The sequence below is a fragment of the Echinicola salinicaeni genome, assembly GCF_014280965.1.
Lineage (GTDB): Bacteria > Bacteroidota > Bacteroidia > Cytophagales > Cyclobacteriaceae > Echinicola > Echinicola salinicaeni.
The window spans coordinates 57672-173014 of sequence record NZ_JACODZ010000009.1; the positions used below are offsets into that span (position 1 = coordinate 57672).

Consider the following 115343-nt stretch of genomic DNA (forward strand, 5'->3'; position numbering starts at 1 on the left):
AGTTTTTTGACCAATTCAGTTGGTGGCATCATTTGCTGTGCAGTCCAAGGTTCTTTTTGCTGAGCAGCAATTATTAAAACCAGCAACACAGGCAAGAGGACCAAATACAATGCAGGGTGATTTATTTTTTTTAGTTGTGGGATTAATGACTTCATAGTAAAGCTATTTGATAATGTTTATTCATTTAAAGATAGAAAAACTAATTTACACCCACTCGATTGGAAGAGAACTTTGGATAATTAATAACATTGGAGTTTATGATTTGATAGGGGATTATGACGGGAAGTGTTTGACGTGAGGGAATGGTGGAAGAGCTTACCTCTGGGTATGGTGATTTGGCCATTATTTGGTTTGATGGAGGTGCTCATGGCCCTGAGCAAGGTGGTCCAGATGTGCAAGGCATAGTAGAGAAGAACCAGCCGAATACTATTTTTTACCACAACCTTGATCGAGCAGATATCCGATGGGGTGGAAGTGAGTCAGGAACTGTTCCTTATCCTTGTTGGGGGACTTACCATGCACCTTCTTGGTTTGCCAATAGGGGAGATTCTATAGGGTTTAGGCCAATCAAGTATGGTGATCCTGAGGGGAAATATTTTATGCCCGCTATGAGTGATGCGCCACTTAGAGGCTATAACGGACGGCATGAATGGTTTTGGGAACCTGATGATGAAAAACATATTTTCCCTTTGGAGAATTTGATGCATATGTATGAAAACAGCGTTGGTCACAACAGTACGTTGATTTTAGGAATTACACCTGATGATAGAGGTTTGGTTCCTGAAGCAGATGCCAATCGTATGAAGGAATTTGGAGATGAAGTCAAAAGAAGATATGCAGCACCAATAGCTGAAATAGCTGGTAATGGAAATAAACTCAAGCTAAAACTGGAAAAAGATGTGACGATCAATCAAGTCGTATTACAAGAAGATATACGATTTGGTGAGCGTGTCCGAACTTTTGTATTGGAGGGAAAGGTCAATGGGAAATGGGAAAAAAATTATGAAGGAAGCTCTATTGGACATAAGCATATCACAGTACTAGAAGAAATGGAAGTGGATGGATTAAGGTTGAAAATCAAAGAGTCAAAGGGAGAACCTATGATTAAAGCATTTAAAGCTTATTAATAGTAAATGTAAAGTCAGTTCTAATCAGACTTTAGGGGAGTTTATTGATGGTTTAAATATAAGGTATCAAAATGATCAAGTACTTTATTCCTATTGGTATTGGAAAAATAGTCTAGGCTAAGAATGGTAAGGTCGAACTGTAGCTAAATATATAATAGGTTTGCACAAAAGATAATATGATTTTTGCTTTAGGCAAATTTAGTATTGGTATTAGGTAAATATATTAGAGTATATGTCCTAATAAATCACCTAATTTGTTCTTATAGAATCGTTTAATAGGTTATAATTAGGGTTTGAAAAGGTTAAAATTCCCGGGAATATTTCCGGGAATTTTTTGTTTGATGTAAATTCAGATAATTCCACCAATTAAAAGAAGTTCTTAATTGTTCTCACTAAAGCCAAATACACTTTTCTTTGGGGTAAAGAATAAATATTTTATAACACGTAGCGTACTTTTTATTTTCACTAAACCTCATTTTCCATTTGATCCAATAATGATAAAGTAGGGCAATAGTTATAGCCTAATATGCCATCATTAATTCAAGTCTTTAAAATTTCTAGGCGACTATTCAGGATGATTAAAGTCATCAATTATACCAAAATTGGTCATTTTTTCTTTGATATAACTTGTTGATATTTAGGAATAGTCAAAACAGAAAAGTTGATATATGTTTAAATCCATGAACTTTTCAGGACTTGAATGTTCAATTTAATGGTCAAATTATCATGAAAAAAATACTGGTTCCCGTAGATTTCTCTAAATATTCAGAAAATGCCTTTTTAAGTGCACTGAAAATTGCTGAAAAACTCAAAGCTCAGCTAAGTCTGGTGAATGTAGTCAATACCATGTTGGATTGGGATAAACTTTCAACAGAAGAGAAGACGAAACATAAGGACATTATTGATCAAGAGGTCGAAGCTAAAGATAAGCTGGATGCTTTTGTTCAGAAGCATAGTATTGGCAAAGTTCCTGTGGATATAAGTATTAGGGTGGGGGTGCCTTATGAAGAAATCCTGTCCTTGGCCAAAAAAATAGGAGCTGAATTGATAGTTATTGGGGCTTATGGCAGGGGAACTGAAGGAGAGAAGTTCATAGGCTCGAATATTCAAAAGGTCATTAGAAAAGCTACCTGCCCGGTATTGGCTGTCAAGCATGCCATTGATGGTAATTCTTGGAGAAAAATGGCCATAACTACTTCTTTGAATAACCAGCTTGATGGAAATTTGGATAAGTTGCTTCCTCTTTTTAATGGTTTTCATCCTTCACTTCATCTATTATATGTCAATACGCCAGAGCACTTTATGGCAGATACAAAAACTGAGGTTTTGTTGGATAAATTGGCTCAAAAATTTAATGGGTTTACTGTGCATCAACATATTTATAACCATCACGAAATTGAAAATGGTATAGTAGAGTTTTGTAAGTCAAGAAATATAGGTTGGATTACTATTATTTCAGATCATAAAGGAGAAAACAGTAGTTATCAAATTGGGGTAACTGATACTGTACTTTTTAAGACTGAACTTCCGATTTTGGTTCTTCATACAGATTGATAGCTGCTTATGAAATGGAAAGGATAAATAAAGAATAGGTGTTAGATAATAAGAGTAAGCAGCATATACCAAATAGGGAATGCTATCATCAATTCCGCGAATGATGTATTGTAGGAACTAATGAGTTCAAAAGCTCTCCTGAGCTTTTTGAAAGATTATCATACTATCCAGAAGCTGCTGGTGTCCTTGCGGATATGCATAAATCTTATTAGTTTTTTAATTGTAACTATTGGCTTATTGGAAGCATTTTGAGGAAATATACTGATTTACAATAAAATATTAATAGTTAGTAATATTAAAGATAAGATCTAGGTCAGTATTTGATGAAATGTCTAAATATTTGGATGAATTGTATCAAAAAACATTTGAAATAGGTGTTAAATATTTTGTAAAAGTTTAATTGTATAGATAAGATTTGAGTAATCTATTATAATTTTTTGATTGCTGACTATTTAATAGAGATTACTAAAACCAGTGTTTTTCAACAGGAAGTGAGAAGGTTTCCTTATAAGCTTGATGTGAAAAATCCTGAACGTTTTAAAATAATTATTAGCGTAATTCGCTTCGGAAAAAGTTGATTGATTGACCTAAATAATAAGCTTAAAAATGAAATTTTAAGTGGTAATTTTTGGATAGTAGTGAAATTGATTGATAAATAGGAGAACTTTTAAAGAAAGTCTTAAAATTAATATTTGCCATTTTTCAAATTTCCACATCTATATTTTTCAGTCAAAGAAATCGTGAAGATAGCTATAACATTTTCCAAAAATTATGATCCTCAATTTACTATACCCAAAAATGGTTCTGGGAAATGGACGGCAATTACTTTTGTTACCCTGTAAATTCTACTAGACCTAATTAAATAATGAAGATATACAGGCGTTTTTACGTCCTTTTTTTCAATAATTTGATGTAGATTTGGTAATAGAAGGTTATGATCAGGCTTTTGAATGTGGGGCAATGCTTTATGATAAAGGCAATATGATTTTAGAAACAGGTCCAATGTGAATATTTTGCTTTAAGTGTGACCAAATGTGTGTGAAATAGTTGATGACTTGTGGATAGATAGGAAAGTCTAAAATACCCAACTTTTTTACTGGGTTAAGGTGATTGGAAATTAATTGGAGTGCTAAGTATTTAAAGACAAAGGAAACCTTTGTGATGCTTTTGGTTGGGAAAGAGAAGCTTCAGGAAATAACCAATTGAACAGTTTTATACCAAGAACAACGAAAAGAATTCAAGCAGTAAAATAATTTTGTTATGATCAACCCTAGAATTTTAAAAGGACAGGCGCTATCTTTTTTTGCCTTTTTTATTGTATTCACAAGTCATGCTCAAATAGAGCTAATTAAGGAACGTTTTCATAGATCAGACGAACTAATGGTGGCCGCGCATAGGGCGGCACATCGGTTTCATCCTGAAAATAGTTTGGAGGCCATTCAGGAAGCTATCCGTTTGGGAGTAGATATTGTAGAATTGGATATTCGAGTAAGCAAAGATGGTGTTCCCTTGATCATGCATGATCAAACAGTAAACAGAACAACAACAGGAAATGGAGAAGTTGAATCTTTGGAATGGGAATATTTAAAAAGCCTTAACCTGAAATACGAAGGAATACCAAGTTCTTCCAAAATCCCTACATTGAAAGAGGCTCTTTTGGTCTGCAGGGGTAAAATATTGGTCGATATGGATTTGAAAACCAATCAGGTCGGTGTGGTGTTAGAAGTGGTAAAAGAATTGAATATGGAAGAGGATTTGATATTCTTTGATTCAGATTGGAAGGTATTGGCCGTGATAAAGGATTCTATTCCAGAAGCTTTATTAATGCCAAGGGCCTATAAGCCAAAGGATATAAAGAAATTAGTGAAGCAGCTTAAACCCAAGATTGTACATATTGACCCAAGTTTTTATAACTCAAAAACCATTGCGCTGGCTGAGAAATATGAACTTAGAATTTGGATCAATTCTTTAGGTACATTGGATAGTGAGTTAGACGAATCAAAAGATAAGGAAAAGGCCGAAGCTTGGATCAGAAAAGGCGCAAATATAGTGCAGACTGACCTGCCAGCATTTTGGGTAGGTATCAATTCTAAAGCTTCAAGCTTAGCTGCCTACTAAAATTACTAAGCTCTTTTAAAATTTATTTTCCTGTTTTACAGTTCTTTTGCTATTTGAAATGCTTTTTCCATCAATATAATTTTGTTAAATTCCTCTTGGCTAATGCGATATATGAAAGCGCATTATATTGTTTTTAGTTTAAGTGATAGCAATGTTTAAAGATTGGAAAAGACTGTACCAGCATTTCTTTATTGGGCATTTACTCAATCTCTCAATATTGCTAGGAGTAATATTTTTTGGGAAAGCTAACGAGCCTTGGTATGTACTTTTTATTTTGATGGTGATTTATCCCTATTGGATGAAGTTAAAGAATGGTAATTTTATTCTTTATGGTCTCAGCTCAAGCCTAGTTATTTTATTGTCTTATGTTTGGATGTATGTTGAAGAGGGTATTGAACCCAATACTTTGTATCCTGCTTATACATGGATAATATTGCTATTTATCAGTCTGTTTTTTCATTTTAAATACAAACAGATAGTTAAAAATATACAGCTAGAGAGGAAAAGACTTTTTGATATGTTTGAAAATGTTTCAGAGGCAATTCTTATGGTCAATGAAGCAGGGGAAATAGAAATGGTCAACAAACACTGTTTGGAACTATTCAAATATCAAGAAGCAGAATTGTTAGGTCAGCCAGTTGAGACCCTAATACCAGGGAAATATTCTAAAGTTCACGTCCAAGCGAGGAAAAAATATATAGAATCGCCCAAAAACCGAGCTATGGGTAAAAATCTGGAGCTTTTTGGGCTTAATAAAGAGGGATTAACGTTCCCGGTGGAGGTTAGTTTAGGATATTTTAAGGAATCTAATAGAATTAAGGTAATTGCTTTTATTATAGATATTACAGCTAGAAAACAAGCGGAAAACCAAATACAAAAATTAAATTTAGTTCTTGAATCAAAGGTGAAGGAGAGAACAGCTGATTTGGAAGCTGCATTGAGGAATTTGGAGGGAAATAATGCAGAATTTAAGAAAATGGAAGGGGAGCTAATAAAGTCTTTGGAGAAGGAGCGTGAATTGGGGGAGCTAAAATCCAGGTTTTTGACGATGGCTTCTCATGAATTTCGCACGCCATTAAGTACTATTTTGTCTTCTGTGTTTTTATTGGAAAATTTTGTTAAGGACGGTCATACAAATGATAAAATCACCCATTTACAGCGGATAAGACGATCTGTTAATAATATGACAGCCATACTCAATGATTTTTTATCACTAAGCAAGTTGGATGAAGGGGGGATGGTTGCCAATTTTACCGAGACCAATATAAAGGAGTTTGTAGGTGGGATTTTGGATGATGTTGAAAATATAAAGAAAGAGGGGCAGAAAATCCTTGTGGATTATAAAGATGTAGATAGCCCTGAAATATTGGACCAACAAAGTTTAAGGCATATTATTATCAATTTGCTTTCCAATGCGATTAAGTTTTCAGATAAAAACAGTGAAATCAAACTTAAAGTATATTGTTTCGATCACCAATTAATACTGGAAGTAGAGGATATGGGAATTGGAATTCCCGAAGAGGACAAGAAACATTTGTTCGATAGATTTTTTAGGGCTAAAAATGCGACTAATATTGAAGGGACTGGATTAGGCTTAAGTATTGTCAAAAGATATCTAGAAATATTGAAAGGACGCATTACGGTAGATAGTCATATTAATAAAGGAACAGTTTTTAAAGTTCAAATTCCAATTCAAAATAGCAAGCAGGATAAAGTTTGATTCTAGCTTAATCGGATAGCTAATTTTTCAATTTTTATTATATCAGGCTTTTGATTAAAATCATCAGTTTACTGTGTTGTTAATCACTGAAATGCAGTTGAATAAGGTTTATATTAAAGAAAAAAATCATGAAAGCTAACATGGGAATATTGGATAGAGGAATCAGGATGACCCTAGCCATTGTACTTATAATTCTGGCATCAGGAGGTTTTATAGTCGGCTTTTGGAGTACAGTTCTGATTATCCTGGGCGGTATATTATTACTTACCGGAGCGTTTGGATATTGTCCCTTTTATTCAGTTTTGGGTATTTCTACCTGTGTGAGAAAGGGAACTGAGAGTAGGTGAAATAGTAAAGTGAGTATTTCACTTAAAAGAATAAATAATACAAAAAATAAAAACCAAGGAGGGAGTCATGTCACATGCACTTAAAAAAAATAATGGTAGCCATTCCGTTTTCTCCGATTTGTTGCAGCCAATGAGTTGGTTCAATAGGGATCTGTTTGACTTTGACACTAATTTAATGTCTTCTAGATTGGGCATCAATATGCCTACAGCTAATATAACAGAGGGACCTAAGGAATATAGGATTGACTTAGCTGCACCGGGATTGGAACAAAAGGATTTCAATATTGAAATTGAAAATGGCACATTATGTATCAGCGCTGAAAGAGAAGAAGAAAAAGATGTTAAAGAAGATGAGTTTTCCCGCAAGGAATATTCATTTAACAGTTTTTCTAGGTCATTTGGTTTGCCAGATAATATAGATGAAGGAAAAATCGAGGCAAAATACAGTAAAGGGGTTTTGAAAGTTACTATTCCAAAATCTAAAGAAACCCCAGCAAAACCTGTTCATAAGATTGAAGTGAAATAACTTGAACCAAGATGTAAATCAAAAAGGATCAGCCCTGTAAAGGATGTTTACTGATCCTTTTTTGTATTCTTAATATTGGAATAAAGGCTAACTAAATCAATTTTAATTTTAAAGAAAATGGAAAATTCAATCACAAAAAGGCAGGTGGCCGATAAACTGGCAACACTAGGTCTTGCAGAACCTAATTATGTCCATATAGAAATTAATGAGGGAAATTTATTCTTAAAAGGATATGTGCAATCTTGGATGGATAGGGATAATATAGAGGATTTGGCCAGAAGTATTCCGGGAATTCAATCAATAGTGAATGATCTGGAGATTAGAACTATTCCGCATGCTGATTGATGATAGTTTTGTTTCAGATGAGATCCTTTTATAATTAAGACAGGGGTGAAATTTAATTTATTGAAAGGGCATAATATTTTGTTTTAAATATTATGTGGGTAATAAGTCCAAATTGGGCAATTCAAGTGTTGGATAACTTCCTCTGTGATGTCTAATTGAAACCAATGTTTTATGCCTTTGTTTCCGTGGGTAGACATAGCTATCATATCCATATGATGTTTTGACTGAAATTCAACAATCCCTTTGTCTTCTGACAAGTAATTTACAAAATGCGTTGTACAGTTTTTTAAGTCATGGTTTTTGATATAATTTTCAAATTTTTTCTTTGCCTGGTCATCAGTTTGAAAATGTTGAGGTGTATTAACTAATAGTAGGTGGAGTTCTGCTTGAAAATATTCTTGGAGTTTCTTCAGTTCGAGAAAGAATTCATTTTTCTCTTCTTTTAAGTTGGATGGACATAGTATCTTTCGAATTTTAGAAGGTTCTATTGCTTTGTCAATAGCAAATACTGGTATTTTTGACTTACGTATTATTTTTTCGGTAATCGAGCCTAGAAAAAGATCTTCAATGATATTGGAATTAGCTCTTCCCATAACAATTAAATCTGCATTTGCTTTTTGCGCTTCCAACAATATTGCTGGAGCTATATCACCAGTACTGGTTTTTATTTCAGATTTGATAGGCAATGGAACGATTTCATTTTTGACCTTATCGAGTTCTTTTTGAGCATCCAACTGCAATTGCTGTGTGATGCTTGGACCAGAGGGGGTAACAGTCATTTCATCGAAATACACACTTTTGTAGAGTGGTGAAGCATAAATAATATGGACCAAAGTTATCTTAGCTTTATTTACAGAAGCAATTTTAATGGCAAAATTTAGGGCTTCTCTGCTTGTTTCTGAAAAATCATATGGAACGAGGATATTATTCATTTTTTATTATGAATCTAATTTCTTTTGTTTTGATTATCCATGTGCTGGATTTTTTGAAATGATGATTTTCCTCATTAATCGGTTAAATGTTTGGAATTTAGTGATTTGTGTGGTGTGTTAATCATGATTTATTAAATTATATATAGGTTTTATCACGAATTGACCAAAATCTGTTTATAGATGAAATTTATAGGCTAATAGCTGACTAAAGTCATAATTTATTTGATTAACAGTCTATAAATTGTTATAAATTAAAACATTATGAACTATGGGCCACAAGATTCTTTTGATAGAAGACCATACGGAAATGGCTGAGAACATCTCTAGCATACTGGAATTTGCCCAATATCAGGTACAGGTAGCAAAAGATGGAAAGGAAGGGGTGGAAATGGCAAAAAATTTTGTCCCTGATTTGATTTTGTGTGATATTATGATGCCAGAATTGGATGGTTATAGTGTATTGCACATTCTTTCTCATGATTCCAAGACAGCAGATATACCTTTTATTTTTTTGACGGCCAAGGCTGATAAAAAGGATTTCAGGGAAGGCATGAATTTAGGCGCAGATGATTATATCAGCAAACCTTTTGAAGGTTTGGATTTGTTGAAGGTGGTTGAGATGAGATTAAAGAAGAGAAAATCATTATTGGAATTTGAGAGTAACACCAAGCATGAGTCCAAACCTGAAAAAGAAGAAGCATCAAAAGGGCCGGCGCTTAATTTAGAGGATTTTTCATCTAAATTACAGACTAGAAAATTCCGAAGGAAGGACTTGATCTATATGGAAGGTCAAAACCCAAATGTGCTTTTCCAGATTCGGAAAGGTCATGTGAAAACATTCAAAATCAATTCTTTTGGAAAAGAGCTTATAACTGGTTTTCACAAACCAGGTGATTTTCTTGGTTATGTTGCTTTGCTGGAGAGTGGTAGCTATGTAGAAAATGCAGAAGCTTTGGAAGAACTTGAATTGAATATTATCTCAAAAGATGATTTTTTGACTATGGTTTATGGGAACAAGGAAACTGCTCAAAGGTTTTTCAAATTGTTATCAACTAGAATAGATGAGCTGGAGAAGCGATTATTGGAAATTGCCTATCATTCAGTAAGGCAGAGAGTGGCCAGTGTATTACTAAAGTTAAGTTTAAAAGAGACTGGAAGTATAGTGGAATCTGTGATCAAGATTGCCAGAAAGGATATCGCAAATCTTGTCGGAACTACTACCGAAACCCTCAACCGCACCTTAGCAGATTTTAAGGATGAAAAATTAATTGATATAAGTCTAGAAGGCTTGGAAGTATTGGAAAGAGAAAAACTAATCCGGATACAATACCATTAAGTTATTTCTGATTTGTCATTAATGGACATATTTTTCATATCTGCCAGTTTGTTCTAAAATCCTAATTCTAAAAACAATGGGGCGCGTACTTTTTTGCACAATTTCTGGTTGGCTATGTTCTTTTTCAGGGAGGGACCGAATTGCAGTGCTAGGTACAAAAGGAGTAAGTTTATCTTCAAGGAGTTTAATGCCATATCGATAATCCACTTCATCTGTTAGCTCTTCATATTCGCCCCATATAATTACACTTCGCCAGTTGGTCATATTATCAATAGAATCTACTTGGAAACACACATTGGGTACTTTTCTCATCATTTTAATCTTCATACCTAATTTAGAATGGCCATAGATAAAGCCTTTATCAAAGGCGTAGGAAATAGGAACAATATATATTTTGCCATTATTCTGACAGGCTATTCGGCCAATGTTCTGTCCATATAAGACGTGGCTTATTTGGTCGTTAGTTAAGGTTCCTATCATGGTTTATGGGATTCTAAAATACATCCTTGATATAATATTTTTTCCCCTCGTATTCGAAGCTATCTCCAGCTTTTAACCCTCTCATAGCAATAAATAAAGGACTATGGGTAGAGATGCCTAGATAGTTCGTGCCATTAGAAGAAAATTGTTCAATACTCACAGATACAAAAAAAGTAGCCACATCGGTTATCACTACTGAACCGAGTTCAACTTTATTGTCCAGCTTTTTGCTTTTTGATGATAAATAAGACAATATTCCCATTTCAGCTTCGGCAAAGTCCAAGGCTTGGAATAGGGAGTTATACTCTGATCGGTCAAAGGTCTTTCTATTTCCGCTATTAATATCCTCCTCATCCAAGTTTCGAAGTCCTTTGAGTTCATGCAATCGAAGCTGGAAATCATCGATCAATGATTGCTGTTTTTTGCGACATTCTTTCAACAATTCATTTTTAAGCTTGATTTTATTTTCCATCATTTCCATAATACTATACTACCTATAATTTCCTTAAATTAAGATGTCGAAAATCATTTGGATCTTATGATTGTAATCACTTGGGATGATGTGTTTGAATATAGGAATATTGATGATATCCAGTAAAATTAAAGTTATATGATACATTGAATTTAGGCCTGTGGATTGGGTTTTCAGGAATTTATAAGAAATCATAATGATATAATTTTGAAGAAATATGCGTCAAGATGAAATAGATAAATTGGTAGAGGAGGGAATCTTTCACGGAAAAGCCTTGGATGGGTATTTGATAGAGACCCATATTTCATGGGTTATCCTGTCAGATGGATATGCTTTTAAGGTTAAGAAACCCATTCAAACGTCTTTTTTGGATTATTCCAGTTTAAAAGAGCGTAAAAGGAATGTAGAAAAAGAAATCAAATTAAACAGTCGCTATTCTGATATTTACCTTTCTTTATGTCCGATATATTTTCATGATGGTAAATGGTATTTAGAAGAGCAAAAAGGCCAATTGATAGATTATGCAGTAAAGATGATCCGGATAGATGAAAGTAGGAAAATGGATTTTCTTTTAATGCAGGATAAATTAAAAACTAATGATATTACGCAGTTGGCAGCTCGTATTGCACAGTTTCATCAGACTACCAAAGTAGTAAAGCCATCATTTGATTTGGCAAAGGCCAAAGTGACCTTCAATGATATTGAGCAATTAATACCCAATACCCTTATTTCTGAGAAGGAAATTTATGATTTTTCGGATTGGAGTGATGAATTTCTGCAACAACATGCCATTGATATCCGAGAAAGGATCAATAAAGGATTTTTTAGGGATGTACATGGAGATTTACATTTAGGTAATATTTTTATTGATCACGAACCGATTATCTTCGACTGTATAGAATATAATGACGAGTTTAGAATGATAGATCTCTTGTATGAGATTGCATTTGTCTGCATGGATTTAGAATCGGCAGGTAGAGAAGATCTATCACGTTGTTTTTTGGAAGAATACAGGAGGCACATTCCTATCATCAATGAGGCGAGTGACCAATCACTTTTTGTTTATTACAAGTGTCTAAGAGCTAATATTAGGGCAAAAGTTCACGGTCTAAGGGCCAAACAAACATTGCCGAAATCATTGATTGTTAGAGAGGAAGATATGCTTCTAAAATATTGGAATTTGATGCGCCATTATAGGGCACAAATTAGCTTTTAATATCTTTTTTTGGAAAGGGTGTTTGGACAAGTTTAGTAGGTATACTTAAGTACTTTGGAAGTGAAAAGAGAAATCATATAAATCAATGTGGATTTTTTTTCCCTATTTTCTAAGTGGTAAATCGATAAAGGTATAGCGAACATATTAATGTCATTTGGATAAAATAAATAAAACCCTAAATTAGAATATGTTAAATGTATGATATTCATCATTTTAAATAATTTTTTCAGTGCTTACCTTTAATCATATTCATTATGTAAACCAGACTTACCATGAAAAGACATGCTTTAAATATTTCATGCTCAAAAATTTTAAAGAACAATAGAATTCCTATGATTTATACCTGTGATGGTAAAAACATCAACCCACCCATCGAGACAGGTAATTTGCCATCAAACACCAAATCCATAGCAGTGATCATGGAAGATAATGAAATGCCCCAGTCAGGTTCAGTACATTGGCTAGCATATAATATTCCTGCATCAGGTATAATTCATGAAAATGAAAAAAACTGTTTATGTGGCTTAAATGATTTTAACAATAAAAGTTATACAGGTCCTTGTCCAGATCATGGCAAGCACAAATACCTGTTTAGGATTTATGCTTTGGATGACTTTTTATACTTTAATCACGAAAATGTTTCCCGCCTGGATATAGAAGAAGGCATTCGGTACCATATTATTGGCTATGGCGAATTGGTGGGCTATTATGAGCGATCCGAGCAGTTCAATTTGGTCAAGATAGCTGGATGAATTCTAAATGCTATTCCTAGTAGTGCTATCAAATCTGGATTATTTGGCTTTGTATCCTTCTTTTTATTTTTGCATTCTTAGGATTGAATTCGTGAGGAAATTAGGAATGATGTAATTTTTTAATTCTAGGAAATATCGGTTCATTAAAGGGGGCTAGTATGAAACGCGCTTAATTGTTTAATCAAAAAGTGATTAAATAAGAAAGAATACTAATCATTGTTGTTGATAAGATTAAAATATGAGAGGAAAAAGAAGCTGTCTAAGATAATTAAATCTGTCACTGAATATCTTCTAGGCAAGTGATCAGCATAAAATGAAGTGATCTTGAAGTCCTTTAATTGTACCTAGTAGAAGATTATCTTACTGATGAAGACAGGGTTGTAATGACGGAGATTTATGAGACAGCCCCTTTTAATAAAAATTATTTTTCGCCATTCTTTATGGCACTTACCTCATTTCTAACATCTTGTGCTAGTGTTTTAAGGTCTTGCATGCCTTTTCTAATTCTAGTTCCTGCTGCTTTGTTACCTTGCTCATAAAACTTTGCGAAATCTGCTTCTAAAGCTTCTACTAGTTCTTTTGCTTCCGAAAATCTGCTCATTTTGTTGTTTATTTTTGGTTTTAAAATTCCAATATATTTAAAATGTGTTTTAATCTATAATTTATTTTAGTTAAAATTTTTCAAAAAAATTATATCCATTACTTAATATGATAAAGCTTAGGGAAAATATCATATTAGAACTTTGCAGTTACGTAAGCCTCATTTTTTTATTTAATTACTTGAAGTTTAGGAGAAAATCAAAATTTTATATCCTCGATTTTTTCAATTAAATCTTTATGAATAATTCTTCGGATATATTGATTCCCTAATGATTTCCAGACCATTCTTTCGAATTCACCTATTTGATGGCACGGTATGTGAAAAGATAAGTGCTTTCAAGCAACTAAGCGATTCATCATAGTTTTAAGGGCTTCGTAGGGCCTAAAAGCGATGCTTAGTAGGGTTTTTGTAGAATAAACTGTGGTTTAAATCTACAAATTGAAAATAGAATTACACAGAATGGCTTTATAATTAACTTTTGTAATGATGAAAAGAAGGACAGGATTTTCAGTTGGCTTATTTGTGTTATATTTATTTAGCACAGTTGCTTGCATACCGTCATTTGATATTGATATTATAAATAATAAAGAAGAAAAAATCACATGTAAACTAGATGGAGTAGATTTTGCGGCAGATAATAATGAGTCTATCCTTGATTTGGTGAAAGGAGAACTTTTAGAAAGAGACCAATATTTTCTATTAACAGTTTATGGGGCTGAATTACAGGATGAAGGTGGTGCCAAGGCTGTGGGATTTAAAATAGGCGGCTTTTCAATTGAAGAATTGCGAGCAGGAAATACCTATGAAACATGGGAAGAGTTGGAGAACAGGCCTGGTGATTTTGTAGGTGTAATGGGAGCTGTGGAAGAGCGCCCTTCCGTCCAGAGTGATGAAAGTATATATAAAGCCAGTTCCAATCATACCAAGAAAGTTTCTTTGGAAATAACAGAAGTGGATCATGAAACAAAAACATTTTCTGGTACTTTTTCTTTTGTGGCATTGGATGATGAGACAGGAATCGAAATCAATGTGACGGAAGGGAAGTTCGAAGATGTTAAATGGGGAAAATAGTAATTTAATAGTCTTTTAATCATTATTGATAAATTAGGTGTCAATATTGTAATACATCAACCAAGTTTTATAAAAATCAACTAAAATTTACAACTATGAGGCGTAAAAACACTTTTAAACATCTATTGATGGCATTTTCAATCTCCGCATTTGTGGCATCATGTTCACAAAATGATGAAATGCCAGCCACACAAGAAAGCCAGGTGACTGTATCAGCTACCGTGGCCAACAGTTCAAACCCTAATGCTAGAATGGCTAGTTTGGGTTATGGTAATTTGGTTATTTCAGATATTACCATGTCAGTAGATAGGGTACTTCTTAACCTTAGAGCAACTAGTGAAAATAGTAAAAAGCCAACTATTGTCAATGTGAACAGCAAGGGACAAAAAATTATTAAGTTAGTTGAAAATGGAGAGGTTATGGTAAGTCCCCTTGGAAGCGTGAGTGCTGCTAATGGTGTTTATGGAAAGCTGGATTTCGATTTAGTAAAAGCCATGAATGTTCCTGAAGACGACGAGATGTATGGAAAATCGGTACTTGTTAAAGGAGATTGGTTTGATACACCAGCTACCATGTACATTGATTTGGAAGAAACCTTTAAGATTCTATATCCACAAGGGATAGAAGTAGATGGAGCCCAAGAAGTAGTCTTTGGACTTTATTTGGACAGATTCTTCGAAGGAGTGGATCCAAGCCTAATTTCTGATGGAGATGGTGATGGTACTATCGAAGTTGGTCCTAATGGTGAAGATGGCAATGAAGAAACCTATAACAGCTTTTTGGCTAATATAGAGTCAGCTCTATTCTTGAAAGATGGTGAATTTAAATAATGATCATTAAGTAGCTTTTGGTTTATAACCAAGTATTTTTTGATGTAGATTTATCACGGAGGAGCCGGTTTGTGCCGGCTCTTTTTTTTTTGATGATAATTGATAATCTATTTGATTTGATGCAAGAGGTAAATTAAATGTTTCATTAGAGAATTGTACTGATTTTGCGTATAAGATTCTAGGTTTCATAATCCCTCTTTTCTTCATTAGAATAAAATTATTTTGGTATAATACGGAAAGGGAATTTATTCTTAACTTGGTTCTTATCATGAAAAAAAGACACAGTACCATAACCGATATTGCTAAAGCCCTGAATATTTCCGCTTCTACCGTTTCAAGGGCCTTACATGATAATCCTTCTATAAGTTTAGAAACAAAAAATAAGGTATTAAGCTTGGCCAAAGAGCTCAATTACCAACCCAATATGTTGGCTTTGAGTTTATTGAAAAAGAAAACCAAAACCATTGGAGTCATTGTGCCAGAAATCACTAGCTATTTTTTTGCCATGGTGATTAATGGCGTACAGGATATGGTAGATGAGGCGGGCTATAAATTGATCATCAGTCAATCCAATGAATCTTTTGAGGAAGAAGAAAAACTGATTGAAACGCTATCACTTGGTAGGGTTGATGGCTTTTTGATTTCTACTTCTTCAAACACCATGACTTACGGACATTTGGAAAAGTTACGCTCATCAGGTATTCCAATTGTTGTTTTTGATAGGGATTGTCCGGGTTTTGACGCTGATAAGGTATTGGTAGCTGATTTTGATGGCGCTTATCAGGCTGTAGATTATTTAGTGAAAACAGGCTGTAAAAGTTTGGCTCATATTGCAGGGCCTGCTAATTTGACTACCAGTCAACATAGAAAAGCTGGTTATTTAAAAGCCCTAAGTGATAATAATTTAGCTATTCGAGAAGAGCTAATTCAAACCGTAGATGGATTTACTTCCGAGTTTGGAGAAGAAGCAGCAAAAGCACTTTTAGATTTGCCTTATCCTCCTGATGCCATTTTTGCTATTAATGATGCTGTTGCCATCGGGGCTATGGCAGTGATATTTGAGCGAGGGCTTCGTATTCCTGAAGATATTTCTATTGTTGGTTTTGATGATGAACCTTACAGTAAATATTTCCATCCTTCACTTAGTTCAGTATGGCAGCCAGTATATGATATGGGCATGCTATCAGCCAAAATTTTGATGAATCAACTGGATAAAGATTTTGATGATGTTAATTACCGGTATGAAGTATTGAAACCAGAGCTGGTCATTCGAGAATCTTCTAAGCCTTTACCAGATTTTTATAAAGTTTAAATTCAAATCAGATAATATCTGATTGCGAATAATATCGATTTTTTGGAATATTTCTGTAAAATGAATTTTGCGCAAACCTTTGCATAGCAAAAAGCTTCTGTTTCTTTTTTTATGAAATAAATAAATGGAAAATTGGTTTTGCAATTAAGCCCAAGATATTCTATTGATATTATGATAGATGCCAGTTTTTCATTTTACAGTTTTTAATTACAAAAGAGGCGTTTTGACCGATTTAGATATTATTATTTGGTTATCGCCTCGCAATGATTTGTAATAGAAGCCTAATGGGAAAACAGCTTTCTCAGGTTTAGTTCAGTATTACATTTGAACCCAATTAATTAATAAACATAATACTGAATCTATGGAAAACTTTACTCATGATTTGGGCCTTAAAACGAATTCAGTTTTAAAGGTCTTTTGTTTATGCTTGTTCTTGACCTTAATGGTAATTAAGGAAGGAAAGGCAGAAGCGTACACAAAGTATTTTCCACCGGAAATCGCTATTAGCGGCTTAGTAAGAGATGCTAGTGGAGAACCACTTCCAGGTGTGAGTATTCTCGAACGAGGAACTAGTAATGGTACTGTTACGGATATTGACGGGACATTTAGCCTTAGTGTTAATTCTAGCGAATCCGTACTGTTCTTTAGTTTTATAGGGTATGAAAGTCAGGAAATAACTGTCGGGGATCAAACGAATTTTGAAATAACCATGACCAGCAATACGCAGGACTTGAACGAAGTGATTGTGGTAGGTTATGGTATTCAAGAGAAAAAGGATGTAACAGGAGCTATGGCTACTGTCAAATCTAAGGAGTTTAACAAAGGGATAGTTAATTCACCTCAAGATTTGATCCAAGGTAAAATAGCTGGTGTAAATGTGGTGGCCTCCAGTGGCGAGCCAGGTGCTAGCCAAAATATTACCATTCGTGGACCAGGAGGTGTAAGAACGGGTAATTCTCCCTTATTTGTAATCGATGGGGTAGTTTTGGATAACTCCAGTACTGGTGGTGATAATAATCCACTTAATTTCATCAATCCTCAGGATATAGAGTCCATTGATGTCTTAAAGGATGCTTCAGCAACTGCAATTTACGGTTCTAGAGGTGCTAATGGTGTAATCATCGTTACTACTAAGAAGGGCAGTGAGGGTATATCCACAATGAATTATACCATGGGATATGGTTTCTCTAATATGGCCAATCCAATCGATGTTTTCAGTGCAGATGATTACAGGAGAGAAGTGGAAGCAATAGGTGGTATACTGCAGGATTCCTTGGCCAATACAGATTGGCAAAAAGAGATTTCAAGAACGGCTGTTACTGCGAACCATAACTTATCCTTTAATGGAGGTAGTAAGCGTTTGGTTTATTTTGCTTCCTTAGGATATCAGAACCAAGAAGGGATAATCAAGGAAAGTGAGCTTAAGCGGTATTCTGGAAGATTGAATGTTTCGCAAAAATTCCTTGAAAATGATATCCTTACGGTGGATATGAATTTGAGCGCTTCCCAAACCCTTAGCCAGCGTCCGCAGATTTCAGGCGTTTTGGGTAGTGCCTTGGCTGCCAATCCAACTTTCCCAGCCTATGGAAATGACGGTCTCCCTTTTAGGGACCCTGCCGGGACCAATCCATTGAGGCAATTGGAAATATATGATGATTATACTCGTATTAATCGTGTCATCGGGAACATCAGTGGTACTTTGGATATAAGTAAGTCCTTTAGTTATAAAATCAATGTGGGTATTGATAATTCTAGTTCTGTTAGGGATGTACAAAGTTTACCAAGTGTTGAGCCTCAGCAGATTGGAAGGCTTGAAATCACCAATGGTTATAATCGTAACTTTCTAATAGAAAATTACCTTACTTATAATTATCAGGATGAAAAAAATGTCTTGACAGCTTTGGTAGGTCATTCTTACCAGGAAATTTTCGTACAAAGCAGGTCTAGCAGTATCAATGACTTTCCATTCTCGGATATTGAACCTAGGTACAATCCTGGTTTGGGTCAGGACTTAAGTTTGGCCAATAACAGACCAACTGGATTTGCGACTATCAATGAATTACAATCTTTCTTTGGAAGAGTAAATTATCAGTTCAATAACCGCTATTTGCTTACTGCTACTGTAAGGGCTGATGGATCTTCTAAATTTGGTGAGAATAATAAATATGGAGTTTTCCCTTCATTCTCATTGGGTTGGAGACTGTCAGAAGAAGATTTCCTTTCTGAGTCGAATTTTGTGAATGATCTTAAACTTCGTTTCGGATGGGGACAAACAGGTAATCAGGAAATTCCTTCCAAAATTACCCAGCCTCTTTATACCGCTCAGGTGAGTGGAAGTACAAGTTATCCTTTAGATAATTCTTCCAATTATCCAGGTGGAATCACCTTTAGTAGGTTGGCCAATCCTGATTTGCAATGGGAGGTTTCTACTCAAACGAATATTGGACTTGATTTCGCTTTCTTTGATGCTAGTCTATCTGGTTCCGTAGATTATTTTAGAAAGGTTTCCAATAATATCCTTTTGGAGGTTATTCCTGCAGACCCTGTACAGCCAGCCAATACCACTTGGGTAAATGTTGAGGATATGAATATTATCAATCAAGGGGTAGAAGTAGCCTTGAATTACAGAAGACGTATTTCAAATGATGTGTCTTTCAATATTGGTGGTAATACGACTTTCATCAATAACGAAGTGAAAAACTCTCCATTTACAGTTATTCCTTCAGGTAGTGCAACTGGCGCTGGTCTATCATCGGCAACTATCAATGGTTATATCAATGGACAACCAATTGGTTCCTTTTACTTGCTTGAGCATATCGGCTTCGATGAGGATGGTTTGAATATGTTTAGGGATACCAATAATGACGGGGTGGTCAATGATGCAGACAGAATTGTAGCAGGAACAGCCTTACCAGATCTACAGTATAATATCAATGGTGGATTAAGTGTTAAACGATTTGATTTGTCCTTTAATTTCACTGGTGTTTCAGGAAACAAGCTTTATGACAATACAGCCAATGCATTATTCTTTAAACTGAGACTTGCTAGGGGCTTGAATGCAACACCGAGTGCAATTGAATTCTCTGAGGAGTCAGTAAATAATCCTGCTCCGGTTTCTACCAGATATTTGAAAGATGCGAATTACTTCAGATTGAATAACCTATCACTAGGATATAACTTCAATACTGAACAAATCGGTATTTCAAAATATGTCAGGGATTTAAGGTTCTCCGTGACTGGACAAAATCTATTTGTGATCACACCTTATGATGGTTATGACCCAGAGGTTAATACTGATAGAACTATAAATGGTGTATCTTCATATGGAGTTGACTATATGAGCTACCCTAAGGCAAGGACCATTACACTTGGTTTAAACATTATTCTTTAATCATTGGAAATGAAATTATTTCAAGATATGAAAAAGTTGATATTGTCTGGGCTGGCAGGCGGCTTATTGCTGGCGGGCGGATGTACAGACCTCAATGAACAAATATTGGATGAGACCTCTGCTTCAGGCTTGTCCCAAAATGAAATTGTAGAAGGTAATGTGGTTGCTGCTTATGCTACATTCAGTGGTTTATTTAATCACGTTAATTACTTTAACCTTCAGGAAATTTCAACTGATGAAGCCATACTGCCATTTAGGGGAGGTACGGACTGGGGTGATAATGGGATATTTATTGCTATGCATACCCATAATTTCATAACAACCGACCCAAGAATCAGAAATACTTGGAACCAAATTATGCAGGGGATTTCCCGAAGTGTAACGGCCATCAATGTAATCCCAACGACTACTGATCCCAATGCTTCGGTTTATGTAGCTGAAATGAGGGCATTAAGGGCTTTCTACTCATTATTGAGTTTAGATTTATATGGTTTGGTCTTTGTTAAAGAAGATGTGAATGAAACCTCTGTAATTCTAAGAGGTGAAGAAGCATTCAACTATATTGAATCGGAATTGTTATTTGCAGAAGATCTTGTTCCCGAGGATATAGGGCCAGGTCGTATGTCCAAAGGAGCGGTGCAGGCCATTTTGGCCAGATTATACCTCAATGCAGCAGTTTATAAGGACAGGTACGCGGAGAGTTTTAATTTTGATCCAGCGGATATGTCCAAGGTAATTGAATATTGTGATAAGGTGATAGCCTCAGGGCGTTATTCCCTTTCGGAAGATTATTTTGCGATGTTCGATGATGAAAACCATAGGAACCCTGAATTGATTTTTGTTTATGACCAAAGAGCTGAACTAAATGGTCATAACCGTATGGCATATTTCTCTCTATCAGGTGATATGTATCCATTACCTGAATTTCCGAATGCCAATGGTACGGATGGTCCTGGAATCACTTCAGATTTCTATGAAACTTGGGAAAATGCTTATGCTCCAATGGATCCGGCAGATGTCGACCCGCGTTTCCACAAGAAAAATCTAGTTATCCCAGCTGATTCTTGTATAAATGGAGAGGATTTTGAAATTGATAGAGGGATCTTAAGAGGACAGCAATATGGTCTGATCAGAAATGAAAATGGTTTCCAAAGGTGTGAAGATGGAGTAGGCTATCGAATAGGAAAGCTATATAGCCGATCTAGGAACAGACCTGATTTGGCGGTTAATTTTACTAAGTTGATCGACTATACTACTACAGGGAGTTTATATAGTAGTGGTTATAGGGTGGAGAAATACGAGTTCAGTAAGAAGTCCAGTAGTGGTAGGAATTTTGGTGAGGCCGATATTGTCTTGATGAGGCTAGCAGATATTTACCTGATGAGAGCTGAAGCTAAGTTGCGTGGAAATGGTGACTTTGCTGGTGCTTTGGCAGATGTAAATATGGTTAGGACTGCAAGGACTGCTAGATTCACTGCTCCTCCCTTGGACGAAATCAATCTGGACTTGCTTTACAGGGAAAGAGGCTTTGAATTCTATTGGGAAATGCAAAGAAGAACTGATATGATCAGATTTGGTAAATTTGAGGATACTTGGACCGAAAAGACAGATAGTGATCCAAGAAAGAGAATTTTTCCTATCCCACAGACCGCATTGGATGGTGCATCAAGTATTCCAGGTTACCTTGAGCAAAACCCTGGATATTAATTTAGTTAAAGTATAAATTAAAAAAGGCTACCAATTTGGTAGCCTTTTTTAATTAAATATCTAATGAGAAAATATTATTGTTCTCCTCTTTATTGATATTTATAATGTGATTTACACTCTTTAAAAATTATCAATTTAATTCAAGTTGTAGATTTTGTTGGTATTTAAGTCAATGGAGAAATGATCTGAAGCTTCACCCTTTAACATTTGATCAAATATCTTGGTAAATGACTGAAAGGAGTTGGCAAAAGTCTCGTTTTGCCTTGGTTCAATATGATTTGCCAGATGTAAAAGTTCAGAGTAGATTTTAATCCGTTCAATCCCCAAGTCTTGGTAAGCAATTTCATCACCGTTTTTTATAAAGTAAAAAGCGGTGATTAGATCCAGGCCAGTCCATTTTTCCAAATTATCATAGTCAATTCCTTTTTTTGTTAGTGCTTTTCTAAGCTCCTGTTTTGAACGATCTGACATGTCCTTAGTTTGTAAGAACTTAAACCTTTCAGTTGGTCGGTATAATGAGGAAAAATAGAAAAGTTCTTTTCCATTCATTCCAAGTAATTGTTGGCTAAAGTCTTCTGGCCAATCATTGGGAATAAACCTTAACCTGACCAATTCTTTAAGATGGTAATTGGTGTATTCTTGATAGTCACGGGAATTAAGTACTTGATTGTCCCAAATATCATTTTCATTATTTGCTTTAAGATAATTGTGTTCTTCAAGGTAAAGGGGGAAGAAAGTGTTCATTTCTTGAACCTGATTCAAACGGTGTGTCTGTATTTCAATACTGTCTGTTTTCCAGACTTTGAACGTTTTGAAGGCTGGGGGATAGGCGGCTATGGATGGTACTTGAATATTGAATAAATGGTTTCCTTCTTCATCTTTAAAAATTCCTGTGTCATTGAGGTGCATATGGCCTGCAACATGGATTTTCAAACCTGCGCCTGCATACAATTGAGAAGTGGAATATTTTGGACTTCTAGCCAATTGGAATTTATTTTCTCCAAATAATCTGCTTAACTGCTCATCTGTACCATCGTTGAATTCCACCAAAGGATAATGGCTGAAGGAAATTAATGTTTTGCCCTTTTCTTTAGCTAATTGACTAATTTCTTTGACCCATTTTAAGTGATGAGCTTTTTGAATGGAAGTCAAATTAAAACCAATGCTTGATCCTTTAAACCGCTCTGTATCATCGATAGGCTGGTATACGTTGCCATCAATTGCTAATAACCAAATTCCAGGAATTGGTTCCACCAAATAGGTTAGGTCGGGTAATCTATGTGAATCATCAACCGGAAAGCTGCGAAATTTGAGTTGAGCATTGCCCATGCTTTTATTGTAATCATAATTGGCATAATCAAGTGCTTCATAGGGATGGGTCCAAAATAGGTCCTTAGGATTGGGAAAGAAGCCAAAGTCTCCTAATATTTTACCTATTTCAGGATAACCTCCGTACTGTATTTGTGTATCTATACCTATTGGGGAAGTGATATTTTCTTTTCCAACTAGTAAGCTGGAATCACTGATCAGTATTTGGTCTTGGCCATTTGGCCCCAAGAAATCCCACTTTCCTCCAGGACTGGCAAATGGAGTGACAGGGTCATGGTTACCAGTAGTGAGGTAAAATCTCATTCCATATTGTTGCTCATAGCTTTTTAGGATTTTCCTAAGTGCTTTAATATTCATGGGCTGCCCATCATCACTGAAATCTCCAGGAAGCACCACTATTTTAATTCCAAGCTCATTGATGTTTTCTAATGCCTGATGAAAAGCAAAATAGTTTTCATTAAAAAGTCTAGTTGAGTTTAGTTGGGCCTTCATGGTCCGTATAGTGGCATATTTCCCGGTTTCATCTTGATATATTCCCTTAAAGTCACTATTCGTTAGATCTGCAAAAACATCTTGTAAATGCACATCAGAAACGAAAGCAATTTTGTCAAAGGAGTTAGGTGATTGTCCATAGGAAAGAGGAACAATGAAAAATGCAACGGATAGTAGTAATAGCCATTTGGAGCCATTAATAATATCCATATTGTGAATGAAATAGTTCATGTTTTTTATTAGAAAGGTACTTCAATAGGAAGGCTTATTGGCCCTATATAATGTATGTTAAGTGATGTATTGTAAGGTTTAATTTAAGCGCAATTTTTTAAGTTAGAGCAATATGTTTCAAATTTCAAAACATGAAGGATAATATGGTTATTTTGTTTGTGCAAACCTTTGCATAATGATATATTGAAAAAGACTTTTATTTCAAGTCAAATTCATGGATTATTGATATTAATTAGTGTTTAAGGTTTGTCAGTAAATTAAGAATCGACTTATTAATAAGTCGGTTCTTTGTTTATAAACGATAACAAATTGATTTTTGCTTAGTCAATAAACGGCAGGCAATACACCCAAAATAACCCTGTTTTTATAATGTTAACTTCTGTATTATCATTTATTGCCTTTACCCTTTTTGTGGCATTTTATGCATGGCGAAAGACCAGAAAAGAAAATTTGGACACCGAGGATGGGTATTTTCTAGGAGGAAGAAGCCTTACAGGAGTGGTCATAGCGGGCTCTATGATTATGACCAATATTTCTACTGAGCATTTGGTTGGAATGAACGGCTCTTCATATAAAAATGGCTTTGTCATAATTGCTTGGGAAGTGACTTCCGCCTTGGCCCTTATTGTTGCAGCAATTTATTTTGTGCCCAAATATTTAAAGATGGGCTTGACTACTATTCCACAGTATTTGGAGTCCAGGTATGATGCGGGTACCAGATCATTGGTGGCTTTATTCTTATTGGTTTCATTTGCAGTTACACTTTTACCAATAGTGCTTTATACGGGAGCAATTAATTTAGAGAGTCTATTTAATGTTTCCGAAGTATTGGGGGTAAGCAGGGAAACAGGACTTTGGTATACTGTCTTGGCTGTTGGGGGGATTGGTTCTGTTTATGCTATTTTTGGTGGTCTAAAGGCCGTGGCAGTGTCTGATACCATTAATGGATATGGATTATTGATTGCTGGTTTACTCGTGCCAGTGATTGCATTATTTATGATTGGTGAGGGAAATCCGTTTAATGGAATAGGGAAGGTGTTTGAAAATAGCCCAGAGAAGTTCAATGTCATTGGAGCAAAGGATTCTGTGTTGCCATTTAGCACTTTATTTACTGGATTGATCATTAATCAGCTTTATTTCTGGTGCATGAATCAAACTATAATCCAGAGGGCCCTTGGTGCGAAAAATCTTAAAGAAGCGCAGAAAGGACTATTGTATACCGGTGTTTTGAAGCTTTTGGTTCCTTTTATTATCGTATTGCCAGGAGTGATAGGTTATTACTATTTTGGAAACCGATACTTTGATAGTCAGGATATGGTATATCCTGAATTGGTAAAGAAGGTCTTGCCAGTGGGGTTGACCGGAGTTTTTGCGGCAGTAATCATGGGAGCTGTGTTAAGTACATTCAATAGTGTATTGAATAGTGCCTCAACGATATTCAGTATTGATATTTATAAAAGACTTATAAAACCTTCAGCGAGTCCACATAAGTTGGTGCTTGCAGGTAAATTATCTGCTACTTTTTTAGCCATAACCTCTATAGTGGCAGCACCGATGGTAGCCAATGCTCCTGAAGGTTTGTTTCAGCTACTGCAACAACTGAACGGAATATTCTTCATTCCTATTGCCTCTATTATGATTGCAGGATTTTTCACCAAGAATATTACAGCAGGAGCTGCTAAGGTGGCCTTGGTGACGGGTTTGATTTTTTATGTGCTGGCTACTTTTATATTGGATATTAATATCCATTTCGTACATGTTTGGGGAATTGAATTTCTATTGAATATGGGGATTATGTTCTTGATATCATATTTCTTGCCCAAAGAAAAAAAGGAAATGGTTGTAGATAGGGAAGGGTTGGATTATAATAAATGGAAGTATGCCGGTATCGTTTCTATTAGTTTGGTAGTTATTACTTTGACCATATATATATGGTTGGGAAATGTTTAGTTTTGTATAGCCTTTAGATCCAATAATGAGCAGGCATTTTATGCCTCTTTTTTTTGAATTATAACTTTTTAGTATATAAAATTTCGTTTTGTAAGTATACCTTTTGTTTTTCTCGTTATAGGTCAATAATAACGTTTTAACTTGTTTTAATGGTTATTTATTCCTCTTACGGATTGTATATGTATGGTTTTGGTTTTAATTATTAACCATATAAAATTGCTTAAATCCCTACAAAGTATTGTTTTTCTAACTCGTGCAAACGTTTGCGTAAATATTTTTGTAAATGTTGGTTTAACACTTTTAATTTACGGAATAACAATATAGTGAAGCTACTAAAATCAGAATCAAATGTTATTATAATTCATTATAGTAGATTAAAATTTGTTTTTGGTGGTTCCTATGAATAAGTGAAATTTATCAGTTTCAATCCAAAATAACATCTTATGAACCAATTTTCACCCAAAGTATCAAAATGGCTGAATATGCCCCAAAAGGGAGTAAACTTATGTCATTTAAAAAAAGTATCGATGGTGGTTATATTCATCATCATGGCAAAAATAAGTTTTGCCCAAAGCAATATTACTGGAAAAGTAATTTCTGGCGAGGATGAGCAGCCCATTCCAGGAGTAACTGTATTGGTAAAAGGCACGTCCAATGGAACAGTTACTGATTTGGATGGTCAATATTCCATTAGTGTATCTGATGCAGATAATTCAATACTTTCTTTTTCTTTTGTTGGCTATGTGACCCAGACTGTAGCTATCAGTAATCAATCCCAAATAAACATTAGCTTGGAACCCGATGTGTCCCAACTAGATGAAGTAGTTGTAGTCGGATATGGAGAAACCAAAAAGAAGGACTTAACAGGTTCGGTGGTTTCTATGGGCAGTGAGACGATTAAAGAAACGAATAAGGTCAATGCCTTCCAAGCCATGCAAGGTCAAGTGGCAGGTGTGAATATTCAAGCAGCAGATAATAAACCCGGTGGTGGTTTCAATGTAAGGATTAGAGGTTCCAATACCATTAATGCCAATGAAACAGTGGAACAAGGCGGTTTTAATCCGGGTCAGAATCCTCTTTTTGTAGTTGATGGGATTTTTGTGAACGATATTTCATTCTTGAACCCAGCGGATATAGAAAGGATGGATGTGTTAAAAGATGCTTCTGCTACGGCCATTTATGGATCCAGAGGAAGTAATGGTGTGGTGATTATCGAGACCAAAAAGGGTAGTGAGGGGAAAATGACAGTTCAGTATGATAACTATATTGGGGTAAAACAAGCCTATAATAAGCCTAACATGCTCCAAGGGGAAGAGTTTGTAAAGTACTTAAGAGATGCTGTTGTAGGAACCTATTATGCTTCAGGGGACTTTGGCGTAACTCCTGATGATGTGGATTTGGGTAACTATATGAGGCCAAATGAGTTGGAAAACGTGTCCAATGGAAATTTTGTGAACTGGATAGATTTGGTCAAGCATAATGGGATGCAGCAAAACCATACTTTAAGTTTAAATGGTGGAAATGATAAGACAGTTTATGGCCTTGGGGTAGCCTATACTCAAGATGAAGGCACCTTTGAAGGTGAAGATTATGAACGATATACTATCAGGGGGAATGTAAGTAGTAAGCTCTCCGATCTTTTTTCCATGGCATTCAGTAATTATGCTTCTTTTGCCATTAGGAATGAAGGTAGTAGAGAGGGAGTAAGAAGTGCTCACCGATTGCGTCCTACCGGCACTCCATATGATGAAAATGGGGATCCAGTGTTCTTCCCATTAGAGGGCGAAACCTTTATTACCAATCCGCTTTTCGAGCCGGATAATATTACCAGGGAAACAAGAAGCTTAAATTATTTGAGTAATCTTTCGCTTTCTTTTACGCCAAGTAAAAATTTAAAATTTAGTTCTAATTTTTCTCCTAATATAGAATTTAACCGCTATGGAGAATATCGGGGAAGGTATGCTAAGTCCACCAGTGGTAAAGTTGAAAATAGAAGGGCTGATGTGACCAATGGTAACCGCATTTCATATACTTGGGATAATATTGCAAACTACAATGTACAGTTTGGCTCGGATCATGTTTTGAATACCACCTTAGTATATTCACTTTTCATGGACAGGTATGAGAATTATAGAATTCAAAGAAGGAATTTTTCCACAGATGAATTCTTGTTCTACAATATCGATGCGGGATCTGATTTGAGAAATGCTGAAGGAGGGTTTTCAAAACAAACCTTGGAATCCTTCACGGGTAGGGTAAATTATGCCTTAAAGGACAAATACTTGTTTACCCTTACTGGGCGATATGATGGGTCATCTATTTTGGCTGCTGAAAATAAATGGGCTTTCTTCCCTTCTGCAGCTTTTGCTTGGAGAATCATAGACGAAGGTTTTATGAAGAACCAAAACTTTTTGGGTGAACTGAAACTTCGATTGAGTTATGGTGAGACTGGTAACAATGGAGCTGGTAGTGGTTTGGGACCTTTGCAATCTATGTCACTAGTAGGTAATAATTTCACCAACTTGGGGGATAATATTATTCAAACAGCCTATGTAACCAATTTGGCTAATCAGAACCTTACTTGGGAAAAAACCAAAGAAATTAATTTTGGCTTGGATTTTGGCTTCTTTAACAATCGTCTTTATGGGTCTTTGGACATTTATAGCAGGAAGAACACAGGGATCATTTTTTTCAGACCCACACCTAGGGTAACTGGCTTTTCTGGGGTATTTGAAAACGTAGGAGAGGCCTCCAATAAAGGGGTTGAGTTAGGGTTGAATTCTGTGAATATCCATAATGGTGACTTTAAGTGGACTACGTCATTAAATTTTGCAAGAAACAAAAATAAGATTACTAAACTTTATGGTGATTTGGATCAGATTCTTTTTGGTGTTCAGGCCGGGTCTTATGTACATAAAGTGGGTGAGCCTGTAGGTTCAATTTATACCTATGTATTTGATGGAATCTGGCAAACGGATGAAGTTGATATAGCTCAAAGTTATGGACAGCAACCTGGGCAGGTTAAAGTGAAGGATCTCAATAATGACGGTGTAATTGATGCTGATGATAGGACTGTTGTAGGAGCAAATATGCCAGATTGGACAGGTGGTGTTTCTAATACTTTTAATTACAAAAATTGGGATTTCACCTTCTTTGTTAGGACTAGCCAAGGTGCTACTTCACCAAGTTATTTCCACATGTCTCATGCTGGGTGGTATAATATTGAGGCTAGATTCAATAGTTTGAAAACAAACTATTGGACTCCGGACAATCCATCTAATGATTGGAGTCAGCCAAGTAATGATGGGCCATTTGCAGAGCCCCTTGTATACAGAGACGTGTCCTTTGTCAAAGTAGGTTATATTACTTTGGGCTATAATTTTGATAATGCTGTTTTGGATAAACTTAAAATCGGTAGTCTTAGGTTATACTTTACCGCTCAAAATCCATTCACATTTACCAATTACGAAGGCTGGGATCCTGAGAATGCTGCCCGTAATAGCTGGGGATCAGCTTATATGTCCAGAATCCTTATGGGTGGAATCAATGTTAAATTTTAATCAGAAGGCAAAATGAAAAAGTATATCATATTAATAATATGTTTAACAGGAATAATGGGCCTTTCTGCCTGTGCTGATTTCCTGGAAGAGGAAAACCGAAACTTTCTTTCCGATGATATCCTGCTAAATGATCCCAGCGGATTGGATCAGTTAGTGGCCAATGGATATGATAAATTAAGGCTGGCTACCACATTTTATGACTTGGATCACCAAGGTACTGATGTATTTACACGTGGTGGGATCGTTGCAGGGATAAGCGACCTGAATGATTATGTGAACTTAAGACCAACTAATGGCTCTATTTCCACTTATTGGACCAATTACTATAATGTCGTTGCTGCAGCAAATACTGCGATTAGCAGAGCGGATGATGTACAGGGTATCAGTGAAACAGAAAAGGCAAAAAGCCTGGGGGAGGCCAAGTTTCTAAGAGCCTTTGCTTATTTCCATTTAGTAGAGAATTTTGGGGGAATTCCATTGGTTTTAGAAGAAATAAGATCGGCGCAATCTGATTTTAACCGTGCAACTGAGCAAGAAGTTTATTCGCAGATTGTAGAAGACTTGGATGATGCGCTTAATGGTGTGGATGCAAATCCTAGCCAATATGGAAGAGTTTCCAAAGATGCTGTTAGGCACTTGATGGCTAAGGTGTTAGTAACCAAAGGATACAAACCGTTTGGGAGCAGCCAGGATTTTACCGAGGCAGCCTCATTAGCCGAAACGGTAATAGAAAACCATCCGCTAGTGGGGGATTTTGCCTCTTTGGTGTCCAAGGAGAACCAACGTAATTCGGAAGTGATCTTTTCATTGCTTTATGGATCTAATCCTGTTTCAAGGGGATTGGGCAATAACCGACATTTGTTGTTCAAGTTTGTGTATGACGTTTATCCTGGACAAACCAGGTCCACTTTGTATCATAGAGGTTTAGGTCGTGCACCTACCCCATATTTCTTTGGGCTTTTTGAAGAAGGGGATGAACGTGAAGAAGCCACTATCAGGAGGCTAATGATTGCAGAAGTCAGCAGTATTGATGGGACAATTGCTGTTGGAGATACAAGTATTTATTTCCCTAAAACAGCATGGGACCAGACTGTGATTGATTCGAAAGATTATACTGTGATTAATCCTGACCAATATTTCACCCCTGATGGTTTGACCCAAGTACATTACCCTATGTTCAAGAAATTTGATGATCCTGGTGTTCCATATACTAACCCCGGTATCAATCCTGATGGGGAGCGAGATGCTATAATTATGCGCTCCGGGGAAACTAGAATAATTGCAGCAGAGGCTTATCTCCAAGCTGGAAATTTGGCCAAAGCTGCAGAACATATCAATGCTTTGAGGTCAAGGGCAGGTTTGGTAAGAATGGTTGAGGCAGATGAGGTGAATATTGATTTGATTATGGATGAGAGTGCTAAAGAACTGGGTGGAGAAATCAGTAGATGGATGGAGCTGAAAAGAAATGGAACTTTAATAGATAGGGTTTTGGCGCATAATCCTCATGCGGCCCTAAATGATGCTATTAGACCTTATCACCTTTTGAGACCTATACCACAAAGTGAAGTGGATGTCAGCGGAGGAAGTATTACACAAAATGAAGAATATAATTAAGATTGGGGTTTATAAACTAGGAGCTTTTCCCTTGTAGGGGAAAGTTCCTTTTGTATTTAAGTGTTTTCCAGATTAGTTTACAGGTAGAAATTGAAAAATATCAATATGAACAATATAACCCGAAAGACCTTTTTGAAGCAATCCTTGGGGATTGGTACTGCATTATATTTTATCCCAGGTATGAGCATCCCTGGCTTTTCCAATACGGGCAAAATGAATAGCTCTGCTTTAATGGAGAAGATGATCAAAGCAAATGATGAACATGTCCAAGCACTATTGACAAAAGGGGAATCTGCCAACAGACATGGAGGAAGGAGCAATGGGTATAATTTTGCCAAATTTTCAGCAGCTTATTGTTGCAAGGAATCTAAGTTTTATGAAGATAAGAACCTGATTAAAGCTTTAGAGGAAACGGCTGATAAGCTGATAGCCAGTCAAAGGCCTGATGGTACTATCAATGCGGGAAATTTGGAATCTCCACCGGATACAGGGTTTATCATGAAGCCACTATGCTCCGGTGTATATATTTTAAGCCAGAAGGAAGACAAGGAACTTAACACGGTAAAAGTTAAAATCAAGGAGTTTATTCAAGATGCCGGAGAGGCTTTGGTGGTAGGTGGGATCCATACGCCAAATCATAGATGGGTGGTCTGTCAGGTTTTGGCCATGATCCATAGGCTTTATCCAGATCAAAGGTATATTGATAGAATAGATGATTGGCTGGATGAGGGGATTTATATGGATGAAGATGGGCATTATCCAGAGCGAAGTATGAATTATTCTGATGTTGAAAATAGTGCTTTTCTAACGCTTGGAAGAATTTTGGATCGGCCATTTCTCTATGAGGCTCCGAGGAAAAGCCTTGAAATGACCTATTATTATATGGAACCAAATGGGGATCTTGTAACGACAGATTCTAGGAGACAGGATCAATATTCCCATAGAAGCATAGTAGTGCAATACCTTCATTATAGACATTTGGCGATTTTGGACCAGGATGGAAAATTCGCAAACATTGTTAAAATGATAGAAAGCTTTCCAGGCTTTGAGGAATTGATTATTGAGGAAGAATTGTATAGTTTTATGGATAATGTACTATTGCAAGAGGATCTTCCGACCATAGAACCTGTTCCAAGCAATTTTGAAAAATTATTTAAAACAAGCAGCCTTGCAAGGATACGAAGAGAAGATACCACTGCTACCATATTTGGAGGGGTGGACTGGCCATTAATTATTGCATCTGGAAGATCTGTCAGCCCTAATTTTTTCAGCTTCAGGAAGGGAAAAGCTATTTTATGGTATATGCGTATGTCAGCAAACTTCTTTAGTATGGGACACTTTAGAAGTGAAGGCTTAGTAAAAGAAGGGAATAAATATATCCTACATAAAAAACTGGAGGTTCCTTATTATCAGCCCTTACCCAAGGAAGAAAGAAACAAAGAAGGATATTATGCACATACTCCAAGCAAGAATGACAGGTTTTGGAGTAAAATGGCCTTTGACAAGAGACCTGTCAGTAATGTAAAAACACTGGACACAACTGTGATCATTGAGGAAAATGATGGGAAAGTGGGTGTTAATTTTGATGTGGGTGGTCTAGAGGGAGTAACGGTTACCATTGAATTGTGCTTTGATCAAAATGGACAGTTAAAGGGCGTGGAAAAAGTAGGAAATAGTGATAACTATTTTCTTTCTAATGGGAAAGGCAGTTTTGAAAATGAGGGAGACAAAATCACTTTTGGCCCAGGTGTGAAAATGCACGAAAGAATTAGGAACTTAGATGGTGAAAAATATAGTGTACATTTTGGTTCCTTAAGAACTGAAGGAAATCATGTATACTTGACTGGAATTACACCATTTACTCATACTTTAACCTTTGAATGAAATTTATGAACCAAGTTAAGCAAGTATTATTTTTCTGGATGGGAGTTTCGCTCTTTTCTTGTCAACAAGATCGAGAGAATCTCAGCAAATTATCAGTAGAAAATTTATCAAATATTGATTTAAAAGAGAAATCAGTAAGAGTTTCCTTGGAAGAGTTAGGGGAGCCGGTCTCTTCAAAACAATATCCCAAACTTAGTGATGAACAAGGGAATTTTATACCCAGTCAATTGGTAGATGAAGATGGGGATGGAAAATCTGACGAATTGTTTTTTTTGATTGACCTTGAGGCAGGCGTAAAGAAACTATTGCATCTGGACTGGATTGAGGAACCAATTGAAATGACACAGCGTACTTATGTTCGTTTTGGTGTTCGACCTTCGGTCAATGATACGGTGAGACCTGCTAAAACAGATACTTTTTATCCAGATATGTTACCAGGGGTAATGGGCTACCAGCCTTACCAAACTGATGGCCCTTCATGGGAAAATGATAAAGTTGGCTTTAGACATTATCTAGATGGAAGGAATTCAAAGGATGTTTTTGGAAAAAAGACTGAAGAAATGTCTCCAGAGGATGTAGGTATTAATGAAGAAGGTGTTACAGAGGATAATTACCATGTGATGGAAGATTGGGGAAGGGATATTCTTTCCGTTGGGAATTCTGTTGGTTTGGGAGGTTATGCTTTGAAAGTGGGAGATGAACTTCTAAGGCTAGGAGTAATACAGCAGGACAGTCTTAACAATGTCTCGGAAACCACATTTACCGTGAGAGAAAGTGGTCCAATTCTATCCTTAATGGAATATGATTATAAGAACTGGAAGCCAGAAGGGACAGGAAGAACTTATCAGGTAAATGAAAATACTGAAATCTGGCCTGGGATGTATGCTTATAAAAATACCATCAGTATGACAGGACTGGAGGGAGATGAAGAAGCTATTGTTGGATTGGTAAATAATCAAACTGATAAGAAGCTTGAAATTATTGAAGTAGGTGATTTTGTGCTGCTCTTTACCCATGATAAGCAAACCTATGATAAGGAATGGTATTTAGGCTTAGGGTTGATTTTATCAAAGGAAGACTATTTGGGCTGGATGGAAGCCCCTTCTTCCGGGCAAATTACGGATACGTATTTGGCAAGAGTTAAGATAGAAAATGATAAACCGATTAGCTATTACGCAGTGGCTTCATGGGAGCTGTCAGAGCCAGGTTTTACCCAAGAAGATTATTTCATGGATTATATAATAGGTCTAGCCGAGCAAATCAGTGCGAAAGTGGAAGTTGAAGTACAAAATTGAAAACAATTAGGAGAGAATTAAGGCTATTCCTGATAGAATAAGCCGATGAAAAAGATGATTAGAATGAAATGTTCAGATATAGTAAGGAGTAATTTAAGCAGTAAGTCAATTGGTTTATTGCCATTGCTAATTTTGGTTTTTGCCCTTGGGTCAAATTTATATGCTCAGGAAAAAATTACTGACACCAATACTCCTTTGCATCTTATTCAGCCCGATTACCCTGTTCCATATGGTGAAATTCGGCAGGAAGAAACCCAGGAAGTTTTGAACAGGGTTTATGGATATTTGAAAGAAGTTACTCCAGCAGGATTGGTTGAAGGTGAAACAAATACCTTGGTTAAGGATATTTCCATTGCCTCACAGGATGCTGTTTTAGCTCAAGGGGATTTTAGGTTATTGAGTTATGAATGGGGAGTGACCTATGCGGGGATGTTGGCTGCAGCAGAAGCAACCGGTGAGGATAAATTCAAAGAATATACTTTTGATCGTTTGTCCTTTTTAAATGAATTATACCACCATTATGGCTCAAAGACATTATCAAGAGAAAAATCAAGTCCTATCGAGAAGGTTTTGAATCCTCATGCTTTGGATGATGCCGGGGCAATGTGTGCTGCTATAATCAAAGCTAGAGAAGCAGGCATAGATGTGGATATGACTCCAATAGTGGATAATTTCATTGATTTCATTATTAACAAGCAGTATCGATTAAAAGATGGGACCCTTGCCAGGAACAGGCCTCTCATAAATACACTTTGGCTGGATGATCTGTTTATGAGTGTTCCGGCTTTGGCCCAAATGGGGAAGCTTAGTGGAGAAATGATGTATTTTGATGAGGCAACCAAGCAGGTAGAATTGTTTTCGGAACGAATGTTCAATGCTGAAAAAGGAATTTATATGCACGGTTGGGTAGAAGGTGCAGAAAGCTTTCCTGAGTTTCATTGGGGTAGGGCCAATGGCTGGGCGTTTATGACTTTGGTAGAACTATTGGATGTTTTACCTAAGGAACATCCAAAATATGACAAAATGATGAGCTATTTCCTAGCCCATGCTAAAGGACTGGCTCAATATCAATCAGGATCAGGGTTTTGGCACCAATTGATAGATAGAGAGGATAGTTATTTGGAAACATCAGCTACAGCAATTTATACTTATTGCTATGCTAAGGCGATAAATAATGGCTGGTTGGATTATAGGGTTTTTGGTCCATTGACAATTTTGGGATGGACAGCGGTGGCCACCAAGGTAAATGAGAAGGGACAGGTAGAAGGGACTTGCGTGGGAACAGGTATGGGGTTTGATCCTGGCTTTTACTACTACAGACCCGTGAATGTTTATGCAGCACATGGATATGGACCAGTTCTTCTCGCAGGTGCTGAAATAATTAAAATGCTTAATAATAGTCCATTCCAAATAGATGAAACAGCTGTTCAATTTTCTGAATAAGCAATTATAAAAAGGATTGATTTGAATCAAAGAAGGTCTGTGCTATTTAGGCTTAGACCTTCTTGGTTTTTGGGATAATATTCTAAATCCAATGATGAAATCAAATGAAATTTTATGTGTGCCGTATAAAATTTTGATTTTATACGGTTTCTGATTTTTAGTCCTAATGCGCAAACCTTTGCATAATTAGATTTGCTAGGACGGATATTTAGGTATTTATTTGATAATAATATTACTGGAAATTATAACAATGGAATTGCTTGAAGTTTGAGTTTATGCTAGAATTAAAGAGTTCTATAAGAGAAAATCTCGAGTGATATTAGAAATAGATAAATTAAATTGAAATTGGGGTTTATAGACGGGGATCTTTTTTCTTTTAGAGGAAAGATCCTTTTTGATTTTTGTGCCAAGTGGATCAGGTTGAAATTGAGTTATTTTTTAGGGATTACTGCTGTGTGTTAAAATGCGAATGTATTTTTGCTAAAATTCAATTTACAATTATGCCTCTAGTTAAATCATTTCTCCCTATTCTGAAGAATTGTGGCCTGCTCTTTATCCTTTCTGTTTCTGTCATTGATTTGCATGCGCAAAATTTTGATTTGATACCTAAGCCCGTTGCTCTAGAGAGAACAAATGGGAATTTTAAGGTTGATGATCAATTGTCTGTTTATATAAATAAAATGAATCTGGAAGATCATGCTGTATTATTAAAAGCAGGTCTGGGGCTTTCAAATGCTTCTATTAAACTATCTAATGATTCACAAACTCGGGATAATGGGATTTACCTTTCAATAGATAAACAAAAAGCCAATATCCATAAGGATTACTATCAAATTGATATTACCGAGGATCAGATAATTTTAATTGGTGCTTCAAAATCTTCTTTATTATTGGCAGTCAATAGATTGGTCCAACTTAATCTATTACAGGAAAACAGGGATCTTCTACCCGCTATTTCGCTTATTGATTATCCGAGGTTTGATTATAGGGGCTTACATATCGATGTTAGTAGACATTTCTTTCCAGTCCCATTTCTGGAAAAAATGATTGACATGATGGCCATCTATCAGCTGAATACTTTTCACTGGCATCTCACAGATGGTCCAGGATGGAGATTGGAAATTAAGGAATATCCCTTATTGACTCAGAAGGCAGCCTTTAGAACACATGGGGTATGGAAAGATTGGTGGGATTCATCAAGACAGTATATGCATGAAGGCGATCCTCAGGCATATGGAGGTTATTACACACAAGAGGAAGCCGCTGCTTTGGTAGAATATGCTGGAAAAAGAGGAATAACTATCATTCCAGAAATAGAAATTCCAGGACATTCTGAAGAAGTATTGGCATTTTATCCTGAACTGTCTTGCTCTGGAAAGCCATATACCCAAAGTGAGTTTTGCTTGGGAAATGAAAAGACATTTGAATTTTTGGAAAATGTACTAGCTGAGGTCATAGAGATTTTTCCTTCAGAGTATATTCATATAGGGGGAGATGAGGCTTCCAAGAAAGCTTGGTCCACTTGTAAGAAATGTCAAAGGAGAATAGATGAGGAGGGTTTGGATGATGAGGAGGAATTACAAAGCTATGGTATCAGAAGGATAGAAGAATTCCTGTCCAGTAAAGGTCGAAAGTTGTTGGGCTGGGATGAAATATTGGAAGGAGGATTGGCGCCAGGAGCTACCGTAATGTCATGGAGGGGCGAAAATGGAGGAATTGCCTCTGCAAAAGCCGGTCATGAGGTAATCATGACGCCGGGTGCTTATTGTTATTTTGATAAGTACCAAACCAATCCTGCCACTCAACCCCTGGCAATTGGTGGGTATTTACCTATTGATAAGGTCTATTCCTATGATCCAGTTCCTCAGGTATTAACCAAAGAAGAAGGGAAATTGATAAAAGGTGTTCAGGCTAATGTTTGGACAGAGTATATCTCAAGCCAAGAACATGCGGAGTATATGATCTTCCCGAGGTTGTTGGCTTTGGCGGAGGTAGCATGGATAGCTCCTGAAGAAAAGGAATGGAATGATTTTTTTAAACGGCTTCAGTCACATTATAGGCTTTTGCAACTTAAAGGAATCAATTATTATAGGCCTATAGCAGAGGTAACCATAAAGTCTGTGGCTGATACTATTAAGCAAGCTTCATTGGTTAGTATATCTGCTGAGAGGTATGGAGCAGATATAAGATATACTTTAGATGGAACAGATCCAGATAAGGATTCCAAAATTTATAATGGCCCATTTTATGAAAAGGGAATCAAAGAAATTAAGGCAGCAATAGTCTTGTCAGATGAAGAAATGGGGCCTGTAAACTCAAAAGAATTGGTTTATCATTTAGGGGTTGGGTCAGAAGTGAAGTATTTGCAGGGGTATAGCCAAAAATATGCTGCTCAGGGTGATAAAACATTGGTCAATGGGATGCTGGGCAATTTCACTTATAGTGATGGCCAGTGGCAGGGATTTGAAGGAAAGGATCTGGATGTGGAAATTCGTTTGAATGAACCGGAGATGATTTCTGATGTAAAGGTTCCATTTATGCAGATCATAGGGCCTGGGGTGTTTTTGCCTTCAGAATTAGCGGTCTCATGGTCACTGGATGGTAGAGAATTCTCAGAACCAAAAATAGTTACCCATAATATTTCAGAAAGCAATCCAGATTTGATCATTTATGTATTTGAAATACCAGTGGGCGAAAAAATCCAGTACTTGCGCGTTCATGGAAAAAATAAAAAACGGGCCTTTTTGTTTGCTGACGAGGTGGTGTTTTATGGCGAATAAATTAAAAAGATTTTGTACAAACTGGTATATTATACAAACTGGGTGTAGTTTAAACTACACCCAGTTTTTTTTGTTCATTTTTGGCTAGTACCCAAATCATAGATTTCCTGAATCTCTTTTAGCTTTTCAAAAAAATCGATATTTAAATCTATCAAATTCCCGGTATGTATGTCAAATACCCATCCATGAACGGTGGGGAAGCCATAGTTGAGATAATGTCGCTGAACACAGGCAGTCTTAATTACATTAAGGCATTGCTCTTCTACATTGATTTCTACTAGGCGGTTATATTTTTCATTTTCGTCTTTAATGGAATTGAGTTCATTCCTATGCATACGGTATACATCCCGGATATTTCTTAACCATGGGTTCAGTAAACCAAGGTCCTTTGATTCCATTGCTGCTTTAACTCCACCACAGGAATAATGCCCACAAACTACTATATGTTTGACCTCAAGGTGGGTCACAGCATATTCAATAACAGATGCAGAACTGCTATCGTTATTAGGGACTAAGTTGGCAATATTTCTATGAACAAACATTTGACCTGGTTGAATTCCGGTCATTTCTTCGGCTGTAACCCTACTATCGCTACAACCTATATATAGTAATTCGGGGGATTGTCCTTTAGAAAGGTGCTCGAAAAACTCAGCTTCAGTGGCTTTTTTACTGCTTACCCATTTTTGGTTATTTCTGAAAATCTGCTGGTAAAGATTCATGCTGTTACTCCTTTTAAGAACTAAATTTTTCTTAATATAAGCTTTATTATTTTTCTAAAGCGGCATTAATTTGTTTTTGATAAATGGGGTGGGTGTTTGGATATGATCAGATGAAAACATATCATAAATACTTTAGTATTATTCAGTGTCTTGAAAGGTTTATTATAAGTCAATAATAAAATGTTTTGTTTAAATAAAAATAAAAAATATTAAACAAGATGAATTATTTTATGTTCCTTTGTATTAAAATAAACAATTACATGAATAGATTAATTATACTCATTTTTTCAATCATATTATTTTTAAGCCTTGTTTCAAATGTACAAGCGCAAGAGCCAAGTGGAACGGTTGCTGGTATTGTGAAAGATGCCAAAACCCAAGAACCTTTGGTTGGGGTAGCTGTAAAACTGCTAAATACAGAACTGGGTGCGGTAACAGATTTGGATGGTTTTTTTAAAATTAACGATGTCCCGCCCAAAACATATACTTTAGAAGCTTCATATATCGGCTATACCAATAAACAGGTTTTTAACCTTACCGTTAGATCTGGTGGAAATCCAGATGTGAACATTTTTTTGGAAGAAGAAGTAAGTGAATTAGAAGGAGTGGTGGTAGTAGCCAATACCTTTGGCAAAGATGAAGAAACGCCATTATCAGTAAATAGACTTTCCTTAGAAGAAATAGCTACTTATCCTGGTGGGAATAATGATATTGCCAAAGTAGTACAGGCTTTACCAGGTGTTTCTGGTTCAGTTGGAGGATTCAGGAATGATGTGATCATCAGAGGGGGAGCACCCAATGAAAATGTCTACTATTTGGATGGGATTGAAATCCCAAATATTAATCACTTTTCTACACAAGGAAGTGCAGGAGGTCCTGTGGGATTGCTTAATGTATCTTTTTTTGAGGGAGTAAGCTTGTCCACTAGTGCTTTTTCTGCCAATTATGATAATGTACTTTCTGGCGTATTGCAATTTGATCAAAGGGATGGAAATAATAGGAAGTTTCATTCTAATGTTCGGGTAAGTAGCAGCGAAGCTGCTTTGACTTTGGAAGGTCCTTTATTTAAGGGTGACAAGGAGTATTCGAAGACATCATTCATTGCTTCGGCAAGAAGGTCATATTTGCAGGTGTTATTCAAAGCCTTGGATTTGCCCTTTTTGCCTGATTACTGGGATTTTCAATATAAAGTATCCCATGAAATCGATAAATATAATAGCTTAATATTTACTGGGCTTGGCTCAATAGACGATTTTGCTATTAATCAACCCGATGATATTGACGAGGAACAGCAGGCCACCCTCGACCAACTCCCAGTTATTAAACAATGGTCAAGTACTCATGGAGTTGTATGGAAAAGACGATTCAAAAATGGCAGCGGATTTATGACTACGGCACTAAGCAATAATATCCTAAATAATAATTTCAGGCAATTTGAAGATGTGGTCAATGAAGAAGGTGAATACCTTAGCAATGATTCAAAGGAACAAGAAACAAAGCTCCGCTATAACCTGACCAAATTTATAGGTGATTGGACGCTTAGTACAGGAGCTGTCCTTCAGCGTGCAGATTATAAAAATAGCTCAGCAGATTTAGTGAATGATTTTGTATATGAATCACAGTTGGATTTTTTACGATATGGAATTTTTGCTCAGTTGACCCGTAATTTCTTTCAGGAAAGGCTCAGTCTTTCTGGTGGCTTCAGGATGGATGGCAATGATTTTATGGTAGATGGGAATAAGTTCCTCAAGACTTTGAGCCCGAGGTTGTCTTTTGGCTATACACTTGATGAAGCACGGAAATGGAGTTTTAATGGTTCGATAGGGCGTTATTATAAAATTCCTCCATATACGGTGCTAGGTTTTCAAAATCAAGAAAAGGAATTTGTTAACAGGAATACCAAATATATACAAAGTGACCATTATGTCGCAGGTTTTGAATATTTGATCAACCCTTCTACTAGATTTACGCTTGAGGGTTTTTATAAAAAGTATGACAATTATCCAGTAAGTTTAAGTAAGAATGTTTCTTTGGCTAATTTGGGAGGTGATTTTTCTGTCCTTGGTAATGAACCTGTAGAAAGTGTAGGGAAGGGAAGGGCTTATGGTGCAGAATTGCTGTTACAGAAAAAGTTTACCAAGAACTTTTATGGTATTTTAGCTTTGACAGTTTTTAAAAGTGAGTATACAGGCTTAGATGAAGATGTATACCTTCCATCTTCCTGGGATAATAAAACCTTATTGACATTTACAGGGGGGTATAAATTTGACAATAATTGGGAGATCAGTACCCGCGTGAGGTATCTTGGGAAAACGCCTATTGCCCCTGTGGATGAGGAAGCGACTTTGGAGAGTTATCCAGCAATCATAAAGGATTATTCAAGACAGGGGGAAATACTTCTTTCCGCCTTTAACCAGACAGATTTAAGGATAGATAAAAAATGGAATTTTACCAATTTCACTTTTAATGTCTTTCTGGAATTCCAAAATCTTTTGGGGCAAGATACTCCTTCTGAGCCACTTTATGGATTAGAGCGTGATGATGAAGGGAATATTACAGAACCTAGGACCTTGAAGCAAATACCTTCCATTTCCAGTGGTTCTATTTTGCCTTCCATAGGGCTAGTTTTGGATTTTTAAGCACTTGGAAATAAATATTAAGTAGAAAGGGGCAAGGCTTTAAGCTTGCCCCGTTTTTATTTTGCAGTGAACTTTTTTTACGATGATTAGTAAGGTAACTGGTTTTTGTATTTTGATGGGCTGCAGCCAAATTGCTTATTAAAGCACTTACTAAAGTATTTAGGGTTGCTAAAGCCAACCATATAGCTGATTTCTGCAACCTTTAAATCACCTTGTAAAAGTAATTGTGCTGCTCTCTTCAACCTGATAATGGTAATAAAATCATTAGGAGTATGGCCAGTTATGGCTTTGATTTTTTCAAACAATAAAGTGCGGCTCAGCCCCATTTCTTTAACAAAGGCCGATATATCAAAATCAGTATCATCAATATGTTTTTCAACTACCTCAATCGCCTCTTTCATCCATTCGTTATCCTTGTTTGAAACCCCAATTCCTGAAGGTTCCAAGTCTGGCTTTTGTTTGAAAGTCGCCATGAGCCTTTCTCTGGTATTGAGTAAATTCCTGACTTTAGAGATTAATAGATCTAAAGGAAATGGTTTGCTTAAATAATCATCAGCCCCTGATGCATATCCTTCTCTTTGGTAGTCATAGGCGCTTCGGGCAGTGAGCAATATGATTGGTATATGACTGGTATTTAATTCTTGTTTTAGTAATGAGCACATGGCCACACCATCCATTTTGGGCATCATAACGTCAGAAATGATAAAGTCAGGATGATAGAGTTGGGCCATTTCTATCCCTTGCTCTCCATTTTTTGCAGTGATTACCTGGAAATGTTGGTTTAAAACTCCTTTCATTAAAGATAGTAGTTCAACATTGTCTTCCACTAGTAATAGCTTCTTGTTAAGTAAGCTAGGATCAGGATGAATAGATGAACCCGAATTCTCAAGGGAGCTTAATAAGTGCCGATCAATATTATTCAATTCCTGCTCAATGGGAAGGCTTTTGCTCTCTTGTTGCGTAGGGAATTCCTTAAAGTCATGGGGAGCAAAATGGGCTTTTCCGTAGGGAATCAATACAGTAAACGTAGTTTTTTCATTAGGTAGGCTTTCCATTTGTATTAATCCATGGTGGAATTCTACGATGTTTTTACTCAGGGCCAATCCTATTCCTGTACCTGCAGTTAGATTTCCTTCACCATCTTCAACTTGGAAAAACCTTTCGAAGATTTTCTCTTGATGTTCTGGTAAAATTCCTTTACCATTATCTTCTACTTGAATAGCCATGGAAGCTAGGTTTCCTGCTTTTGTATTTATAGTGCTGTTAAATAAGCTCAGGGAGATTTTTCCACCATCAGGAGTGAATTTGAAGGCATTATAGCAAAGATTATAACAAACTTTCTCCATTTGGTCTAAATCAAACCAAACACTTTCTGGCAGTTCTTTACTGCAATTTAAACGAAAGTCAATATTCCTATGCTTAGCCATTGCCTCAAAAGAGGTGAATATATTTTGTAGAAAATTCTTTGGGTTTATTTCTTGGACTTCAAGTTTTACATGCCCGGTTTCTTGTTTTCTAAATTCTAATAATTGGTTAATCAATCTCAATAAGCGGGCTGCATTATTGTGAATGGAGTTAAGCTGATAATGTATTTGCTGGGATATATCTGTTCGTGAAATCAATTGTTCTAACGGAACTTTGATCAACATAAGTGGAGTTCTCAATTCGTGGGAAATATTAGTAAAGAACCGGAGTTTAAGTTGGTTGATTTCTTCTTGTTTTTGGTGTTCTAGACGTTCGAAGCGTAAATCGTTTTTTAATTTTATTCGAAAGCTGATGATGGATTTAATAATATAAGCCGCTAAAATACCAAGTAATATATAGGCCAGATAGGCTGGAGTACTTTTGTACCAAGGAGGAAGAACAATCAGTTGTAATAATCTTTCTTCAGAACTTTGTAACCTATTTTCTGAGGTTGTTTTTAGTCTAAAAGTATATTCTCCTGCTTTTAGGTTGGCGTAAGGGGCATACCTTCGGTCTGCATCTGTATAGATCCAGTCATTGTCAAAACCATCTAATTTATAGGCATATTGAATTTTGTCCTGGCCATTGAATTCTATAGCGCTAAAGGCCAGTTCAAAGCTATTATGATGATCATTTAAAATAAGTTTATCACTGAAACTGATACTTTTTTCCAAAAGTACCTCGTTTTCAATGGTGTCACCTGGACTTACCAGATGATTCAAAACCCTTAGCTGAGTTAATTCTGGTACCTTAGGAACTTGTGTTTGCCTGACCTGATCAGGTAAAAAGGCATTAAAACCATTGGTCCCTCCAAAGTAGAGTTTACCTGTCTTTTTATCCTTAAATGCGGCACCTAAGTTAAATTCATCAGATTGGAGGCCATCTTCAGCGGTATAATTCTTGAAAATACCTTTTTCCGGTTTATAAAGGGAGATACCTTTCATGGTACTTATCCACAATTGGCCTGTATTATCCTCAAGGACAGCCTTGATGACATCACTTGGAAGCCCGTCTTTTTCTCTAAAATATGTGAAATGACCAGTATTTGGATTCATTCTGTTGAGCCCTCCCCCAAATGTTCCTATCCATAAATTCCCTTTTTTGTCCTCATAAATGCTTGTGATAATATTGTGACTAATACTATTGGGTTTTGTTTGATCGTGCTGGTAATAGGTAAACTGACCATTGTCAAAATTATATTGGTTCAAGCCACCTCCATAGGTTCCTATCCATAATCTGTTCTGACTATCCAATAACAATGATCTGATGTCATTGAAACTCGGTGTTTTGTTATTATTGGGGGTATGCAGAAAGCGTTTGAATTTTCCCGTTTTAGGATCAAATTGATTTAAACCACCTCCATTAGCTGTTCCAACCCATAATTGACCATTATGATCTTCTGTAATTGCCCAAACCTCATTTTTGCTGAGTGATGTGGTATCGTTTTCTTGATATAAATAGGAGTTGAATTTTTTTGATTTTAAATCATAGCTATATAAGCCAGAACCATCTGTGCCTATCCAAAGCTTTTCCTTTTGGTCTTCGTATATAACTTGCACATTGGTCTGTGCAGAATTATTTGTACTAAATTCTGGTAGTGTTATTTTTTCAAATTCAGTTTCTTGGTTTCTTTTTAGGTTTAAGCCACCGTTAAATATTCCTACCCAAAGATTAGACTTACTGTCCATTAAAATAGATTTTACCATTTTGCCTGAAAGACTACCGGATGTATTGATTTGTGGTCGGTAGTGTTCAAAATGTTGGGCATTGGGATTGATCTTATTAAGCCCTTCACCGGAATACATGCCAATCCAAATATTGTTATCCTTATCTTCAAACAACCTATAGACGGATCGGCCATTTAAACTATATGGATCTGAGGGATTGTCCTCATAATGAAAAATATGATCTTTTTGTTGGTCTAAGACATAAAGACCTCCTCCTAAGGTACCTATCCATAAATGACCTTGTTGGTCCTCTAAAAAGCAGGTAATATTCTCTTTTTCCATCTTTTGAGAAAAAGACGGGGAAGGAGGAACAAATTGATGAAACTCTTCTTCTCCATTGGTCTTTTTAAATACTCCGTGCTTTTCTGTTCCTATCCAAATTGTACCATCGCTGGCCTCATAAAATGCTTTAATGGATTTGATCTTTTGTCCTGAATGGTAAATAGCTTTCTCAACAAAATTACTTGATTTTGGTGCTAGAACCTGCATACCCTCTTCATAGGTTCCTATCCAAATGTACCCATGACTATCTTCAAAAACCTGCCATATTTTATTATCATTAATACTTGAATTGAATTTGTTTAAATAATTGATTTTAAAGCTTTTAAAGTAATTGTTTAAAGTGATTTCTTTGTTGTTTTTTTCAGGGCATATTTTATAGATTCCATCAGATAAAGTACTTACCCAGACATCCCCGTTCTTATCAATGATCAGATTGTTGGTCTTTGCCGAATTGGTCAAATCGGGAATATTTGTTTCCTCATTCAGTGATAAAAATTTTTCTGTTTTTGGGTCAAAGATATTAATACCACCACCTTCAGTACTGATCCAGATGAACCCATTTTTATCTTGGACCAAATCACGGATCACATTATTTCCTAGGCTAAAATCATTAAACGGGGAATGTTTAAATATGGTAAACTGATAGCCGTCGTATTTAGCTAAGCCATCATCTGTGCCAAACCATAAGAATCCTTTTTGGTCTTGCATAATGGCCATTACAGAATTTTGGGGCAAGCCATCTTGGGAGGTATAGTGTGTGAATTTATAAAATGGATGGCCAGTAGCTTGTGCCTTTGCATCCAAAACTTTAAAGGTAAATACTGCTAATAAAATGAATAAGATAACCTTAAAGTAACCTGTATAATGGTAACCTTTGGAATAGAAAACATGGTCAGTTTTATGATGAATAAAATAGTTAATGAAAATCATGGGTATTAATTCAGATTTCTAATCTAATTTTTTCCATTGATATCTTCAGTTTGAATTTTAGATAAAATGCTAAATGGACGATTTTACCCCCTTTTTTGGATGTTTTTGAACCATTGAGGACGATTCTATCCCTTATACGGATAATTATGAACCTATTTCGTAAATGCCTTTTCTAGCTTTGTTAAGAAGCTTAGTCATATTTCTACTTGCTGTACAGCTTATCACTTGATATATAAAAAAAGCTTTAATCATAATAATCAATTTAACCCAACATAATATGTATCTAAAGAACTACATAAAAAAGTGGCTGATACTGTTGATGGTGCTTTTTTCCTGCCATGCAATGGCCCAGGAGCGGAACATTCAAGGAACAGTAATAGATGCCAATACTGGTGAAACAATACCCGGTGTAAATATATTGCTAGAAGGAAGTACAAAGGGAACCGTATCAGATCTTGATGGCAATTTTAATATTAGTGCAAGTACGGGCGAGGTATTGGTTTTTAGCTATATAGGTTATGTCACCCAAAAAATTACATTAGGTAATGAAACCACGCTAGATGTCAGTATGGAAACCGATTCCAAACAATTGGAAGAAGTAGTGGTCATCGGATATGGAGAACAATCCAGAGAGACCCTGACCTCGTCTGTTTCTAAGTTGGATAAGAAGGTTTTGGAAAATGTGCCTTTTGCCAATGCCGCATCTGCTATGCAGGGAACTGTTTCAGGGGTAAGGGTGCAATCCACCACTGGTCAGCCTGGTGCAGCTCCGAGGATAATTGTCCGTGGGGGAACTTCTATTAACAATCCTAATGGTGCACAACCGCTTTATATTATTGACGGTGTGATCCGTGATAATATGAATGATATCAATCCTGATGATATAGAGTCACTTCAAGTGCTAAAAGATGCTGCTGCAACGGCTATTTATGGAGCTAGGGGTTCCAATGGTGTAGTGATCATTACCACTAAAACTGGTAAAGTAGGGAAAACATTGGTGACTTACCGCTATAATATCAGTGCTTCAGAGCTGTGGAACCGTTACGATATGGCTTCTGCAAGGGATTATATTTACTTCAATAGAAATGGGATTTTGGCAACGGCTGAAAAACATCCGAACCATTTGTTCCGATTAAATTTAGCCAATGGTTTTGGTGTGGGAAATGACCTTTCTAATAATACCGCTTTTACCACCCAATACTTGAGCTCAGAAAATGAATATAAACTTAATGAAGGTTGGCAACAAATGCCAGATCCGGTTGATCCTTCAAAAACGATCATTTTCGCCGATACAGATTGGCAGGATATCTTATTCCAAACGGCAATCAGCCAAAACCATTATATTAATGTCAGTGGTGGATCTGAGAAAGCCAGATTTGATCTTGGTGTAGGCTATTTGGACAATGAAGGTGTAGCCATCAATACTGACTTCAAAAGATTTACCACCCGAATGAATGGGGATATACAGGTAAATGACAGGCTTGGAGTTTATGGTAGGTTGAATTTTACCTCAAGTTCCAATAGCCAGGTTTATAGCGAGAACCAACTTTTCCAACGTGCTTTAGGACTGCCCCCAACAGCAAAGCTTTATTTTGAAGATGGAACTCTAGCTACAGGTCAGAACAGAAGTATGGGTAATCCTTTATACCATTTGGGAAGGATTGATGCCATGAATGTTACCAATAGGATTACCCTTTCTGGCGGGGCAAATTGGGAAATCTTTAAGGATTTTACCTTTGAACCGATGGCTTCATTGTATTTTGTTCAATCTACAAATAACAGTTTCCAGAAGTCCTTTTATAATACCCCAACTCAATTTGTCGATTCCAGATCAGCTTCAGCGTTCAATTCAATTTATTGGCAGAAGCAGTTTGATGGCGTGTTTAGCTACCAAAAGGCTATAGGCTTGCATAATCTTCAGTTTAAATTGGGCGGATCGTACTATGATCGTCAAAGTTATGCTGCAAGTGCTTCAGGAAGAGGCGCGGCCTCTGATCTGATCCCAACCTTAAATGCTTCCGCGGAACCAACAAGTGTGAGTAGTTCATTAAGTCAACAAGTGATTATAGGGTATTTTGGAAGGGTCAATTATGATTTTGATAAGAAATATTTGTTTTCCTTTACCGCTCGCTATGATGGCGCTTCGAATCTTGGATCAAATAATTACTGGGGATTCTTTCCAGGAGTATCCGCTGGATGGAACCTGCATAGGGAAGAATTTTGGACCAATATGCCAGACAAAATTTCTTCGTTTAAATTACGGGCTTCTTACGGGGTAAACGGGAATATTGGTAATCTATCCGATTTTCATGCCCAAGGTCTTTACTCGGTAGGTAACCGCTATTATGACCAGGCTGCGATTCAGAATAACAGGATGGCTAACCAAGACCTGAAATGGGAAAGGTCAGGTACTTTTGATATAGGTTTGGACATGGGGATGTTTAATGACCGAGTAACGCTGATTGCAGATTATTATAATCGTTTGACCGATAATTTGTTGACCAATTTGGAGTTGCCACAGTCAACTGGGTTTAGCAGTATATTAACCAATTTAGGTTCCTTGAGGAATGAAGGTGTGGAAATGGAGGTTTCGGCTGGTCTGATACAGAATAGGGATTTTTCTTGGAATCTATCCGCGAATGCTTCTTACAATATCAATACTGTTGTTGAGCTTCCTGAAAACGGAAATGAGAATAATAGAATAGGTGGGGTCTTGGTGTATGATCCAGTATTAGGCCAATATACATGGAAAGGTGGATTACAGGAAGGAAATCAACTAGGTGATTTATTCGCCTACAAGCAACTTGGTATTTATGCCACTGACCAAGAGGCAGCAGAGGGGCCATATGATGTCCTGGTTCCTGGAGCTGATAAAAGCAAGTTTGGTGGTGATACCAACTGGGCCGACCTGGACCAAAATGATTCTATAGATAGCAGGGATAGGGTATATGCAGGAAATATTTATCCCAAATGGACAGGAGGCTTTACCAATACCTTTAATTATAAGGGGCTTTCATTAACTGTACGTACTGATTTTGCTTTGGGGCATACCATTTACCATGAGTCTAGGGCAAGATTTAATGGACAGTATCAAGGGGATATCGGTATTCTTGAAGAAACCACTACCTCATGGCAAAAACAAGGGGATGTGACAGATATTCCAAGATACTATTGGGCAGATCAGCTTTCACAAAACAACTCTTTCAGAGGCAATACATTCTATTACGAGAAGGGAGATTATTTATCGCTTAGGGAGGTAACCTTAAGTTACAACTTACCTGAAAAATGGATGGAGAAACTGAAAATAGGGAATATAAGAACTTATTTCACAGGTTCTAATCTCTACTACTTTACTCAATATACAGGATTGAATCCAGAAGAAGGTGGAACCGATTCTGGGAGGTATCCGATTCCAAGAAGCTTCCTATTCGGCGTGAATGTTAATTTCTAACCTAAATCGCAAATCAATGAAAAATATAAAAAATATATTACTGACCGCCTTGGCAGGAGCTGGGATGTTGATTAGTGTGCCTTCTTGCACGGATAATCTAGAATTAACACCTACCAGTGAAATCACAGTGTCAGGTTTTTGGTCTTCAGAAGATAATGCTAAAGGAGCCTTAAATGGTATGTATGTACGATTTAGGGATCAAGCAGCAAGTAATTTGTTTATATGGGGTGAGAGTCGAAGCGGCACACTCACCTATGGTCTCCAAGCATCGCAAGGTTTGGAAAGGTACTTTGAAAATACTTTGGACCCCAATTACGCAGGGCCTGAGTGGCTAAGATTATATACCGTTATTCATGATGCGAACCTGATCATTAAATATGTTCCAGATATTGCATTTACCCGGGATGAGGACAAAAATAGAATGTTGGCAGAGGCTTATACTATGAGGGCATATATTTATTTCATTATGGCCAAGACTTGGGGCGGTGTGCCTTTGGTAATCAATCCAACAGAGGGCTATGATGCTGAAACTACCTTCAGGGAAAGAGCTGCTGTGGGAGAAGTGTTTTCTCAAATAAAAGAAGACCTTGACAAGGCATTGTCTCTTTATCCTGACAATTCCCTATCGGCTGGTAAAGTCAGCTGGTCTGAACCTGCTGCAAACGTGTTGAAAGGAGAAGTGTATCTGTGGACAGGCAAAAAGATGGATGGAGGAAATGAAGACCTTCAAATTGCTTTGAATTCATTAGAGGAAGCGAATGTTGCTGAGCTTAGTTTACAAGAAAGTTATGACGATATTTTCCGATATGACAATAAGGGCAATGATGAGATATTGATGGCGGTACACTTTAGAGATTTGGAATCTGGGACGAATTATAATGGAAATATGTACGTGCGAGATGACCAGATTCCCGCAGATGCTGATCCTGCGGTATTAGAGAAAATCGGTCAAGGTGGGGGACTTAACCGATGGGGTCCATCTTCAGTGGTGACATCCGTTTTCTCCGATGATGATCAAAGGAAAGATGCTACTTTTTTAAATATTGATATTCCAGGTGAAAATGGACAAATGGAACCCTACGCAAGTGTTGTAAGAAAGTACAGAGGTTTTGTAGATCCATCAGGGAGAAGGTTTTTAGACGATGTGGTACTTTACAGATATGCTGATTTATTGCTATTGATCGCAGAAGCAAAAAATGCCTTGGGACAGGACCCGTCAGCGGAGATCAATTTGGTAAGACAGCGTGCCTATGGTGATGATTTTGAAGCCCACCGTTTTGTGGATATGGGCAAAGAAGCTAATGACGAAGCCATATTGCAGGAGCGCTTGTTGGAACTCGCCTTTGAGGGGAAAAGATGGTGGGACCTTGTCCGCTTTGATAAAGCTTTTGAGCTGGTCCCTTCCTTACAAGGTAGAGATAATGACCAATATTTATTGTTGTGGCCAATCTCTTTGGGTACAATAAGTTTAAATTCTAAAATCAGTCAAAACCCAGGTTACGGTAATTAATAGACAATGAAGTAGCCTAGAATGATAGCAATCATTGCGAACCTGTCCCTCAAAGGCCGGTTCGACAATATAGGATATGGCAATCCCATCAAATAGAGATGGGATTGCTTCATCTTCCTTGTCATCTCTCTGACTTAACGCTTTTGAGAAAGCTTTTACTAATAAAACTTTAAAAATGAAATTCGAGAAAATAAAAGGACTTGTTGCAGCAACCTTTACACCTTTTGATCATAATGGTCAACTAAATACAAGCTTGGTTCCTGAGCAGGCAAAATCATTATTAGATAATCAAATTTCTGGAGCATTTATCGCAGGAACGACAGGAGAAGGCGCAGCACTTACATTAGAAGAAAAGTTCGACCTGTTTGAAGTCTGGGCTCCTTTCTCCAAAAAGGATTTTAAAATTTTGGCTATGTTGGGCGGTACCAACCAAAAAGAAGCGATACAGTTAGCAGAAAAAGCAGATCAACTTGGGTTATATGGAATTGCGTTAACTGCACCGTATTATTTGCGACCGAATTCGGTTCAACAGCTAGTGGATTACTTTGAGCCTATTGCCGCAGCAGCTCCGGACCAGGCTTTCTATTTTTATCATATTCCTCTTTTAAGCAAAGTAGAACTTCCTATGTTGGATTTTTTAAAAGTGGCGGGGTATCGCATTCCCAATTTTGCAGGCATTAAATATACGCATAATGACCTAATGGAATTTAATAGGTGTCTTCGCTATGAAGGAGGGAAATATGATATTCTCTGGGGCTGGGACGAGACGATGTTGGCTGGCTTGGCTATGGGGGCCAAAGGAGCGGTAGGCAGTACTTATAATTATGCGGCTCCGCTTTATCAAAGTATTTTAAATGCCTTTGATCAAAAAGATATAGAATCGGCTAAATTTTTACAGGAAAAGTCCATAGATCTGATCAGCCTGTTTGGTAAATATGGGGGAGCAGCGTGTGGTAAGGCCATTATGAAACTCTGTGGGATGGATTGCGGACAATTCCGACTTCCTGTAAAACAGTTGAGCGATGATGATTATTCGAAACTGCAATCAGAGTTAGAGGTGATGGATTTCTTTAAGTACAGCATAAAGTCCAGATAAGCTTGGATTAAATTCAAAACATAAGGTTCCCCAATCAATCAATTGTTCATGAAATTAAGTATATATATAAGTTTTATTATAGTTTTTTTGTTAAGCGGGATAAATGTTCTTGGGCAAAGCTTTTCCAGTGAGAATCTGGGGAGTTTTGCCTTTGGGACATTGCCAGATTTACCACCTGACAATGATGAAGGGGTTTCTTTAGGCTATGCAGGAATGTTTGCGGGAGTCCATGAAGATGTTTTGATTCTTGCAGGTGGGGCCAATTTCCCAGATGGTGTACCTTGGACAGGAGGTAAGAAGCACTATTCCCAAAGGGTGCATGTACTTGAAAAATCGAATGGTGATTATCTATGGGTGGAAGGTATTGACTTACAATTGCCCACACCTGTGGCATATGGCACGAGTATTAGTACGCCCCAGGGACTATTATGTATAGGGGGACAAAACCAAGATAGCTTTTTTAAAAAAGCGTATCTATTGAAATGGAATAGCCAAAGTAGACAGGTCGAACTCCAGTTCTTACCTGATTTGCCCATAGCCTTGAGCAATGCTGCTGGAGGTTTAATCGGGACACAAGTGTTTTTAGCAGGTGGTGAAGGTGCTGTAGTTTCCAAGGCATTTTTAAGCTTAAATCTTGAAGAAGAAAAACTTAAATGGGAAAACTTAGATAGCTGGCCAGGAGAGGCCCGCTCACATGCTATGGGAGTTGTCCAAAGCAATGGAGAATATGATTGTTTTTACCTTTTTGGGGGAAGGCAAAGAATGAAGAAAGGGATCAGTGATCTTTACGAAAGTGCATTTTCTTATGATCCCCAAAAAGGAAAATGGAAGGAAATTAGCCCCTTACAGGATGGAAATGGCGATACCTTGACACTTTCTGCAGGAACAGCCGCCGCACAGGGTGCTGGGCATATTGTTTTTTATGGCGGTGTAAGAGGAGATACCTTTAATCAGCTTGAATATTATGCTTCGGAGCTTTCTTCATCTTCTGACAGTCTAATTGAGAAGCAAATAATTCAGGATAGAGATAAAATCCTGGAGAATCATTCAGGTTTTGATACTCAGATATTGATGTACCATACAGTTACAGACAGCTGGCAAAGTATAGGCAATTTACCTTTTAGTACGCCAGTAACCACCACCGCTGTGAGATGGGGTGATCAGGTGATTTTACCATCTGGGGAGACGGCTCCGGGAATAAGAACTCCAGAAATTCATACAGTTAATTTTGAAAAGGAGGCAGCATTTGGCTGGATCAACTATACGGTTTTGGGGATTTATTTAGGAGCTTTGGTCCTGATGGGCGTTTTGATTTCAGGTAAACAGCATTCTACGGATGATTTCTTTAAAGCTGGAGGCAGGGTACCCTGGTGGGCAGCAGGTATCAGTATTTTTGGTACACAGTTAAGTGCGATTACTTTTATGGCAATACCTGCCAAAACATTTACTACTGATTGGACTTTGTTCTTTTTGTTGATGACCATTATAATGGTGGCGCCAGTGATCATTTATATCTTTTTACCTTTTTTTAGGAGATTGAATATCACGACTGCTTACGAATACTTGGAATTACGTTATAATCGGACAGTAAGGTTGGCTGGAAGTCTATTATATATTGGCTTGCAATTGGGGAGATTAGGGATTGTGCTTTTATTGCCCTCCTTGGCACTTTCCGTGGTTACGGGAATTGACGTGACTTTGTGTATCCTTATTATGGGATTATTGAGCGTTTTATATACCGTATTAGGAGGAATAGAGGCGGTGATATGGACAGATGTGATTCAGGTGGTTGTACTTCTGGGAGGGGCAATTGTTTGTTTGGGCTTTATATTTTATGAGATAAATGCAAATCCGGCAGAATTATGGACGATGGTGCAGGATAGCAACAAAACCAGGATTTTTGATATGAACTTTGATTTTACTGGGACAAGCTTTTGGGTGGTGCTAATTGGAGGAATTGCAGCCAATATAGTCCAGTATGGAAGCGATCAAACTGTCATCCAAAGGTATTTGACCACAAAGGATGAAAAAACTGCGGCCAATGGTATTGCTACTGGAGGATTAATGGCATTGCCATCTGCCTTGATTTTCTTTAGTATAGGTACAGCATTGTATTTGTTTTATAAATTTCATCCTGAAGCGCTGAGCCCAGCAGTCCAAAATACGGATAGCATATTTCCTTTTTATATTGTTAGTCAGTTACCACAAGGAATTTCAGGTTTGCTCATTGCTGCAGTATTTGCTGCAGCGATGTCCAGTTTGGACAGTAGTATGAATTCAGTAGCTACTGTAGTCACGACTGATTTTTATAAGAAATTATATCCAAATGATATCCAAGGAAAAAACACTTTGAGATTTGCAAGGTGGGTAACCGTTATTGTAGGTGTGTTTGGGACAGGCTTTGCTTTGTTGATGGCCAATTTGGGCTTGCCTTCTCTTTGGGACCAGTTCAATATGATCATTGGTCTTTTTGCAGGAGGATTGGGAGGCATATTCTTAATTGGAATGTTATCCAAAAAAGTAAATGGGAATGGGGCGCTATTAGGGCTACTATTAAGTGCATTGGTACAGGTTCTGGTCAAATATTCAACTGATTTGAGTATTCACCTATACGCCTTGACAGGTCTTACGAGTGCCATGTTATTGAGTTATTTATGCAGTTATTTCTTTAAAAATAAAAAGGATTTGGCAGGTTTGACCGTTCATTCTTTACACAAAGAAAAATTGGAAAAAAAAGAGGAATTGGAAAAGGTTTAGAGATGATATTAACTATTCAAAATAATGATAAAACTTAATGAAATTAGGATTGCTCTGTTGGGGAGTTTTTTAATATTGACAATTTTGGTTGGCTGTGCCAGTCAATATCAAGCACCGGAAACAGAGATTGGTGTACAGGTGGAACAGCAGTATATTCCTGTGCTCAAAGGAAAAAACAATGATGTGATTTCCTTAAAATTTGAATTGGATAAAGAGCATGTGCTGGAAGAATTGGAATTCAATATTATTGGTGCTGATGCGCTAGAATCTTTGCTGGTTTATGAAGTAATTGGTGAAGGAAAAACAGAACAGCGTACACCCATGGCTGCACTAGTGGAAGTGGGAAAAAAAGCCAAAGTAAAATTAGATAAGTCCTTTGCGGCGGGAGGTCATCAGCTTTTGATCAATATCCAGCCAAAACAAAATGCGTCCTTACTGGAAAATGTTCAGTTGGATATTGATAAGGTGAGATTTAAAAAGGCCACAGCCAATGTTCAAGTAATAGGGGATATGCGACCTTTTAGATTGGCTACTAGTCTGAGGACAGCTGGTGATGACGGCGTAGCTGCCTATCGTATACCGGGGCTGGCCACTACGGCTAAAGGTTCTTTGATTGCGGTGTATGATGTGAGACATAATAGTTCCGTAGATCTTCAGGAGGATATAGATGTAGGAATGAGCCGCAGTACAGATGGCGGAAAAAGTTGGGAAGCCATGAAGGTGATCATGGATATGGGCGAATGGGGAAATAAACCTCAAATAGAGAACGGTATTGGTGATCCTGCAGTATTAGTTGATCCAAGTGATAATACTATTTATGTGGTAGCTCTGTGGATGCATGGTAAGCCTGAGAAAAGAGCTTGGTTCAGTTCAGGCAAAGGTCTTAGTCCAGAGGAAACTGGCCAGCTTATATTGGTGAAAAGTGAAGATGATGGGCAGACTTGGTCCCAGCCTATCAATATTACCTCACAGATTAAGAAAAAGGAATGGAAACTTATGTTTAATGGTCCTGGAAAAGGGATTACGATGCGAAACGGTACCTTAGTATTTGCCGGGCAGTTTAAAGATGAAAATGATATGCCACATAGTACTATAATTTACAGTGAAAACAAGGGAGAAACCTGGCATATTGGAACAGGAGCGAAATCCAATACTACTGAAGCCCAAGTGGTGGAATTGAATGATGGTAGCCTGATGCTCAATATGCGAGATAATCGTGGAGGTGCCCGTTCTGTAGCCATCACCAAGGATATGGGTAAAACTTGGGAAGAGCATGGATCCAGTAGGTCGGCCTTGCCTGAGCCCGTTTGTATGGCCAGTTTGATCACTTATCCAGAGAATCGGTTAGCGGAAGATGCTTCCAAATTGTTCTTTTCCAATCCTGCGGTAACCGACGGGCGGTATAATATGACCATCAAGGCCAGTCAGGATCAAGGAAGTTCATGGTCCAAAGGTTTATTGCTTGATGCTGGAAAGGGGTGGGGATACTCTTGCCTTACGGTGATTGATGAAGACCATTTGGGTATTCTTTATGAAAGTAGCCAGGCCCACATGACCTTTCAGATGATTCCAGTTGAAGAGATATTAGGAGCAAATAATCCTGCGAACTCTGAATAATTAATATTTAATCAGCATAGCAAGCATTTTCCTTGGATTATTTCCGGTAAATAAACCTGAAATGATCCAAGGCTGGAATGCCTATGTCTTTATGTAAATAATGAAAAACTATGGAAATGGATGGATTAGCACATTACAGCCAATTATATAAAGCAGCACTCTTAGAAAATATCATTCCATTTTGGGAACAAAATTCACCAGACAGAAAAAATGGAGGTTATTTTACCTGTTTGGATAGAAAGGGAAATGTATATGACACGGACAAATTTGTTTGGCTACAAGGGAGACAAGCTTGGATGTTTGCTTCCCTTTATCAGCAAGTTGAACCAAGGGAAGATTGGTTGGAGCTTTCCCGTTTGGGGATTGATTTTCTCGATAGATATGGTAGTGATCATAATGGCCGTTTTTATTTTTCTTTGACCAAGGAAGGTAAACCTTTAGTGCAACCATACAATATCTTTTCAGACTGTTTTGCCGCCATGGCTTTTGGGAAGTATGGTTTGGTTTCTGGGAATTCGAAAAGTACCCAAAGGGCAGTGGATATTTTTAATCAGATTCTTTCTCGAAAAGAAAATCCTAAAGGTATTTATAATAAAGCTTTTCCAGGTACAAGACCATTAAAAAACTTTGCCTTGCCAATGATCTTGAGCAATTTGTGTTTGGAGCTAGAGCCGTTATTGACCAAAAGTCAAGTGGAAGAAACACTAAACAATTGCATCCATGAAGTGATGGAAAATTTTCTTGACAAGGATACCTTATTGGTATATGAAAACAGGACTTTAGAGAATGGCTTTTCTAATAGTTTTGAAGGAAGATTGATGAATCCTGGTCATGCCATTGAAGCCATGTGGTTTATGATGGACATAGCCAATAGAAGGGGAGATCAGCAACTGGGACTTAAAGCAGTTGAAGTAATGCTTAAACAATTGGAATATGGATGGGATCGTGAATTTGGGGGAATCTTTTATTTTATGGATGTTAAAGGTAAGCCTCCCCAACAACTTGAATGGGATCAAAAGCTTTGGTGGGTGCACTTGGAAACATTAGTCGCTTTGGCCAAAGCTTATAAAATGACGGGTGATGAGCGTTGTGCCAAATGGTTCAAAGATGTTCATGAATATGCCTGGAACTTGTTTTATGACAAGAAAAACGGGGAGTGGTTTGGATATTTGAATAGAAGTGGTGAAGTATTGTTAGACCTTAAAGGAGGCAAATGGAAAGGTTGTTTTCATGTACCCAGAGCTTTATTGCAAGTATGGAAGACTTTGGAAAGTGAGCAAACAGAAAAAGCGGCATTAAAGACTTGCTAAAAGATATAAGCAGTTGAGGTATTGGGTGGGTGGATTGTTCTTTTAGCAGGTGATTAACAAGGTAGGGGAATATAAAGAAATAATATCTAGTGCTATTAGTTCCAGTACGGAACAGACCATTTAATGTATTGTATGTTTTTATATTTAAGGTCAGAATATAAAATATTTTAAATGCGGTCGGTTAACATATTCCTTGATTAAATTGATTTTAGCCCTCGCATAAATATAAATACATTGACTAAACTTATAACCTGGAAAATTAATTCTATGAAATATCGTTTAATCCCACTGATATCGCTATTGTTTTGCTCCCAATATATATTTGGCCAGGCAAGGGAAACTAAGGATCTTGATTCCTGGAAATTTTTTAAAGGTGAAAATATAAATGCTTATAAAACTGACTTTGATGATTCTAATTGGGAAACAGTCACTGTTCCGCATGATTGGGCAATTTATGGTCCATTTGATAAGGAAGTTGATAAGCAGACGGTAAGAATAGAACAGAATAATGAAAAGGAAGCCACTGAAAAAACCGGAAGGACAGGTGCATTGCCCTTTACTGGTGTAGGCTGGTATAGGACGAGTTTAGACTTTTCGGACTATAAAGTTGAGAAGCAAGTGTTGTTGACTTTTGATGGGGCCATGAGCAATGCAGAAGTTTTTGTGAATGGAGAGCAGATAGGAAATAGACCTTATGGTTATAGCTATTTCTATTTTGATATAACAGATTATATAAGACCAGGTAAGGAAAACATTGTAGCAGTTAGGCTCAAAAATCAGGAGTTTTCTTCCCGTTGGTATCCGGGTGCAGGTTTGTACCGAAAAGTTCAGCTGATATTAAAAGACAGGATAAGCTTTCAGCACTGGGGACATTTTGTGACCACGCCTTATGTCAGCGAGGACCTTGCCAAAGTAAACATCAAGTCAAAAGTTAAAGGAGATGGAATTGTTATAAGAACAAAAATTAAAGATCCAGCTGGTAAGGTAGTTGCCAATAAAACTTCATCTGAACGTTTTGGGGATGAGATAGAACAGAATATTGCAGTAGAACATCCACAATTATGGGATATTGATAGCCCATTTCTTTATACTGCTGAAGTGGAGCTTTACCAAGGAGATTTGCTCAAAGATAGGGAAACCATTAGGTTTGGAATCAGGGAAATAAATTACAGTGCTGAAAGGGGCTTTGAATTAAATGGTGTACAAGTAAAATTCAAAGGAGTTTGTTTACACCATGACCTAGGACCATTAGGAACAGCGGTCAATAAAGCCGCATTAAAAAGACAATTGACCATTCTGAAAGATATGGGCTGTAATGCCGTTCGATCTGCGCATAATATGCCTTCTATGGAACAACTAGAGCTTTGTGATGAAATGGGATTATTGTTTTTGGCAGAAAGTTTTGATGAATGGAAAAAGCCAAAGGTAAAGAATGGTTATAATCAGTTTTTTGACGAATGGGCCGAAAAGGATGTGGTGAATTTAGTTCAGGCAACGCGGAATCATCCTAGTATAATCATGTGGAGTGCCGGAAATGAGGTTCCTGATCAATGGGGTAGCGAAGGAGTGAAAAGACTGAGGTGGCTGCAAGACATCTTCCATAGAGAAGATCCTACAAGACCAGTAACAGTAGGGATGGATCAGGTGAAATCTGTAATGGAAAGTGGTTTTGGAGCTATCCTGGATGTTCCGGGGCTTAATTATCGTACGCATTTATATGAAGAAGCCTATGAGCGATTTCCACAGGGATTTATCCTTGGTTCCGAGACAGCTTCCACCGTAAGTTCTAGAGGGATTTATAAATTTCCAGTTGAAAAGGGCCATAGTAAAGTATATGATGATGGCCATAGCTCATCCTATGATTTGGAATATTGTAACTGGTCCAATATCCCAGAGGATGATTTTGTACTACAGGATGATAAATATTGGGTTTTAGGGGAGTTTGTTTGGACCGGCTTTGACTATTTGGGTGAGCCTACACCCTATGATAACTATTGGCCTTCGCGTAGTTCTTATTTTGGAATCTGTGATTTGGCAGGTTTGCCAAAAGATCGCTATTACTTGTACAGGAGTCGTTGGAACACAGAGGATGAGACATTACATGTTCTTCCCCATTGGAATTGGGCGGGCCGTGAAGGTGAAGTCACCCCCGTTTTTGTATATACTAGCTATAACAGCGCTGAATTATTTGTCAATGGTAAAAGCCAAGGTATTCAGTATAAAAGCGACAAATCCAAATTGCACCGTTACAGATTGATGTGGATGGATGTAAAATATGAGCCCGGTACATTAAAGGTTATTGCCTACGATGACCAGGGAAATCCAGTTGCAGAGGAAACTCAGGTCACTGCTGGTAAGCCCCATCATATCCAATTGGAAGCGGATAGAGCATCCATTTATGCGGATGGAAAAGATATAAGCTTTGTTACCGCAACAATAGTTGATGAAAATGGAAATCCTTGTCCAAAAGCCAGTCATCAATTGGACATCAAAGTAAAAGGTAATGGGAAATTCAAGGCGGTATGCAATGGTGACCCAACCTCTTTGGAATTGTTTCATCAACCTACAATGAAAGCTTTTAGCGGGAAGTTGGTAGTATTGGTACAGTCCAATAAAGAGGAAGGGGAAATAGAATTAACGGTGAGTGGAAAAGGCCTGCAAAAAGAAAGACTCATGATTTCGTCGAAATATGATTTAGATGAATAAATTGTCAATGAAAAATGCGTTGTTTTAGCCTTTGTTGAAACTGTTTTAAATAAATATCAGGTGATAATGCAAAGAATTTTTTTCTTAGTAATAACATTGTTTATAAGTTGTTGGAACTGTCATTGTTTAATGGCCCAACAGCCTATCAAGGTAGCATGTATTGGCAATTCGGTAACCTATGGAGCAGGTATTAAAGATAGAGAGCTAAATTCTTATCCTGCCCGATTAGAAAAGTTGCTAGGGGAAGCTTATACTGTAAAGAATTTTGGACATAGCGGTGCCACATTACTAAGAAATGGACATAATCCCTATCATTTAACTGATCAATACGCTGAGGCCTTATCATTTCAACCTGATATAGCCGTGATTCATTTGGGGTTGAATGATACAGATCCAAGAAACTGGCCCAATTATCAATTAGATTTCGAAGGGGATTATTCGCGATTGATCGATACTTTGAGAAGTATAAATCCTGAGATTGAAATTCATATAGCCAATTTGAGTCCTATATTTAGTGGACATCCAAGATTTAAATCAGGTACGCGAGAATGGCACCAAGAAATACGACAAAAAATTAAAGGGCTAGCGAAAACCAATAAGGTTGAACTAATAGACTTTTATGAGCCTTTTATTTCAAGACCGGATTTATTTCCAGATAATATACATCCGAACAGCGCTGGAGCAGAGTTGATGGCAAAATTGGTCTATGCTTATCTAAAGAAAGACTTTGGGGGACTAAGTATGCCGCCAGTTTTTGGTACTGGTATGGTCTTACAGCGTGGAGACAGCATCCCTATTTTTGGTAAGGGAGATCCAGGTAAACTAGTTGAGGTCAGGCTTTCTGATAAATCAGTACAAATTAAAGTGAATAAGAATGGTGATTGGAAAGCTTATCTGAGGAATATTTCAGCCGGTGGACCTTATGATTTAGAAGTGAGGCACGACCATCAGGTTTTAAATTTTTCTGAAGTGATGGTAGGTGATGTTTGGTTAAGCATGGGACAGTCAAATATGGCTTTTCCCTTAAAATCATCTCTATCTTGGCCAGAGGAAAGTCGAGGAGAAAATAAGGATCTGCACCTTTTTAAGTTTAGTCCTATTGAGGAAACCAGTAATATGGCTTGGGACAGTCTTGTACTTCAGCGGGTAAATGAATTGTCTTACTTTGAAGGAAGTTGGCATATTGATAAATCAGAATTTTCGGCTGTTGCCTATCATTTTGGAAGAACAATTCAAAAAGAAGTTGATGTACCCATTGGCCTAATTCAAATAGCATTAGGAGGGACGTCAATTGAAAGTTTTATCGATAGAACTGTTTTGGAAGGGGATGAGCTTCTTGTGGATATGATGGATACTTGGGTAACCTCGGATTTCATCATGCCATGGGTGAGGAAAAGAGCGAAGGTTAATCTATCCAACAAGTGGAATTCCACCCAAAGACATCCTTATGAACCTGCTTATATTTATGAAGCGGCCATACACGATATTATTCCTTACGAAGTAAAGGGAATTCTTTGGTATCAGGGAGAAAGTAATACCCATAATCCTGGCCTTTACTCTCGGCTTTTCCAAAATATGGTTAAAGATTATCGGGAGAAATGGAATAATCCACTGCTTCCCATTTATTTTGTCCAGCTTCCAGGGATGTCTCGTCCTTCATGGCCCTATTTTAGGAATATGCAAAATGGATTAAGTAAAAGCATATTAAATATAGGTATGGCCGTGAGTTTGGATATAGGTGATTCATTGGATGTGCATCCAAGAGCCAAAAAGGAGGTAGGAAAACGATTGGCATTACTGGCCTTATCAAAGACTTATCAAAAAGATGTTTTAGCTGAAGGGCCACAAATACTTGAGGTAATACCAGAAGGAAATAATTTGGCTATAAGCTTTAGCAATGGAGCAGGTTTAAAGACTATTGATGGTGGGCCTGTTTTAGGTTTTGAATTATTGAATGCTCGGGGAAATAGAATAGCTACTAAGGGACTGATACAGGGGGGAAAGGTACTTTTACAAATACCAAGTGGCTTTGATGTTTCTAAAGTGGTTTATGGTTTTCAACCATTTAGTTCTGCTAATTTGGTCAATAAGGCTGACTTACCATTAGGAACAACAGTATATAAATTGTTTGATTGAGTACAATAGGTTTATTGTAAATTTACAGGAAGTGGGATAACCTAAAGCCAATGTCTACATAATATTGAGTATTATTTAATGAATCATTTTATCATTAACATCTAATTACTTTTTGCCATCAATTTTTCCTTACCGCAGCTTGGAACAGTTTAAAACTGTTATAATTTAATTATTAGTAGTTTTTGTTGGTTTTTTCTTTATTTCAGTAGGGTTAGTATGGTTTTTTGAATTCAAATTTTGCCAATATTTACGGAATGTTGGCAGCGATTATAGTGTATTCTCTCTTTAGGTAGTATTTGCGCAGTATTTTTAATATTAATTGATTTTAAGTTTTTATAGAGTAAAAGCTATTTGTTTTTACTGGTTAGTGGGTTCCATTCGATTTTTAATATGATCAGAATTTTCCGTTAAAATCTATAAAGAAAATTACTTGTTTAATAAATAATACACCAACATGAAAAAGACTTCACTTGTAGTTTTATTGACACTGCTTCTTGGTACAGTTTATGGCCAGGAAAAGCCCAACATCTTAGTTATTATGGGGGATGATATTGGGTATTGGAATTTGAGTTATAATAATAAAGGAATGATGGGCTATAAAACGCCCAATTTAGACAAGCTAGCTGCAGAGGGAGCTACTTTTACCGATTATTATGCGGAACAATCCTGTACAGCAGGTAGAGCTGCCTTTATCACGGGGCAGATGCCTGTTAGGACTGGAATGACCAAGGTGGGAATTCCAGGTGCTACTTTAGGTATTCAGCCTGAAGATCCTACACTGGCTGAATTACTAAAGCCAATGGGGTATGCTACAGGACAGTTTGGAAAAAACCACTTGGGAGATTTGGATGAATTTTTGCCTACTAACCACGGCTTTGATGAGTTTTTTGGTAATCTATACCATTTGAATGCAGAGGAAACTCCTGAAAACTCTTATTATCCAAAGAACCCAGAATTTAGGAAGAAATTCGGTCCGAGAGGGGTTATAAGAAGTTCTGCAGATGGTAGTGTTGAAGATACTGGTCCCTTGACCAAGAAGAGAATGGAAACTATTGACCAGGAAGTATTGGATGCAACCACTGATTTTATCGATAGACAGGTCAATGATGATAAACCATTTTTTGTCTGGTTTAATACGACAAGGATGCACTATGTAACCCACGTACCAGAAGAATACGAGGGCAAAACTGGACTTAGTGAATATGCTGATGGAATGGTTCAGCATGATGATCAGATCGGTAAGTTGTTGAACAAATTGGAAGAACTTGGTGTAGACGATAATACAATTGTGATTTACACTACCGATAATGGCCCCCACTTTAACATGTGGCCTGATGGAGGAATTACTCCTTTTAGGGGAGAAAAGAATACCAACTGGGAAGGAGGGTATAGGGTGCCTTGTATTATCAAATGGCCGGGGAAAATTCCAGCAGGAAAAGTATTCAACGAGATTGTTTCGGGTAATGATTGGCTACCGACGCTAATGGCAGCAGTAGGTGATGATAATATCAAGGAAAAGTTAATGTCTGGTTATCAAGTAGGTGATATGAACTATAAGGTGCACCTAGATGGCTATAATCTTTTACCTTTCTTGACCGGTGAAAAAGAAATAAGCAAAGACCAATATGGCGCTACCAATTGGCCACGGAGGGAATTTTTCTATTGGAATGATGATGGGCAACTGGTGGCAATGCGCTATGATCGGTGGAAATTGGTATTTATGGAGCAGCAGTCTTCCAAGTTTGGAGTATGGATGTATCCATTTGTACAACTAAGAATTCCTTTGGTATTTGACTTAAGAATGGATCCTTTCGAGCGTGCTCAACATAATGCAAACAGTTATTATGAATGGATGGAGGGCATCATTCAATTTGCTGGGGGAGCTGGACAGGCAATTGCCGGTAAAATGATTTCTTCATTTCAGGAATATCCACCTAGGCAAAGACCTGCTTCATTTAATCTTGATGAAGTAATGGAGTCATTGACTGCCGGTCAGAAAGGTAATTAAGGGTAATATAATGTGATTTTGCATAGTGGTATTTGATTTTTCAAATAGATAGAAGAGAGGCTTATATGCAATTATTTATTTAAGAAAATTCATAAACACTAATGCAATGAGAAAAACAACACTAATAATTTTATTTGCCTTAGTTGTGGGCGTATTAAGTGCCCAAGACAAGCCCAATATCTTGGTGATATGGGGGGATGATATCGGCTGGGCGAATGTCAGTGCCTATAACCATGGGATGATGGGCTATGAAACCCCTAATATTGACCGAATAGCCAAAGAAGGAGCGATGTTTACTGATTGGTATGCACAGCAGTCTTGTACAGCGGGTAGAGCCGCCTTTATTTTGGGGCAACATCCTTTTAGAACGGGTTTGTTGACCATTGGTATGCCTGGGGCCAAACAGGGTATCCAAGACAATCAGCCGACTATAGCCGAGCTATTGAAGCCTCATGGTTATATGTCCGGTCAATTTGGAAAAAATCATCTGGGAGATAGAGATGAACATTTACCAACCAATCACGGATTTGATGAGTTTTTCGGAAACTTGTATCATTTAAATGCAGAAGAAGAGCCGGAAACCTATTATTATCCAAAGGATCCTGAATTCCATGAAAAATATGGTCCTAGGGGTGTGATTCATTCATATGCCGATGGTAGAATGGAAGATACAGGCCCCTTAACCAGAAAGCGGATGGAAACTGCCGATCAGGAATTTACAGATGCTGCCATTGATTTCATTGAAAGAACTCACGAAGCGGGTAAGCCTTTCTTTGTGTGGTTAAGTGCTACTAGGATGCACGTTTGGACACATTTAAAGGAGGAAAGTGTTGGGGTTACAGGAATAGGTCTTTACCCTGATGGAATGGTAGAGCATGACAAAGCTATAGGTAGGGTTTTGGCCAAACTGGAAGAACTAGGGATCATAGACAATACCATCATCATGTATTCTACAGACAATGGTGCTGAGAAATTCACATGGCCTGATGGAGGTACTACCCCATTCGCTGGTGAAAAAGGCAGTACATGGGAAGGTGGTTTTAGGGCTCCTTGTGCCATTCGATGGCCAGGAGTGATCGAACCGGGAACTATCTATAATGATATTTTCTCCCATGAAGATATGATGCCTACATTGGTCGCAGCTGCAGGTGAACCAAATGTGAAAGAGAAATTATTGACAGGATATGAGGCTAATGGTAAAACTTTTAAAGCTCATTTAGATGGTTATAACTTGATGCCTTATTTCAAAGGAGAAGTAGAGGAGTCCCCTAGACATGAAATTTTCTATTTTGATGCTGGAGGAAATCTTAATGCCATACGGTATAATAATTGGAAATTGCATTTTACCATAATGGAAGGTTCCATCAATGAGGCTTATCGTAAACAACCAAGCTGGCCAATTGTGATTAACCTTAGAGCTGATCCATATGAGGTTTCTTGGAAATCAGCTTTATATACCAGATGGTATGCTGATAATATGTGGTTGTTTGTTCCTGCACAGGAATATGCCGCTGAATTTTTGGCTTCATTCAAAGATTTTCCTCCAGTTAAGGGCGGGTCGCTTTCCATAGATGCAGTGGTACAAAGCATGACATCTCATCCTAGTGCCCAATAAGGGCTGATTAGGAATATAAGAATCGGACAGGACTATCCTGTCCGATTTTATTTTAGGAAATGGCATTTAAACATAAAGCAATGCTAATATGAAAAGATATCATAATTTATACTTGTTCAGTTTCATGCTGGTGCTTGGAGCATGCCAATCCCCAAAAAATGTGGATGATGAAGCTTCGGAAACTGTTTTAGTGGCGGAAACTCCTGAGTTGAATTCTTGGAATGATCCCGCAAAATCAAAAATTGTTTCATGGGTAGAGGCAGTTACCAACTCTTCATCTGCCTCCTTTATTCCTGAAAGGGACAGGATAGCTGTTTTTGATAATGATGGCACATTATGGACAGAACAACCCATTTATTTCCAAGTGGCCTTTGCCATAGATGAAATCAAAAGGATGGCCCCGGATCATCCTGAATGGACCAAAGAAGGTCCTTTCAAACCACTATTAGAAGGAGATATGAAAGGTTTTTTGGCTGGAGGAGAGAAGGCTTTAATGGAATTGCTCAAGGCTACTCATACCGGGATGACCACCGTTGAGTTTGATCAAAGAGTCAAAACCTGGATGGAAACTGCTACGCATCCTTTGACGGGCAAACATTATAATGAGATGATTTTTCAGCCTATGTTAGAATTGTTGGATTATTTACAATTCAGTGGGTTTAAAACTTTTATCGTTTCGGGTGGAGGAATAGATTTTATGCGGGCTTGGGCTGAGGATACTTATGGCATTCTGCCCTACCAAGTTGTTGGTTCCATAGGAGGTTTATCTTATGAAATGAATGGGGATGAACCAGTCCTGAACAAGTTGCCAGAGTTATTTTTTAACGATGATAAAGCCGGTAAGCCTGTGGGTATTTGGAGGAATATAGGTAAAAGGCCAGTTTTCGCAGCAGGTAATAGTGATGGAGATTATCAAATGCTACAATTCACTTCCACAGGCTCTGGTGAAAGATTTGGCTTGTATATTCACCATACTGACTCTGTAAGAGAGTATGCTTATGATCGAGATTCTCATATTGGTCAACTAAATAAAGGCTTAGATGATGCGAGGAAATACAACTGGATGATAGTGGATATGGCAAAAGACTGGAAAGTTATCTATCCCTACGAATTGAAATAGTCTATTGAATTTGATATAAAGTGTATAATAAGGTATTGGATTTATGAGCACATTAGAAAGCATAAAGCAATTGCAGCATCAGATGTCATCATCAATTATTGGTCAAGATGAGTTGATTCATAGATTAATATTGGTTTTACTGGCTGATGGGAATATGCTGCTGGAAGGCTTGCCTGGATTAGCAAAAACGCGGGCCATTAAGTCTTTGGCAAAAGCGTTGGAATGTGGCTTGAGTAGAATTCAGTTTACGCCGGATTTGCTACCTTCAGATGTAACAGGTACGGAAATCTATCAACCAGAATCACAGGAGAAGTTTATTTTTCAGCAAGGCCCTATTTTTAGTAACCTGATCCTAGCAGATGAGATCAACAGGGCGCCAGCTAAGGTACAGTCTGCCTTGCTGGAGGCGATGGAAGAAAGGCAAGTGTCCGTTGCAGGAAAGACCTATCCCATGGATCCACTTTTTATGGTAATGGCTACCCAGAATCCAGTAGAACAGGAAGGTACCTATCCGCTTCCCGAAGCGCAGATGGATCGATTTTTAATGCACGTAATGATCGATTATCCGGATGATGTCGCTGAATTGGAGATTTTACGCTTAAACCGCTCAGAACAAAAAAAGGAAAAGGAAAAAGAGAATACACGGCTTTCCCCTGATATTATTTTTGATGCCAGAATGGAAATAGCTTCAATAACCATTTCTGAGAATATGGAGAAATACATTGTGGATATTATTTCTGCTACCAGATATCCTGAAAAGTATAATGAAGTATTGGCTACTTGGATAGACTATGGGGCAAGTCCCAGAGGAAGTATTGCTATTGACAGGGCATGTAGGACGCACGCTTGGATGGAAGGTAGGGACTTTGTTTCTCCGGAAGATATAAGGGCAGTGGTTCATGATTGTCTTCGACATCGCCTTATCCTTAGTTACGAAGCCAATGCAGACGGCATTACAGCGGATAAGGTGTTGGAAACCGTTTTGAAAGAAGTCGCAGTAGTCGCATAAAATGTTTTGGCTATGGGCAATGGTAACGAAATTTTTCCAGAGGATATTTTTATTTCCCTAAAGGACCTATTAGGGATGGAACACCTTGCGCAGCACTTTAGCTTATTGGCGAGGAAACAAAAAGTCAATAGTATTTTAGGAGGTAAACATGCTTCTAAATTAAGAGGTAGAGGACTGGATTTTGAAGAAGTAAGGAATTATGTGAATGGAGATGATATCCGGAATATTGACTGGAAAGTTACTGCCAGGACCCATCAAACACATACAAGAGTATTTACAGAAGAAAAAGAAAAGCCAGCATTAATTGTAGTGGATCAATCAAAATCCATGCTTTTCGGATCACAGAAATATACTAAATCAGTGGTAGCAGCTCAGCTTGCAGCCATGGTGGCCTTTAGGATTTTGAAGCAGGGGGATAGGGTAGGAGGATTGGTTTTTGCAGATGAAGGTATTGATATTATTTTTCCCAAGCGGGATAGAAAAAATATCCTTCGATTTTTTGAAATGATTGTCAAAAGAAACCATGAATTGGCCGCATCCTCGCCGGTTATTTTCGAAGAGGCTTTAAACCAAACTATCAAAAAGACCAGGAACATTGTAACTCATGATTTTTTGGTCGTGGTAATCAGTGATTTTTTAAGATATTCTCCAAAATTGATAAAGTTTATTGCTCAAATATCACAACATAATGATGTGTTATTGGCAAAAGTTACCGACCCTATGGAATGGCAGATTCCCAATATCAAATTTGTAGCAGGAGACAGGGAAAGTCAAGCATTTATAGATGGAGAGAACAAGGACTTAAGAGAAAGTCTACAAAATAGGTTCAAGTCAGATTTTGAAAAATTTAAGTTGGCTATGAAAAAACATCGTGTGCCCCTGTTCAGCATCAATACGATAATACCTGTGGAGGTTCAGTTGAAGGACATCTTTAAAGGTGCAGGCAGATGAGGTACTTATTTCAATCAGATAGCTTGACAACAAATGATTCCTCTGCTGTAGCCCAATTACTTCAAGATGCGAAGTTATATGAGCCTACAGCAGTAGCATTTAGTTTTGAAACAGTTGGGTGGTTTATTGTTGGAGGAATATTCCTGATAGGAGTCTTGTTATCAATGTTTTTTAGACTTAGGAGTCATATCAGAAATAAATATAGAAGAGAAGCTTTAGAGAACATTAAAAGAATATCTAGAGAGGAGGAGCCTTTGATGGAGGTTTTTGTGGTGCTTAAAAATACGGCCATGAAGAATTTTGGCCGTCAAGAAGTAGGTGGGCTATATGGCCATGATTGGTTGGCCTTTTTGGAAAAAACAGGAAAGCAAGTGAAATTCTTGGATAGGGAAGAAGAGTTTCTATCAGCTTTATACAAAAATGTTTTATTGTCCCAAGAGGGGAAGAGAAAGTTATTGGTCAATGCAAAAAAATGGGTAAAAACACATGCCAGAGAACTTTGAAATCGGGAATATGTGGGCTTTGTTCCTATTGCCTTTGCCTATTTTGGTATACTGGCTACTACCGCCTATACGGATGAAAAGCGCATCAATCAGTTTACCCACTTACCAAAAAGTACTAGACCAAACAGGCCAAAAACCACGAAAGGCAGCAATGGTAAAGCGTAAAGGTTTCATTTCATGGCTTTACCTGACTTTGATATGGTGTTTACTCTTGGCAGCTCTTGCTTCACCCCAATTGGTCGGGGAACCTGAATTGAAAGTAAAGACATCAAGGAGTTTTTTGATTGCGGCGGATATCTCCTTTAGCATGGCTACCAATGACTGGACAATTGGTGATCAAAAGGTAAGGCGTTGGGATGCCGTAAAAGAGGTAATGCATGAATTTATAAAAAAAAGGGAAGGTGATCGAATGGGCTTGGTGTTCTTTGGTTCCAATGCCTATATCCAGGCTCCCTTTACACCGGACTTGGAAACAGTGGATCAAATGTTGGAAGAGGCAGATGTAGGAATGGCGGGGCAAATGACCAATATCGGTAAAGCCATAGCTAAGGGAACTGCACTTTTCGAGCAAGATACAATTGAAACCAAAGTAATGCTTTTGCTCACAGATGGAATAGATGCAGGCATTGATATATTGCCCTTGGATGCTGCAGATATGGCAAGGAGAGATTCAGTGATCATTTATACCATTGGTATTGGAGATCCCTTTGGGAATCAAAGTGACTTGGACGAAGAAACGCTTGAAGAAATTGCAGAAATGACGGGAGGACAGTATTTCAGGGCAATAGACACGGAGCGTTTAAATGAGATTTATGATGAGTTGAACAAGCTGGAACCCATTGAGTATGAAGAAGAGGAAAACAAGCCTGTTACTTTGCTTTATATCTATCCACTTGGTGCAGCCCTAGGGCTGATCCTTTTGGGTATGCTGATTGGAAATATTGGAATTACCATGAAAAAGATGCAAAAAAGGGAGGCCTATGTTTGAGGAAGTATTTCCTATAGATTGGGAGGCGTTCCATTTTCTGAGGCCTCAATGGTTATGGTTAATAGTGCCCGCAGCCATTTTTCTAATATGGGGAATCCTCAGCATCAGATCCGAGGTAAGGTGGAAAAAAATTATCGCGCCTCACTTGAGAAATTATGTGATTCAAAAGGGCAGTGAAAAAATAAAGCTGCTCATGCAAAGCTTGCTTTTTATTGGTTTTTGCCTAGGAGCAATGGCTTTGGCTGGACCTGCTTGGAAGAAGGTGGAAGTGGCAGGGCAGCAATTAGAGACTCCTTTGGTTATTTGTTTGGACCTGTCTCAGAGCATGATGGCTGAGGATATGCAACCGAATCGATTGGAAAGGGCCAAATTCAAAATCAATGATTTTTTGGATCAAAAGCCTCAGGCAAGGGTGGCCTTGGTGGCATTTGCTGGCACTGCCCATATCGTTGTTCCTTTGACAAGGGATTATGATATCATCAGGAGCCATTTGGAAGGTTTATCTCCTTCTGTTATGCCTGCTCAAGGATCTAATTTAGGAGCCGCTTTGGCTGTGGCTGATACTATCATGAGTATAACTACAGCACCAGGTACAGTGATGATTATGTCTGATGATTTTGAGACTAAGGAATTTGAAGAGATCCAAGAGTTTGTCAGTGGATCGGATCATCAAATAGCAATACTGCCTTTCAATACTCCCATGGGAGCAGCTGTCCCCAACCCTTCCGGAAGAGGATATATCAAAGAGAATGGGGAGGATGTGGTTTCTGCATTGGATAACCAACTTATTCAAAAGCTCAATTCATTGGAAAATATAGAAGTAATTCCATTGACTTTGGATGATAGTGATGTGGAGAAGATTAGCAAAAAAGTAAAAACAGATTTGATTTTTACCGAAAAGCCAGAAGAAAAAGATAACCAATGGGAGGATAAAGGACTGTTGTTGATTATACCAGTGATTGTACTGTTTCTAATGTGGTTCAGAAGAGGTTGGGTGCTTTATGGATTTGGTCTGTTGATTTTTAGCTCTTGCGGGGAAGTGCATAGTTTTGAGGACCTATGGTTCACGAATGATTATCAGGGACAAATGCTTAGTAGCAAAGGAGAATATGAAAAAGCTGCAGAAAAATATGAAGACCCCATGAGGAAAGGTGTAGCCTATTTTAAATCCGGAAAATATATAGAATCCATTCAAGCCTTTGCGAATGATACTACAGCAGAAGGAGCTTTTAATTTGGGCTTGGCCTATTATAAAAATGGAGATTTAATTGCTGCCAGTGCTGCTTTTGGCTTGGCCAGTGAGATGGACCCTAGTATGGAGCAGGCAGGAACCAATATGGAGGCCATGAGTAAGATGCTGGGAGAAACCGATGAAGTCAATCCTGAAGATGCGGAAGAAGCAGAAAGTGGCAGAGCGGATAATACCAAAGAGAATGATAGTATGGAAGATTTGAGTGGTGGTGGGCAAGAGGCTACCAAAGAGGATATGGAAAAGGAAAGATTGTCTGAAACTGTCAATACCGATGTTAGGAAAGCAAAAGAGTTGGATGAAGTCCCGGATGATATTGGTGCCACCAAGCAAGAGCGCAATGATCAAAAAGTATTGATACAAAAAGTAGATGATGATCCCTCATTGTTTATCAAGAGAAAGTTCGAATACCAGTTAAAAAAAGGAAAATTAAAGCCAGGCTCTAATGATAAGGCTTATTAAATACATATTGATCGCTTTTGGTTTATGTTTCGGCCTATTTTGTACCATACCTTCCAAGGCACAACAGGTCTGGGCTGATGTGAATCTAAGCCGTTCGAGTGTTTATGTGGGACAGCCAGTTAATGTCAGCATTAAAGTTTATACTTCGACATGGTTTACCAAAGGGATTGATCTGGGGAACCTTCAGGTGAAAGGGGCTTTTACTACTTATTTTAGATCGGTTAATGGATCGTTTTCCAGAAATGGCAAGACTTATTCCAATGTGGAATTGATTTATCAGGTGTTTCCTTACAAGCAGGAGGATGTAGTTTTTCCTGGTCTTGATATTTCCATTGAAACCCCTCCAGAAGGGGAATACAAAGGGGTAAAGATGAAGGTGAGTTCAGACGAAAAACTTATCAAAGTCAAGCCTGTTCCTCCTAGCTTTGAAACAAATGATTGGTTGGTAGCAACAAGCTTGTCGGTTAATGATAGATGGATAGGCAATATCAATGAGGTAAAAGTAGGAGATGTTCTGGAGAGAAGGATTGCAAGAACCGCCTCCGGAACCATGGCAAGGCTTATTCCTCCAGTGCAATGGGATTCCATTCCGGGATTGGGACGCTATCCTACCAGAACGGAGGTGAATGATAAAAAGGGCAAGACAGCCATCAGTTCTTCAAGAACAGAGTCTATGCGGTATCTTTTTGAAGAAGAAGGAGAAGTGACTATTCCAGAAATGGTCTTTCATTGGTACAATCCCTATCAGGATAAGCTTTATAAAAGAACGCTCAAAGAGGTCAAGATTGATGTCAAGCCTAATCCAAATATGGGCATTTTGGCATCCATCAGGGATTCCTTAGCCACGGAGCAAGCCCAATTTGTTTTAGAAGCTGAGAGAGATAAGCCATTTGAATGGTTAGGCTTATCTTTGAAGCAATTGGTGACCATCGCGGTAATATTTTTAGTGCTGATCTACTTTACGCTAAGGCTCATCGGTAGTTTTATTAGATGGAGAAAGGCAAAAAGACAGGCTTACCTTCATTCAGAGAGGTATTATTGGGACCTGTTCAAAAAGTCCGCTCGACAAAAACAGCCAAAAGAAAGCCTTAAGGCTGTTTATAGATGGATTGATGAATTGCAATTGAAAGAGCCAAGCTTGAACTATTTTATTCGTGTTTATGGTACTTCTGATTTAAAAGCGAGTCTTGATTCGCTGAATGGGAAAATTGAAATATCCTTTTTTAATAAGCATTTAAAGGATTTTCAATTATCCAGAAAACGGTACTTAAAGGGTAAAGAAAAGACTTTTAGACAAGCTCATTTTTGGATCAATCCTTAATTATTTATTTTGCCAAGGCATTGATATCTTTATTAGTCAATATTTTTTTGTTCATGGGGAATAAGCTTACGTTGATCATGGCCTTGCCTATTTTTGTAGTAGTGGTGATGGAAGAGGATTTTTTTAATACCGGAAAAGATGGTTTAAATAACAAATAGAGCAGGTTATATAGTTTTGTTCTGGATTTTACTCCTTTCTCTGGAACAATAAAGCCAGGCCTAAAGGAATATGCATCCTTAAATCCTTTATTCAATATCATGTTTTCTGTTTTTCCCTTTACTCTGGCCCACATGATTTTTCCTTTTTCACTACTATCTGTTCCAACTCCAGATACATAATTGAATATCAGATTTGAATTGTGTTCATATAATATGTCTGCCAATTCTTTGGTTATATTATAGGTGATTTTATAGTAATTTTTCTCATTCATTCCTAAAGCAGATATCCCCAAACAGTGGTAGCAGGCATTGTATCCTTTTAGATCGTCTTTAACTGATGGTAATTCTTCAAAATTCTCCAAGATAATTTCTATAAGTTTTGGATGCTGGACGCCCACAGGATGTCTGTTGATAATTAGTACTATTCCTACCTTTTCATTTTCTAGGCATTCAAGTAATACAGCTTTCCCTACCATACCTGTGGATCCGGTAATTATAGCTTTTATTTTCATTGGTTTCGAGTTTTGTGATAACTATCCAATTGTATGGTTTAATATTTTGGATATCAGATAAATATAGTTTGTTCAGCTAAATAATTGTGTTGCTTTTGCTAATAGAAATTTGATTAATTGTTTCTTTAAATTTTAATAAGGATAATCTGATTTGATTATCCACAATGATGCCAGCAACCATAAATCCTTTGCTCAAGTGCCCGGAAGTATGCCTAAGTGCTAGGTAGAACAGCCATTCAGGGCCTTAATAGTTAGTGTTCACTGATCCTGATACCGGAAAGAAGTATTCCTAAGCTTCTTAGTACCAAAATATTTTAAGGAATGTTCCCTTGCATTTTGAGCACTTAAGATGCAGACTACCCTAAGGCTTTGATAGGGTAAACACGGCTTAAACACGGCTTAACTAGGAGTTAAATAGGGGTTAAAGAAGAAGGTTAAAAATGTTACATACATTAATATGAACCATTTTCAACCAGTAACATTATTTCACACACCCTGTCCGCACTCAGCTGAGATTCCAAGGACCTTTAATCAATCATTTCTGTGAGATCTGAGGTCTTTTTGAGGGAATGTTTAGAAGGGTAAAATATACCGGTGGAATAGTCTTTATACAGATAATCTGATATTAATTCGTGAAGAGAAGAAAATTAAAGAATAATTATTTAAATTATTTAGTAGAATAAACAGGTCAAATAACCCCTTCAATATCCTCACACCTAAAGAGATGATGAATAAGAAGTACCTAATTTTTATACATTGTATGCTGCTCCTTTTAACAGCAGTGAGTATTGATGGTTATGCGCAAAAAATAAATAAGGAAAACTATTCTCCATATGATTTGCTATCAAGCTATTATGAAGAAGGGTTCAAGCCATTCAAAAAGGGAAATTTTTATACAGGACTATCTTTTTCACTTACAGACAGAAAACTAGAAAATACCGATTTTTTAATCCAAAAGGTAATTGATGGAGAGCATTTAGATTATGATGTGACCTTGAAAGGTGGTTATTATACAGGTGATTATGGGATGGTAGGAATGGATGTGAAATTTTACCAAGATAAATTTACTGGAATAACTTTTCAGGATCCAGATTCATTATTGTCCAATAGGATCAGTAGGGGGATTTCGGTGAGTCCTAACTTTAGGTCTTCGGTACCTTTGACAAATGATGAAAGACTAAGCTTTTTCACTGTATTGGGTGTAACTTTTGGTGGAGGTAGAACCTTATCCCGCAAAACGAAAAACTTGGATGAAATTGAAAAGGTTTTTGGTTCCGAATTTAATTTTCGCGTTGGCTTAAGTCCTGGGTTGACCTTTTTTGTTATGGAAGCCTTTGCGATAGAAGTGCAATTGGATGTTCTTGGTTATGATTTAAAGGTGACCAAAAACACGGTTAATAATACCGAAGCAGCTAAGGAAACCCGTCAAAATGTAGATTTTAATATAAATCTCCTTTCATTGGATTTGGGTTTAGCCTACTATTTTGGGGCAAAATCACGGAAATATTAGTGTATTATGAATACTAGGAGCCTCTTATATATAGTTTTGATATTGTTTTCCTGTGTGGATGAAGACTTTTTCGGATTATCTAGCTATGGAAATATAAAGTCGATAGAACTTAGCAATCAGGCTAGTAATTCGGTTATAGATTTAGCGGAAAAAACAGTAACAATAGAATTTCCATCAGGCATCGATCGCAGTACTATAAGCATACAACAATTGACAATTTCGACTTTTGCTACAGCTGATAAAAGTATTGGAGACATTATAAACATGAATGAGGAGGAAGAGATTTCAATCACCGCAGAGGACGGGACTGTTACTGTATGGAAATTGATTCCATTAGTGGCTTCAGCGACACCCCAATTAGCCAATAGTGATTTTGAGCTTTGGTATAAAACCAATTCTGGTTATTATGAACCAGGAGAGAGTAATGCGAATACCATTTGGGGAACAGGTAACCAAGGGACTTATATATTGAATAAATTAGCAACTATTCCTTATGAAATCGAAGATGGAAATTTGGCTGCTAAAATGATCACCTTAGATAACGGAGTGTTGGGTGGTACTTTTGGTGCCCCAATTGCAGCGGGCTCTATTTTTACTGGTGTATTTAATTCAGACAATCTCGATCCAACAAACCCTGAGGCTGCAATTGATTTTGGTATGCCTTTTAGTGGAAGGCCGTCAAAATTGAGGTTTAAATATCGATATATTCCTGGAGTAGAAAATAAGGATAGGAATGGAAATAAACTACCTTATTCCGATATGGCTGATATTTATGCTTTTTTGGAGGTAAGATCTAATGGGAAAATCCAGCGATTGGCTACAGCATGGTTTAGGAGTGGTGAAGAAATAGCCGATTTGACCACCATGGAATTGGATTTTTATTATGGCCAGCTTGATGCGAATTTTCCTGAATACATGTTCCCTGTGGATCAGGAATTTGTCAGTGAAGATTCTGCCCAATTTATCTTACCAACCCATATTACTCTAGTAGCCTCTTCAAGTTTTGACGGTGTAAATTTTGCGGGAGCGGTAGATAGTGAGCTTATTCTGGACGATATAATAATGGTTTATGATTAGATTTAACTATTTATATTTGATGGGTTATGATTAATACTTATAATCCCTTTCTGCTCAATAAAATAAAAAATTGTTTTAAGCACTAAACAGGTGGTATTATATCTAAAAAAGGGCTTTTGCCCTTTTATTTTTTTGAATATAAGCCAAAGTGACAACTGTAATTGATGCAATAGTGCTGTGTGTTTATTATCTTTACGCTCCCTTAAACCATTTTGATTTTTCCTAAATTTAGAATTTTAAGGGCCAAGGGAAAGATTAAATAACTAACAACATAAATATGAAGGATTTAGCAGATATCGGGCTAATAGGATTGGCAGTAATGGGAGAAAACCTGGTCTTAAATATGGAGAGCAAGGGGTTTACCGTAGCTGTATTTAACCGTTCTACAGAAAAGGTGGATAAGTTTATTGAAGGCAGAGGAGCAGGCAAGAAGTTTATAGGTACTCATTCAATTGAAGAGCTTGTTGGAGCTTTGGAGACGCCTAGGAAAGTAATGATGCTCGTGAAAGCCGGTGATCCAGTTGACCATTTTATTGATCAGATAATTCCTCATTTAGAACCAGGTGATATCATCATTGATGGTGGTAATTCTTATTATGAGGATACCATCAGAAGAACGAAATATGTAGAAAGCAAAGGCTTCAAGTTTATTGGAACCGGTGTTTCAGGTGGTGAAATTGGCGCATTGCGTGGACCATCCATGATGCCAGGGGGGAGCAAGGAAGCTTGGCCGGAAGTTAAGGAAATTTTCCAAGCTATTTCGGCGAAAGTTGATGGAGGTGTTCCTTGTTGTGACTGGGTTGGTGCAGATGGAGCTGGACATTATGTGAAAATGATCCATAATGGCATCGAATATGGAGATATGCAGATCATCAATGAAGCGTATCAATTTATGAAGGATGTACTTAAAATGTCCTACGATGAGATGCATGCTACTTTTAAAAAGTGGAATGAGGAGGAATTGGATTCTTATTTGATTGAGATTACAGCAGATATCATGGCTTATAAGGATACTGACGGTGAGCCTATGGTAGAAAAGATCTTGGATACTGCTGGTCAAAAGGGTACTGGTAAATGGACAGGAATTGATGCCATGCACTTAGGTGTTCCTTTGACGCTGATTGCAGAATCAGTGTTCTCTCGTTTCTTATCTGCTCAGAAGGACTTAAGAGTAGAAGCATCAAAGGTGTTTAAACCAACTGAAGTGAAGTTTGATGGAGATAAGGCAAAGATGCTGGATGATCTTAAAATGGCGCTTTATGGAGCCAAGATCATTTCCTATGCGCAAGGTTATAATCTTTTGATGGAAGCTTCCAAGGCCTATAACTGGGAATTGAACTACGGTGATATTGCCTTGATGTGGAGAGGCGGATGTATCATTCGTTCAGCTTTCTTGGGTGATATCAAAAAGGCATTTGACAAATCTCCAGGACTTCCTCACTTGTTATTGGATTCTTTCTTTAAGGAAAAAGTGGAGGCAGCTCAGCAGGGATGGAGAAATGTTTGTGCCACTGCAGTGATGAATGGCATTCCAGTACCTACCATTTCCTCTGCGTTATGTTATTTTGATGGCTTCAAGACTGAACGTTTGCCAGCCAATCTACTTCAAGCCCAGAGAGATTATTTCGGTGCACACACCTATGAGCGTATTGATAAGCCAAGAGGGGAGTTCTTCCATACCAATTGGACAGGGGAGGGAGCAGATACTGTATCCACTGCCTATAATAGCTAATAATTATTATTTAAGTCAATTATTGACTTTGTTGATAAAAAGGGGAAACAAATGTTTCCCCTTTTTTGATGCATTTGAAATGAGTTTCCCTTATGAATTTCTTTTTAGATGATATGCATCCAAATAACCCTGGACATTTTATAATTAAATGGCCACAAAAAGATGATCGGAGCTATTAGGAGGTATATGAGATATTTATCATCTATGCCCAAGCTAAGATAGATAAGAAAGGAAAGTGCTGCTTCCAGAATACATAAAGCATAACTGATATACATGGCTCCAAAGAAAAAACCTGGTTCCTTTTCAAAACGGTGGTTACAATTTGGGCAGTTTTTATTCATTTTTTGGATGGACATAAAACCAAACAAACCAGATTTTTCAAATATGTTTCCTTTTTGACATACAGGACATTTTTTCTTTAGGATATTGCTGATCATAATTGGTGTTTTATATTTATGTGCAAAATTAATTAGTATTTACAGGTCATATATGCTATATATGTTGCAGGTATTTGGATAAATAGGACATAAGTATATGGGCTTACTCAATGTATTGAGACTTAATAAATTTGAAAAAGAAGTATTACCTGATTTCTATTGTGATACTTTTAGTAATCACTTGGCTACCCATAAGGATGAAATAACTGTTCCTCATAAACATGATTTTTTTCTAACGGTCCTATTTACAAAGGGAAAAGGGCAGCATGAAATTGACTTTGAGCAGTACCCTATAGAACCTGGTACTGTTTTTATGTTAAATCCAGGTCAATCACATCATTGGGATTTATCAAAAGACACTGATGGCTATATTTTCTTCCATTCTAAAGAATTCTTTGATGCTGCTTTTACCGATAATACCATCTATGAATTCCCTTTTTTTTACTCATTATTGAATCCATCGAAATTGTCTCTCAAGGATAGTGATACAAGGTATGTTTCAGATTTATTTCAAAGAATTCATTCTGCCAATAGGGAGGAGGATTATCTAAAGAAATCAAAAATTATTTCTTTATTGAACCTACTCTATATTGAGCTGAGTCGACTATATCTAAATAGTGCTATGGGTGAATATTCCAAGCCAAGGACTTATTCCCAGCATTTGAGGGAATTTGAACTGTTGATTGAAGAACATTATAAGAAAGAAAAGGCTGTAGCTTCCTACGCAGAAATGATGCATATATCTCCCAGGCATTTAAATAGGATGACCAAGGAAGAAATAGGAAAATCTCCTTCTGACTTGATTGCAAACAGGGTGATTTTGGAAGCAAAAAGAATACTGAGTTATTCTAATTCTAGCTTGAGCTTAGTAGCTGAAGAATTGGGCTATGATGATTATGCCTATTTTTCTCGTCTATTTAGCAAGAAGGTTGGTATCAGTCCATTAAAATTTCAACAAACCTATCAAAACAAATAGTATTAGAATAAGCTATATTGCAGGTTTTATTGGAGTGAAAAAACCGGGTTTGATTCATTGTCCACAAGTTGAAGATGATCCAAGTAGCCATTACCATGAAACATTACACTTACTCCATGAATTTTACCCAAAGACTTGCTATAATTATCACTAAAGGCTAATTGGTTATTTATTTTAACCTCAACCTTTTTGTTAACATTTTTTATTTCTACCATATGCCATTCTCTGGTATCTATACTAAAATTAACCAGCTGGTCAGAGCCTGTTCCGAATTTTTCACTTAGGATATATTCACTAAATGCACTACAGCCGGTATGGGTCGTTTTAAATGAAATTTTTGAGTTTTCACCCTCTACGCTTATATATATTGAATTGCAGCGGATGGCTGGCCAGAATTCAGCACTTTTTACTTTGGTGTTTAATATAAAATCATCTCCATTAACATCGGTTTTTTTGAAATTATCCAACCTTAGGACAATTATTTTGCTCGTATCCATTCCAAGTCTGTGGAGATCACTCCCATTGATATGGAAAGCGTAATCTGGGGAATTATAGTTCATTGGAATGGGGTAGTAGCGCATTGAGTAGGGTTGTTCATAATAATAACCCAGGGCTTGCCAACCTTTCGATTGTACAAATAAACCTTCAGTAGAAGCCAAGACTTTTTTGTTCCTGGAAGCAATAAAAGGATGGAATACCCCAGGAAACCTTAAATAAACAGAGATTTTATTGTTGTAAGGCGATAGGTAAAAAGGCTCCATTTTATTTCCTAAGTATAGAAATAATGAATCCTTTGTTTCTGGGATAGAGTAACTGAAGAATGCTGTAGAAGGGCTGCTTCCTTCTACACGTTCTAATTTTAGTTCAGCGTGTATGGATTCAGTTGTTTCGGATTGGTTTATGGCTAAAAGCAACAGGGAAATTGAAATTAATGCTATGCCGAGCAAGGCCAAAAGGGATCTCTTTTGGAATTTTTGCTTTTGTTGGATTAAGATAGATTCAGGGTCTTTTACCTTTCCGAATTCCTGAAGAGCTTCAAGGGTAGCGGGTTGAGGATAATAAGCTTCACCAGTTTTGTTTTTACCAAAGATGCGCTTTAATGTTGATTTACTGATTAAGATTTTTGTTTCGATTTTAATCTTAAAACTTAGCGATTCAAAATCTTTGTTTTGCCAGTTTTTGGGGTTACCGTTATTAAATTCAGCGATGACGGCTTTTTTAATTATTTCCAGATGTTTTTCCCGTCTATTCATTAGTGTACTTAAATGCTATTAATTGGGTAACCTTTTGTAAGGTTCAAATGATAAAACTATATAAAACCGTATTAATTCAAAAGTTGTTTTAGGAAAATATATACCATCGAAGATTTTGATAAAATCTAAAGAACCAAATTTCATGAAATATTCGTTTTAGTTTCTGTTTTTTAATATTTATTCCTAATGAAAACCTTATGATTAGGTGTTCATTTGATTTTTTTAATGTTTTTAAATGACAGTAAAACAAATAGTTAAGTTGTTCATAATATTGAATTTGTTTTGACTTAAGTCCTGCTTACAATTTCTTTTATTTCCAATTAAACTTATTCCTGTAAATGTTTTTGGCAGTTAAGTTTTTAAATGTGTTTACAGTTTAATTCAAAATTTTATTCTGATCGATTTCTGATTAAATAGGAATTAAATCAACACCTAAAATCTTAGCTGACAGAGTTTAACTATTAATAATCAAACCCAAAAAAATTATGCTACAAAACTTTACCCAAGATCATTGGAGAAGGCATACTGGGATGAAATTAGCATTCATCCTCGCTTTTGCAATGACTAGTTTCATTTTCAAAAACTCTTTTGGAAATAGTCCAAGCTATTCCAATCATTCTTTCGATCGTCTTCTATTTAAAAAAGTCGAGATCAGCGGTGTTGTTAAAGACAGCTTTGGTGAGCCTATCATAGGGGCGACAGTGTTGGAAAGAGGAACCAGTAATGGTGCGGTAACAGATATTGATGGAAAATATCAATTAATAGTTGAGGATAATGCTGTTTTAGTTTTTTCGTCTATTGGATACACCAAACAAGAGGTTGAAGTAGGAAACAGTACAACAATTGATATAGTGTTGGAAACCGAGCTGACAGATTTGGAGGAAATGGTAGTTGTAGGCTATGGAGAAGTGAAGAAAAAGGACCTTACTGGTTCGGTTGGGGTAGTAGAGGGGAAGGACCTTGCCAATCGGCAAACTACCCAAATTAGTCAGGCTTTGCAAGGAGCTGTTTCTGGTGTAATGGTGACCAGAAATAATAGTGGTCCTGGAGCGACCAGCTCTATCAGGGTACGTGGTATTACCACCATCGGTGACAATGAACCATTGATCATCATGGATGGAGTCCCCATTAGAAATATCAATGATGTAAACCCCAATGATGTAGAAAGTATTTCCGTCTTAAAAGATGCTGCTTCAGCCTCCATATATGGCTCAAGAGCGGCTGCAGGTGTGATCTTAATTACCACCAAGCGTGCAGAAGAAGGAAAAAGTCAGTTGACTTATAATTATGAGTTTTTGGGGATATGCATGGTGAAAGTTTCAAAGGGCTTTTGAATCCAGGGAAGATTGATTGGAGGAAGAACTTTGTCTATGAGGGCTTAGGGGAATATGGGGGAGCAGCCCCAAATTTAACAGTCTTTGATGGTAGGTACAGGTATATACAAACTTTTTCGGATTCAACTCTTAGGGACTTGGTGTTTGAGGAACTGTATGATAATCTCCATGACCCTGGAGAACTGAATAATATGGCTAATACTGCTGATCAGAAAAATAAAATAGAAGATTTCAAAAAAGTGATTCAAAATCATAAAAATGAAATTTTAAAACAATAAATTTTCAATAGTTAAAATATGAAAACGACCAATTTAATTAAGAAATTTTGGGATTCGGCAAAGGAGTCCTTGAAAGTAAAAGATATCTTGCTTCCCCAAAAATTATTAGAAGGGAAAAATATACCACATTATAATCAAATTAATTTTAGTACTTACCCAATGGAGGTGACAAACAATATTAAAGGCTTTTTTGATAACCGCAAGATTCGGCTGTCACTTTTAGCTGTAGTATTATCCTCAAGTATTTTGTTTGGATGTAATGAGGCGATTACACAGCAAAGAGATGAATTGAAGCAGTTCTCCGGTGTATATCCCCATTTGGCTTATTATAATAATGAAGGAGAGTGTGGTACAGGGGCGGTGGTACCCTGGGCTGGTGGGATTTGGGTGATCACTTATGGGCCTCATAAACCTTATGGTTCTTCAGATAAGCTTTACGAAGTGACTCCTGAGTTAGAGCAAATTGTCCATAAAGAAAGTATAGGTGGAACGCCTGCAAACAGGATGATTCATGAAGAAAGTAAGCAGCTGTTTATTGGTCCTTATGCTATAGATGAAAAGGGAAATCCAAGGGTGATATCCTATGATAAAATGCCTGGAAGACATACTGGAAATGCACGTCACCTTACTGATCCAGAACATAAAATTTACTATGGAACCATGGAAGAAGGATTTTATGAGGTGGATGTGGAAACACTTGAAGTGAACGAGTTATATGTGGATGGTAACCAAGTAAGAAAAAAGGGAGAAGAGCCTCAGTTTAGCCCTTTGCTCCCAGGAGCGCATGGAAAGGGCTTGTATTCTGGTCAAGGAGTAATGGTATTTTCGAATAACGGAGAAGATGTACCTGAGGCCAAAACACAATTTGATATTGAAGCGGGTGCTCTTGCAGAGTGGAACGGTGAAGATTGGAAAGTGGTGCGGAGAAACCAGTTCGTCGAAATTACCGGTCCAGGTGGGATTCATGGAAACCCCAACCCAGAGACAGATCCCATTTGGGCCACTGGTTGGGATCATAGATCTGTCCTACTTGGTGTAAGAGATCATAAACAGGGATGGGAGTTTTACCGTTTGCCAAAGGCTTCTCATTCTTATGATGGCGCGCATGGATGGAATACTGAATGGCCAAGAATTAGGGATATAGGGACTCAAAATGATCCTGATTATCTTATGACCATGCATGGTTTGTTTTGGGATTTTCCTCAAACTTTTAGCGTGGGAAATACCAAGGGTATTAGACCTAGATCTGCTTATTTGAAGGTGATCGGAGATTATACCAGATGGAACGATCAATTGGTGTTTGGTTGTGATGATTCTGCCCAAAAGGAGTTTCTGAACAAAAGAAAAGTTAAAGGAAGCATTGAAGGTCCTGGGCAGTCCAATTCCAATCTTTGGTTTACAAGCATGGACAAGCCAGATCAGTTGGGACCAAACACCGCTGAGGGATCTCTTTATATCAATGAAAATATTAAAGCTGGAGAAGCATCAGATCCATTTTTATTTGCTGGTTGGGACCAACGTATAGCATGGGTTGATAATAATGGAACATCCTCTGTCAATCTTACTTTTCAGGTTGATATCAGTGGTAATGGTGAATGGCTAGATCTAAAAGAAGTGGAAGTCCCAGCAAATAGCTCAAAGGATATTTCATTTGAAAAAGAGGAAAAAGGGGAATGGATTAGGGTAATAGCCGATCAATCTACCACTGGAACCATCTTTTTTACCTATACAGATGATACGCGATTTAACAGGTCTGATAATGGGATGTTTGAAGGGCTTGCAAGTATTGGAAAGGAAAGCTACAGTGCAGGACTGCTTTATGGTTTAGGAGATAATAGGAGAAGTTTGGGGATTTTGGCAGGAAATGTTGAGCAGGGGAAATTCCAAAAAACAGCTTATTATGAATTGGATGGAAATATGAACTTGGTGAAAAAGGAAGACCCTAAAACATCCGATTTTATCGAAAATAAATTTGCCATTCCTAAAGAGGTGGTTAGCGTTGAAGAAAGTTCTGTGCTGGTAATTGACGATTTGGGAAGAAGATGGAGGTTTCCTTTGGGAAATGCCCAGTTTGATGAGCTTACTAATCATGGTATCCAGCGGATTGCTAGAGAGGTAGCTACGGAAAGAGATCTAATGAATTTACATGGGACATTTTATGAGCTTCCTGCAGAAAATGCAGATGGATTTGCAAAAGTAAGGCCGGTGTCTTCCCATAATTTGGCAGTATATGATTACGCTTCTTATAGGGGCTTATTGGTGATGACCGGGATTGATCCTTCAGTGGAAAATTCAGAACATTTAATTGTTTCACAAGATGGCGAAGCTGCAGTATGGGCAGGAGTAATTGATGATTTATGGGAGTTGGGCAAGCCGGTGGGGCAAGGAGGACCATGGAAAAACACTATCGTTCACGCTAATGAAAGTTCTGATCCATATTTGATAGGATTTTATGATAAGAAGTCAATGACATTGTCTCATGATGCACCTCAACCTGTTAACTTTACTTTAGAAGTGGAACCTATTGGACATGGCCCTTGGATGAAGTATAAGTCTTTTGAAGTAAAGTCAGGAGAGAAGCTGGAATATGTGTTCCCTGATGATTTCCAAGCAAGATGGATTCGATTTAGCGTGGATCAGGATTGCAAGGCTACCAGCTGGTTAGATTATAAATAAACGATTGATCCAAAATAGATTATGATGAAGCAATATTTTTTTGCAGTAATTTTCATTTTGTTGGCTTTATCCTCTGGATATGGCCAACAAAATGGTGTTTTGATAGAAGCGGAAAGCTTTGATAAGCTTGGAGGATGGTTGGTTGACCCTCAATTTGTAGAACAAATGGGTTCTCCCTATTTGCTAGCCCATGGCATGGGGGAGCCTGTTTCCAATGCCTCTACGAGCTTTAAAATCAAGGAGAAAGGGGAATATCATATTTGGGTCAGGTCCAAAAATTGGGCTCCGGGCGATTGGAAAGCTCCCGGTAGGTTTCAGCTAGCAGTAAATGGAGAGGTATTGGCATCAGAATTAGGTACCAAACCAGGATGGGGTTGGGAGTATGTAGGTATGGCTGAATTAAAGAAAAAGACTGTTGAGCTAGCGTTAATTGATTTGACAGGCTTTGATGGGAGATGTGATGCCATCTATTTTTCCCAATCTAAGGACGATGTTCCTCCCAGAGCTGGAAAGGCCTTGGCCGAATGGAGGAAAAGTGCAAAAGGAGAGAGTGACCAGCCATCAGTAGTGGAAGAGTATGATTTGGTGGTAGTGGGAGGAGGAATTGCCGGTTGTGCAGCAGCCATTGCCGCTGCGGAGCAAGGCTTGGAAGTTGCTCTGATTCATGATAGACCTGTATTGGGTGGAAATGCCAGTAGTGAAATCCGCGTACATACATTAGGGATTTATGGCAATTTTGAAAGAATCCTCAAAATGCTGGATACGGAACATTATCCTAATGGCTCTCTAGAAGCTTATAAGGATGAAGATAAACGCCATCAAAATATATCAAAATATAAAAATATTGCGCTATTCACCAATTGGAGAGCTTATGATGCTTTGGCCGAAGGGAATACCATTACAGCGGTAGATGCAAGGCACACCTCAGCAGGAAAAAGAATCCGTTTTAAGGCACCACGTTTTGTCGATTCAACAGGAGATGGCTGGATAGGCTATTGGGCTGGTGCGGAGTTTACCTATGGTAGGGAAGCTGTAGATCAATATGGTGAGGCTTATGAAGAATGGGGAGAGTTGTGGTCTCCCAATAAAGCAGATGGATTCGTAATGGGCTCTTCTGTGCTTTGGAGAACTTATCAATCGGATAAAGCTTATGAATTCCCATCAGTACCTTGGGCCGAAGAGGTAGCTATGGGACATGAAGCAAAAGCTGGTACATGGAAGTGGGAGCTTTCCCGTTTGGATTATCACCAAATAGAGGATGCAGAAGAAATCAGGGACCATATGTTAAAAGCTATCTATGGATCCTTTGCCAATCAAAAGAAGTTGTCAGGAATGGAAAAACTTAAATTCGAGTGGATTTCTTATTTAGTTGGGAAAAGGGAGTCCAGAAGGTTGGTAGGAGATTATATTTTTACTTTTAATGATGTAACGGAGCAAAGAAAGTTTCCTGATGCTGTGGTAATGGAAGAAAGAGAAGTGGACGTGCATTACCAACAAAATCTAAAAGATGCTTCAAAACCTGATTTTCTGTCAGAGGCCATATTTTACAGAACACCAATGTATTATATACCTTATAGAAGCTTATATTCCAAAAATATCAGTAACCTATTTATGGCAGGGCGTAATTTCAGCTGTTCTCATATCGGCTTAGGAGGTCCAAGGGTAATGAGGACTACTGGTCAAATGGGGGCTGCAGTGGGCTTTGCTGCTGCCATTTGTGCCAAATACCAATGTGATCCTAGGTCTGTTTATGAGGATCATTTGGACGAATATTTAGAATTAATAGAAAAGCAAAAGTGAAGTGCTATTTTAGAAAATTATTGCTATTTACTTTCCCCTTTGTGCTCTTATTGGGCTTTGAGGGGAAAGAACTTTTTAAACCTCTTTTTATGGAAGTAACCTTAAAAAGCCAGGAAAATTATGATGGTAATTCCATAGGGAGTTATTCGGAAGACGATTATATTGAACCAATTAATATTGAATTGTACAATTTTCAGGGGATTCCTGCTTTTTATAGTTCTGAATTTGCTACTGCTGTATGTGAAGATAAAATATGTGAGTTATTGCATATCAAGTTGTTTTGGGATTTGACAGGTAATTATATTGGTTATGACACACTCGCAGGCCATCCTCTGACCAAATTTGACCATGAGCCATTTGAAAAGGAGGATTATATAAAGTTGCATGAACTGCTCATGAATGATGGGACAATCTTAAAGTTCAAAAGAAAGGATGAGCTGATCGATAAGAAGATTTTGAGGCCTTCTGATGTAATTGATGGTACTACAGGTGCCACTGCTTTGGAAATAAAAGAAGAAGTAGTAAAGGGGGCACTGTATACCTCTTATACGCTTTGGCATATTGCCCATAAAGGGGAAATACAAAACCTGCTCAATGAGCAAACTAAAAAGTCGTATACTAAAGAACTTGCCATTGAAATGATGAACTCCGATCGAGACAGCTATCGAATTTTTGCGGTAGATCAGTTAAGCGTAGATGAGCTTTCGGAAAATATCCCCTTTTTGATCATTGGCTTGAAGCAAGGCAATCCCCTTTTAAGGAAAACAATATTACAAAAGGTGCCTAGCCCACTTTGGAATGACTTGGATTTCCAGGCAAAGGTCTGCAGTTTGTATGGGCTTTTGGATGTCAATTCAAGGTTTTATTTGCTTCAAAGCTTGAAGGAAGTTGCCCTTGTTTATTCGCAAAGTTTGGAAGAGCTCTCCAAATATTTGAATAAAATGTCTAAGAATCAGCTGTTGGAATATTTGGAACTTGTGAGCAAATCAGGGGAGTTAAGCAATTCTTTGAAAACCAATTTGTCAGAATTTGCACGTAGTGAAAACAGGTATAGCTATCTTGTGATGGATTCAGGAATAGTAGAGGATTAAATCTTAAAGTCTATAGATTGAATTAAAGACTATTTTGTTTGAAAAATCCCTGTTTAAAGAAAAATAAGTGCTTTTCCCTAATAATAAATTACTGGGGAAAAGCACTTTATAAAGTCAATGCTAGTTATTTTTTAAAGCTTAATTCTAAGCTTTCATCGGGTGTCATATCTATTGTTATTACTTTCCCTTTTGCCAGTGGCTTTCCATTCGCCATACAATCTTCATCAAAAGGATTAATGATTTTTAAGTTTCCTCCTTTTGGAGCAGCTATAACGGCTTTAATCTCATCATGACTTGTTTTGTCAGCGCTGATCTCAAAGCCACCTTGGGCCAAAAAGCCATTAAAGGATGCGGTCTCCCAATCATTTGGAATGGCAGGGAATAAGCGAATAAAGTCTTCATGACTTTGGATCAACATTTCCTGTAATCCCGCGGCAAAAGCGAAGTTTCCTTCAAGGGTGAATGGTCGGTAAGTGAAATTGGAGTATCCTTTTCCTGACTGGTCTCCGTTTACGTGGAAGCTATTAGGCAAACAAAAACTAGTTGCGAATATTCTTAATGTTTTAGCGGCACTTTCTCCGTCCAGCATTCTAGCTTGTAGATTACCCAGCCAACTAAAGGAGTAGCCAACCCAAGCTGAAGAACCAGTGGTTTTTAAATTTTCAATGGTGTTTTTGATAGTTTTTTGTGCTTCATCTCCATCTGACCAATTGATCAAACTCAGAGGATGAATGGCCATCAAATGAGAGAAATGTCGGTGAGATGTATTAAGTGATTCTCCAGGAGCCACCATCATACCCGTTTCGTCAATGGCAAAATCCGGCCATTCGGATAAAATTCCTTCCCATTTTTTTGCATCTTCTTCAAGACCAAGTTCCTTTGCCAATTCAGCAGCTTTGGTATAAGCAAATCTAATATTGGCTAAGTCAAAATTGGTAGTTTCGCCAAACCAAGCCTTTCTGCTATTATTGTGCATTTCAGGAGAAGCACTAATAGGTAGCTTTCGCTGACCGTTTTCAGATTTTTCTGAAATCTCATCCAAGTAAATGGCGACTTCCTTGAACCATGGATAAGCTTCTTCTTCCAAGAACTTCCTGTCCATGCTGTATCTCCAGTGAAGGTAAAAATGATGGGATAGCCAGGCTGATACAGTAGGGCCAAAGGCATATTGAATCCAGCCTCCCATAGGAGCACCGGTTAAAGTGCCTACGCCAGGAACATTTATTCCGTTAGTTTCATAATAGGTTTCTGTATATGTCTTAAAGGTGGGGTAGTTTTCCCATAACCAATTCAAATAGCCCTTCGCAAGGTCCAAATGATTGGCTGTGTAACTTGGCCAATAACTTAGCTGTGTATTAAGGTCGTGATGAAAATCACCTTTCCATGGAGGTAATTTTCCATTATCTGCTGTCCACACAGCTTGCAGGGAAATAGGAGGGGTGTTTTCTCTTGCAGCAGAGCCAAATTTATATTGTTCTAAGTACCATTGTTTTTGTAAAACACTGTCAGGAACCTGAATACTTGATTTGTTCCAATACTTTGCCCACCACTCAAGGTGATTGGGTATGGATTTATCCAAACCTTCAGCAATGGCTTCTTCGGTAAGCTTTTTGGAATCATTTTCTTGTCCTTCCATATTAGTGGTAATGGCCCAGCAACCTTCCAATCCATCAGGGGTATTTTTCCACCTTACAGTGATTTGGTATTCGAATCCATCCCAACCAGGTTGGGTATATGTAATTCCTGATGCCAGCTTTTCAATCTTTCCTTGGGGATAGCCAAGTCTTCTTAAGTCTTGTCCTGTTACAGGACTGTCTTCTTTTGATTCACCTGGTATATTATAAGTGGGGGTAATCAGCTTGGGCGTTATATCCTTTGTATTGATACCTTCAAGTTTAAACCAGCCAATGGGTTGATCGGCATGGACATACGTACTTAAACTAGCCCCAGAGCTCCATTCTACCTTTCCAGTAGCACTTGCTATATCTAAAGAACTGTTTGTTACTTCCCCCAATATATCAGTTTTAAATTCCAAGGCACCTCCTGGGATTTTGGATGGGGCAGGAGCACGATTGTAAGGGACGTCAAATAGCTGCTGTACCTTTCTGTATTCATCTTTCTCCCATTGTTCTTTTACCCAGGTAAATTTATACTCCTCTCCTTCTAGGTTTTCCATTTTTCTTAAATCCCATAAGTCTACATGATCTAGGGACATGCGTAAGTTTTCCTTGTTTTGCCAGATCAGTGCACCAATTTCACCGTTGCCCAATGGAAGACCTTCATCCCAAGTGGTAGGTAAATAATCATAATTAAGGTTATATGGTGTTAAATCTTTGTTGGGACTAATCCTCTTTTCAACAGGTGGAGAACAAGCTATTATTGTTAATGAAAAAATAAGTAAAAGTAAATTTCTCATATTGTTATAAATGGTTTATGAAAGTTTTTGGTTTGTTTTCGAAATATAGTGCGTTTGTACTAAATAAAAAGGGTAGATACTGAAAACTTTATTAAAGTGTATTAGAATTTATGATTATTGCAGTTTTTATAAATCGTAATCAGAGTGAATTTTAAGGGAATCTTAAGATTTCTCTAAGGAAGGCTTTAGTTAAGGATGATATTTTTGAGCTATAACAAAATACCTTTTCTTCATGCTTCAGCGGCTTATTCAGTACAGCTTAAACCATAAGTTGATTATTTTACTTTTCACTCTAGGGGTGATTGGATTTGGAATTTATTCCTTGTCACACATTCCTTTGGGGGCAGTACCTGATATTACCAATAATCAGGTGCAGATTATTACTACTTCCAAAAACTTGGCCACTGAAGATGTGGAGAAATTTTTAACCTATCCGGTGGAATTGGAAATGGCCAATCTCCCCAATGTGAAGGAGATAAGATCCATTTCTAAATTTGGCCTTTCCGTAGTGACAGTAGTATTCGATGATAAGGCCGGGACTTACCTTCCAAGGCAATTGATAGCTGAAAAGCTTAAAAGTGCAGAGGAGAAAATCCCAAATGGTTTTGGAGTACCTTTTATGGGGCCTATTTCTACAGGGCTGGGTGAAATTTATCAATATATCATAGATGTTGAACCTGGATATGAAGACCAGTACTCTATTACTGACTTGCGTACCATTCAAGATTGGCTGATCAGGAGACAACTTTCTGGAATTCCTGGTGTTGTGGAAGTGAATACCTGGGGAGGATACCTTAAACAATACGAGGTAGCTGTGGACCCTTCCAAACTAAGGGCTATGAAGATCCCTTTGAGTCAGGTTTATACTGTATTGGAAAAGAATAATAGCATTGCAGGAGGGGCCTATATTGAAAAATCCGAAGAAAGTTATTTTGTACGAGGAGAGGGACTTGTAGGTTCGTTGGAGGATATAGAAAATATGGTGGTGGAAACAAGAAATGGGGTGCCTATTTATATTGGTGATATAGCAAAAGTCCAATATGGGCATGCCAATAGATTCGGAGCCATAACCGGTAATGGTGAGGGGGAAAAGGTCCTCGGTCAGGTAATGATGTTAAAAGGGGCTGATTCACAAGCTGTCATCAACGCAGTAAACCAACGGGTGGCAGAAATATCTTCTTCATTGCCTCCTGGGATAGTAATAAATCCGTTTTTGGAGCGGAGCGAACTCATCAATAAAACCACGTTTACTATTGCTGAAAACTTATTATTAGGCTGTTTAATTGTAATATTCGTCGTGGTGTTACTACTAGGAAATCTACGTTCTGGTCTCGTGGTTGCCTCAATAATACCATTGTGTTTGCTTTTCGCCCTTTCCCTTATGTATTTGACCGGGGTGGATGCCAATTTGATGAGTTTGGGGGCCATAGATTTTGGAATCATTATCGATGGGGCGGTAATAGTTGTGGAATTTATTGCTTATCAGATTACTTCTCAAAGCAAGTCATTGGGGCAATTAAGTGGCCGGGAAAGGCAGTTGCGAATTGATGAAATTACCTATCACGGGGCCCATAAGATGATGCATTCTGCGGTATTCGGGCAACTCATCATCATCATAGTTTTTATTCCCATTCTGTCTTTGGTGAATGTCGAGGGCAAGATGTTCAGACCTATGGCCCTGGTATTTTGTTATGCACTAATTGGGGCCATGGTGCTTTGTTTTACCTACGTTCCAGTAATGTCTTCATTATTTATAAAACCAGAGACCTCTGATAAGCCAGGCTTTTCTAAAAAATTGATCAATTGGGTTTATAGCCTTTACAGACCTGTAGTATTATTGGCATTAAGAAATAAATCGATCGTATTGGGGGCTTCTGGGATTTTATTAGTGCTTAGTATATTCATTTTTAGTCGAATGGGAGGAGAATTTGTCCCCACCTTGGATGAAGGGGATTTTGTGATCCAGCCAGTGCTTAAAACAGGGACATCTTTGGAGAAAACCATAGAAACCACTACCAAGATGGAACAGATCCTATTGGAGTTTCCGGAGGTGGATCAGGTTGTTAGCAGGATTGGAGCAGCAGAGGTTCCCACTGATCCCATGAGTATGGAGGAAAGTGATGTAATGATCAAGCTGATTCCTAAAAAGGAATGGGAAAGTGCTGAGACCAAAGATGAATTGGCAGAGGCTTTTAAATCGAAGCTTTCTATATTGCCTGGGATAGACTTTGAATTCACCCAGCCCATAGAGATGCGTTTTAATGAGCTGATAACAGGGGTGAGGGCTGATTTAGCCATTAAAATTTTTGGTGATGATTTGGATATCCTTTATAGAAAGGCCCTGGAGGTGGAGCAAGCCATTAATGGAGTAGAAGGGGCTTCAGATATCATTGTGGAAAAGACAGCAGGACTGCCACAAATGACGGTGAAATATGACAGGGCCAAAATAGCTAAATATGGGCTTAATGTAGCGGATTTAAATGATCTCATCAGTATTGGCTTTGCAGGTTTACCAGCAGGGATGGTTTTTGAGGGAGAAAAGCAGTTTGATTTAGTATTGAGATTTGATAAGGAAAAACGCCAGAGTTTGGAAGATATTCAAACGGCTTCCGTTCAGTTGCCAAATGGCAGAAGTCTTCCTCTAAGTGAATTTGCAGATATTGATTATACCACTGGGCCTGCTAAGATTTCCAGAGACAATACCAAAAGAAGGATAGTAATAGGCGTCAATGTACGTAATAGGGATTTGGAGTCAGTAGTTGATGATGTGCAAAAAATCATAAGAGAGAAGATTAGTCTCCCTAGTGGATATACAATAACCTATGGTGGGCAGTTTGAAAATTTAAGGACAGCCAGGGAAAGGTTGATAATTGCCGTGCCGATTGCTCTTATCCTGATTTTCCTAATGCTATATTTTGCCTTTAAGTCAGTGAAAGAAGCTTTGATCATTTACAGTGCTATTCCTTTATCCGCTGTTGGAGGTATTCTCCTATTGTATTTTAGGGACTTACCCTTTAGTATTTCTGCTGGAGTGGGCTTTATTGCACTTTTTGGTATTGCTGTATTGAATGGGATTGTTTTGATAGAGGAATTTAAAGAGTTGCGTGCCAGCGGGGTTAAGAATGTACATAAGGCTGTTATGATAGGTACCAGAAAGAGGCTTAGGCCAGTTTTGTTGACTGCATCAGCTGCAGCTTTGGGATTTTTGCCAATGGCTATTTCGCAGTCTGCAGGAGCTGAGGTGCAAAGGCCTTTAGCTACTGTAGTAGTAGGAGGGTTGATTTCTGCTACACTTTTAACATTATTAGTGGTTCCTGTGCTCTATACCATTTTTGCAGATAGAAAAATTAAATTTTCCAAAAGAGCTACGATAGGAGCAATGTTAATTCTTGGATGTTTTGGGTTTGCTGAGTCTGTATTTGCCCAAGAAAGGACCATTGATCTCGAAGGCGCTTTGCAGATCGCTTTGGAAAATAACCAGCAGTTAAATGCATCAAAGTACGAGGTGGAAAGGCAGGAAAGCTTAATAGGGAGTTCTTGGAATATTGACAAAACGAGTGTCTACTACCATCAAGATCAAAATAATATTGCTGAAAATGGTGAGCCTATAAATGTTTGGGGAATAGAGCAAAACCTTCAGTTTCCCTCAGTTTATGGGGCACAAAATAGGTATCAAAAGCACCAGTTGGGCTTAATGGAAAACAAGTATCAGTTGGATGAATTTAGAATCAAGCAAGAGGTATCCAAGGCTTATTATACTGCGGTGTACTACTCCCAGGTGAAAGATAATTATGAATACTTGGACAGCCTATACAGCCAATTTGCTTTTGCTGCACAAAGAAAATTTGAACTTGGGGAAAGTAATCTTCTGGAGAAGTTAACTTCGCAAAGTAAATCTAAGGAAGTGGAAGTTTTGATGGAGCAAAGTCAAAACAATCTCAATCAAGCCCTTATTAAATTCAACAGTTGGCTACAATCGGACACTCTTTTTTTAGTTCAAACAGATAGCATGCCTATTCTAATGGATGAAGGCTTGATGGTTAATCATCCAGGAATCAATTATTACCAACAGTTGAATGAGGTGGCAAATGCTAAGCTAAGTATGGAGAAACAAAAATTATTGCCCGATTTACAGGTATCCTATTTCCAAGGCACCAATAAATTCCCAGAGGCAAAAATATATAGAGGATTCCAAGCAGGAATTGCCATTCCACTGTGGTTTGGAGCGCAGAAGTCCAATATACAAGCAGCCAAAGCAAGTCAGGTAATAGCAGAAGCACATGGGCAAGACTACCAGGTTCATCTTCAGGCCAAATATGAAAGTTTGAATCAAGATCTGGAAAAGTACAGAAAAGCCATAGACAATTATTTGGACGTAGGAATGGGATTAGCTGCAGGCTTGGTTAGCAATGCTCAATTGGCCTATAAGAATGGAGAAATAGATTTTCTACAATACATACAGCTTTTGGAAAATGCCAAAGGCATAGAATTAACTTATTTGGAAAACCTCTGGCAATATAATTTGACCATTTTGGAGGCAAAATACTTATTGGATTAGATGATGAAAATTAAAATGAAATATAGCTTCTTTTTTTATATCCCTCTCTTAGGCTGTTTGATGGTTATTGCTTGTGACAGTAAAAAGCAGGAGGTTACAAATGGTGATAAAGAGGAATTAGCCGCCAGTGTTAATATCATTCAGTTAAGTTCCCAACAGTATTCCTTAGGGAATTTTGAAACGGGTGGAATGGAGAAGGCTGATTTTCATGAAGCTGTCAATGTCAATGGGATGCTGGATGTACCTCCAGAGAATAAAGTGGCTATTAGCGCCTATTTCGGGGGGTATATTAAAGAACTAAGCCTACTTCCTGGTCAAAAAGTGAATAAGGGACAGGTGCTTTTGGTGCTTGAAAACCCAGATTATCTTCAAATACAGCAGGATTTTTTAGAAGCGAAAGGCCAAATGAAATATTTGGAAGCAGACTATAAGCGTCAGGCCGAATTGGCAAAGGAAAATGTCAGTTCTGAAAAGAAATATCTGAAGGCTGAAGCAGATTATAAGGTGATGAAGGCCAGGTATGAGTCCTTACATAAAAAACTGCAGCTAATGGGAATTAAGGCTAGTACTTTGGATGAAGAAAATATTTCATCCCGCATCACACTAACAGCCCCAATTTCAGGATATATAGCTGAGATTTCAGCTGAAAAAGGCATGTTTTTGAATCCTTCGGATATAGCATTTACTATTACAAATACTGATCATATCCATTTGGAATTAAATGTATTCGAGAAGGATGTTATGAAAATTAAGGTTGGGCAAGAAGTTATTTTTAGTCTGCAGGATAATCCAGCCGAAAAATATAAGGGGGAAGTATATTTGGTGGGCAGGACTATAGGCGAAGAAGATAGAAGCATCAGGGTTCATGTGCATATAGATGGAGAAGATGAATTGGAAAATTTGGTTCCAGGGATGTTTGCTGAAGCAAAAATTTTGGTGGACAGTTCTCAAAGTCCTGCATTACCAACAAGCGGTGTGGTTAAGGTAGATCAAGATTACTATGTCCTTTTGAAAACCGATATAGATTCTCAGGAGCATTCCTTTGTCAAAAAACTGGTTAAAGTGGGTAAGAGGGACAGTGATTATGTGGAGATAGTAAATGCCCATGATTTTAACACTGGCTCTCAGTTTTTGACTAAAGGTGCCTATAATTTGATACAGGAGTAATATTTATTCTTAAGTTTATAAAGGAATAAATTGAACTTTTATAATCCATGAAGATTTTGATAATTGAAGATGAACCCGGAATAGTCAAATTCTTAAGGCAAGGCTTTGAAGAGGAGGGGTATTTGGTCGAATCTGCATCCGATGGAATTCAAGGATTGGATATGGCTTTGTCCAATGATTATAATATCATATTGTTGGATTGGATGATCCCATCTATTAGTGGAATAGAGGTCTGTAGGTCATTTAGAAAATATAATAATAAAATCCCTATTATTTTTCTCACAGCAAAGGATGAAGTGGCTGATGTGATATTTGGCTTACAAGCCGGGGCTAATGATTATATCAAGAAACCATTTCATTTTGATGAATTACTAGAAAGGGTAAAAGTCCAATTAAGACCAGTGAGTGGGGAGCACGAGCAGTTTTCTGTAGGAAATATTCAGATGGACATTGGTACTCATCAGGTATTTAAAAATGAAGAGGAAATTTACCTGACTCAAAAGGAATTTGCCCTTTTGGAGTACCTCTTGAGAAACAAGGGAAAAGTTTGTCGTAGGACCCAGATTATTGAACAGGTTTGGGATATCAATTTTGATTATAATTCCGGTGTGATAGATGTTTATATCAATGCGCTACGGAAAAAACTCAATTTGGAAGAAGGGGAGAATTATATTCAAACCATTAGAGGGGTGGGGTATATAGCAAAGGAAATATGAAGCTGAATTTTAAAAATAGGATTGCTTTTTATTACCTAATAGCTACTTCCGCAGTAAGTTTGTTAGTGTTTGGTTTTATCTATTTTATCGTTCAAAAGACAGTATATGAAAGCCTTGATAATGATTTGACTTTTGAAGCCAATAAGCATTTACTAGAAATAGCCGTCGAAAAGGACACGATTTACTTCACGCACAAGAAGGAATGGGAGGAAATAGAGCACAATGAAGTTCAGATTAATCCTGTTTTTTTACAGCTTATGGGATTAGGAGGACAGGTCATGGACAAATCACCCAATTTGAAAGCTTCCCATTTAGAAATGAAGGAACAGGTTTCTCTAGATCATCATTATGATACAAAACTAGATGATAGACCCATCAGACAGGTACATATAGGAATTCAAGAAAATGGTAAACTCAAAGGCTATATTGTAGCCGCGGTGCCACTTGAGGCATCTATAATGGTTTTGTCCAACTTGATGAAAACCCTGTTTATACTCTTTCCAGTCTCAATTTTAGGCCTGTTTTTCATCTCCAGATACCTAGCAGGAAAAAGTATTGCTCCTATTACTAGTATTATCAATACTACGAACAGCATAACCAAAAATAATCTAGCTGAAAGGGTTCCCTTACCCTCTAATAAAGATGAACTATTTGAATTATCTACTTCTATCAATAATCTTTTAGACAGGATTGGAGAGGCTATTGAAAGAGAAAAACAGTTTACTTCAGATGCCTCACATGAATTAAGGACTCCTTTGTCTGCCTTAAGGGGCACGCTTGAAGTTTTGGTAAGGAAGAAACGTAATATTGAAGATTACGAAGAAAAAATTTATGACAGCCTTCAAGAAGTTGACCGAATGTCAAAGATAGTGGAGCAATTATTGTTTTTGGCTAGAAATGATCTCAATCAAGCTTTGAATGGTCAGGGAAAGATGGCCGTGGCAGTAATGTTAGATGAGATTTTGGGGAGATATCAAGCGGAAATAAAAAATAAGCAAATAAGTATTTCGATGGATTCTGATCAGTCAGGAGATTATTTAGTACCCTATTATTATGGTAATTTAATTCTTGATAATTTGATAAGTAATGCCATCAAATACAGTAAAGATAAGGGCAAAATAAACATCAGTATTAAAAAGGAAGGTGGCCAATGTCATTGTTATATTAAAGATGATGGGATAGGAATAAAAGAAGATGATCTGCCTGTAATTTTTAATCCTTTTTTCAGGTCTCAGCCTTTAGCGCATAAAGAAATTAATGGTAATGGTTTGGGCTTGTCGATAGTCAAGAAGGCTACTGAAGCCATTCATGCTAAAATAGATATTCACAGCAAATATGAGGAAGGCACATGGGTGCATTTGGTTTTTGAATAATGACCAGTTAGTTGGGTGATATAGTTTTTTTGGGATCTTACCAATTATCGGTTGCATGAAGTGATTGTCAATTTAAAATTAGGTTAGTTGAGTATTTTTCAGAATATTGGATTGCTAATTTATATTTAACATTATAACCCATGCATATCCAGTTATTTGAGCTTATCAAAAAGCACACTGTCTTTATACTTTTATTATTTATTCCATTTGAGTTTTTAAGTGCTCAGGAGCTTCCTAATATACTTTGGTTGACCAGTGAGGACAATAGTCCATTTGCAGGATGTTATGGTGATGAATTTGCCACAACTCCCAATATGGATAAACTGGCCAGTGAGGGATTTTTGTATACCCATGCTTACGCCAATGCTCCTGTTTGTGCCCCTGCAAGGAATACCATTATCACAGGAGTATATGCCAATTCAGGTGGTAACCAGCATATGCGGAGTAACTATCCAAAATCAAATTTGATTAAGATGCTGCCGGAGCTTTTAAGAGACGCAGGTTATTATTGCACCAATAATGCTAAAGAGGATTATAATATAAAGAAAGGCCAAACCGAGGGAATCTGGGATGATAGTTCGGGAAAAGCCCATTACAGAAATAGACCTAATGGTAAACCTTTTTTTGCAGTTTTCAACAGTAATATTAGCCATGAAAGTAGCATTCATAAATCCATTCCTAATAAAGACTTAAGACATGAACCATCAAAAGTGAAATTGCCTCCTTACCATCCGGACACTCCTGAGATGAGGCATGATTGGGCACAATATTATGATAAGATCGAAGACATGGATCAGTGGCTTGGTGCAAAGCTTCAAGAACTGGAGGAGTCTGGTTTAGCAGAGAATACCATCGTTTTTTATTTTGGTGACCATGGGGGAGTACTTGGAAGAAGCAAACGTTATGTGTATGAAAGTGGGACCAGAGTGCCACTTATAATCAAGATTCCAAAAAAATATCAATATCTGTTTCCTGCTGCCCATGTTGGAGACCAAGTTGAACGATTGGTAAGTTTTGTTGATCTGGCACCTACCATGATGAGTTTAGCAGGAAGAGATATACCGAATTGGATGCAGGGCAAAGCGTTTTTGGGGGATCAAAGGACGGAGGAACCAGATTTTGCCTATATGTTTAGAGGGAGAATGGATGAACGCTATGATATGAGTAGGGCTGTCCGCTCAAAAAAGTTTAGGTATATCATGAATTATATGCCGCATAGAGTATATGGTCAGCATTTAAACTATCTATGGAAAGCTCCTTCTATGCAATCTTGGGAACAGGCTTATTTGAATGGTCAATGTAATGAGAGCCAGTCGATATTTTGGAATAAAAAACCTGTTGAGGAATTGTATGATACAGAAAATGATCCTTGGGAAGTGAATAACCTGGCTGATGACCCTGCGTATGGAGATGTATTGAAGAATATGAGGGAAGAAGCAATTGACTGGAGTTTAAGGATCGGGGATACAGGCTTTATTCCTGAGGCAGAACGGAGCATTAGGAGTCCCAAAGGCAGTTATTATGATTATATGAGAACTGTTCCAGATAATTGGGGCAAATGGATTGAAGCTGCACAATCGGCAGCCAATGCAAATGAGGGAAATTCAGAACGACTGATAGGATATTTGAAAAGTGATGACAGTGTTGAGAGATACTGGGGGGCAATGGGACTTTTGGTAATGGGGGAAAAGGCACTACCAATGTCAAGGGAAATTAGGGGGCATTTACCTGATGCTTCTGATGAGGTGACGGTTGTACTTGCAGAATGTTTGTATGATTTAGGATATAAAGAGGAAGGGCTAAAATATTTAATCAAGGTGATTCATTCTCCTCATTTATTTGCTAGAGTGCAAGCATTGAACAGTATTGATATTCTTGGTATTCCATTTGAGAATGTAAAGGATGAAATTTGGAAAATGGAGAAAGAATATGATCATGAAAAGGACAATAGGTATGATTTGCGGGTGGTAGATTGGTTGGAAGAAAAGTGGGCCAATAAGTAAAGAAGCACCCGAAACCGGAGGTTCATAAGATCACTTAAATAATTCAACAATTTAACCTTTTTAACGATCATCATTTTAGCCCATTTATCCCCTAGTAAAGCCGTGTTTATCCCGTGTTTTAGCTGTGTTTTCTTTTATATTGCCTTAAGGTAATGCGCATGAAGTAATAATAATAAGAGCAGTATTAAAATAATCAAGGACCTTGAATAGATCAGTGTATTGATCATAAGGTCCTTGATGGCTATATCTTTCGGCTATTGCTAAATCAGGAAGCCTATAAGCTTAGCTCGTCGTTTATACGGTCTCAATTTCTTTTTAACAGATTTTTTGTACTTTTTGAAATTGTCTTCTCCTAAAATGTCTTTAAAAATTTTAGCATTATCTTCTTTTACCATCATGAATTTTTTGTTCTTTTCTTCTGGTGAATAATCGCCTTTTGCAATTTCAAATAGATCATCAACAGCATTTTTATTGGTCTGTTTTAGCTTGTCTTTTTTGTCAGAACTTAAGTTCAGACCATCAAAACTATTCATGGCACCCAAAATTTCATTTTTGCTTACCTCTTCTTCTTGGGCAAGTAGTTGTGGTGACCATATAAGTAGGGAAAATAAAACGGGGAGTATTAAAGTTATTCTTTTCATAATAGATTGGGTTTAGGTAAGTAGTGAATATACAAATATCTGAATATTAATTAGATATAGTAATAATTTCCCTTTAGAATCTCAAAAATGTTTTATTTAATATGTTATTATTTTTAGATACTAGAATTTAGTTTAGTCTTCTGTTCATTTCATCTGGTTTACAGGAAGTTTACCATGATTGATTGAACTAACTGAACTCTATTGGCAATCGAGGCAAAGCTATTCTCATTATTTTTCAACTTTAGAAGAACATTTACCTTCTACACCTCAATAAATTATTTGTAAACAGAGTCGATAGATTTTAAGCTTATTTGAATTCTTTATTAAAAACTTGTAATTCATTAATATTGTTTACTTTAGGTGTATAAATCTGTAAGATACATCATAATACTTTTGACCTAGGAAAATGAGTTGCTGAATTTTGGCTGGTATACTCCCGTTAATATGTGATTCTCTGGTTTTAATGTCCATCATCTTTGACAATAAGGTCTATTTTAATAAATTGATAATATGGTTCTGAAATCGTTTGGGAAATTGGTTGTTAATTTTGCCTTAAGCATGAAGCAATGAATTATGCCGATTATGATCATTTTAAATTTGTATATGGAAATTAAACATAATGGAAGATAATAAGAAGCATAAGATGTTTCCTGCAAATACCAATTCGAAGAAAGATCCATTAAAGGAATTGTTTTATACGTACCATAAAAAATTGGTTTATTTTTCCATGCGAATTATAGGCGATCAATCTATAGCAGAGGATTTAGTCCAAGAAGTTTTTATACATATCTCTCAATGGCCTGAGTCCAATTTTTATAGGGAAGCAGAGTATATAAGAAATTACCTCTTCAAAGCAGTTAAAAACAAAAGCCTTAATGCCCTAAAAGGCCAGCAGAAGATGAAAGATAATTCAGATGAATTGAATGATATTGTTCAGGATACCACGGTTTTACATCATCTTATTCAATCAGAAGTTATCGGTATGGTCTATGAAGCAATGGAGAGCCTTCCTGAAGGCTGTAGAACTGTAACAGAATTGGCCTATCTGGAGGGTAAAAACAATAAAGAAGTGGCAGAGATCTTAGGGGTTACGGTCAATACAGTAAAGACGCAGAAACAAAGAAGTCTGAAGCTGTTGAGACTAAAACTTGATCCTGAAGTTTTTATGACTTTTTTAGTATTAATAAACTGTTAAAAATATAAAGGCAGTATTATTTTAAAGAATTTTTTGAAAAAAACTTAATTTTCTTTCACCCCATTTGATCCTTCCAATGTAATAAGTTAAAGACATTGGAATGAACAAAGACAATCTATATCATTTTTATGCCAATTTGATCCAGAAGGAAAGGAGAGGAAATCTTTCTACTGATGAAAGGAAACTATTGGATGAATGGTTGATGACCGATCCTAAGAATAAGGTATTTTATGATAGATTATTCTCAGAGGGATATATTGAAAAGGAAATTCAAAAGTTTGAAGAAATTGATACGGATAAGGCTTTTCTTGAGCTTAAAACTAAGATCTCTCCAATTGACCAAGATAGCTTCCTTCTCCATAAATGGTACAAACAGATTGCTTCAGTTGCAGCTGTTTTGGTTTTTATTTTGGCAGGCTGGATCATTTTCCAATCCATAGGAGATTCTGGCTTGGATGTAAGTGAGGAAACCAGGGATGTTATGTCAGATGTGGATCCAGGTAAGGATAAGGCCATTTTGGTATTACCAAATGGGGATGAAATAGATCTGGAAGAATTGGAAGAAGGAAATGAAAGGAATGTAGCGGGGATGGAAGTTATCAGAAGGAAAGATTTTGTCGCTATCAGTTTAGCAAAAGAACCCAGTCTAGAAGTAGGAAAGACCTCTAAAATAATCGTTCCTAATGGAGGTAAGTATAGTGTGGAGTTACAGGATGGAACGAAGGTATGGTTAAACAGTGCCTCGACTCTAAGTTTTCCAACGGAATTTAGAAATGATAGAAGAGAAGTTGCTCTTGACGGTGAGGCCTATTTCGATGTGGCCCATAATCCTAGATCTCCATTTACAGTGGATGCAAATGGAACTAAAGTCAAGGTCTTGGGAACTCACTTCAATATTAAAGCTTATAAAAATGAAGCGATGGTAAAAACTACTTTATTAGAAGGAAAAGTAGCTGTATCGCACAATGGTCAAAATAAAATATTGATTCCAGGAGATCAGGCAGTTTCCGGGAATCAGCTTATGGTTTCGAGGGTCTCAACCAAAGAGGTAATAGCTTGGAAAGAGGGATATTTTTTATTCCAAAGTACCAGGTTGGATGAAATTCTCCGTCAGTTGGAGCGCTGGTATAATATCAAAGTGGATACCAAAGGGAAAATTCCAGTTCGGCATTTTAATGCATCGATCAATATGGATACCAAACTATCCAAAGTGATTGAGATATTAGAGCTTTCTGGCGGAATTGATTTTGAATTTAAAAATGGAAAACTCTATGTAACAGAAAAGGACTAAAAAAACCAGTGGTCCTCGGAAAACCACTGGCTTGGCTGATTAATGCCATTCAATCATCACAATTAAAATTTTATCAATCAACTTCTAAACTGTAAAGTTATGAAATTTACCCACTTTGGACAAGGATGGGACAAACTTTCCTATGCTCCACCAAATTATCTTTTGGCTATGAAATGGACTTTTATTTTAATCATTGCCTTGATTTTTCAGGTAAATGCCAAAGTACATTCCCAAGAACTTACTGTAGATGTTTATGAAAAGCAATTTATAGATGTCCTAAACATAATTGAAGAGCAGTCAGAGATCAGTTTTGTCTATTCGGATGAAATTATTGATGCTGCGAAGCCTGTAAGCATTAAGTTAAAAAATGTAGAGTTAGGGGATGCTTTAAAGGCGCTTTTTGCTCAACAGCCACTGGCCTATAAAATTCTTGATGACTTTGTAGTTATCCAAGAAAAAGCCAAGAAGGCAAATATTGAAGTTACAGGAACTGTTAAAAGTACAGAAGGAGAGGTGCTTCCAGGTGCCACTGTTCGACTCAAAGGATCATCAAAAGGAACCATTACAGATTTGGACGGTAATTTTAAATTATCAAATATCCCTAGTGATGCGATACTGGTAATTAGTTATATCGGTTATGATCCTAAAGAAGTTGCTGTAAATAACCAGACTATAATAAGTGTTATATTGAATTCTGCGGAAACCGCTCTTTCTGAGGTGGTAATCATCGGATATGGACAGCAGGAAAGGAAGAAGGTGACCAGTGCCATTGCAGATTTTAAACCGACAGAGGAAAATTTTAGGCAAGTTCAGGGACCAGATCAGCTGATGCAAGGAAGGATGCCTGGTGTTTATGTTGGAGCCGGAGGAGGCACCCCTGGAAGTAATTTGCGTGTAAGTATTAGGGGAATTGGTTCCTTGAGTGGAGAAAATGAACCTTTATATGTAGTAGATGGCATTCCTCTAGTGAATACCAATGCCGCTTTGTTCAATCTTGGTGAAGGAATGAATCCATTGTCCCAACTGAACCCAGCAGATATTGAATCAATAGAGGTCCTGAAAGATGCTGCATCGGCTGCCATTTATGGTTCTCGTGCGACAAATGGTGTTGTAATTATTACAACAAAATCTGGCAAAGAAGGACAATCCAATTTTTCCATTAATTCGAATTTCGGGGTACAATACCTTCCTAGTGTGGACAAATTGAAAATGGCTGGTACTGATCTATATCTTGAGGTTCAGAATGAAGCAAAATACAATTTCAACCAGCAAAACGGCTATCTTCCTGGTGATGGTAATTTTGTAGAATATTTGGAAGATCCATACCCTGGACTGCCAGATACTGATTGGTTGGACTGGGTCACCAGAAATGCTTTTGTGACCAATGTGAACATGTCTTTTAGTACCGGAACTGAAAAGACAAAGTTGTTTATTTCAGGAGGATTCTTGGATCAGCAAGGTGTGATCAAAACCAATGAATTTAAAAAATACAATGGAAAGGTAAATGTAAGCCATCAAGCAACCGACTGGTTAAAAGTTGGGGTAAATACGAATTTAAGTTTTTCGAGGAACCATAGAATTCCAAATGGTACTTATGGATCATCTATTTTTCTAAGGAGTATGGGGCAGCGCCCTTATGATAGGCCTTTTAAGCCTAATGGTGATTACTATGTGGGAGGTACTGAAGAGTTGACATATCATAATAATGTCCAAATCCTAAATGAGCAAAAGACCAAGTTGGATAATTACAGAATGCTTGGAAATGCTTTTGCGGACATTAAATTCAGCCCTTCTTTACATCTTAAAAATACATTTGGAATGGATGCGGCCTATACTGAAGATTACCTTCACTATACGGATCTGCACCCTTATGGAGCTGGTCAAGGTAGGGTTTTGGATGAGAGAAGAATGTTGACCAATGGTTTGATAGAAAACACGCTGTATTATGATCATGATTTTGGGAAACTGACCATTAATGCTTTGGTAGGGCATTCTTATCAAAAAGTTACATCAAGTACCAATTATATAGATGGTAGAGGTTTTCCTTCTTCTTCTTTTGATGTAATATCCGTGGCCAGCGAAATTGCCAATGCTAGTTCAGGATTTGGAGAAAATGCTTTGGAGTCCTATTACAGTAGGGCAAACTTAAGCTATGCTGATAAATATATGCTTTCACTTTCTCTAAGAGCTGATGGATCATCTCGATTTTCTCCCGAAAAACGATATGGTTCTTTTCCTTCAATATCAGCAGGTTGGAATGTGTCTGATGAATCTTTTTGGAATTTTAATAAAACCGATTTTAAACTACGGGCCAGCTATGGTGCCACAGGCAATCAAGATGGTATAGGAAGTTATGCGTATCAGGCGCTGATGAGTGGTGGAGCGAACTATAATGGAAATAGTGGTTTGTCCATATCTACTTTTGGTAATTCAAATTTGACATGGGAAACAGCCAAACAGTTTGATATAGGGGTAGATGCTGGATTTTTAGAGGGCAAACTCAACCTTACCGCGGATTATTTTATCAAAAACACCGAAAACTTATTATACAGTATGCCAATCCATGGTACATCTGGATTTAGTAGTATTACCAGTAATATCGGTAGCATGCAAAACCGAGGTTTGGAATTGATGCTAAGTTATAATAATCGTTTTGGAGAGTTTCAGTGGCAATCAGATTTTAATATTTCATTTATAGACAATGAATTGACGTCTTTGTTGGGAGACGATGCACTTTTGATAGGAGCCAATAGAACACTTCAGGTAGGGCAGGAAGTAGGTAGTTTCTATATGTATAAAATGCAGGGGATTTACCAATATGATGAAGAGGTACCTCAAACTTTATATGATCAGGGTGTAAGGGCTGGAGATGTCATTTATGAAGATTTAAATGATGATGGCATTATCAATGTTGATGATCGTCAAATTATAGGCTCTTCAAATCCTGATTTTTATGGAGGCTGGTCCAATACCTTTAAATATAAAAACTTTGACCTATCGGCTTTCTTGACTTATTCCCAAGGTGCTGAGGTATATGCTACCTGGAGAATAACTACTGATCGACTTGGTTATGGAAGACAGGGATTTAGGGAAGAAGTTGCCCTTAATCGATGGACAGGTCCGGGAACTAGCAATGAAGTTCCAAGAGCTATTCATGGAAATAGTCATAATCTATACAATTCTTCCAGATTCCTTGAGGATGGTTCTTTTATTAGACTTCGGACATTGAGCTTAGGTTATACTTTGCCCAAAAGTTTGTTGGACAGATTGGACATGTCACATTGTAGGCTATATGTTCAGGGTGAAAACCTGTTTATTCTTACAGGTTACTCGGGTTTGGACCCAGAAGTATCTAAGAACTATGATGCCCGCTTTATGGGGGATGATAATATGAATCTTCCTCAGCCTCGAACCTTGCGCCTAGGCCTAAACATAACTTTCTAATATTTAAATGAAAGCAGTCATGAAATATAATTTATGCATATATATAGTGGCCTTAGTTATGGTCACATCCTGTAGCAATAATTTGGATTTATATCCAAGATCTGCGGTTTCTTCAGAAACTGAATTGACCGAGGAAGATGCCGAATCATTTCTTATAGGTGTTTACCAATCTGTACAAAATGATCCAGGGAGGGAATCTTATATCATGGGAGATCTTTTGGGGGGTGATTTTAATTCCGCTGGTTCTATTAATGGAGGAGGTACCAATGCTTTCATTAGTAATATTTTAAGGCCAGAGCATGGCTATCCGAAAAATATCTGGATTGGTTATTATGAAGCCTTATACCAAGTAAATACCTTGCTAGGAAGTTTGGAGGGCCTTTCTGAATCTCCCGAGCTCAATCAAATTCGGGGTACGACACATTATTTCAGAGCCTATATTTATTATAATCTTGTAACCAAATATGGTGGTGTACCCATATTGAGGGAAAATACCATGGAAAAACTTCCAAGAAATACATCCGAGGAAGTCTATGCTTTTATAGAGGAAGATTTGCAATATGCCATACAGTATGCACCTGATTTCTCATCCGATTTGGGTGGAGATTATAATTATATCTCAAAAGATGCCGCGACGGCCCTTATGGCTAGAGCTAAATTACAGCAAGGTAAAAAGGCAGAAGCAGCTGCATTGGCGGAAGAACTGATTGCTAAACCTTATTTTGAGTTGGATAGCTTTGAGAAAATATTTAGAAGACAAGACAATTCAGAATTAATATTTGCTTTTGTCAATCTAACAATCGAATCCAGTATAAATCTAAGTACTTGGTTTTATACTTATGCCCATCCTCAAAGTGGCTCTTATGTCTTCAAACCAAATCCATGGGCCATGGACATGTTTACTGCGAATGATAATAGATCATCGATTTCTGTAGATACCTATGAGGGACTTGATGTGGTCAATAAATATCCAAGTGGACAGACAGGGACTGATCAGTTGAACGTAAGTCGACTCGCTGAAATGTATTTGATCAGTGCTGAAGGACAAGGCTTAGCCGGATTGGGCAGATTAAACGAACTGAGAGCTTCAAGGGGATTGAATCCTGTTTCTGCTTCTTCAGAGGCAGAATATCTAGATCTGTTATTGGAAGAACGTCGTCGAGAATTATTTGCAGAAGGGTTTAGATGGGTAGATTTAGTAAGGACAGGTAAAGCTGTAGAGGAAATTGGTATTCAAGAAAGGGAAACCTTATTGCCTATTCCCGAAACTGAACTGATGCTGAATGATAAGCTAGTTCAAAACCCTGGTTATTAATCATAAAATATAGAAAAGGATGACTAAATATATAAATTATTACTATTCCTTATTTATGCTGGTCGTATTGGCAATAACAACGGCTAGTTGTGAAAATGAGGATACACAACCTTCTATTATAGAGGAAGAACTTTCGCCAATTACGCAAAGGTTGATGGACAGTACCGATTTGCTTAGCAATGTTTTTTGGGACACCACATTTATGGTATCAGCAGGAGTAGAAGAAACGGATATTCATTATTTGTCCATGAAAGGTTTATCAATGAGAATGTTTGTGTTCAAGGTAGACCTAAAAGTTGATGGTGTGGAATTACAAGCTATAATGCCTTATGGAAGTAAAGGGTATGGCATGCAGGCCATCCCGGAAATGATGAATTATGTGGAAGTTCCAGGTAAAAAGGTTGTAGGTGCTGTCAATTCAGACTTTTTTAATATGTCCACTGGTGAACCCAGGGGAATTGTAGTTCTTGATGGTGAAGTGATTAAATCCACCGCTATGTTGGAATCATTTTTTGGAATAGATAAGAATGGGAAACCTGTAATAGCTTTGTCCGAGGATTTTGAACTATATAAGGATGATTTACTATTTGGTCTTGGAGCAGGTGATTTATTGGTGAAAGATTATGATCTGGCTCCCAATAGTAATGCGGCAATTCATCCAAGAACAGGAGTGGGCTTTAACGATCTTAAGGAAGTTTATTTTATCGTAGTTGATGGAAGGGATTTTGATTATTCTAATGGTTTAACCTTATCGGAATTGGGCGCAATATTTAAGGCCTTGGGAGTAAAGGATGCCACTAATTTGGATGGTGGTGGTTCTTCTACATTTGTCACTTTACATAGTTTGTCTGAAGTGTTTCATATTAGAAACAGACCTTCAGATGGCAGTCCTAGACCGGTTGCCAATGGTTGGGCAATTTTGGCAAATGAAAATTAATATATAATCAATCTAAGCAACACTAATCATGAAATATATCAATTTTCTAGTTTGGACATTAATAGTATGTTCGCTTTGGTCCTGTACAGAGGAGGATAATGGGCCAGTTTTAGATTATAAGGCTTTTGTTTATACCATGATACCTCAGGAGGGATTTACTAATGATGTTGTGGTCATCAAAGGAAAAGGTTTTTCTTCTGTTCGTGAAGAAAACGAAATATTGTTTAATGGGAGACCTGGAATAGTTTTGGAAGCAGATAAAGGGGAAATACAAGTAGTAGTTCCTGATGGTGAAGGTACAAGTAATCTGTCCTTAATTGTTAATGGTGAAGATGCTGCTGGGGCAGATCTTTCATTTAAATATTTGGTAGCTCCTGAGGAATATACAGTTTCCACTTTAGCGGGAAACAGTGAGTATGGCCTGATTGATGGTCAAGGTGAAAACGCTTTTTTCAGAAATCCAGAAGGTGTGGCCAAGCATCCAGATGGCTATCTCATAATTACAGACAGAACAAATAACGCTATCAGGAAATTGGATTTGGAAGGTAATGTTACTACAGTTCTCGGTACTGGCGAAAAAGGCTTCCTTAATGGTCCTATTGTTTCAGCAACATTAGATTATCCCTGGAAGTCATGTGTGGATAAAGAGGGGAATATTTATATAGCAGACCGTAATAATCACGCCATTAGAAAAATCGATACTGAAGGAAATGTAAGCACAGTCGCCGGAACGGGAACTGCAGGTTATGCTAATGGTCCAGGTAATATCGCCCAGTTTAATCAGCCCTTGGATGTGACGGTAGATGATAATGGTGTGTTGTACGTAGCTGATAATATTAACCATATGATTAGAAAAATTGATGTTGATGGAACGGTAAGTACTGTAGCCGGAAGAGGTGAAAGAGGTTATCAAGATGGCGCTTTATCAGAAGCAATGTTCAGTAACCCTTCTGGTTTGGATTTGGATAATGAAGGAAATATTATCGTTGCTGATCGTATTAACCATTTGATAAGGAGAATCAATCTAAGCACTGATGAGGTCAGTACTATTGCAGGAAGTAGTCAAGGTAACCGTGATGGTTTTGCTGATGAAGCTCAGTTTAATAATCCTTATGGAGTGGGTGTGGGAGCATCTGGAGAAATCATCGTCGCAGACTTGTCCAATCATAAAATTAGGATGATTAAAGAAGATGAAGTATCTACTATAGGAGGTACTGTTCGTGGCTTTTTAGATGGATTAAATGCCGTAGCACAGTTTTCTAATCCTACAGATGTGGAAGTAATGAATGGTGCTATTTATGTGTCAGACCTTAGTAACCATAGGGTTAGAAAAATTGTAAAAAAGTAATGACCTTGCTTATCAGTAGCAAGTCTCCATTATTGGTGTATTCATTTTGAAAATAATTATTAAGCCCTCTTTTGACTCAAGGTTAACCAGATTAACTTTCAACGGGTAAATTTCAAACGGGAAAGTCAAGGATATTGACTTTCCCCTCTTTTCTTAAATTGATTTAATTATATATATGTACAAAAATAAAATAGTCATCACCTTTGGTTTATTGATGATGATTTTCAGTAGTGAAGCTATTTCTCAGGATAGGTTATCACTTAAGCCGGCTAAAGCTGATAGGGAAAAAATAGAGGAAGTGAAATGGAATACAAAGAAGGTTGCCGTGGGAATGGAAGTGAAAACAGCAAGCATTAGTATTTTTGATTCTCCGCAAGAAATATTTATTCTCGACATTGATACAGCTGCAGCAAAATTAAATTATTACGTAGGAATGGCTGATTCTATGGAAAAAACCTCTGTTCTGGCAAAGGAACAAGGTGCTATTGCGGCCATTAATGGTTCTTTTTTCAGGAATCATGATGAACCACTGGGGCAAAGTCGCCATTTGATCATGATTGAGGGTGAAATCTTGGCCCATACTGAATCAGAAGAATTTTCTAATAGAGCCACAGGGGCTGTTTTGGTTCGAGGAAATCAAGTGGATATTACTGATTGGTCTAAGGAAAAAGAAATGAGAATTGAAGGACAAGCTGATCATGTTTTAACTTCTGGTCCTCTTTTAATGGACGATGGGAAGAAGGTGGATTTGACTGGGACTCCTTTTGTGCTTAAAAGACATCCGCGCTCTGTTATCGCTTTTGTGGATGGTCATTTATTGTTTATGGTTATTGGTGGGAGATCCGAAAAAGCAGCAGGGATGACATTGGAAGAGGTACAGTTTTTTTGTCTGGCCTTGGGCTGTAGCGATATCCTTAATCTGGATGGGGGAGGTTCCAGTACCTTGTATGTAAAAGGATATGATGAAGACGAGATCGTGAATGTTCCAACTGACGGAAGCGAACGTGCTGTGAAGGGTATATTTTATATTACTACGGAGTAAAAACCTAAATCTTATTGCCGCCATTTTAGGAATGGATCGAAAATTGTTGTAGCTAGTTTCAAATCCCATTTAAATAAAATAAAGGTTGTTTTTTTATAGCTTAAATCTTTCTTCATTCTGAATAGGATATTTGTTTTGCGTATTCATATTTTGGCGATCACGAGTAGCTCCTATTACCTAGGATTAAAATGAAGAAAGCGTTCGGTGCTGTACTGAACGCTTTCTGATATTTATGGTCGGGCTAAAAATTGTACTTAACTGGGAGATTTGATTAAGAAAACCCCTCTTCAAATTCATTGATCATATCTGATAGCTTTTTAACAATGTTTGGATACTTATCCGCCACATTTCTTTCTTCAGAAACATCCTCATCTAGATTATAAAGGGACACTTTGAATGTTCCATTTTCTTCTTGGTTCCAACCAATGGACTTTTCTATATGTAATTTCCATTTGCCAAGCCTGATGCCCTCTACTTTTCCATTTCTTGCATAATAATAAAAAGGTCGGTCAGGGAGGTTTTCTTTTTCAGGAGCGTATAAGTATTTACTTATATCTATTCCGTCCATTTTTAAACCTTCAGGGATTTTAGCTCCAGCAATATGGGCAAGGGTAGGATATAGATCCAATGTACTTACAAACTGCTCACTTTCAATATCAGCAGGTATCACTGAAGGCCATGAAATGATCCCTGGAACGCGTTGCCCCCCTTCCCAAGTTTGGGCTTTTTTGCCCCTTAGGGGTTGAGCAGACCCTACTTGAGGACCATTATCAGAGGTGAAAATAATGATGGTATTTTCGTAAATACCCTCTTCTTTTAATGTTTTGATAATTTCTCCCATGCTCCAATCCAGTTCCATGATAACATCTGCATAGATTCCTTTTCCACTCTTTCCCTCAAAATCTGGAGAAGCATATAAAGGTTTATGTGGCATATTATGGGCTAAATAGATGAAAAATGGCTGATTACCTCTGTTCTTTATTTGTTTGATGGTTTCTTCAGTATATCTTTTAGTAAGGTACCTTTGGTCTGGTCCATTCTCGATTAATTTTGTGTTTCTATAAAAGGGAAGCGGTGGAGATTGGAAATTATTTCTTTTATAGTAGTAATTATCCATATCGTTGGAGTAGGGAACTCCATAAAACTCATCGAATCCTTGATTGTTGGGCATAAATTCTTCTTGATGTCCCAGGTGCCATTTTCCTATACAATAGGTAGAATAGCCACTTGATTTAAGCATTTCGGCCATGGTATATTCCTCAGGTTTTAGCCCCTCTTCCGAATAGGGGAATAGTACAGCTTCATGGAGTTGGCTTCTTTTGGGATACCGACCTGTCAATAGTCCTGCTCTCGATGGAGTACATACAGTGGCGGGGACATAAAAATCGGTGAACTTAATGCCACTGGCAGCTAATTCATCAAAGTTGGGTGTTTCATAGCCTTCAGCACCATAACACCCTACATCCGCATAACCTTGGTCATCGGTGAAAAAGATGATGATATTGGGAGAGCTTCTCGCATAGATGTCCTGAATTGTAATGGTTGCAAAAAGCATTGTTGTCAATACTGCAAAATTGACCGTGAAAAGATGTAGCATATTCATGATGATTTAATTTCTTGAAATAGAAGGATAACGAAAAAAACTATATTGGTTAAACACAATTATACTTTATAATATAATGTTATGTTAAATTTTGTATTAATAACTTTCATTTATATTGAAATTTTAAATAAATTACATGTCATAAAAAATAAACTAAGAAAATATCTTTTTAATGATTGATTATTTGTTTCATTAAAATGTTTTTAGGTTTATGAAGCTCGGGGATTATTAAAGAAAACATAATACCTGTTTTACATTTTTTATTATAATTCTTCGAGTTTTGCAAGCGTTTCAAAATGTTATATTAAAAGGATATGTCGAAGATTTACGAAAAGAAACTCAACGAAGATACCTGCCATATAATGGCCATAAAGGAGGGCTCTTGGGAAGCTTTTGAAAATCTATATAACAAATATTGGGAGAAACTTTATCATCTTAGTTTAGCTGCAACAGGGGATGAAGACTTAAGTAAGGATTTTGTTCAGGAAATCTTTTTGGATATATGGAATCGCCGAGAAAGTTTAGATATAAAAAATCCCTATGCTTACCTATATCAAGCAACAAAATATCGCTTTATAGAATATATCAGAAAACAAGACTTGCAAAAAAAGTTTTACGAAGAATTTACTGAAGTTCTTATTTCCAAAAATGATGTGGAAGAAAAAATTTATCTAAAGGAACTTCATTTTCAAATTGACCAAAAGTTAATAGAACTCCCTACAAGGTGCAGGGAAATTTTTACTCTTAGCAGGTATCAACATATGTCCAATCAAGAAATCGCCAATCAATTAGGGATTTCTAAAAGTACGGTTGAAAACCAACTTAATAAAGCATTAAACCATCTTAGAAAATCATCAGACCTTGGTGTTGCCATGATGTTTATTTTGGGAATTGTTTGATTTTTAGTGTTAAGTGTAGGTTTGCTTTGTTAACTAATTATTAAAATTCTGATTTTTTTGAATTTCGCGTAGGTGTAAGACTCCCTTACTTCTACTATAGATCAAATAACACGCGAATGATAAGCGAAAAAGAATTTGATCAGCTCCTAAAGAAATATCTTGAAGGAAAGACTTCCGAGGAAGAAAACCAGGTAATTGATGAATGGTTTGAAAAAGTAAGTTCATCTAAACACGAGATGTTTAGCAAAGACTTAAGTGATGTAAGAACAGAAATACTTAAACGGATTAAGCAGCAGGCGCTTAATTCGAATACGGTAAAGGCAAAACCTAGATCTATCTTTATGGGAGCTTGGAAATATGCTGCAGCAATTGCTGTTTTGTTTTTGGTTGGATATTGGATTTTTTCAACTGTTTTATATAATCCCGAGAAGGATTGGGTCACTAAGGAAACTGCTACTGGAGAGATATTGGAATTTATATTGGAGGATGGAACTAAAGTTTTTCTTAATGCACTTTCCAGTATTTCCTATCCAGGCGAATTTGGCAAGTCTATCCGTGAAGTAAAAGTAAAGGGTG

At 37.4% G+C, this 115343-nt stretch carries 78 protein-coding genes (2 of these 78 cut by a window edge); 64 read left to right on the plus strand and 14 right to left on the minus strand.

Going from position 1 to position 115343, the window contains the following annotated elements; all coding sequences use genetic code 11:
* Positions 1-155: the 5' end (the start) of a rhodanese-like domain-containing protein gene (locus H7U17_RS17515; RefSeq protein WP_186758055.1), read on the minus strand. 310 nt of this gene lie to the left of the window's left edge; the window shows 155 of its 465 coding nt (coding positions 1-155); its start codon is at positions 153-155; its stop codon lies beyond the left edge, outside the window.
* Positions 156-302: 147 nt separating this feature from the next.
* On the opposite strand from H7U17_RS17515, the gene H7U17_RS17520 reads away from it, so the two are divergent.
* The 7 genes from H7U17_RS17520 to H7U17_RS17550 all read left to right on the plus strand — a co-directional run bounded on the left by H7U17_RS17520 (position 303) and on the right by H7U17_RS17550 (position 7737).
* A complete protein-coding gene (locus tag H7U17_RS17520) occupies positions 303-1127 on the plus strand; it encodes a hypothetical protein (protein WP_186758056.1) in 825 nt (274 codons plus the stop codon).
* Between the two features lie 726 nt (positions 1128-1853).
* On the plus strand, positions 1854-2681 hold the full coding sequence (locus tag H7U17_RS17525; RefSeq protein WP_186758057.1) for a universal stress protein: 828 nt from the start codon (positions 1854-1856) through the stop codon (positions 2679-2681).
* A gap of 1260 nt (positions 2682-3941) precedes the next feature.
* On the plus strand, positions 3942-4799 hold the full coding sequence (locus H7U17_RS17530) for a glycerophosphodiester phosphodiesterase family protein (protein WP_186758058.1): 858 nt from the start codon (positions 3942-3944) through the stop codon (positions 4797-4799).
* Between the two features lie 151 nt (positions 4800-4950).
* The gene (locus H7U17_RS17535; protein ID WP_186758059.1) at positions 4951-6519 is read left to right on the plus strand and encodes a sensor histidine kinase; all 1569 of its coding nucleotides are present in this window, start codon (positions 4951-4953) and stop codon (positions 6517-6519) included.
* Positions 6520-6647: 128 nt separating this feature from the next.
* Positions 6648-6866, plus strand: a complete 219-nt coding sequence (locus H7U17_RS17540) for a YgaP family membrane protein (protein ID WP_186758060.1) — start codon at positions 6648-6650, stop codon at positions 6864-6866.
* Positions 6867-6933: 67 nt separating this feature from the next.
* Positions 6934-7392, plus strand: a complete 459-nt coding sequence (locus H7U17_RS17545; protein WP_186758061.1) for an Hsp20/alpha crystallin family protein — start codon at positions 6934-6936, stop codon at positions 7390-7392.
* 117 nt (positions 7393-7509) lie between these two features.
* Positions 7510-7737, plus strand: a complete 228-nt coding sequence (locus H7U17_RS17550) for a BON domain-containing protein (protein WP_186758062.1) — start codon at positions 7510-7512, stop codon at positions 7735-7737.
* 83 nt (positions 7738-7820) lie between these two features.
* Here the strand turns inward: H7U17_RS17550 and H7U17_RS17555 are convergent, their stop codons facing one another.
* Positions 7821-8669, minus strand: a complete 849-nt coding sequence (locus H7U17_RS17555; protein WP_186758063.1) for a universal stress protein — start codon at positions 8667-8669, stop codon at positions 7821-7823.
* Between the two features lie 268 nt (positions 8670-8937).
* Here H7U17_RS17555 and H7U17_RS17560 point away from each other — a divergent pair, with 268 nt between their 5' ends.
* Positions 8938-10005: a response regulator gene (locus tag H7U17_RS17560; protein ID WP_186758064.1), complete on the plus strand. Its 1068-nt coding sequence runs from the start codon at positions 8938-8940 to the stop codon at positions 10003-10005.
* Positions 10006-10023: 18 nt separating this feature from the next.
* Here the strand turns inward: H7U17_RS17560 and H7U17_RS17565 are convergent, their stop codons facing one another.
* Together H7U17_RS17565 and H7U17_RS17570 are read right to left on the minus strand one after the other, a co-directional pair.
* Positions 10024-10485: a pyridoxamine 5'-phosphate oxidase family protein gene (locus tag H7U17_RS17565; RefSeq protein WP_186758065.1), complete on the minus strand. Its 462-nt coding sequence runs from the start codon at positions 10483-10485 to the stop codon at positions 10024-10026.
* A 13-nt stretch (positions 10486-10498) separates the two neighbouring features.
* Complete coding sequence (locus H7U17_RS17570) at positions 10499-10960, minus strand: hypothetical protein (protein ID WP_186758066.1); 462 nt, start codon at positions 10958-10960, stop codon at positions 10499-10501.
* 214 nt (positions 10961-11174) lie between these two features.
* Here H7U17_RS17570 and H7U17_RS17575 point away from each other — a divergent pair, with 214 nt between their 5' ends.
* Together H7U17_RS17575 and H7U17_RS17580 are read left to right on the plus strand one after the other, a co-directional pair.
* On the plus strand, positions 11175-12173 hold the full coding sequence (locus H7U17_RS17575; protein ID WP_186758067.1) for a phosphotransferase: 999 nt from the start codon (positions 11175-11177) through the stop codon (positions 12171-12173).
* A 272-nt stretch (positions 12174-12445) separates the two neighbouring features.
* Positions 12446-12925, plus strand: a complete 480-nt coding sequence (locus H7U17_RS17580; protein WP_186758068.1) for a YbhB/YbcL family Raf kinase inhibitor-like protein — start codon at positions 12446-12448, stop codon at positions 12923-12925.
* A gap of 421 nt (positions 12926-13346) precedes the next feature.
* Here the strand turns inward: H7U17_RS17580 and H7U17_RS17585 are convergent, their stop codons facing one another.
* Positions 13347-13526 carry a histone H1 gene (locus H7U17_RS17585; protein WP_186758069.1) on the minus strand — a complete coding sequence of 60 codons (180 nt, stop codon included), beginning with the start codon at positions 13524-13526 and terminating at the stop codon, positions 13347-13349.
* Between the two features lie 483 nt (positions 13527-14009).
* Here H7U17_RS17585 and H7U17_RS17590 point away from each other — a divergent pair, with 483 nt between their 5' ends.
* The 5 genes from H7U17_RS17590 (at position 14010) to H7U17_RS17610 (ending at position 21837) form a co-directional block, all read left to right on the plus strand.
* On the plus strand, positions 14010-14597 hold the full coding sequence (locus H7U17_RS17590) for a DUF6252 family protein (RefSeq protein ID WP_186758070.1): 588 nt from the start codon (positions 14010-14012) through the stop codon (positions 14595-14597).
* A 128-nt stretch (positions 14598-14725) separates the two neighbouring features.
* Positions 14726-15427: a hypothetical protein gene (locus H7U17_RS17595; RefSeq protein WP_186758071.1), complete on the plus strand. Its 702-nt coding sequence runs from the start codon at positions 14726-14728 to the stop codon at positions 15425-15427.
* Between the two features lie 268 nt (positions 15428-15695).
* Positions 15696-16739: a LacI family DNA-binding transcriptional regulator gene (locus H7U17_RS17600; RefSeq protein WP_186758072.1), complete on the plus strand. Its 1044-nt coding sequence runs from the start codon at positions 15696-15698 to the stop codon at positions 16737-16739.
* A 442-nt stretch (positions 16740-17181) separates the two neighbouring features.
* A complete protein-coding gene (locus tag H7U17_RS17605) occupies positions 17182-20130 on the plus strand; it encodes a SusC/RagA family TonB-linked outer membrane protein (RefSeq protein ID WP_186758173.1) in 2949 nt (982 codons plus the stop codon).
* Between the two features lie 27 nt (positions 20131-20157).
* Positions 20158-21837 carry a RagB/SusD family nutrient uptake outer membrane protein gene (locus tag H7U17_RS17610; RefSeq protein ID WP_186758174.1) on the plus strand — a complete coding sequence of 560 codons (1680 nt, stop codon included), beginning with the start codon at positions 20158-20160 and terminating at the stop codon, positions 21835-21837.
* A gap of 135 nt (positions 21838-21972) precedes the next feature.
* On the opposite strand, the gene H7U17_RS17615 is transcribed toward H7U17_RS17610, so the two are convergent.
* Entirely contained in the window at positions 21973-23889 is a 1917-nt protein-coding gene (locus H7U17_RS17615; protein ID WP_186758073.1) for a metallophosphoesterase family protein, read from the minus strand.
* Between the two features lie 369 nt (positions 23890-24258).
* On the opposite strand from H7U17_RS17615, the gene H7U17_RS17620 reads away from it, so the two are divergent.
* From H7U17_RS17620 to H7U17_RS17650, 7 genes are all read left to right on the plus strand, one after another.
* On the plus strand, positions 24259-25839 hold the full coding sequence (locus H7U17_RS17620; protein ID WP_186758074.1) for a solute:sodium symporter family transporter: 1581 nt from the start codon (positions 24259-24261) through the stop codon (positions 25837-25839).
* A 548-nt stretch (positions 25840-26387) separates the two neighbouring features.
* Positions 26388-29399, plus strand: coding sequence for a SusC/RagA family TonB-linked outer membrane protein (locus tag H7U17_RS17625; protein WP_230981472.1), 3012 nt, complete (start codon positions 26388-26390; stop codon positions 29397-29399).
* A gap of 12 nt (positions 29400-29411) precedes the next feature.
* Positions 29412-31013, plus strand: coding sequence for a RagB/SusD family nutrient uptake outer membrane protein (locus tag H7U17_RS17630; protein WP_186758075.1), 1602 nt, complete (start codon positions 29412-29414; stop codon positions 31011-31013).
* 105 nt (positions 31014-31118) lie between these two features.
* Positions 31119-32897, plus strand: coding sequence for a hypothetical protein (locus tag H7U17_RS17635; protein WP_186758076.1), 1779 nt, complete (start codon positions 31119-31121; stop codon positions 32895-32897).
* A gap of 5 nt (positions 32898-32902) precedes the next feature.
* On the plus strand, positions 32903-34192 hold the full coding sequence (locus H7U17_RS17640; RefSeq protein ID WP_186758077.1) for a DUF4861 domain-containing protein: 1290 nt from the start codon (positions 32903-32905) through the stop codon (positions 34190-34192).
* 45 nt (positions 34193-34237) lie between these two features.
* On the plus strand, positions 34238-35635 hold the full coding sequence (locus H7U17_RS17645; RefSeq protein WP_230981474.1) for a glycoside hydrolase family 88/105 protein: 1398 nt from the start codon (positions 34238-34240) through the stop codon (positions 35633-35635).
* A 500-nt stretch (positions 35636-36135) separates the two neighbouring features.
* Positions 36136-38415, plus strand: a complete 2280-nt coding sequence (locus tag H7U17_RS17650; protein ID WP_186758078.1) for a beta-N-acetylhexosaminidase — start codon at positions 36136-36138, stop codon at positions 38413-38415.
* A 74-nt stretch (positions 38416-38489) separates the two neighbouring features.
* Here the strand turns inward: H7U17_RS17650 and H7U17_RS17655 are convergent, their stop codons facing one another.
* Positions 38490-39134 (minus strand): carbonic anhydrase, encoded by a 645-nt coding sequence (locus H7U17_RS17655; RefSeq protein ID WP_186758079.1) that lies wholly within the window; start codon positions 39132-39134, stop codon positions 38490-38492.
* 260 nt (positions 39135-39394) lie between these two features.
* Here H7U17_RS17655 and H7U17_RS17660 point away from each other — a divergent pair, with 260 nt between their 5' ends.
* Positions 39395-41773, plus strand: a complete 2379-nt coding sequence (locus tag H7U17_RS17660) for a TonB-dependent receptor (RefSeq protein WP_186758080.1) — start codon at positions 39395-39397, stop codon at positions 41771-41773.
* Positions 41774-41859: 86 nt separating this feature from the next.
* On the opposite strand, the gene H7U17_RS17665 is transcribed toward H7U17_RS17660, so the two are convergent.
* Complete coding sequence (locus tag H7U17_RS17665) at positions 41860-46176, minus strand: hybrid sensor histidine kinase/response regulator transcription factor (protein ID WP_186758081.1); 4317 nt, start codon at positions 46174-46176, stop codon at positions 41860-41862.
* A 277-nt stretch (positions 46177-46453) separates the two neighbouring features.
* On the opposite strand from H7U17_RS17665, the gene H7U17_RS17670 reads away from it, so the two are divergent.
* From H7U17_RS17670 to H7U17_RS17750, 18 genes are all read left to right on the plus strand, one after another.
* Positions 46454-49627 (plus strand): SusC/RagA family TonB-linked outer membrane protein, encoded by a 3174-nt coding sequence (locus tag H7U17_RS17670; protein ID WP_186758082.1) that lies wholly within the window; start codon positions 46454-46456, stop codon positions 49625-49627.
* A gap of 16 nt (positions 49628-49643) precedes the next feature.
* Positions 49644-51137, plus strand: coding sequence for a RagB/SusD family nutrient uptake outer membrane protein (locus H7U17_RS17675; protein ID WP_186758083.1), 1494 nt, complete (start codon positions 49644-49646; stop codon positions 51135-51137).
* Between the two features lie 175 nt (positions 51138-51312).
* Positions 51313-52233, plus strand: coding sequence for a dihydrodipicolinate synthase family protein (locus H7U17_RS17680; protein ID WP_186758084.1), 921 nt, complete (start codon positions 51313-51315; stop codon positions 52231-52233).
* 48 nt (positions 52234-52281) lie between these two features.
* Positions 52282-54990, plus strand: a complete 2709-nt coding sequence (locus tag H7U17_RS17685; protein WP_186758085.1) for a sodium:solute symporter family transporter — start codon at positions 52282-52284, stop codon at positions 54988-54990.
* Between the two features lie 24 nt (positions 54991-55014).
* Positions 55015-56607: a sialidase family protein gene (locus H7U17_RS17690; protein WP_186758086.1), complete on the plus strand. Its 1593-nt coding sequence runs from the start codon at positions 55015-55017 to the stop codon at positions 56605-56607.
* Between the two features lie 116 nt (positions 56608-56723).
* A complete protein-coding gene (locus H7U17_RS17695) occupies positions 56724-57917 on the plus strand; it encodes an AGE family epimerase/isomerase (protein ID WP_394353726.1) in 1194 nt (397 codons plus the stop codon).
* Between the two features lie 267 nt (positions 57918-58184).
* Complete coding sequence (locus H7U17_RS17700) at positions 58185-60623, plus strand: DUF4982 domain-containing protein (RefSeq protein ID WP_186758088.1); 2439 nt, start codon at positions 58185-58187, stop codon at positions 60621-60623.
* A gap of 129 nt (positions 60624-60752) precedes the next feature.
* A complete protein-coding gene (locus H7U17_RS17705) occupies positions 60753-62759 on the plus strand; it encodes a GDSL-type esterase/lipase family protein (RefSeq protein WP_230981475.1) in 2007 nt (668 codons plus the stop codon).
* A 454-nt stretch (positions 62760-63213) separates the two neighbouring features.
* Complete coding sequence (locus H7U17_RS17710; RefSeq protein ID WP_186758090.1) at positions 63214-64767, plus strand: arylsulfatase; 1554 nt, start codon at positions 63214-63216, stop codon at positions 64765-64767.
* A gap of 132 nt (positions 64768-64899) precedes the next feature.
* Entirely contained in the window at positions 64900-64968 is a 69-nt protein-coding gene (locus H7U17_RS20820) for a hypothetical protein (protein ID WP_394353727.1), read from the plus strand.
* Entirely contained in the window at positions 64952-66382 is a 1431-nt protein-coding gene (locus tag H7U17_RS17715; protein ID WP_394353728.1) for an arylsulfatase, read from the plus strand. Before H7U17_RS20820 ends, H7U17_RS17715 begins: the two co-directional genes overlap by 17 nt.
* Before the next feature lie 88 nt (positions 66383-66470).
* Positions 66471-67502, plus strand: a complete 1032-nt coding sequence (locus H7U17_RS17720; protein ID WP_186758092.1) for an HAD family hydrolase — start codon at positions 66471-66473, stop codon at positions 67500-67502.
* Between the two features lie 43 nt (positions 67503-67545).
* On the plus strand, positions 67546-68511 hold the full coding sequence (locus tag H7U17_RS17725) for an AAA family ATPase (RefSeq protein ID WP_186758093.1): 966 nt from the start codon (positions 67546-67548) through the stop codon (positions 68509-68511).
* 12 nt (positions 68512-68523) lie between these two features.
* On the plus strand, positions 68524-69462 hold the full coding sequence (locus tag H7U17_RS17730) for a DUF58 domain-containing protein (protein ID WP_186758094.1): 939 nt from the start codon (positions 68524-68526) through the stop codon (positions 69460-69462).
* Positions 69459-69965, plus strand: coding sequence for a DUF4381 domain-containing protein (locus H7U17_RS17735; RefSeq protein WP_186758095.1), 507 nt, complete (start codon positions 69459-69461; stop codon positions 69963-69965). Before H7U17_RS17730 ends, H7U17_RS17735 begins: the two co-directional genes overlap by 4 nt.
* Positions 69949-70953, plus strand: coding sequence for a VWA domain-containing protein (locus H7U17_RS17740; RefSeq protein ID WP_186758096.1), 1005 nt, complete (start codon positions 69949-69951; stop codon positions 70951-70953). Before H7U17_RS17735 ends, H7U17_RS17740 begins: the two co-directional genes overlap by 17 nt.
* Positions 70946-72664 (plus strand): vWA domain-containing protein, encoded by a 1719-nt coding sequence (locus tag H7U17_RS17745; protein ID WP_186758097.1) that lies wholly within the window; start codon positions 70946-70948, stop codon positions 72662-72664. The genes H7U17_RS17740 and H7U17_RS17745 overlap by 8 nt, the downstream gene beginning before the upstream one ends.
* Positions 72648-73985: a BatD family protein gene (locus H7U17_RS17750; protein ID WP_186758098.1), complete on the plus strand. Its 1338-nt coding sequence runs from the start codon at positions 72648-72650 to the stop codon at positions 73983-73985. Before H7U17_RS17745 ends, H7U17_RS17750 begins: the two co-directional genes overlap by 17 nt.
* A 4-nt stretch (positions 73986-73989) precedes the next feature.
* On the opposite strand, the gene H7U17_RS17755 is transcribed toward H7U17_RS17750, so the two are convergent.
* Positions 73990-74655 (minus strand): NAD-dependent epimerase/dehydratase family protein, encoded by a 666-nt coding sequence (locus H7U17_RS17755; protein ID WP_186758099.1) that lies wholly within the window; start codon positions 74653-74655, stop codon positions 73990-73992.
* 724 nt (positions 74656-75379) lie between these two features.
* On the opposite strand from H7U17_RS17755, the gene H7U17_RS17760 reads away from it, so the two are divergent.
* The 3 genes from H7U17_RS17760 (at position 75380) to gnd (ending at position 78974) form a co-directional block, all read left to right on the plus strand.
* Complete coding sequence (locus tag H7U17_RS17760) at positions 75380-76165, plus strand: hypothetical protein (protein ID WP_186758100.1); 786 nt, start codon at positions 75380-75382, stop codon at positions 76163-76165.
* A gap of 6 nt (positions 76166-76171) precedes the next feature.
* A complete protein-coding gene (locus H7U17_RS17765; RefSeq protein WP_186758101.1) occupies positions 76172-77242 on the plus strand; it encodes a PCMD domain-containing protein in 1071 nt (356 codons plus the stop codon).
* A gap of 277 nt (positions 77243-77519) precedes the next feature.
* On the plus strand, positions 77520-78974 hold the full coding sequence (gene gnd, locus H7U17_RS17770; RefSeq protein ID WP_186758102.1) for a decarboxylating NADP(+)-dependent phosphogluconate dehydrogenase: 1455 nt from the start codon (positions 77520-77522) through the stop codon (positions 78972-78974).
* Positions 78975-79078: 104 nt separating this feature from the next.
* Here the strand turns inward: gnd and H7U17_RS17775 are convergent, their stop codons facing one another.
* The gene (locus H7U17_RS17775; protein ID WP_186758103.1) at positions 79079-79411 is read right to left on the minus strand and encodes a DUF983 domain-containing protein; all 333 of its coding nucleotides are present in this window, start codon (positions 79409-79411) and stop codon (positions 79079-79081) included.
* Between the two features lie 97 nt (positions 79412-79508).
* On the opposite strand from H7U17_RS17775, the gene H7U17_RS17780 reads away from it, so the two are divergent.
* A complete protein-coding gene (locus H7U17_RS17780) occupies positions 79509-80387 on the plus strand; it encodes an AraC family transcriptional regulator (RefSeq protein ID WP_186758104.1) in 879 nt (292 codons plus the stop codon).
* Positions 80388-80413: 26 nt separating this feature from the next.
* Here H7U17_RS17780 and H7U17_RS17785 read toward each other — a convergent pair whose 3' ends face one another.
* Entirely contained in the window at positions 80414-81640 is a 1227-nt protein-coding gene (locus H7U17_RS17785; RefSeq protein ID WP_186758105.1) for a hypothetical protein, read from the minus strand.
* Between the two features lie 485 nt (positions 81641-82125).
* Between H7U17_RS17785 and H7U17_RS17790 the strand changes: the two genes are divergently transcribed.
* The 5 genes from H7U17_RS17790 (at position 82126) to H7U17_RS17810 (ending at position 88819) form a co-directional block, all read left to right on the plus strand.
* Positions 82126-82974 carry a TonB-dependent receptor plug domain-containing protein gene (locus H7U17_RS17790; RefSeq protein ID WP_186758106.1) on the plus strand — a complete coding sequence of 283 codons (849 nt, stop codon included), beginning with the start codon at positions 82126-82128 and terminating at the stop codon, positions 82972-82974.
* Positions 82944-83252 carry a sulfatase/phosphatase domain-containing protein gene (locus tag H7U17_RS17795; RefSeq protein ID WP_186758107.1) on the plus strand — a complete coding sequence of 103 codons (309 nt, stop codon included), beginning with the start codon at positions 82944-82946 and terminating at the stop codon, positions 83250-83252. Before H7U17_RS17790 ends, H7U17_RS17795 begins: the two co-directional genes overlap by 31 nt.
* A gap of 18 nt (positions 83253-83270) precedes the next feature.
* Positions 83271-85928 (plus strand): hypothetical protein, encoded by a 2658-nt coding sequence (locus H7U17_RS17800; protein ID WP_230981476.1) that lies wholly within the window; start codon positions 83271-83273, stop codon positions 85926-85928.
* 21 nt (positions 85929-85949) lie between these two features.
* A complete protein-coding gene (locus H7U17_RS17805; RefSeq protein ID WP_222439234.1) occupies positions 85950-87728 on the plus strand; it encodes an FAD-dependent oxidoreductase in 1779 nt (592 codons plus the stop codon).
* Positions 87729-87817: 89 nt separating this feature from the next.
* Positions 87818-88819, plus strand: a complete 1002-nt coding sequence (locus H7U17_RS17810) for a hypothetical protein (protein ID WP_186758108.1) — start codon at positions 87818-87820, stop codon at positions 88817-88819.
* Between the two features lie 124 nt (positions 88820-88943).
* Here H7U17_RS17810 and H7U17_RS17815 read toward each other — a convergent pair whose 3' ends face one another.
* Complete coding sequence (locus H7U17_RS17815; protein WP_186758109.1) at positions 88944-91235, minus strand: glycosyl hydrolase family 95 catalytic domain-containing protein; 2292 nt, start codon at positions 91233-91235, stop codon at positions 88944-88946.
* 232 nt (positions 91236-91467) lie between these two features.
* On the opposite strand from H7U17_RS17815, the gene H7U17_RS17820 reads away from it, so the two are divergent.
* From H7U17_RS17820 to H7U17_RS17840, 5 genes are all read left to right on the plus strand, one after another.
* Positions 91468-95793, plus strand: a complete 4326-nt coding sequence (locus tag H7U17_RS17820; RefSeq protein ID WP_186758110.1) for a CusA/CzcA family heavy metal efflux RND transporter — start codon at positions 91468-91470, stop codon at positions 95791-95793.
* Positions 95794-96960, plus strand: a complete 1167-nt coding sequence (locus H7U17_RS17825) for an efflux RND transporter periplasmic adaptor subunit (protein WP_230981477.1) — start codon at positions 95794-95796, stop codon at positions 96958-96960.
* Between the two features lie 47 nt (positions 96961-97007).
* Positions 97008-97676: a response regulator transcription factor gene (locus H7U17_RS17830; protein ID WP_186758111.1), complete on the plus strand. Its 669-nt coding sequence runs from the start codon at positions 97008-97010 to the stop codon at positions 97674-97676.
* Positions 97673-99049, plus strand: a complete 1377-nt coding sequence (locus tag H7U17_RS17835) for a sensor histidine kinase (RefSeq protein ID WP_186758112.1) — start codon at positions 97673-97675, stop codon at positions 99047-99049. Before H7U17_RS17830 ends, H7U17_RS17835 begins: the two co-directional genes overlap by 4 nt.
* A gap of 140 nt (positions 99050-99189) precedes the next feature.
* Complete coding sequence (locus H7U17_RS17840) at positions 99190-101052, plus strand: sulfatase family protein (RefSeq protein WP_186758113.1); 1863 nt, start codon at positions 99190-99192, stop codon at positions 101050-101052.
* A gap of 260 nt (positions 101053-101312) precedes the next feature.
* Here H7U17_RS17840 and H7U17_RS17845 read toward each other — a convergent pair whose 3' ends face one another.
* The gene (locus tag H7U17_RS17845) at positions 101313-101693 is read right to left on the minus strand and encodes a hypothetical protein (protein ID WP_186758114.1); all 381 of its coding nucleotides are present in this window, start codon (positions 101691-101693) and stop codon (positions 101313-101315) included.
* Between the two features lie 619 nt (positions 101694-102312).
* Here H7U17_RS17845 and H7U17_RS17850 point away from each other — a divergent pair.
* The 7 genes from H7U17_RS17850 to H7U17_RS17880 all read left to right on the plus strand — a co-directional run bounded on the left by H7U17_RS17850 (position 102313) and on the right by H7U17_RS17880 (position 112265).
* The gene (locus H7U17_RS17850) at positions 102313-102888 is read left to right on the plus strand and encodes an RNA polymerase sigma-70 factor (protein WP_230981478.1); all 576 of its coding nucleotides are present in this window, start codon (positions 102313-102315) and stop codon (positions 102886-102888) included.
* A 100-nt stretch (positions 102889-102988) separates the two neighbouring features.
* Positions 102989-104179: a FecR family protein gene (locus H7U17_RS17855; protein WP_186758115.1), complete on the plus strand. Its 1191-nt coding sequence runs from the start codon at positions 102989-102991 to the stop codon at positions 104177-104179.
* Positions 104180-104278: 99 nt separating this feature from the next.
* Positions 104279-107623: a TonB-dependent receptor gene (locus H7U17_RS17860; protein WP_186758116.1), complete on the plus strand. Its 3345-nt coding sequence runs from the start codon at positions 104279-104281 to the stop codon at positions 107621-107623.
* Positions 107624-107642: 19 nt separating this feature from the next.
* Entirely contained in the window at positions 107643-108938 is a 1296-nt protein-coding gene (locus H7U17_RS17865) for a RagB/SusD family nutrient uptake outer membrane protein (protein WP_186758117.1), read from the plus strand.
* A 19-nt stretch (positions 108939-108957) separates the two neighbouring features.
* Entirely contained in the window at positions 108958-109875 is a 918-nt protein-coding gene (locus H7U17_RS17870) for a phosphodiester glycosidase family protein (RefSeq protein WP_186758118.1), read from the plus strand.
* A 28-nt stretch (positions 109876-109903) separates the two neighbouring features.
* Entirely contained in the window at positions 109904-111223 is a 1320-nt protein-coding gene (locus H7U17_RS17875; protein ID WP_186758119.1) for an IPT/TIG domain-containing protein, read from the plus strand.
* A 175-nt stretch (positions 111224-111398) separates the two neighbouring features.
* On the plus strand, positions 111399-112265 hold the full coding sequence (locus H7U17_RS17880) for a phosphodiester glycosidase family protein (protein WP_186758120.1): 867 nt from the start codon (positions 111399-111401) through the stop codon (positions 112263-112265).
* 271 nt (positions 112266-112536) lie between these two features.
* Here H7U17_RS17880 and H7U17_RS17885 read toward each other — a convergent pair whose 3' ends face one another.
* Positions 112537-113862, minus strand: a complete 1326-nt coding sequence (locus H7U17_RS17885) for a sulfatase family protein (protein WP_186758121.1) — start codon at positions 113860-113862, stop codon at positions 112537-112539.
* Between the two features lie 320 nt (positions 113863-114182).
* Here H7U17_RS17885 and H7U17_RS17890 point away from each other — a divergent pair, with 320 nt between their 5' ends.
* Together H7U17_RS17890 and H7U17_RS17895 are read left to right on the plus strand one after the other, a co-directional pair.
* Entirely contained in the window at positions 114183-114767 is a 585-nt protein-coding gene (locus tag H7U17_RS17890) for an RNA polymerase sigma-70 factor (RefSeq protein ID WP_186758122.1), read from the plus strand.
* A 116-nt stretch (positions 114768-114883) separates the two neighbouring features.
* A protein-coding gene (locus tag H7U17_RS17895) for a FecR family protein (protein WP_186758123.1) crosses the window boundary here: on the plus strand, positions 114884-115343 show its start. Its footprint extends 503 nt past the window's final position; only the first 460 of its 963 coding nucleotides appear in the window; the start codon lies at positions 114884-114886; its stop codon lies beyond the right edge, outside the window.

Bases quoted from the DNA above. Each gene is read 5' to 3' on its own strand.
- H7U17_RS17525 (WP_186758057.1), top strand. From the start codon at position 1,854: ATGAAAAAAATACTGGTTCCCGTAGATTTCTCTAAATATTCAGAAAAT.
- H7U17_RS17865 (WP_186758117.1), top strand. From the start codon at position 107,643: ATGAAATATAATTTATGCATATATATAGTGGCCTTAGTTATGGTCACA.
- H7U17_RS17790 (WP_186758106.1), top strand. From the start codon at position 82,126: ATGCTACAAAACTTTACCCAAGATCATTGGAGAAGGCATACTGGGATG.
- H7U17_RS17640 (WP_186758077.1), top strand. From the start codon at position 32,903: ATGAACCAAGTTAAGCAAGTATTATTTTTCTGGATGGGAGTTTCGCTC.
- H7U17_RS17555 (WP_186758063.1), bottom strand. From the start codon at position 8,669: ATGAATAATATCCTCGTTCCATATGATTTTTCAGAAACAAGCAGAGAA.
- H7U17_RS17635 (WP_186758076.1), top strand. From the start codon at position 31,119: ATGAACAATATAACCCGAAAGACCTTTTTGAAGCAATCCTTGGGGATT.
- H7U17_RS17625 (WP_230981472.1), top strand. From the start codon at position 26,388: ATGGCAAAAATAAGTTTTGCCCAAAGCAATATTACTGGAAAAGTAATT.
- H7U17_RS17690 (WP_186758086.1), top strand. From the start codon at position 55,015: ATGATAAAACTTAATGAAATTAGGATTGCTCTGTTGGGGAGTTTTTTA.
- H7U17_RS17585 (WP_186758069.1), bottom strand. From the start codon at position 13,526: ATGAGCAGATTTTCGGAAGCAAAAGAACTAGTAGAAGCTTTAGAAGCA.
- H7U17_RS17820 (WP_186758110.1), top strand. From the start codon at position 91,468: ATGCTTCAGCGGCTTATTCAGTACAGCTTAAACCATAAGTTGATTATT.
- H7U17_RS17740 (WP_186758096.1), top strand. From the start codon at position 69,949: ATGCCAGAGAACTTTGAAATCGGGAATATGTGGGCTTTGTTCCTATTG.
- H7U17_RS17725 (WP_186758093.1), top strand. From the start codon at position 67,546: ATGAGCACATTAGAAAGCATAAAGCAATTGCAGCATCAGATGTCATCA.
- H7U17_RS17750 (WP_186758098.1), top strand. From the start codon at position 72,648: ATGATAAGGCTTATTAAATACATATTGATCGCTTTTGGTTTATGTTTC.
- H7U17_RS17520 (WP_186758056.1), top strand. From the start codon at position 303: ATGGTGGAAGAGCTTACCTCTGGGTATGGTGATTTGGCCATTATTTGG.
- H7U17_RS17840 (WP_186758113.1), top strand. From the start codon at position 99,190: ATGCATATCCAGTTATTTGAGCTTATCAAAAAGCACACTGTCTTTATA.
- H7U17_RS17645 (WP_230981474.1), top strand. From the start codon at position 34,238: ATGAAAAAGATGATTAGAATGAAATGTTCAGATATAGTAAGGAGTAAT.
- H7U17_RS17630 (WP_186758075.1), top strand. From the start codon at position 29,412: ATGAAAAAGTATATCATATTAATAATATGTTTAACAGGAATAATGGGC.
- H7U17_RS17745 (WP_186758097.1), top strand. From the start codon at position 70,946: ATGTTTGAGGAAGTATTTCCTATAGATTGGGAGGCGTTCCATTTTCTG.
- H7U17_RS17660 (WP_186758080.1), top strand. From the start codon at position 39,395: ATGAATAGATTAATTATACTCATTTTTTCAATCATATTATTTTTAAGC.
- H7U17_RS17885 (WP_186758121.1), bottom strand. From the start codon at position 113,862: ATGCTACATCTTTTCACGGTCAATTTTGCAGTATTGACAACAATGCTT.
- H7U17_RS17655 (WP_186758079.1), bottom strand. From the start codon at position 39,134: ATGAATCTTTACCAGCAGATTTTCAGAAATAACCAAAAATGGGTAAGC.
- H7U17_RS17735 (WP_186758095.1), top strand. From the start codon at position 69,459: ATGAGGTACTTATTTCAATCAGATAGCTTGACAACAAATGATTCCTCT.
- H7U17_RS17675 (WP_186758083.1), top strand. From the start codon at position 49,644: ATGAAAAATATAAAAAATATATTACTGACCGCCTTGGCAGGAGCTGGG.
- H7U17_RS17855 (WP_186758115.1), top strand. From the start codon at position 102,989: ATGAACAAAGACAATCTATATCATTTTTATGCCAATTTGATCCAGAAG.
- H7U17_RS17575 (WP_186758067.1), top strand. From the start codon at position 11,175: ATGCGTCAAGATGAAATAGATAAATTGGTAGAGGAGGGAATCTTTCAC.
- H7U17_RS17700 (WP_186758088.1), top strand. From the start codon at position 58,185: ATGAAATATCGTTTAATCCCACTGATATCGCTATTGTTTTGCTCCCAA.
- H7U17_RS17650 (WP_186758078.1), top strand. From the start codon at position 36,136: ATGCCTCTAGTTAAATCATTTCTCCCTATTCTGAAGAATTGTGGCCTG.
- H7U17_RS17580 (WP_186758068.1), top strand. From the start codon at position 12,446: ATGAAAAGACATGCTTTAAATATTTCATGCTCAAAAATTTTAAAGAAC.
- H7U17_RS17835 (WP_186758112.1), top strand. From the start codon at position 97,673: ATGAAGCTGAATTTTAAAAATAGGATTGCTTTTTATTACCTAATAGCT.
- H7U17_RS17560 (WP_186758064.1), top strand. From the start codon at position 8,938: ATGGGCCACAAGATTCTTTTGATAGAAGACCATACGGAAATGGCTGAG.
- H7U17_RS17570 (WP_186758066.1), bottom strand. From the start codon at position 10,960: ATGATGGAAAATAAAATCAAGCTTAAAAATGAATTGTTGAAAGAATGT.
- H7U17_RS17705 (WP_230981475.1), top strand. From the start codon at position 60,753: ATGGCCCAACAGCCTATCAAGGTAGCATGTATTGGCAATTCGGTAACC.
- H7U17_RS17870 (WP_186758118.1), top strand. From the start codon at position 108,958: ATGACTAAATATATAAATTATTACTATTCCTTATTTATGCTGGTCGTA.
- H7U17_RS17880 (WP_186758120.1), top strand. From the start codon at position 111,399: ATGTACAAAAATAAAATAGTCATCACCTTTGGTTTATTGATGATGATT.
- H7U17_RS17595 (WP_186758071.1), top strand. From the start codon at position 14,726: ATGGCATTTTCAATCTCCGCATTTGTGGCATCATGTTCACAAAATGAT.
- H7U17_RS17850 (WP_230981478.1), top strand. From the start codon at position 102,313: ATGGAAGATAATAAGAAGCATAAGATGTTTCCTGCAAATACCAATTCG.
- H7U17_RS17535 (WP_186758059.1), top strand. From the start codon at position 4,951: ATGTTTAAAGATTGGAAAAGACTGTACCAGCATTTCTTTATTGGGCAT.
- H7U17_RS17545 (WP_186758061.1), top strand. From the start codon at position 6,934: ATGTCACATGCACTTAAAAAAAATAATGGTAGCCATTCCGTTTTCTCC.
- H7U17_RS17665 (WP_186758081.1), bottom strand. From the start codon at position 46,176: ATGATTTTCATTAACTATTTTATTCATCATAAAACTGACCATGTTTTC.
- H7U17_RS17805 (WP_222439234.1), top strand. From the start codon at position 85,950: ATGATGAAGCAATATTTTTTTGCAGTAATTTTCATTTTGTTGGCTTTA.
- H7U17_RS17605 (WP_186758173.1), top strand. From the start codon at position 17,182: ATGGTAATTAAGGAAGGAAAGGCAGAAGCGTACACAAAGTATTTTCCA.
- H7U17_RS17830 (WP_186758111.1), top strand. From the start codon at position 97,008: ATGAAGATTTTGATAATTGAAGATGAACCCGGAATAGTCAAATTCTTA.
- H7U17_RS17815 (WP_186758109.1), bottom strand. From the start codon at position 91,235: ATGAGAAATTTACTTTTACTTATTTTTTCATTAACAATAATAGCTTGT.
- H7U17_RS17890 (WP_186758122.1), top strand. From the start codon at position 114,183: ATGTCGAAGATTTACGAAAAGAAACTCAACGAAGATACCTGCCATATA.
- H7U17_RS17730 (WP_186758094.1), top strand. From the start codon at position 68,524: ATGGGCAATGGTAACGAAATTTTTCCAGAGGATATTTTTATTTCCCTA.
- H7U17_RS17695 (WP_394353726.1), top strand. From the start codon at position 56,724: ATGGATGGATTAGCACATTACAGCCAATTATATAAAGCAGCACTCTTA.
- H7U17_RS17590 (WP_186758070.1), top strand. From the start codon at position 14,010: ATGATGAAAAGAAGGACAGGATTTTCAGTTGGCTTATTTGTGTTATAT.
- H7U17_RS17720 (WP_186758092.1), top strand. From the start codon at position 66,471: ATGAAAAGATATCATAATTTATACTTGTTCAGTTTCATGCTGGTGCTT.
- H7U17_RS17785 (WP_186758105.1), bottom strand. From the start codon at position 81,640: ATGAATAGACGGGAAAAACATCTGGAAATAATTAAAAAAGCCGTCATC.
- H7U17_RS17680 (WP_186758084.1), top strand. From the start codon at position 51,313: ATGAAATTCGAGAAAATAAAAGGACTTGTTGCAGCAACCTTTACACCT.
- H7U17_RS17875 (WP_186758119.1), top strand. From the start codon at position 109,904: ATGAAATATATCAATTTTCTAGTTTGGACATTAATAGTATGTTCGCTT.
- H7U17_RS17810 (WP_186758108.1), top strand. From the start codon at position 87,818: ATGGAAGTAACCTTAAAAAGCCAGGAAAATTATGATGGTAATTCCATA.
- H7U17_RS17670 (WP_186758082.1), top strand. From the start codon at position 46,454: ATGTATCTAAAGAACTACATAAAAAAGTGGCTGATACTGTTGATGGTG.
- H7U17_RS17860 (WP_186758116.1), top strand. From the start codon at position 104,279: ATGAAATTTACCCACTTTGGACAAGGATGGGACAAACTTTCCTATGCT.
- H7U17_RS17775 (WP_186758103.1), bottom strand. From the start codon at position 79,411: ATGATCAGCAATATCCTAAAGAAAAAATGTCCTGTATGTCAAAAAGGA.
- H7U17_RS17760 (WP_186758100.1), top strand. From the start codon at position 75,380: ATGATGAATAAGAAGTACCTAATTTTTATACATTGTATGCTGCTCCTT.
- H7U17_RS17755 (WP_186758099.1), bottom strand. From the start codon at position 74,655: ATGAAAATAAAAGCTATAATTACCGGATCCACAGGTATGGTAGGGAAA.
- H7U17_RS17540 (WP_186758060.1), top strand. From the start codon at position 6,648: ATGAAAGCTAACATGGGAATATTGGATAGAGGAATCAGGATGACCCTA.
- H7U17_RS17780 (WP_186758104.1), top strand. From the start codon at position 79,509: ATGGGCTTACTCAATGTATTGAGACTTAATAAATTTGAAAAAGAAGTA.
- H7U17_RS17530 (WP_186758058.1), top strand. From the start codon at position 3,942: ATGATCAACCCTAGAATTTTAAAAGGACAGGCGCTATCTTTTTTTGCC.
- gnd (WP_186758102.1), top strand. From the start codon at position 77,520: ATGAAGGATTTAGCAGATATCGGGCTAATAGGATTGGCAGTAATGGGA.
- H7U17_RS17710 (WP_186758090.1), top strand. From the start codon at position 63,214: ATGAAAAAGACTTCACTTGTAGTTTTATTGACACTGCTTCTTGGTACA.
- H7U17_RS17825 (WP_230981477.1), top strand. From the start codon at position 95,794: ATGATGAAAATTAAAATGAAATATAGCTTCTTTTTTTATATCCCTCTC.
- H7U17_RS17845 (WP_186758114.1), bottom strand. From the start codon at position 101,693: ATGAAAAGAATAACTTTAATACTCCCCGTTTTATTTTCCCTACTTATA.
- H7U17_RS17795 (WP_186758107.1), top strand. From the start codon at position 82,944: ATGCATGGTGAAAGTTTCAAAGGGCTTTTGAATCCAGGGAAGATTGAT.
- H7U17_RS17800 (WP_230981476.1), top strand. From the start codon at position 83,271: ATGAAAACGACCAATTTAATTAAGAAATTTTGGGATTCGGCAAAGGAG.
- H7U17_RS17550 (WP_186758062.1), top strand. From the start codon at position 7,510: ATGGAAAATTCAATCACAAAAAGGCAGGTGGCCGATAAACTGGCAACA.
- H7U17_RS17565 (WP_186758065.1), bottom strand. From the start codon at position 10,485: ATGATAGGAACCTTAACTAACGACCAAATAAGCCACGTCTTATATGGA.
- H7U17_RS17610 (WP_186758174.1), top strand. From the start codon at position 20,158: ATGAAAAAGTTGATATTGTCTGGGCTGGCAGGCGGCTTATTGCTGGCG.
- H7U17_RS17615 (WP_186758073.1), bottom strand. From the start codon at position 23,889: ATGAACTATTTCATTCACAATATGGATATTATTAATGGCTCCAAATGG.
- H7U17_RS17685 (WP_186758085.1), top strand. From the start codon at position 52,282: ATGAAATTAAGTATATATATAAGTTTTATTATAGTTTTTTTGTTAAGC.
- H7U17_RS17600 (WP_186758072.1), top strand. From the start codon at position 15,696: ATGAAAAAAAGACACAGTACCATAACCGATATTGCTAAAGCCCTGAAT.
- H7U17_RS17620 (WP_186758074.1), top strand. From the start codon at position 24,259: ATGTTAACTTCTGTATTATCATTTATTGCCTTTACCCTTTTTGTGGCA.
- H7U17_RS17765 (WP_186758101.1), top strand. From the start codon at position 76,172: ATGAATACTAGGAGCCTCTTATATATAGTTTTGATATTGTTTTCCTGT.